At 72.8% G+C, this 114,176-nt stretch carries 95 protein-coding genes, 1 pseudogene and 1 riboswitch (2 of these 97 running past the window's edge); of the genes and pseudogenes, 40 read left to right on the top strand and 56 right to left on the bottom strand.

Annotation, left to right across the window (positions count from 1 at the left end; genetic code table 11):
* Positions 1-282 carry the 3' portion of a L,D-transpeptidase family protein gene (locus tag ACZ6C6_RS18235; protein WP_469203859.1) on the top strand. 435 nt of this gene lie to the left of the window's left edge, so only the last 282 of its 717 coding nucleotides appear in the window; its start codon lies beyond the left edge, outside the window; the stop codon is at positions 280-282.
* A 98-nt stretch (positions 283-380) separates the two neighbouring features.
* A complete protein-coding gene (locus ACZ6C6_RS18230; RefSeq protein WP_469203857.1) occupies positions 381-1,403 on the top strand; it encodes a sigma-70 family RNA polymerase sigma factor in 1,023 nt (340 codons plus the stop codon).
* On the opposite strand, the gene ACZ6C6_RS18225 is transcribed toward ACZ6C6_RS18230, so the two are convergent.
* The 13 genes from ACZ6C6_RS18225 to ACZ6C6_RS18165 all read right to left on the bottom strand — a co-directional run bounded on the left by ACZ6C6_RS18225 (position 1,318) and on the right by ACZ6C6_RS18165 (position 15,837).
* The gene (locus ACZ6C6_RS18225; protein WP_469203855.1) at positions 1,318-1,734 is read right to left on the bottom strand and encodes an STAS domain-containing protein; all 417 of its coding nucleotides are present in this window, start codon (positions 1,732-1,734) and stop codon (positions 1,318-1,320) included. The two genes, ACZ6C6_RS18230 and ACZ6C6_RS18225, sit on opposite strands and share 86 nt — an antisense overlap.
* Positions 1,735-1,778: 44 nt before the next feature.
* Entirely contained in the window at positions 1,779-3,056 is a 1,278-nt protein-coding gene (locus ACZ6C6_RS18220; RefSeq protein WP_469203853.1) for a thymidine phosphorylase, read from the bottom strand.
* Positions 3,057-3,173: 117 nt separating this feature from the next.
* Positions 3,174-3,578, bottom strand: coding sequence for a cytidine deaminase (locus ACZ6C6_RS18215; protein WP_073964308.1), 405 nt, complete (start codon positions 3,576-3,578; stop codon positions 3,174-3,176).
* Positions 3,575-4,864 (bottom strand): ABC transporter permease, encoded by a 1,290-nt coding sequence (locus tag ACZ6C6_RS18210; RefSeq protein ID WP_469203851.1) that lies wholly within the window; start codon positions 4,862-4,864, stop codon positions 3,575-3,577. Before ACZ6C6_RS18210 ends, ACZ6C6_RS18215 begins: the two co-directional genes overlap by 4 nt.
* Complete coding sequence (locus ACZ6C6_RS18205; protein WP_469203849.1) at positions 4,861-5,976, bottom strand: ABC transporter permease; 1,116 nt, start codon at positions 5,974-5,976, stop codon at positions 4,861-4,863. Before ACZ6C6_RS18205 ends, ACZ6C6_RS18210 begins: the two co-directional genes overlap by 4 nt.
* Positions 5,973-7,562 (bottom strand): ABC transporter ATP-binding protein, encoded by a 1,590-nt coding sequence (locus ACZ6C6_RS18200; RefSeq protein WP_469203847.1) that lies wholly within the window; start codon positions 7,560-7,562, stop codon positions 5,973-5,975. Before ACZ6C6_RS18200 ends, ACZ6C6_RS18205 begins: the two co-directional genes overlap by 4 nt.
* 252 nt (positions 7,563-7,814) lie before the next feature.
* Positions 7,815-8,855 (bottom strand): BMP family lipoprotein, encoded by a 1,041-nt coding sequence (locus ACZ6C6_RS18195; RefSeq protein ID WP_469203845.1) that lies wholly within the window; start codon positions 8,853-8,855, stop codon positions 7,815-7,817.
* Between the two features lie 149 nt (positions 8,856-9,004).
* Positions 9,005-10,234, bottom strand: a complete 1,230-nt coding sequence (locus ACZ6C6_RS18190; RefSeq protein ID WP_469204030.1) for an amidohydrolase — start codon at positions 10,232-10,234, stop codon at positions 9,005-9,007.
* 197 nt (positions 10,235-10,431) lie between these two features.
* Positions 10,432-11,043, bottom strand: a complete 612-nt coding sequence (locus ACZ6C6_RS18185; RefSeq protein WP_469203843.1) for a hypothetical protein — start codon at positions 11,041-11,043, stop codon at positions 10,432-10,434.
* 132 nt (positions 11,044-11,175) lie between these two features.
* Complete coding sequence (locus ACZ6C6_RS18180; protein ID WP_469203841.1) at positions 11,176-12,234, bottom strand: hypothetical protein; 1,059 nt, start codon at positions 12,232-12,234, stop codon at positions 11,176-11,178.
* A gap of 11 nt (positions 12,235-12,245) precedes the next feature.
* The gene (locus ACZ6C6_RS18175; protein WP_425816792.1) at positions 12,246-13,181 is read right to left on the bottom strand and encodes an N-acetylneuraminate synthase family protein; all 936 of its coding nucleotides are present in this window, start codon (positions 13,179-13,181) and stop codon (positions 12,246-12,248) included.
* Between the two features lie 11 nt (positions 13,182-13,192).
* A complete protein-coding gene (locus ACZ6C6_RS18170; protein ID WP_469203839.1) occupies positions 13,193-14,425 on the bottom strand; it encodes a cytidylyltransferase domain-containing protein in 1,233 nt (410 codons plus the stop codon).
* 62 nt (positions 14,426-14,487) lie between these two features.
* Entirely contained in the window at positions 14,488-15,837 is a 1,350-nt protein-coding gene (locus ACZ6C6_RS18165; protein WP_469203837.1) for a DUF6716 putative glycosyltransferase, read from the bottom strand.
* A 209-nt stretch (positions 15,838-16,046) separates the two neighbouring features.
* Here ACZ6C6_RS18165 and ACZ6C6_RS18160 point away from each other — a divergent pair, with 209 nt between their 5' ends.
* From ACZ6C6_RS18160 to ACZ6C6_RS18145, 4 genes are all read left to right on the top strand, one after another.
* Positions 16,047-17,024, top strand: coding sequence for a glycosyltransferase family 2 protein (locus ACZ6C6_RS18160; protein WP_469203835.1), 978 nt, complete (start codon positions 16,047-16,049; stop codon positions 17,022-17,024).
* Positions 17,024-18,382, top strand: a complete 1,359-nt coding sequence (locus tag ACZ6C6_RS18155) for a polysialyltransferase family glycosyltransferase (protein WP_469203833.1) — start codon at positions 17,024-17,026, stop codon at positions 18,380-18,382. The genes ACZ6C6_RS18160 and ACZ6C6_RS18155 overlap by 1 nt, the downstream gene beginning before the upstream one ends.
* 3 nt (positions 18,383-18,385) lie before the next feature.
* Positions 18,386-20,869, top strand: coding sequence for a YfhO family protein (locus ACZ6C6_RS18150; protein WP_469203831.1), 2,484 nt, complete (start codon positions 18,386-18,388; stop codon positions 20,867-20,869).
* 79 nt (positions 20,870-20,948) lie between these two features.
* A complete protein-coding gene (locus ACZ6C6_RS18145) occupies positions 20,949-21,875 on the top strand; it encodes a class I SAM-dependent methyltransferase (RefSeq protein ID WP_469203829.1) in 927 nt (308 codons plus the stop codon).
* 20 nt (positions 21,876-21,895) lie between these two features.
* On the opposite strand, the gene leuE is transcribed toward ACZ6C6_RS18145, so the two are convergent.
* Positions 21,896-22,564: a leucine efflux protein LeuE gene (gene leuE / locus ACZ6C6_RS18140; RefSeq protein WP_469203827.1), complete on the bottom strand. Its 669-nt coding sequence runs from the start codon at positions 22,562-22,564 to the stop codon at positions 21,896-21,898.
* A 203-nt stretch (positions 22,565-22,767) separates the two neighbouring features.
* Between leuE and ACZ6C6_RS18135 the strand changes: the two genes are divergently transcribed.
* The gene (locus ACZ6C6_RS18135; RefSeq protein ID WP_469203825.1) at positions 22,768-23,682 is read left to right on the top strand and encodes a L,D-transpeptidase family protein; all 915 of its coding nucleotides are present in this window, start codon (positions 22,768-22,770) and stop codon (positions 23,680-23,682) included.
* A 176-nt stretch (positions 23,683-23,858) separates the two neighbouring features.
* On the opposite strand, the gene ACZ6C6_RS18130 is transcribed toward ACZ6C6_RS18135, so the two are convergent.
* Together ACZ6C6_RS18130 and ACZ6C6_RS18125 are read right to left on the bottom strand one after the other, a co-directional pair.
* Positions 23,859-24,959 carry a hypothetical protein gene (locus ACZ6C6_RS18130; protein ID WP_469203823.1) on the bottom strand — a complete coding sequence of 367 codons (1,101 nt, stop codon included), beginning with the start codon at positions 24,957-24,959 and terminating at the stop codon, positions 23,859-23,861.
* Positions 24,959-25,765 (bottom strand): RNA polymerase sigma factor, encoded by an 807-nt coding sequence (locus ACZ6C6_RS18125; protein ID WP_469204028.1) that lies wholly within the window; start codon positions 25,763-25,765, stop codon positions 24,959-24,961. Before ACZ6C6_RS18125 ends, ACZ6C6_RS18130 begins: the two co-directional genes overlap by 1 nt.
* A gap of 295 nt (positions 25,766-26,060) precedes the next feature.
* Here ACZ6C6_RS18125 and ACZ6C6_RS18120 point away from each other — a divergent pair, with 295 nt between their 5' ends.
* Positions 26,061-26,570, top strand: a complete 510-nt coding sequence (locus ACZ6C6_RS18120; protein ID WP_469203821.1) for an NUDIX domain-containing protein — start codon at positions 26,061-26,063, stop codon at positions 26,568-26,570.
* A 251-nt stretch (positions 26,571-26,821) separates the two neighbouring features.
* On the opposite strand, the gene ACZ6C6_RS18115 is transcribed toward ACZ6C6_RS18120, so the two are convergent.
* The 3 genes from ACZ6C6_RS18115 to ACZ6C6_RS18105 form a co-directional block, all read right to left on the bottom strand.
* The gene (locus ACZ6C6_RS18115; protein WP_469203819.1) at positions 26,822-27,391 is read right to left on the bottom strand and encodes a hypothetical protein; all 570 of its coding nucleotides are present in this window, start codon (positions 27,389-27,391) and stop codon (positions 26,822-26,824) included.
* Between the two features lie 158 nt (positions 27,392-27,549).
* The gene (locus tag ACZ6C6_RS18110) at positions 27,550-28,320 is read right to left on the bottom strand and encodes a DUF4328 domain-containing protein (protein WP_469203817.1); all 771 of its coding nucleotides are present in this window, start codon (positions 28,318-28,320) and stop codon (positions 27,550-27,552) included.
* Positions 28,321-28,505: 185 nt separating this feature from the next.
* Positions 28,506-30,101 (bottom strand): beta-N-acetylhexosaminidase, encoded by a 1,596-nt coding sequence (locus ACZ6C6_RS18105; protein ID WP_469203815.1) that lies wholly within the window; start codon positions 30,099-30,101, stop codon positions 28,506-28,508.
* Between the two features lie 358 nt (positions 30,102-30,459).
* On the opposite strand from ACZ6C6_RS18105, the gene ACZ6C6_RS18100 reads away from it, so the two are divergent.
* The 7 genes from ACZ6C6_RS18100 (at position 30,460) to ACZ6C6_RS18070 (ending at position 36,138) form a co-directional block, all read left to right on the top strand.
* Positions 30,460-30,960, top strand: a complete 501-nt coding sequence (locus ACZ6C6_RS18100; protein ID WP_469203813.1) for a 2-oxo-4-hydroxy-4-carboxy-5-ureidoimidazoline decarboxylase — start codon at positions 30,460-30,462, stop codon at positions 30,958-30,960.
* Positions 30,961-31,203: 243 nt separating this feature from the next.
* Positions 31,204-31,584: a succinate dehydrogenase, cytochrome b556 subunit gene (gene sdhC / locus ACZ6C6_RS18095; protein ID WP_026242571.1), complete on the top strand. Its 381-nt coding sequence runs from the start codon at positions 31,204-31,206 to the stop codon at positions 31,582-31,584.
* A 5-nt stretch (positions 31,585-31,589) separates the two neighbouring features.
* The gene (locus ACZ6C6_RS18090) at positions 31,590-32,063 is read left to right on the top strand and encodes a succinate dehydrogenase hydrophobic membrane anchor subunit (protein ID WP_073964328.1); all 474 of its coding nucleotides are present in this window, start codon (positions 31,590-31,592) and stop codon (positions 32,061-32,063) included.
* A 30-nt stretch (positions 32,064-32,093) separates the two neighbouring features.
* Complete coding sequence (sdhA, locus tag ACZ6C6_RS18085) at positions 32,094-33,848, top strand: succinate dehydrogenase flavoprotein subunit (RefSeq protein ID WP_469203801.1); 1,755 nt, start codon at positions 32,094-32,096, stop codon at positions 33,846-33,848.
* Positions 33,848-34,624, top strand: a complete 777-nt coding sequence (locus ACZ6C6_RS18080; RefSeq protein ID WP_018101096.1) for a succinate dehydrogenase iron-sulfur subunit — start codon at positions 33,848-33,850, stop codon at positions 34,622-34,624. The genes sdhA and ACZ6C6_RS18080 overlap by 1 nt, the downstream gene beginning before the upstream one ends.
* Before the next feature lie 152 nt (positions 34,625-34,776).
* Positions 34,777-35,352 carry a hypothetical protein gene (locus ACZ6C6_RS18075; RefSeq protein ID WP_469203798.1) on the top strand — a complete coding sequence of 192 codons (576 nt, stop codon included), beginning with the start codon at positions 34,777-34,779 and terminating at the stop codon, positions 35,350-35,352.
* A 12-nt stretch (positions 35,353-35,364) separates the two neighbouring features.
* Positions 35,365-36,138 (top strand): hypothetical protein, encoded by a 774-nt coding sequence (locus tag ACZ6C6_RS18070; protein WP_469203796.1) that lies wholly within the window; start codon positions 35,365-35,367, stop codon positions 36,136-36,138.
* 1 nt (position 36,139) lies between these two features.
* Here the strand turns inward: ACZ6C6_RS18070 and ACZ6C6_RS18065 are convergent, their stop codons facing one another.
* Positions 36,140-36,649, bottom strand: a complete 510-nt coding sequence (locus tag ACZ6C6_RS18065; protein ID WP_469203794.1) for a MarR family winged helix-turn-helix transcriptional regulator — start codon at positions 36,647-36,649, stop codon at positions 36,140-36,142.
* A 96-nt stretch (positions 36,650-36,745) separates the two neighbouring features.
* On the opposite strand from ACZ6C6_RS18065, the gene ACZ6C6_RS18060 reads away from it, so the two are divergent.
* Both ACZ6C6_RS18060 and ACZ6C6_RS18055 read left to right on the top strand, forming a co-directional pair.
* Positions 36,746-38,017: an MFS transporter gene (locus ACZ6C6_RS18060; RefSeq protein ID WP_469203792.1), complete on the top strand. Its 1,272-nt coding sequence runs from the start codon at positions 36,746-36,748 to the stop codon at positions 38,015-38,017.
* Between the two features lie 28 nt (positions 38,018-38,045).
* Positions 38,046-38,789 (top strand): TetR/AcrR family transcriptional regulator, encoded by a 744-nt coding sequence (locus tag ACZ6C6_RS18055; RefSeq protein WP_469203790.1) that lies wholly within the window; start codon positions 38,046-38,048, stop codon positions 38,787-38,789.
* Positions 38,790-38,796: 7 nt separating this feature from the next.
* On the opposite strand, the gene ACZ6C6_RS18050 is transcribed toward ACZ6C6_RS18055, so the two are convergent.
* From ACZ6C6_RS18050 to ACZ6C6_RS18040, 3 genes are all read right to left on the bottom strand, one after another.
* On the bottom strand, positions 38,797-40,350 hold the full coding sequence (locus tag ACZ6C6_RS18050; protein ID WP_469203788.1) for an ABC transporter substrate-binding protein: 1,554 nt from the start codon (positions 40,348-40,350) through the stop codon (positions 38,797-38,799).
* Positions 40,351-40,569: 219 nt separating this feature from the next.
* The gene (locus ACZ6C6_RS18045) at positions 40,570-41,832 is read right to left on the bottom strand and encodes a metallophosphoesterase (RefSeq protein WP_469203786.1); all 1,263 of its coding nucleotides are present in this window, start codon (positions 41,830-41,832) and stop codon (positions 40,570-40,572) included.
* A gap of 65 nt (positions 41,833-41,897) precedes the next feature.
* Positions 41,898-42,143 carry an SCO4848 family membrane protein gene (locus ACZ6C6_RS18040; protein WP_073964337.1) on the bottom strand — a complete coding sequence of 82 codons (246 nt, stop codon included), beginning with the start codon at positions 42,141-42,143 and terminating at the stop codon, positions 41,898-41,900.
* A gap of 121 nt (positions 42,144-42,264) precedes the next feature.
* On the opposite strand from ACZ6C6_RS18040, the gene ACZ6C6_RS18035 reads away from it, so the two are divergent.
* Entirely contained in the window at positions 42,265-43,539 is a 1,275-nt protein-coding gene (locus ACZ6C6_RS18035; protein ID WP_469203784.1) for a D-alanyl-D-alanine carboxypeptidase family protein, read from the top strand.
* Here the strand turns inward: ACZ6C6_RS18035 and ACZ6C6_RS18030 are convergent.
* Complete coding sequence (locus tag ACZ6C6_RS18030) at positions 43,487-44,443, bottom strand: YihY/virulence factor BrkB family protein (RefSeq protein ID WP_469203782.1); 957 nt, start codon at positions 44,441-44,443, stop codon at positions 43,487-43,489. The genes ACZ6C6_RS18035 and ACZ6C6_RS18030 overlap by 53 nt on opposite strands.
* Before the next feature lie 140 nt (positions 44,444-44,583).
* Here ACZ6C6_RS18030 and ACZ6C6_RS18025 point away from each other — a divergent pair, with 140 nt between their 5' ends.
* Positions 44,584-45,924 (top strand): FAD-binding oxidoreductase, encoded by a 1,341-nt coding sequence (locus ACZ6C6_RS18025; RefSeq protein ID WP_469203780.1) that lies wholly within the window; start codon positions 44,584-44,586, stop codon positions 45,922-45,924.
* 30 nt (positions 45,925-45,954) lie between these two features.
* Positions 45,955-46,743, top strand: a complete 789-nt coding sequence (locus ACZ6C6_RS18020) for a decaprenylphospho-beta-D-erythro-pentofuranosid-2-ulose 2-reductase (protein WP_469203778.1) — start codon at positions 45,955-45,957, stop codon at positions 46,741-46,743.
* Positions 46,744-46,748: 5 nt separating this feature from the next.
* Here the strand turns inward: ACZ6C6_RS18020 and ACZ6C6_RS18015 are convergent, their stop codons facing one another.
* Both ACZ6C6_RS18015 and trpS read right to left on the bottom strand, forming a co-directional pair.
* Positions 46,749-47,342, bottom strand: a complete 594-nt coding sequence (locus tag ACZ6C6_RS18015) for a 2'-5' RNA ligase family protein (protein ID WP_469203776.1) — start codon at positions 47,340-47,342, stop codon at positions 46,749-46,751.
* A 106-nt stretch (positions 47,343-47,448) separates the two neighbouring features.
* Positions 47,449-48,462, bottom strand: coding sequence for a tryptophan--tRNA ligase (gene trpS / locus ACZ6C6_RS18010; protein ID WP_469203774.1), 1,014 nt, complete (start codon positions 48,460-48,462; stop codon positions 47,449-47,451).
* Positions 48,463-48,641: 179 nt separating this feature from the next.
* Between trpS and rocD the strand changes: the two genes are divergently transcribed.
* Positions 48,642-49,847 carry an ornithine--oxo-acid transaminase gene (rocD, locus tag ACZ6C6_RS18005; RefSeq protein ID WP_469203772.1) on the top strand — a complete coding sequence of 402 codons (1,206 nt, stop codon included), beginning with the start codon at positions 48,642-48,644 and terminating at the stop codon, positions 49,845-49,847.
* A 46-nt stretch (positions 49,848-49,893) separates the two neighbouring features.
* On the opposite strand, the gene pdxR is transcribed toward rocD, so the two are convergent.
* On the bottom strand, positions 49,894-51,300 hold the full coding sequence (pdxR, locus tag ACZ6C6_RS18000; RefSeq protein ID WP_469203770.1) for a MocR-like pyridoxine biosynthesis transcription factor PdxR: 1,407 nt from the start codon (positions 51,298-51,300) through the stop codon (positions 49,894-49,896).
* 47 nt (positions 51,301-51,347) lie between these two features.
* Here pdxR and ACZ6C6_RS17995 point away from each other — a divergent pair, with 47 nt between their 5' ends.
* Together ACZ6C6_RS17995 and ACZ6C6_RS17990 are read left to right on the top strand one after the other, a co-directional pair.
* Positions 51,348-51,857: a carboxymuconolactone decarboxylase family protein gene (locus ACZ6C6_RS17995; protein ID WP_469203768.1), complete on the top strand. Its 510-nt coding sequence runs from the start codon at positions 51,348-51,350 to the stop codon at positions 51,855-51,857.
* Positions 51,858-51,865: 8 nt separating this feature from the next.
* The gene (locus tag ACZ6C6_RS17990) at positions 51,866-52,588 is read left to right on the top strand and encodes an isocitrate lyase/PEP mutase family protein (RefSeq protein ID WP_469203766.1); all 723 of its coding nucleotides are present in this window, start codon (positions 51,866-51,868) and stop codon (positions 52,586-52,588) included.
* A 62-nt stretch (positions 52,589-52,650) separates the two neighbouring features.
* Here the strand turns inward: ACZ6C6_RS17990 and ACZ6C6_RS17985 are convergent, their stop codons facing one another.
* The 3 genes and pseudogenes from ACZ6C6_RS17985 to ACZ6C6_RS17975 all read right to left on the bottom strand — a co-directional run bounded on the left by ACZ6C6_RS17985 (position 52,651) and on the right by ACZ6C6_RS17975 (position 55,339).
* Positions 52,651-53,640, bottom strand: a complete 990-nt coding sequence (locus ACZ6C6_RS17985; protein WP_469203764.1) for a malate dehydrogenase — start codon at positions 53,638-53,640, stop codon at positions 52,651-52,653.
* Between the two features lie 360 nt (positions 53,641-54,000).
* A pseudogene (locus ACZ6C6_RS17980) lies at positions 54,001-54,468 on the bottom strand (DUF3017 domain-containing protein); the annotation flags it as partial.
* A 1-nt stretch (position 54,469) separates the two neighbouring features.
* The gene (locus tag ACZ6C6_RS17975; protein ID WP_164399210.1) at positions 54,470-55,339 is read right to left on the bottom strand and encodes a bifunctional methylenetetrahydrofolate dehydrogenase/methenyltetrahydrofolate cyclohydrolase; all 870 of its coding nucleotides are present in this window, start codon (positions 55,337-55,339) and stop codon (positions 54,470-54,472) included.
* 227 nt (positions 55,340-55,566) lie between these two features.
* Here ACZ6C6_RS17975 and ACZ6C6_RS17970 point away from each other — a divergent pair, with 227 nt between their 5' ends.
* Complete coding sequence (locus tag ACZ6C6_RS17970; protein WP_469203762.1) at positions 55,567-56,151, top strand: RDD family protein; 585 nt, start codon at positions 55,567-55,569, stop codon at positions 56,149-56,151.
* An 87-nt stretch (positions 56,152-56,238) separates the two neighbouring features.
* Here ACZ6C6_RS17970 and purH read toward each other — a convergent pair whose 3' ends face one another.
* Complete coding sequence (purH, locus tag ACZ6C6_RS17965; RefSeq protein ID WP_469203760.1) at positions 56,239-57,792, bottom strand: bifunctional phosphoribosylaminoimidazolecarboxamide formyltransferase/IMP cyclohydrolase; 1,554 nt, start codon at positions 57,790-57,792, stop codon at positions 56,239-56,241.
* On the bottom strand, positions 57,779-58,435 hold the full coding sequence (gene purN, locus ACZ6C6_RS17960; RefSeq protein WP_161211252.1) for a phosphoribosylglycinamide formyltransferase: 657 nt from the start codon (positions 58,433-58,435) through the stop codon (positions 57,779-57,781). Before purN ends, purH begins: the two co-directional genes overlap by 14 nt.
* A gap of 296 nt (positions 58,436-58,731) precedes the next feature.
* Between purN and ACZ6C6_RS17955 the strand changes: the two genes are divergently transcribed.
* On the top strand, positions 58,732-59,556 hold the full coding sequence (locus tag ACZ6C6_RS17955) for a hypothetical protein (protein ID WP_469203758.1): 825 nt from the start codon (positions 58,732-58,734) through the stop codon (positions 59,554-59,556).
* 53 nt (positions 59,557-59,609) lie between these two features.
* Here the strand turns inward: ACZ6C6_RS17955 and ACZ6C6_RS17950 are convergent, their stop codons facing one another.
* Both ACZ6C6_RS17950 and ACZ6C6_RS17945 read right to left on the bottom strand, forming a co-directional pair.
* Entirely contained in the window at positions 59,610-61,106 is a 1,497-nt protein-coding gene (locus tag ACZ6C6_RS17950) for an RICIN domain-containing protein (protein ID WP_469203756.1), read from the bottom strand.
* Between the two features lie 43 nt (positions 61,107-61,149).
* The gene (locus tag ACZ6C6_RS17945) at positions 61,150-62,607 is read right to left on the bottom strand and encodes a pectinesterase family protein (protein ID WP_469203754.1); all 1,458 of its coding nucleotides are present in this window, start codon (positions 62,605-62,607) and stop codon (positions 61,150-61,152) included.
* Between the two features lie 253 nt (positions 62,608-62,860).
* Between ACZ6C6_RS17945 and ACZ6C6_RS17940 the strand changes: the two genes are divergently transcribed.
* A complete protein-coding gene (locus tag ACZ6C6_RS17940; RefSeq protein WP_469203752.1) occupies positions 62,861-64,987 on the top strand; it encodes a sigma-70 family RNA polymerase sigma factor in 2,127 nt (708 codons plus the stop codon).
* Between the two features lie 41 nt (positions 64,988-65,028).
* On the opposite strand, the gene ACZ6C6_RS17935 is transcribed toward ACZ6C6_RS17940, so the two are convergent.
* The gene (locus ACZ6C6_RS17935) at positions 65,029-66,642 is read right to left on the bottom strand and encodes a cell division protein PerM (protein WP_469204026.1); all 1,614 of its coding nucleotides are present in this window, start codon (positions 66,640-66,642) and stop codon (positions 65,029-65,031) included.
* Between the two features lie 125 nt (positions 66,643-66,767).
* Here ACZ6C6_RS17935 and ACZ6C6_RS17930 point away from each other — a divergent pair, with 125 nt between their 5' ends.
* Positions 66,768-68,024: a helix-turn-helix domain-containing protein gene (locus tag ACZ6C6_RS17930; protein WP_469203750.1), complete on the top strand. Its 1,257-nt coding sequence runs from the start codon at positions 66,768-66,770 to the stop codon at positions 68,022-68,024.
* 104 nt (positions 68,025-68,128) lie between these two features.
* Here ACZ6C6_RS17930 and sucD read toward each other — a convergent pair whose 3' ends face one another.
* The 5 genes from sucD to ACZ6C6_RS17905 form a co-directional block, all read right to left on the bottom strand.
* Positions 68,129-69,013 (bottom strand): succinate--CoA ligase subunit alpha, encoded by an 885-nt coding sequence (gene sucD, locus ACZ6C6_RS17925; RefSeq protein WP_445066920.1) that lies wholly within the window; start codon positions 69,011-69,013, stop codon positions 68,129-68,131.
* Between the two features lie 21 nt (positions 69,014-69,034).
* Positions 69,035-70,216: an ADP-forming succinate--CoA ligase subunit beta gene (gene sucC / locus ACZ6C6_RS17920; protein WP_469203748.1), complete on the bottom strand. Its 1,182-nt coding sequence runs from the start codon at positions 70,214-70,216 to the stop codon at positions 69,035-69,037.
* 189 nt (positions 70,217-70,405) lie between these two features.
* Positions 70,406-71,614, bottom strand: coding sequence for a VWA domain-containing protein (locus tag ACZ6C6_RS17915; RefSeq protein WP_469203746.1), 1,209 nt, complete (start codon positions 71,612-71,614; stop codon positions 70,406-70,408).
* Positions 71,611-73,989 (bottom strand): DUF5682 family protein, encoded by a 2,379-nt coding sequence (locus ACZ6C6_RS17910; RefSeq protein ID WP_469203744.1) that lies wholly within the window; start codon positions 73,987-73,989, stop codon positions 71,611-71,613. Before ACZ6C6_RS17910 ends, ACZ6C6_RS17915 begins: the two co-directional genes overlap by 4 nt.
* Positions 73,986-75,098 carry an ATP-binding protein gene (locus ACZ6C6_RS17905; protein WP_365678416.1) on the bottom strand — a complete coding sequence of 371 codons (1,113 nt, stop codon included), beginning with the start codon at positions 75,096-75,098 and terminating at the stop codon, positions 73,986-73,988. Before ACZ6C6_RS17905 ends, ACZ6C6_RS17910 begins: the two co-directional genes overlap by 4 nt.
* A 127-nt stretch (positions 75,099-75,225) precedes the next feature.
* Between ACZ6C6_RS17905 and ACZ6C6_RS17900 the strand changes: the two genes are divergently transcribed.
* On the top strand, positions 75,226-76,755 hold the full coding sequence (locus ACZ6C6_RS17900) for an SWIM zinc finger family protein (protein ID WP_469203742.1): 1,530 nt from the start codon (positions 75,226-75,228) through the stop codon (positions 76,753-76,755).
* Positions 76,756-76,784: 29 nt separating this feature from the next.
* Positions 76,785-78,434: a DUF5691 domain-containing protein gene (locus ACZ6C6_RS17895; protein WP_469203740.1), complete on the top strand. Its 1,650-nt coding sequence runs from the start codon at positions 76,785-76,787 to the stop codon at positions 78,432-78,434.
* Positions 78,435-78,868: 434 nt separating this feature from the next.
* Here the strand turns inward: ACZ6C6_RS17895 and ACZ6C6_RS17890 are convergent, their stop codons facing one another.
* Positions 78,869-79,282: a cobalamin B12-binding domain-containing protein gene (locus ACZ6C6_RS17890; RefSeq protein WP_469203738.1), complete on the bottom strand. Its 414-nt coding sequence runs from the start codon at positions 79,280-79,282 to the stop codon at positions 78,869-78,871.
* A 300-nt stretch (positions 79,283-79,582) separates the two neighbouring features.
* Between ACZ6C6_RS17890 and ACZ6C6_RS17885 the strand changes: the two genes are divergently transcribed.
* On the top strand, positions 79,583-80,440 hold the full coding sequence (locus tag ACZ6C6_RS17885) for an esterase/lipase family protein (RefSeq protein WP_469203736.1): 858 nt from the start codon (positions 79,583-79,585) through the stop codon (positions 80,438-80,440).
* Positions 80,441-80,638: 198 nt separating this feature from the next.
* Positions 80,639-82,036: a M23 family metallopeptidase gene (locus ACZ6C6_RS17880; RefSeq protein ID WP_469203734.1), complete on the top strand. Its 1,398-nt coding sequence runs from the start codon at positions 80,639-80,641 to the stop codon at positions 82,034-82,036.
* A gap of 56 nt (positions 82,037-82,092) precedes the next feature.
* Here ACZ6C6_RS17880 and pcrA read toward each other — a convergent pair whose 3' ends face one another.
* On the bottom strand, positions 82,093-84,531 hold the full coding sequence (pcrA, locus tag ACZ6C6_RS17875) for a DNA helicase PcrA (RefSeq protein ID WP_469203732.1): 2,439 nt from the start codon (positions 84,529-84,531) through the stop codon (positions 82,093-82,095).
* A 161-nt stretch (positions 84,532-84,692) separates the two neighbouring features.
* A riboswitch (cyclic di-AMP (ydaO/yuaA leader) is annotated at positions 84,693-84,844 on the top strand.
* On the opposite strand from pcrA, the gene ACZ6C6_RS17870 reads away from it, so the two are divergent.
* Complete coding sequence (locus tag ACZ6C6_RS17870) at positions 84,843-86,009, top strand: C40 family peptidase (protein WP_469203730.1); 1,167 nt, start codon at positions 84,843-84,845, stop codon at positions 86,007-86,009. (Overlaps the previous riboswitch by 2 nt.)
* Positions 86,010-86,055: 46 nt before the next feature.
* Here the strand turns inward: ACZ6C6_RS17870 and ACZ6C6_RS17865 are convergent, their stop codons facing one another.
* Entirely contained in the window at positions 86,056-86,409 is a 354-nt protein-coding gene (locus ACZ6C6_RS17865) for a hypothetical protein (protein WP_469203728.1), read from the bottom strand.
* A gap of 308 nt (positions 86,410-86,717) precedes the next feature.
* On the opposite strand from ACZ6C6_RS17865, the gene ACZ6C6_RS17860 reads away from it, so the two are divergent.
* Together ACZ6C6_RS17860 and ACZ6C6_RS17855 are read left to right on the top strand one after the other, a co-directional pair.
* Positions 86,718-87,764: a C40 family peptidase gene (locus ACZ6C6_RS17860; RefSeq protein WP_469203726.1), complete on the top strand. Its 1,047-nt coding sequence runs from the start codon at positions 86,718-86,720 to the stop codon at positions 87,762-87,764.
* Positions 87,765-87,806: 42 nt separating this feature from the next.
* Positions 87,807-88,568: a GNAT family N-acetyltransferase gene (locus tag ACZ6C6_RS17855; RefSeq protein WP_469203724.1), complete on the top strand. Its 762-nt coding sequence runs from the start codon at positions 87,807-87,809 to the stop codon at positions 88,566-88,568.
* A gap of 34 nt (positions 88,569-88,602) precedes the next feature.
* Here ACZ6C6_RS17855 and ACZ6C6_RS17850 read toward each other — a convergent pair whose 3' ends face one another.
* Together ACZ6C6_RS17850 and ACZ6C6_RS17845 are read right to left on the bottom strand one after the other, a co-directional pair.
* Positions 88,603-89,307: a LuxR C-terminal-related transcriptional regulator gene (locus ACZ6C6_RS17850; RefSeq protein WP_164398286.1), complete on the bottom strand. Its 705-nt coding sequence runs from the start codon at positions 89,305-89,307 to the stop codon at positions 88,603-88,605.
* Positions 89,291-90,589 carry a PspC domain-containing protein gene (locus ACZ6C6_RS17845; RefSeq protein WP_469203721.1) on the bottom strand — a complete coding sequence of 433 codons (1,299 nt, stop codon included), beginning with the start codon at positions 90,587-90,589 and terminating at the stop codon, positions 89,291-89,293. The genes ACZ6C6_RS17850 and ACZ6C6_RS17845 overlap by 17 nt, the downstream gene beginning before the upstream one ends.
* Before the next feature lie 197 nt (positions 90,590-90,786).
* Between ACZ6C6_RS17845 and ACZ6C6_RS17840 the strand changes: the two genes are divergently transcribed.
* Both ACZ6C6_RS17840 and ACZ6C6_RS17835 read left to right on the top strand, forming a co-directional pair.
* Complete coding sequence (locus ACZ6C6_RS17840) at positions 90,787-92,097, top strand: PspC domain-containing protein (protein WP_469203719.1); 1,311 nt, start codon at positions 90,787-90,789, stop codon at positions 92,095-92,097.
* Positions 92,084-92,347, top strand: a complete 264-nt coding sequence (locus ACZ6C6_RS17835) for a hypothetical protein (RefSeq protein ID WP_469203717.1) — start codon at positions 92,084-92,086, stop codon at positions 92,345-92,347. The genes ACZ6C6_RS17840 and ACZ6C6_RS17835 overlap by 14 nt, the downstream gene beginning before the upstream one ends.
* Here the strand turns inward: ACZ6C6_RS17835 and ACZ6C6_RS17830 are convergent.
* The 4 genes from ACZ6C6_RS17830 to guaA form a co-directional block, all read right to left on the bottom strand.
* Positions 92,254-92,775, bottom strand: a complete 522-nt coding sequence (locus ACZ6C6_RS17830; RefSeq protein WP_469203715.1) for a DoxX family protein — start codon at positions 92,773-92,775, stop codon at positions 92,254-92,256. The two genes, ACZ6C6_RS17835 and ACZ6C6_RS17830, sit on opposite strands and share 94 nt — an antisense overlap.
* 140 nt (positions 92,776-92,915) lie before the next feature.
* Complete coding sequence (locus ACZ6C6_RS17825) at positions 92,916-94,181, bottom strand: hypothetical protein (protein WP_469203713.1); 1,266 nt, start codon at positions 94,179-94,181, stop codon at positions 92,916-92,918.
* A 146-nt stretch (positions 94,182-94,327) separates the two neighbouring features.
* Positions 94,328-95,083 (bottom strand): SAM-dependent methyltransferase, encoded by a 756-nt coding sequence (locus ACZ6C6_RS17820; protein WP_469203711.1) that lies wholly within the window; start codon positions 95,081-95,083, stop codon positions 94,328-94,330.
* Between the two features lie 118 nt (positions 95,084-95,201).
* Positions 95,202-96,788, bottom strand: coding sequence for a glutamine-hydrolyzing GMP synthase (gene guaA, locus ACZ6C6_RS17815; RefSeq protein WP_365678448.1), 1,587 nt, complete (start codon positions 96,786-96,788; stop codon positions 95,202-95,204).
* Positions 96,789-97,154: 366 nt separating this feature from the next.
* Here guaA and ACZ6C6_RS17810 point away from each other — a divergent pair, with 366 nt between their 5' ends.
* A complete protein-coding gene (locus ACZ6C6_RS17810; RefSeq protein WP_469203709.1) occupies positions 97,155-97,445 on the top strand; it encodes a chorismate mutase in 291 nt (96 codons plus the stop codon).
* A 303-nt stretch (positions 97,446-97,748) separates the two neighbouring features.
* Here ACZ6C6_RS17810 and ACZ6C6_RS17805 read toward each other — a convergent pair whose 3' ends face one another.
* The 6 genes from ACZ6C6_RS17805 to ACZ6C6_RS17780 all read right to left on the bottom strand — a co-directional run bounded on the left by ACZ6C6_RS17805 (position 97,749) and on the right by ACZ6C6_RS17780 (position 110,040).
* Complete coding sequence (locus tag ACZ6C6_RS17805; protein WP_469204024.1) at positions 97,749-99,443, bottom strand: COG1361 family protein; 1,695 nt, start codon at positions 99,441-99,443, stop codon at positions 97,749-97,751.
* Positions 99,444-99,752: 309 nt separating this feature from the next.
* Entirely contained in the window at positions 99,753-101,585 is a 1,833-nt protein-coding gene (locus tag ACZ6C6_RS17800; RefSeq protein ID WP_469203707.1) for a GMC oxidoreductase, read from the bottom strand.
* 50 nt (positions 101,586-101,635) lie between these two features.
* Positions 101,636-103,264, bottom strand: coding sequence for a succinic semialdehyde dehydrogenase (locus ACZ6C6_RS17795; protein WP_469203705.1), 1,629 nt, complete (start codon positions 103,262-103,264; stop codon positions 101,636-101,638).
* 148 nt (positions 103,265-103,412) lie between these two features.
* Positions 103,413-105,053: a serine/threonine-protein kinase gene (locus tag ACZ6C6_RS17790; protein ID WP_469203703.1), complete on the bottom strand. Its 1,641-nt coding sequence runs from the start codon at positions 105,051-105,053 to the stop codon at positions 103,413-103,415.
* A gap of 101 nt (positions 105,054-105,154) precedes the next feature.
* Complete coding sequence (locus tag ACZ6C6_RS17785) at positions 105,155-107,926, bottom strand: protein kinase (RefSeq protein WP_469203701.1); 2,772 nt, start codon at positions 107,924-107,926, stop codon at positions 105,155-105,157.
* A gap of 200 nt (positions 107,927-108,126) precedes the next feature.
* Positions 108,127-110,040 (bottom strand): serine/threonine-protein kinase, encoded by a 1,914-nt coding sequence (locus tag ACZ6C6_RS17780; RefSeq protein WP_469203699.1) that lies wholly within the window; start codon positions 110,038-110,040, stop codon positions 108,127-108,129.
* Positions 110,041-110,205: 165 nt separating this feature from the next.
* Between ACZ6C6_RS17780 and ACZ6C6_RS17775 the strand changes: the two genes are divergently transcribed.
* Together ACZ6C6_RS17775 and ACZ6C6_RS17770 are read left to right on the top strand one after the other, a co-directional pair.
* Positions 110,206-110,961 (top strand): serine hydrolase domain-containing protein, encoded by a 756-nt coding sequence (locus tag ACZ6C6_RS17775; protein WP_469203697.1) that lies wholly within the window; start codon positions 110,206-110,208, stop codon positions 110,959-110,961.
* The gene (locus ACZ6C6_RS17770; protein ID WP_469204022.1) at positions 110,925-111,281 is read left to right on the top strand and encodes a serine hydrolase; all 357 of its coding nucleotides are present in this window, start codon (positions 110,925-110,927) and stop codon (positions 111,279-111,281) included. The genes ACZ6C6_RS17775 and ACZ6C6_RS17770 overlap by 37 nt, the downstream gene beginning before the upstream one ends.
* 7 nt (positions 111,282-111,288) lie before the next feature.
* On the opposite strand, the gene ACZ6C6_RS17765 is transcribed toward ACZ6C6_RS17770, so the two are convergent.
* A complete protein-coding gene (locus ACZ6C6_RS17765) occupies positions 111,289-112,998 on the bottom strand; it encodes a glycerol-3-phosphate dehydrogenase/oxidase (RefSeq protein WP_469203695.1) in 1,710 nt (569 codons plus the stop codon).
* Positions 112,999-113,242: 244 nt separating this feature from the next.
* Here ACZ6C6_RS17765 and ACZ6C6_RS17760 point away from each other — a divergent pair, with 244 nt between their 5' ends.
* Positions 113,243-114,176, top strand: the 5' portion of a protein-coding gene (locus tag ACZ6C6_RS17760; RefSeq protein WP_469203693.1) for a nucleotide sugar dehydrogenase. Its footprint extends 329 nt past the window's final position; only the first 934 of its 1,263 coding nucleotides appear in the window; it begins with the start codon at positions 113,243-113,245; its stop codon lies beyond the right edge, outside the window.

Here is a 114,176-nt window from a genome sequence, read left to right as displayed (position 1 = left end):
GTGCCGGTGCGGACGGGACGGGACAAGTACGAGACGCGGACGGGCGCCAAGAAGATCTACTGGCGCCACAAGAACCACGTGTCCTCGATCTACCACGTGTCCATGCCGTACTCGCAGTTCTTCGACGGCGGGCAGGCGTTCCACGCGGTCGGCGTGAAGATGTGGAACCCGCCGGGGTCGCACGGCTGCGTCAACATGCGCACCTCGGACGCGAAGTCATACTGGAATTTGTTGAAGAACGGCGACGACGTCTACGTGTACGGCCGCAAGCCGGGGACCTGACGGCTGCCGCTCGCCCGCCCCGTTGTCAGTGCCCCGCTGTAGCTTCCGAAGTACTGGACGGAGCGAGCGGTCGCACGGCACGACAGGGTGGATCGGCGATGAGTGAACTGACAGCGGCGGCAGCGGGTCCCGGCGCCGGGACCGGCGCGCCGGGGGACATCGACAGCCGCCTGGAAGGGCACCGGGTCGAGCTGACCGGTTACTGCTACCGGATGCTCGGCTCGGCGTTCGAGGCGGAGGACGCGGTCCAGGACACGCTGGTGCGGGCCTGGCGGAGCTTCGACAAGTTCGAGGGCCGGTCCTCGCTGCGGTCCTGGCTGTACCGCATCGCGACCAACGTCTGCCTCGACATGCTGAACGCGGGCAAGCGGCGGGCCCGGCCGGTCGATCTGACCGGGCCGACGCCGCTCGCGCAGGCCGCGCTCAACCCGCTGCCGGAGAACACCTGGCTGGAGCCGATGCCGGACGGCCGGATCATCCCGACGACCGACGACCCGGCGGAGGCGGCGGTGGCGCGCGAGTCGGTGCGCCTCGCGTTCGTCGCGGCGCTCCAGCACCTGCCGCCGAAGCAGCGCGCGGTGCTCATCCTGCGCGAGGTGCTGGCGTGGAGGGCCGCGGAGGTCGCGGAGCTGCTCGGCACCTCCGTCGCCTCGGTCAACAGCGCCCTCCAGCGGGCCCGCGCGACCCTGACCGACCACGAGTCCGTGGCGGCCGACGCGGCGGACCCCCTGGACGCGGAGCAGACCGCCCTGCTGGAACGGTACGTGGCGGCGTTCGAGGGCTACGACATGAAGGCGCTGACCGCCCTCCTCCACGAGGACGCGGTGATGACGATGCCGCCGTTCGACCTGTGGCTCCGGGGCCACGAGGACATCACCGGCTTCATGACGTCCCTGGGCGCGGGCTGCGCCGGCTCCCGCCTCCTCGCGACCACCGCCAACGGCACCCCGGCCTTCGCCCACTACAAGCCCGATCCGGAGGGCCCGGGCTTCCTCCCCTGGGCGGTCCAGGTCATCGACATCAAGGACGGCACGATCACGGGCCTGCACTGCTTCCTGGACGCGCCCCGCTGGTTCCCGCTGTTCGGCTTCCCGGACCGGCTGGAGGCGGTTGCGGTCTGAGGCGTCGGGCATCGTCCGGGACCGGCCCGTCCTGCCCGGCCGCCCCCGCCGTCTCCCCCAGCCCGACCAGTTCCAACAGTGCCCGTAGTTCAGGCGGGGTGCCGCGCAGCCGCAGTCGGCGGCCGTTCGCCCTGCGTGCCGTCAGGGACAGGCGGGCGATCGCCTCGATCGTGGTCAGGTCCGGGTGGGCGACCTCGCTCGCGTCGCAGGCCGCCATGGTGGCCGGGGACGCCGTCAGCATCGCCGCCAGTTCCGCGCAGAGGCGGGGGACATCGGCCCGGGTGAGGGGGTCCGGGAGGACGACGACGGCCGCCGGCTGCTCGGGGTTCATGTCCAGGCAGACCGGCGGCGCGCCGGGAATTCATCGCACCGGGGTCAGGCGATACGTTCCCGCACCACCGGGGTCGCCGTGAACGCCGTGCCCGCGGGCTCGATGTCGTACGCGTCCGGGAGCGCCTTCAGGGCGTAGTCGAACTTCTCCGGGGTGTCCGTGTGCAGCGTCAGCAGCGGCTGGCCGTCGGTGACCACGTCGCCGGGCTTGGCGTGGAGCTCGATGCCCGCGCCGGCCTGGACCGGGTCCTCCTTGCGCGCCCGGCCCGCGCCGAGGCGCCAGGCGGCGACGCCGATGTCGTAGGCGTCCAGGCGGGTCAGGACGCCGGAGGAGGACGCCCTGATGACGTGCTGCTCGCGGGCGACCGGGAGTGCGGCGTCCGGGTCGCCGCCCTGCGCGGAGATCATGCGGCGCCAGACGTCCATCGCGGAGCCGTCCTGGAGGGCCTTCTCCGGATCGGCGTCCTTGAGTCCGGCCGCGTCCAGCATCTCGCGGGCCAGGGCCAGCGTGAGGTCGATGACGTCCTTGGGGCCGCCGCCGGCCAGGACCTCGACGGACTCGCGGACCTCCAGGGCGTTCCCGGCGGTGAGGCCGAGCGGGGTGGACATGTCGGTGAGCAGGGCGACCGTGCGGACGCCGCTGTCGGTGCCGAGGGCGACCATCGTGGAGGCCAGTTCGCGGGCGTCGTCCAGGGTCTTCATGAAGGCGCCGGACCCGACCTTGACGTCCAGGACCAGGGCGCCCGTGCCCTCCGCGATCTTCTTCGACATGATCGAGCTGGCGATGAGCGGGATCGCCTCGACGGTGCCGGTGACGTCGCGCAGCGCGTACAGCTTCTTGTCGGCGGGGGCCAGCCCGTCGCCCGCCGCGCAGATGACCGCACCGGTGGTGTCGAGGACGTCCAGCATCTCGGCGTTCGAGAGGTGGGCGCGCCAGCCGGGGATGGACTCCAGCTTGTCGAGGGTGCCGCCGGTGTGGCCGAGGCCCCGGCCGCTGAGCTGCGGGACGGCCGCGCCGCAGGCGGCGACCAGCGGGGCGAGCGGCAGGGTGATCTTGTCGCCGACACCGCCGGTGGAGTGCTTGTCCGTGGTGGGGCGGGAGAGGCTGTCGAAGTTCATCCGCTCGCCGGAGGCGATCATCGCGGCGGTCCAGCGGGCGATCTCCGTGCGGTTCATGCCGTTCAGCAGGATCGCCATGGCCAGCGCGGACATCTGCTCGTCGGCGACCTCGCCGCGGGTGTACGCGTCGATGACCCAGTCGATCTGCTCGGGGGTCAGCTCGCCTCGGTCCCGCTTGGTGCGGATGACGGAGATGGCGTCCATGGTCTGGCGTCCTTCCGGCCGGTACGTACGGTGCGCGTGGGCCCTGTTGACTCTACGCGCATAGAGGGCAAAAGAGGCGCCGGGTGGGCCCGTTGTGCGGGCCCACCCGGCGGGGGTTCAGCCGAGGTGCGACGGGCCGAAGGCCTGGGGCAGCATCTCGTCCAGGGTGCGGAAGCCGTCCGGGGTCTCCAGGATCAGCTCCGGGCCGCCGAACTCGTACAGCAGCTGCCGGCACCGGCCGCACGGGACGAGGCTCTCGCCCGCCCCGTCCACGCAGGTGAAGTGGGTCAGCCGGCCGCCGCCGGTGGCGTGCAGCTGGGAGACCAGGCCGCACTCGGCGCAGAGCCCGATCCCGTACGAGGCGTTCTCGACGTTGCAGCCGGTGATCGTACGGCCGTCGTCCACCCGGGCCGCGACGCCGACCGGGTAGCCGGAGTACGGGGCGTACGCACGGGACATGGCGTCCCGGGCCGCGGCCCGCAGGGCCTCCCAGTCGGCCTCGGTGAAGGGCGGGGGCGTCACTTGCCCTGGCCCTTGCGGTAGCGCATGCCGTCCGCCTTCGGCATCCGCAGCCGCTGCGCGGAGAGCGAGAGGACGAGCAGCGTGACGATGTACGGCGTGGCGCTGACGAACTCGGTGGGCACGCTGTCCGTACCGAGGTACCAGACCAGGACGACGGCGGCGATGACCGCGCTGACGACGCCCTGCACCCAGTTCTTGCGGTAGAGCTTCCACGCGGCGATGCCGACGAGCACCACGAACAGCAGCAGGAGCAGCGCGTGGACGGACTCGCCGCCGTTGCGCAGCTGGAGCGCGTCGGCGAAGCCGAACAGGCCCGCGCCCATGGCGAGGCCGCCGGGGCGCCAGTTGCCGAAGATCATCGCGGCGAGACCGATGTAACCGCGTCCGCCGGTCTGGCCCTCGTTGTAGATGTGCGAGGTGACCAGGGACAGGAAGGCGCCGCCGAGCCCGGCGAGGCCGCCGGAGACGATCACCGCGACGTACTTGTACGTGTAGACGTTGACGCCGAGCGATTCGGCGGCGACCGGGTTCTCGCCGCAGGAGCGCAGGCGCAGGCCGAACGCCGTCTTCCACAGGACGAAGAAGGTCCCGATGAACAGGACGACGGCCAGGATCGTCAGCAGCGAGAGGTTGGTGACGAGGCCGCCGAGGATGCCGGCCAGGTCGGAGACGAAGAACCAGTGGTGCTTCTCGATGGAGTGCAGTCCGTCGGAGAGGCCGGGGATCGTCACCGAGGTGATGTCGTCGGACGGCGGGGACTGCTTCGGGGAGCCGCCCTTGGCCGCCGCCTCGCCGCTGTTGAACCACAGCTTGGCGAAGTAGGTGGTGAAGCCGAGCGCCAGGATGTTGATGGCGATGCCGGAGATGATGTGGTCGACGCCGAAGGTGATGGTCGCGACCGCGTGCAGCAGGCCGCCGAGCATGCCGCCGACGACACCGGCGAGGACGCCGAGCCAGGGGCTGGTCTGCCAGCCGGCCCAGGCGCCGAAGAAGGTGCCGAGGATCATCATGCCTTCGAGGCCGATGTTGACCACACCGGCCCGTTCGGACCACAGACCGCCGAGACCGGCGAGGCCGATCGGCACGGCCATGGCGAGCGCGGCGCTGATCTGGCCCGCCGAGGTGACGTCCTGGGCGCCGGTGATGGCGCGCACGGCGGACAGCGCGAGCAGGACGCCCGCGACGATCAGCAGGATGACGGGGAAGGACAGGCGGGAACGCCCGCTCTTGCCGCCGGAGACCTTGGGGGCCGCCGGGGGCGGGGTGGAAGTCGCCGTGACGGTCACGCCGACACCTCCTGCTGGTCGGAGTTACGGGCGGCCTGTGCGGCGAGTTCCGCGCCGACCTTGCTCTGCTGGCGCTTGAGTCCGTAGCGGCGGACGACTTCGTACGCGATGACGACGCACAGGACGATGACGCCCTGGATCACGCCGACGATCTCCTTGTCGTAACCCTCGAACTCCAGCTTTCCGGTGCCGCGCTCCAGGAAGCCCCAGAGCAGCGCACCGAGCGCGATGCCGACGGGGTGGTTGCGGCCGAGGAGGGCGATGGCGATGCCGGTGAAGCCGATGCCGACCGGGAAGTCGCCGCTGAACTCGTGGCTGTCGTTGAGCAGCGTCGGCATGCCGATGAGACCGGCGACGGCGCCCGAGATGAGCATCGAGGTGATGATCATGCGGCGGACGTTGACCCCGCTCGCCTCGGCGGCCGAGCCGGACTGGCCGACGGTGCGCAGGTCGAAGCCGAAGCGGGTACGGGACAGCGTGAACCAGTACGCGATGCCGGCGGCGACGGCGACGACGATGAAGCCCCAGACGGGGGTCGGCGTCGTCGGGAACTCGAAGAAGTGCGAGGACTCCGGGAGCGGCTTGGTGGAGATCTTGGTGCCGGCCTCGTCCAGGTGGCCGAGGCGGTTCTGCTGGAGCAGGTAGCCGATGACCGCGGTCGCGATGGAGTTCAGCATGATCGTGGAGACGACCTCGCTGACGCCCCGGGTGACCTTGAGCAGACCGGCGATACCGGCCCACATGGCGCCGACGATCATCGCGGTGAGGATGATCAGCGGGATCTGGAGGGCGCCGGGCAGGGTCAGCGCGCCGCCGAGCGCGGCGGCGAAGAAGGCGGCGAGGCGGTACTGCCCGTCGACGCCGATGTTGAAGAGGTTCATCCGGAAGCCGACGGCCACCGCGAGACCCGCGAGGTAGTACGTCGTCGCCTTGTTGAGGATGTAGACCTGGCTGTCCGACTTCAGGCCGTAGTCGAACATGATGCCGAAGGCGTTGAACGGCTCCTTGCCGGTGGCGGCGAGCACGAGTGCCGTCACCAGGAAGGCGACCACGATCGCGAGTACGGGGGCCGCGATCCCCAGGAGCAGCCGCTCCTTGTCGATCTTCTTCATCGGTCCTCTCCCCCTTCGCGGGGGTCGGTGTCGTCGTCCGTGGCGGGCGCGGCGGGCGCCTCGCCCCCCTCCGGCGCTTCCAGGTGGCCGCTGGCCGCGCCGGTCATCGCCGAGCCGAGCTCCTCGGGGGTGATGGCCGCGGGGTCGGCGTCCGCGACCAGGCGGCCGCGGTACATGACGCGCAGGGTGTCGGAGAGCCCGATCAGCTCGTCCAGGTCGGCGGAGATCAGCAGGACGGCCAGGCCCTCGCTCCGGGCCTCGCGGATCTGGTCCCAGATCTGGGCCTGGGCGCCGACGTCCACGCCCCGGGTGGGGTGCGCGGCGATCAGGAGCTTGGGCGCGTGGCTCATCTCGCGGCCGACGATCAGCTTCTGCTGGTTGCCGCCGGAGAGGGAGGCCGCGGTGACGTCGATCCCGGGGGTGCGGACGTCGTACTCGCGCACGATGCGCTCGGTGTCGGTGCGGGCGGCCTTGATGTCGAGGAAGGCGCCCCGGCTGTTGGGCCGCTCGGTGACGTGGCCGAGGATGCGGTTCTCCCAGAGGGGGGCCTCCAGCAGGAGCCCGTGCCGGTGGCGGTCCTCGGGGATGACGGCCATGCCGCCCTCGCGGCGCTTGCGGGTCGGGGTGCGGGAGATGTCCGCGCCGTCCAGCGTGAGGGTGCCCGCGTCCGGGGTGCGCATGCCCATGATCGCGTCGACCAGTTCGGACTGGCCGTTGCCCTCCACGCCGGCGATGCCGAGGACCTCGCCCTTGTGGATGGTGAAGGTGATGCCGTCGAGCACGGCGCGCACGGCGCCGTCCGGGTCGGTCGCGGTGAGCCGCAGGCCGTCCACGGTGAGCATGGGCGTGTCGGTGACCGTGGACTCGCGGGTCTCCGGGGAGGGGAGCTCGCTGCCGACCATGAGCTCGGCGAGCTGCTTGGTCGTGGTGTTGCCGGGGTCGGCGGTGCCCACGGTGGTGCCGCGCCGGATGACCGTGATCTCGTCGGCGACCGACAGGACCTCGCCCAGCTTGTGCGAGATGAAGATGACGGTCAGGCCCTCCGCCTTGAGCTCCCGCAGGTTGTCGAAGAGCGCGTCGACCTCCTGGGGCACGAGGACGGCGGTCGGCTCGTCGAGGATCAGGGTGCGGGCGCCCCGGTAGAGGACCTTGAGGATCTCCACGCGCTGCCGGTCGGCGACACCGAGGTCCTCGACCATGGCGTCCGGGCGGACGCCGAGACCGTACGCGTCGGAGATCTCCCGGATCTTGGCGCGGGCCCGGTCCCCGATGCCGTACAGCTTCTCGGAGCCCAGGACGACGTTCTCCAGGACGGTGAGGTAGTCGGCGAGCATGAAGTGCTGGTGCACCATGCCGATGCCGCGGTCGATGGCATCGCCCGGGTTGGAGAACACGGCCTGTTCGCCGTCCACCGCGATGGTGCCCTCGTCCGGCTTCTGCATGCCGTAAAGGATCTTCATCAGAGTGGACTTGCCGGCGCCGTTCTCACCGACGAGGGCGTGGACGGTGCCGCGGCGCACGGTGATGTCGATGTCGTGGTTGGCCACGACCCCGGGGAACCGCTTGGTGATACCGCGGAGCTCCACGGCGTTGGGACTGCTGGACGCGTTGATGGCGCACTCTCCTTGGCAGGAGCGGAGGGCGGGGGCGGTGAGGACGGGAAGGCGGGGGTGGAAAACGTATCGCGCCCGGCTGGTTCCAGTCCCGACGCTACGCGCGTAGCGTCGCCGAATCGTTGGCCACCTGATCACAGGTGGCCGCCACCCCGCCGGGGGTACGTGAATCGGGGCCCGGAACGGGCGGCCGAAGCCGCTCGCCGGGCCCCGATCGACGGTGGATCAGGTCGTGGTCTTGACCGTGATGGTGCCGTCGACGATCTTCTTCTTCGCCTCGTCGAGCTGGGTCTGGATGTCCTTGAGGTGGTCACCCGTGGGGGTCAGGCTGACGCCGCCCTTGGCCAGCGAGTACGTCTGCGTACCGGTGATCGGCTTGCCGTCCTTGACGGACTTGACCAGGTCGAAGACGCCGGAGTCGACGTTCTTGACGACCGAGGTCAGGATCGTGTCCGCGTACTTCGCCAGGGCCGGGTCCTTGGCCTGGTCGGAGTCGACGCCGATGGACCAGGCGCCCTTCTTGCCGGCGACGGCCTCGATCGAGCCCGCACCCGAGCCGCCCGCGGCGGCGAAGATGACGTCGATGCCCTTGTCGAGCATGCCCTTGGCGGCGGCCTTGCCCTTGTCGGGGCTGCCGAAGCCGGAGAGGTCCGAGCCGGTGGACAGGTACTGGATCTGCACCGTGGCCTTCGGCTTGGTGTCCAGGACGCCCTGGCGGAAGCCGGCCGCGAACTTCTTGATCAGCGGGAGGTCCACACCGCCGATGAAGCCGACCTTGTCGTCCTTGGACTTCAGCGCCGCCGCGACACCGGCGAGGTAGGAGCCCTGCTCCTCGGTGAAGACGATGTTGTCGACGTTCTTCGCGTCGGAGACCGAGTCGACCAGGCCGAAGCTGATCTTCGGGTACTTGGGCGCGATCTTGTCGACCGCCTCCTTGTACGCGAAGCCGATCGCGATGACCGGGTTGTAGCCGCCCTCGGCGAGCGACTGGAGGCGCTGGTCGCGGTCGGCCGAGCTCTCACCGGTCTTGGCGGTGAGCTCCTTCGTCTCGGCGCCGAACTCGGCCTTGGCCTTGTCCAGGCCGCGCGCGGCGGAGTCGTTGAACGAGTTGTCGCCACGGCCGCCGACGTCGTAGGCCATGCCGATCTTCATCTTGCCGTCGTCCGAGCCGCTGCTCTCGTCGGACGACTCGCCGCACGCGGTGGCGGTGAGTGCGAGGGCCGCGGTGACGGCGATCGCGGCGCTGATCTTGGATACCCGGCGCAAGGGAAGGCTCCTTCAAACCTGACCGAAGCGCCTCTTCCGGCGCTGGTTTCGCCGCGATCGTAACGCGCGTAGATGTCAGATAAAGCCCTGTACGGAAGCCGTTATCGGATCGTCGCGAACGCGCGCCGAACCCGGGGCGACGTGTCCGGTTACGAATGGTTGACGTGGAGCAACGCGGAGGCGGTGAAGAGCTCGACGCCGACCGTGATCGCTTCCTCGTCGGCGTCGAAGTTGCCGCGGTGGAGGTCGAGCCCGCGGGTGTCGCCGGGGGTGCGGACCCCGAGGCGCGCCATGGCACCCGGGACGTGCTCCAGGTACCAGGAGAAGTCCTCGCCGCCGAGGCTCTGCTCGGTGTCCTCGATCGCATACGGTCCGCGGCGCGCGGCCATCGCTCCGGCCAGGAGATCGGTCGCGGCGGCCTCGTTGACGACGGGCGGGACGCCCCGGACGTAGTTGATCACCGTCTTGGCGCGGTGCATCCCGGCCACCTCGTCGATCGCGGCGTGCACCAGGTCCGGCGCCTCGCGCCATGCCTTGAGGTCCAGGCAGCGGACGGTGCCGGAGAGCTCCGCGTGCTGCGGGATGACATTGCAGGCGTGGCCCGTCTCCAGGCGCCCCCAGGTCAGGGCGAGCCCGGCCCGCGCGTCGGCCCGGCGGGCCAGCAGGGCGGGCACCTCGGTGGCGACCTTGGCGGCGGCGGTGACCAGGTCCGTGGTGAGGTGCGGGCGGGCGGTGTGGCCGCCGGGTCCGTCCAGGGCGACTTCGAGGCGGTCGCAGGCGGAGGTGATCGCGCCGACCCGGAGCCCGATCCGGCCGGCGTCCACCTTCGGGTCGCAGTGGACGCCGACGATCCGGCCGACGCCTTCGAGGACCCCGGACTCGATCGCGTCGGGCGCCCCGCCGGGCAGCACCTCCTCGGCCGGCTGGAAGATCAGCCGCACCGGGTTGGGCAGCAGCCCCTGCCGGTCCAGCTCGGCGAGCACGAGGCCGGCGCCGAGCACGGTGGTGGTGTGGACGTCGTGCCCGCAGGCGTGCGCCCGGTCGGGCACGGTGGAGCGGTAGGGCACGCCGCTCTTGGTGTCCGGGATGGGCAGCGCGTCGATGTCGGCCCGGAGCGCGAGCATCGGCCGGGTGTCCTCCCCGCGCGTCCCGACGTCGCACATGAGCCCGGTCCCGGAGGCGAGCACCTTCGGCGCGAGCCCGGCCCGTTCCAGCCGGGCCTTGATCGCCGCGGTGGTGCGGAACTCCTGATTGCCCAGCTCGGGGTGCATGTGGAGGTCCCTGCGGAAGGCGATCAGCTCGGCGCGCAGGGCGTCGGGCAGCGTGCCGGGCAGGTTCGCGCCCTGGGAGGGACCGGCTTCGGACTCGGGGCAGATCAACTGGCTCACCTTTTGAAGGGTAAGCCTGTTCCCTCCTCAACTGACCATGAAACAAGAAAACTTCAGCCACACAGGCGAATGTTTGGCCGCGTCTCGGCGTGTGGGACGGGCACGGGGTGGGTAAACTCCGGCGCTCGCCGCGCCTCCGCCGGCTGCCCGTCACCGGGTTCGCCACGTCGCGACCGGCGGGAACCTCCTCAGCCCCGCAGAGCCCGGCGTATCGGGTGCAGCGCCAGCCCGACGCAGAGGGCCCCCACCGTCAGCAGGTCCAGGCTCATGGCCATCATGACGGTCCCGGCGAGTACCAGCAGCGGGGACCGGGCCGGAACCCCGTCCCGGCGGAAAAGCGCGAGCAGCGTGAGGAGCGCCAGCAGCCCGAGCCAGAACAGCAGCGGCACCACCGTGTAGACGACCGGCATCACACCCGGCACGTCCTGCACCCTTTCGAACAGGTCGCTCATCGCCTGCTTGTCCGCGGCGAGGAACCCGACCACGAGGTCGATCACCGCCTGCACCGCCACCGCCGCCGACCCCAGCAGCCCGATCCCGGCGGCCACCCGGACCCCGGCCCGTCCGGCGCCGCGCACCCCGGACGGCAGCCGCAGGCTCAGGAACACCGGAACGAAAGCGAGCACTCCGGCCAGGAACAGCAGGTGCGCCGTCGACCACCACACCCCTGGCCCGTAGTCACCGACTGCCCGCCCGATGAGCCGCACCACCCCGTATCCGGCCATCAGGGCCGGCCCCGCGAGGAGAGCGGTCCTGGTGATGCCGCCCTGCTGAAGCCGCGTCAATTCCCTTGTCTGCATGGGTCGATGATCGATTCCCGGCATGGCGGTCGGCTATCGGGTGCACCCCTGAAGCGCCCCTGATCCGGGCCCCGCGGCACCCGGGGTCGACGGCGGACCCGCGTCAGGGTCCGCCCGCGCCGGGCCGGGCCCTCACGCCTCCCCCGTCACCGCCGTGACCCGCCACGGTGCCAGGCGGTGGACGTCCCGGGCCGTCTCCGTGACGCCGCTCAGGAAACCCTGGGCGCGCGGGGAGGCCGTTTCGTGGAGCCATTCCGGGGCGATGTCGCAGACCGCGACCTTCACCTCCGTGCCGGCCAGCGCGAGGGGCAGGGTGTGCACCACGGTGGACGGGAAGCTCAGCACCGTGCGGCCGATCGGGCCCCGGCGGGCGATGAGCTCCAGGGGGAGGTCGGGACGGACGATCTCCAGGCCGGTGACCGCCTCCAGGGCGTGCAGCTTCTCGGTGGACTCGCGGCGGTGCGCGAAGTAGCGGGTGGCGCCGTGCGTACGGGCGAGGGCGGCGACCGCCTCCAGATAGCGGGCCCGGTCCACCACGCCCGTCTCGACCAGCGAGGTGCCGACCAGGTCCGCGCCCTTGGTGAGCGACGGCGGGCCGAAGCGGGACCGGGTCCAGGAGAAGGTGTTCGGGATGAGGGTGACGCCCGGCGGCGGGATCACGGGCATGGCGGTGAACAGCTCGACCTCGCGCGCCGCCGACGGGGTGAACCTGCGCCGTGCGGTGGACGTCACCGGGGCGAGGGCCAGCTCGCGCGGGCCGAGGCCGCCGCGCCGGTGCCAGCGCACCAGGCGCTCGCCCCGGGTGAGCTGGGCGACGAACTCCATGGTGGCGGTGCCGTCGTCGACCACGGTGAGGCGGCGGGGGCGGACCAGCGTGAGCAGCAGCTGCACGTAACGCGAGAACGGGTCGCCGATGACGATGTGGTCGGCGTTGCGGACGAGCCGGGTCAGGGCGCGCAGCGACTTCAGGGGGGTGCCCGAGTCGCCGCGCGCCTCCTGCCAGCGCACGGTCATGCCCTCGTCGCGGGCCAGCTCCGCCATCCGGCGCAGCTGACCGCGCGACATCGGGTCGACCGGGGGGAGGACGACGACGGTGACGTCCGTGAGGACGCGCCCGCCGCCCCCCTCGGTGACGGCCCACTCCAGGACGTTCAGGAGCTGGACCGGGCTCTCGACGAAGGCGAGGTTCACCGGCCGGCCCGTCAGACCGCGACCGGCTCGGCGGCCGGGGCCGCCGCGTCGCTCTCCGCCACGACGCCCGGGACCCGGCGGAGCTTCTTCATCGGGCCGAGCTCGGACTCGTACACCTTCTTGACGCCGTCGCCGAGGCTCGCCTCGATGGTGCGGATGTCGCGGACGAGGCGGGACAGGCCCTGCGGCTCGACCGAGGCGGCCTGGTCGGAGCCCCACATGGCGCGGTCCAGGGTGATGTGGCGCTCCACGAACGCGGCGCCGAGGGCGACGGCGGCGAGGGTGGTCTGGAGGCCCGTCTCGTGGCCGCTGTAGCCGATCGGGACGTTGGGGTACTCCTGCTGGAGGGTGTGGATGACCCGCAGGTTCAGCTCCTCGGCCTTCGCCGGGTACGTGGAGGTGGCGTGGCAGAGCAGGATGTTGTCGGAGCCCAGCACCTCGACGGCGTGCCGGATCTGGCGCGGGGTCGACATGCCGGTGGAGAGGATCACCGTGCGGCCGGTGGCGCGCAGGGTGCGCAGCAGCTCGTCGTCGGTGAGCGAGGCGGAGGCCACCTTGTGGGCGGGGACGTCGAACTTCTCCAGGAAGGCGACGGCCTCGGTGTCCCACGGCGAGGCGAACCAGTCGATGCCGCGCTCGGCGCAGTGCTCGGAGATGGCCCGGTACTCGTCCTCGCCGAACTCGACGCGGTGGCGGTAGTCGATGTACGTCATGCGGCCCCAGGGGGTGTCGCGCTCGATGTCCCACTGGTCGCGCGGGGTGCAGATCTCCGGGGTGCGCTTCTGGAACTTGACGGCGTCGCAGCCGGCCTCGGCGGCCACGTCGATCAGCGCGAGGGCGTTGTCGAGGTCGCCGTTGTGGTTGATGCCGATCTCGCCGGTGATGTAGACGGGGTTGCCGGGTCCGGCGGTGCGGTTGCCGAGGGTGCGCAGGCGGGAGGTGCTCATGAGGGTGTTCCTTACTCGGTGGGGACTGAGGTGGGGGCTGTGGTGAGGGTGGGGCCCAGGAGCCAGGCCGCGATCTCGCGGATGGCGCCGGAGCCGCCCGGGGTGGTCGTCACGGCGCGCGCCGCTGCGCGCACCGAGTCGTGGGCGCTCGCGACGGCCACGGGCCAGCCGGCGAGCGCGAAGCAGGGGAGGTCGTTGACGTCGTTGCCGACGTACATGACGCGTTCGGGCGCGAGGGACTGCTCGTCGCACCACTGCTTGAGCGCGAGGTCCTTGCGGTCGACGCCGTGCAGGACGGGCACGCGCAGCTTGTGGGCGCGGGCGGCGACGACGGGGTTCTGTTCGGTGGACAGGATCAGCAGCGGTACGCCCGCCTTGCGGAGGGCGGCGATGCCGAGTCCGTCGCCCCGGTGCACGGCGACGGTCTCGCGGCCGTCGGAGTCCACCAGGACCCGGTCGTCGGTCTGGGTGCCGTCGAAGTCGAGGACCACGGCGTCGATGTCGTCCAGGGTGGGCAGCGGTGCCGGGTCCAGGAGCGGGGCGAGGGCGCGGGCGCGGGCCAGGTCGTGCGGGTCGTCGATCTCCAGGACGCGCGCGGGGTCGGTGCGGACCAGCGCGGTGTGGCCGAAGAAGCGGTGGCGGTGGGTGCGGAACCCGGCGGCGTCCATGGCGTAGGCGGCGCCCGTCTCCAGCAGGTCCTCGGGGCGGTCCTGGCGGCGCGGGCGGACCCGCTTGTCGTGGTTGACGCCGTAGTTGTGGTCCTCGACCGCGGTGCCGTCGCGCCACAGGAAGCCGTGGAAGGGGGCGACGGTGACGGCGGTGTCGGCGCCCTCGCGGGCGACGGCGGCGGCCACCCCGTCGATGTCCTCGCGGGTGACGAAGGGGCTGGTGCACTGGACGAGGAGGACGACGTCGGCGGTGCGGCCCCGCAGCGCCTCGTAGGCGTCGAGGGCGTGCAGCACGGCGGCCTCGCTGGTCGCGGTGTCGCCGGCGATCTCCTCGGGGCGCTGGACGCAGTGCAGCCGGGCGCTCTCGCCGAGGGCTTCGGCCGCCGCGCGGGCCGCTTCGGCGACGGCGGGCGCGTCGGTCGTCACGACGACGTCGGTGACCTCGCCGGAGGCCAGGCAGGCGTTGACGGCGCGGGCGACGAGCGGGACGCCGCCGACCCGGGCGAGGTTCTTGGCGGGTACGCCCTTGGAGCCGCCGCGTGCGGGGATGACGGCGAGCACGGTGGGTCGGTTCATCGGTGCTCCGGTGGGTGTGGTGTCGGTGGTGTGCGCGGCTCGCGTGGTCACGGCTCGCGTGGTCACAGGTCCCCCATCCGCCGGACGACCGGGGCGACGCGCTGGACGCCGTGCCGGTACGCGCCCCGGGCCGCGTCCCGGACCGCCTCGCGCACCACCGTCCGGACCCGGCCGGCCTCGCGGGGCGCGGCGGCACCGGGCAGCGGGCGGCCGTCGGGGGCCAGGTGGTGGCGGGCGAGGATGCCGGGGAGGTAGCCGGGGGCGGTGGCGGGCGTGTAGTAGGGCGCCGGGCCGGGCAGCCGGCCCCGGGCCAGCAGTGCGGTGACCCGGGCCCTTGCGGTGTCGTACGCGGCGGGGTAGCTGCCGTCGGCGGCGACGCCCTGGCCGGCCAGCCAGTCCGGGTCGGGTTCCGGGTGGCCGCCGCCGTCCAGGTGGTCGAACGAGGTGAGCAGTCCGGACCCGGTGAAGTGGTGGTTGCCGAGGGCTTCGCGCACCCCGAGGTCGGTGAGGACGGCGGTGGGGATGCGGCGGTGCAGGGACTCCAGGGCGGCCGTGGAGGAGACGGTGACGAGGAGGTCGGTGCGGTCCAGGACCTCGCCCATGTGCCCGTACACCAGGCGGAAGTTGGGCGGGAGGCCACCGGGCAGGCGCTCGGCGAGCCGCTGGTAGGGGTGCTCCTCGATGTGCGTGGTGTGCTCGCCGGGCTTGGAGCGCAGCTTCAGCAGCACCTCGCGGCCGGGGTGCAGCCGGGCGTGCTCGACGAGGCGCCTCAGCAGGTACGTCCGGTCGGCGCGGTTCTCCGGTACGGAGGGTTGGGCGGCGAACACCAGGGTGTCGCGGCCGGGTTCCGGGCGGTAGGGCTCGCCGCCGAGGAACGGGAGGGCGGCCTCGGTGACGGCCGAGGCGTCGGCGCCCACTCCCTCGTACACCGCGCGGAAACGCTCCGCGTCGTGACGGGAGTTGGCGAGGACGACGTCGGCGCCGTGGCGCAGCAGGAGCCCGTCGGTGAGCTTCTCGTAGACGACGCCGACGTAGCCGGTGACGAGGACGGGCCTGGTGGGCAGCCGGAGCGCCGCGATGCCGTGCAGCATGGCCTGGACGGCGCCGCCGACGAGGGCGAGGACGACGACGTCGTATCCCTCGTCCCGTACCGCGTGCAGGAATTCGACGGCGGTGACCTCGCGCACCCGGTCGGCGGGGATCCCCACGTCGCCGACCTCGGCGAGCTGGCGGGGGGTGGGGGTCGCCCGGCCGCGCAGCAGCAGTCCGCTGATCTCGACCCGCTGCGCGGGTGCCCCGGACACGGGGGCGGTGAGGCGGTGCGCGGTGAGCGCGCCCCATTTCCACCGGGTGTCGGAGTCGGCGATCACGGCTGCCCTGAGGGCGGTCGTCTTTTCGGTACGTCGTGGCACGTCTCCGAATTTAGGAAGGCATTCGGATTCGCGGCCCAACGTGACGGCAACAGCGGGTTAACAGCCCGCCGACACCCGGAGAATCAGCTGACGGAAAGGGCTTCCGGGAGCGGGGAATCGGGCTGGTTCATTGTCCCGACATTCTTCGTTCACCTGGTGTACCCGTCGGGTCCAAAGTAAATGCCGGACCGGCGCCTAGCGTGGTCCGCGTGGTCAAGCTCTCCGTCATCGTGCCGTTCTACAACGTTCGGGCCTACGCCCCCGACACCCTGAGAAGTCTGCGGGCCAATGCCCGCGAGGGGGTCGAATTCATCCTCGTCGACGACTGTTCGTCCGACGGGACCCTGGACATCCTCCGGCGCGCCGAGCGCGAACTCCCGGGTGCCGTCCTGGTCCCGCACGAGCGGAACGGGGGCCTGGCCACCGCGCGCAACACGGGGATCGACGCGGCGCGCGGCGAATACCTCACGTTCCTGGACGGCGACGACTGGGCGGTGCCCGGGCACTACGAGCGGCTGCTGGCCGCGATCACGGCCCTGGGCTGCGATTTCGTCCGTACGGACCATGTGCAGTTCACCGACCGGGTGCGCACGGTCCACCGCGTCCCGTTCGGGCTGCGGAACACCGTGGTCAGCCCGCGCGAGGTGATCCTGCCGGCCGACCGGTCGACGCCGGTGGACTACGCGTACGCCTGGGCCGGGGCCTACCACCGCCGGCTCGCGGATTCGGGGCTGCTGCGGTTCCGGGACGGGCTGCGCACGGCGGAGGACCGGCCGTGGATCTGGCGGCTGCACCGGGAGGCGGAGTCCTTCGCGGCGGTCGGGCTGCCCGGGATCTTCTACCGGCGCGGGGTCGCCTCCTCGCTGACCCAGATCGGCGATGTGCGCCAGCTGGACTTCATCCGCGCCTTCGACCAGGTGCTGGAGGAAACGGCCCTGGACCCGGATGCGGACCGGCTGATGCCGAAGGCCGTGCGTACGTACTGCGCGGTCATGGCGCACCATTTGGAATCCATCGAAAGGTTCGAACCAGCAGTGGCCAGGAAATTGCGCTCGATGAGCGCGGCTTCGCTGCGGCGCATGCCCCAGGACATTCTCGCGGAAACGCTGAATTCGCTGGGTGAGCGCCGTGCGGACCGGCTGCGCCGGGTGCGCCGCCGGTCCGTGTCGCGGGAGGTCGCGGCCTGATGCCCGGCAGCCGGTCCACCACTCAGATCTTCTCGGCGTGCACGCAGTACGCCGCGGCCACGCTCGTCGCGGCCCTGCGCTCCGGCATGTTCGGGCCGCGCTCCGAGCACCGGCGCGTCCTGGTCGTGAGCGACACCTCGCCCGCCCCGGAGCTCGGCACCCCGCTCCACCAACGGCCCGGATTCGAGGCGCTGGCCGCCGAGTTCGACGCGGTGCGGTCCTGGAACGACTTCATCAGCCCGTTCCACCCGGCCGGCTGGGCGCCCCGGGAGCAGGACGCCCCGCTGTGGGAGCGGGCCGTGCGCGCGGCCTGGGACCTCGGCGACGGGCCGGTCGAGCTGGCCTGCGAGTCCATCCAGGCCAACCCCGCGCAGGCGCTGGCGACGGTCTTCGGCGACAGCCCGCTGCACGTGTACGCGGACGGGCTGATGAGCTACGGACCGACCCGCAGCCGGCTCGACCAGCTGATCGGCACCCGCATCCGCCGGCTGCTCCACCTGGACCTGGTGCCGGGACTGAAGCCCCTGCTGCTCACGGAGTTCGGGGTGGAGCCGGAGGTCGTCCCGACGGACGCGTTCCTCAAGGTGCTGGGCGAGCTGGCCGATCCGGTCGCCGCCCCCGAGGCTCCGGGCCCCGTCCTCGTTCTCGGTCAGTACCTGTCCACCCTCGGGATCCTGACGCCCCGCCAGGAGGAGGACCTGCACGCGGAGATGGTGCGCGGCGCGGTCGCCCTCGGCCACACCCGCGTCGTCTTCAAACCGCACCCCAGCGCGCCCGCCCACTGGACGCGCGCGCTGGAGGAGGAGGCGGTGCGGCTCGGCGCCACGCTCACCGTGGCGGACAGCCCGGTCCTGGCCGAGACGCTGTTCGAGTCGATGCGCCCCGCCCTCGTCGTCGGCTGCTTCTCCACCGCGCTGCTGACCGCCGCCTCGTTCTACGGGCTGCCGGTCGCCCGCCTGGGCACGGGCCCGCTGCTGCAACAGCTCAGCCCGTACCAGAACAGCAACCGCATCCCCGTGACGATCGTGGACGCGCTGCTCCCCGACCTTGCCGACCCGGCAGCGGTGACCGGCTGGTCGATGCCCTCGCCCGAGGAGGTCGCGCGCGGGGCCGCCGGGCTGGTCGGCGCGGTCGGCTACGCGATGCAGCCGCAGCTCCAGGCGCCCCTGCGCCCCGCCGCCGAGCGCTATCTGAGCGGCCACCGGGACAGCGTGCGGCGGTACTTCAAGCGGCGGCGGCTGACCGCGCTCGGGCTGCCCGGGGCGATCCCCGCGCAGCTCACGTTCATCCCGCGCAACGCGACGGTCCGCCGCATCGCGCGCCGGGCCCGGACGCTGAAGCGGGCAGCGGCCGGCTGAGCCATGAGGAAACTCCCGATAATCCGGTCGCCGCGCGGCCGGGCCGCCGCGCTGGCCGCCGTGCTCGCAGCCCTGGCCGTCTGCGCCGGGGACGCGGTGGCCCGCAGCTACCCCTTCGGCCCGCACACCCGCAGCGTCAACGACCTGGGCAACCAGTTCGTCCCGTTCCACGCCCGGCTCTGGGACCTGCTGCACGGCCGTGCCGACGGCGGACTGCTGCTGAACTGGCAGTCCGGCTTCGGCACGGGCTTCCTGCCCGACTTCGGTACGTATCTGAGCAGCCCGTTCGCCCTGCTCGTCGGGGTCTTCCCCCGGGACCGCATCGACCTGGCGGTGTACGCGGTCACGCTGGTGAAGACCGGGGCGGCGGCGGCCGCGATGACCTGGCTGCTGACGGCGTTGCGGCGGGGGCGGGGCAAGGAGTGGGCGGCAGCCGCGCTCGGGGCCTCGTACGCGCTGTGCGGGTGGTCGGTGATCGAGGCCGTCTACAACCCGATGTGGCTGGACGGGCTGATCGCGTTCCCGCTGCTGTGCCTGGCCGCCGAGTGGGCGCGCACGGGCCGCCGGCCGGTCCTGGGCACGCTGCTCGTGACGCTGGCCTGGGTGTCGAACTTCTACACCGCGTACATGGCGACGCTCGGCGCGGCCCTGGTGCTGGTGGTGCGGCTGGTGCTGGAGGACGGGACGCGCCGGGAGCGGGTACGGGGGCTGGGCCGCGCGGTGCGGACCGTCGCGCTCGGCGTCGGGCTCGCCGCGCCCGTCCTGGTGCCGGTGTTCCTCGGGACGCGGCACGCCTATCCGGGCTGGACGCGCACGTTCGCCCCGGCGGCCTGGCCCGATGTCGCGGCCCGGTTGCTCCCGGCCACGTACGGCTTCTTCAGCCCGGCGCTCTTCCTGGGCACCGGCGCCCTGCTGCTGGCGGGCGCCCTGGCCTTCCACCGGGCCGTCCCGCGCACCGAACGCCTGGTGTGGGCGGGGCTCGTGGCGGGGGTCGCGCTGTCGTTGCAGTGGGGGCCGACGCATCTGCTGTGGCACGCCTTCGCGACGCCCAACGGCAGCCCGTACCGCCAGACGTTCGTGCTGTCCGGGCTCCTGGTGATCGCCGCCTGGCTGTCCGTCGCCTCCGCCTGGCCGGACCGGCGGGCGCTGCTCGGGGGCGCCGGAGTGCTCGCGCTGATCGCCGCCGGGGCCGCGTCCAGCGCCCTGGTCACCGCCTGGACGTACCCGCTGTTCGCGGCGGGACTGGTGGCCGTGGCGGGCGCCCTGGTGCTGGCCCGGCGCGGCCGGTACGCCGTGCTGGCGGCGCTCCTCCTGATCGGGGCGCAGGCCGGGCAGGCCGCCGCGACGACCGCGTACGCCGACCGGCAGCGGCTGGGGCGGCTGGACGACTACGCGCCCTGGGGCGAGCGGCAGCGCCTTCAGGCTGCGGCGGTGGCCGGGGCGGACGGCTGGCCGCGCTACCGGACCGACCCCGGTCTGGAGCAGAGCACGGCGAACGATCCGCTGCTGACCGGCGGCCAGGGCGGGGCGTACTACAGCAGCCACACCCCGGACGTGCTGACCCGCACCTTCCTCGCCCTGGGCGCCGGGTGGACGTCCAACGGCCGCGCGCTGCACGATCTAAACGGCCCGGTGACGGACGCGGTGTTCTCCGTGGGCGCCCGGGTGCACATGCCGCGCGACCCGCACCAGGGCTGGAACCGCCCGGACGCCCGCCCGGTCACGGTGACACGGGCGGAGGTGCCGCCGCTGGTGACGGTACGGGACGTGAACGGGCCGGTGCGGTACGGGCGTTCACCGTTCCGCAACCAGGAGAAGCTGCTCGGTGCGTCCGTCTACGCGGTGCCTTCGACCACCCTCCGCGCGACGGACGGAACCGACGCGCCGGACGCGGGGGCGTACGACTACGCGGTGCGGCCCGGCACGTACACCCTGCGGGCGGCCTGCCCGGCGGGCAGCGAGGTGTACCTGTGGGCGCCGGACCTGTTCGGCCGCGCGCGGCTGGGGGCGTCCGAGGAGGCCGACTTCCGGGGTGAGTTGCCGGGGCGGCGGGCAGAGCTGCGGAAGCTGGGCGACGGGGGCGGGGCGCTCGCCGTGTCGTTGCGGGTGGCCCGGCCGGGGACCGTCCCGCACGAGGCCGTGGGCTGCCTGGACCGGGCCCGGCTGGCGGACGCGGTGGCCGGGCTGAAGCGGACGGGGGCGACGCGGGTGACGGTCACCGGGAGCGGCGTACGCGCCGAACTTCCCACCGGGACGCGGGGATGGGCCGTTCTCGCCGCGCCCCGGACCGCCGGGTGGAGCTGCGGGGGCCGCCCGGCCGGCTCGTACCTCGGGCTGGTCGCGGCCCCGGTGGGCGGCGACCGGCCGGTGCTCGACTGCTCGTACCGGCCGCCGGGGCTGAAGGCGGGGGGCCTCGCGGGGGCGGGGGCGCTGCTGGGGCTGGTGGCGGTGGGGGTGACGGGGCGGCGGCGCCGGGCGGCGGCGTAGCCCCGGACACCCGCGACGACACCGAGACTTCATCTCCGCGTGGTGGGGCGGCCCGGCGCTCGCGCGTACGTTCCCAGCCATGGTCTCCCTTCTGAACAACCGCCTGACCCGGCGCGCCCTGCGCCCCGCCGCCGCCCTGGTCGACCGCCGCATCCAGCAGCGCGTGGAGCGCGCCGCCGGACCGCTGCGCGGCGAACTCGCCACCCTGCGCAGGGAGTACGAGGAGGAGCGGCGAAGCCGGTACGCCGTGGAGCTGCTGCTCGACGGGACCGGGCGCGGCGCCCACCGCATGCCCCCGGCCCACGAGGTGGACCGGCTGGTCCGCGAGGTGGGGGCGCTGACCGGGAACGGGAAGGCGGCACGGCGCGGCGTGGTGTCCGCCTACCGCACGGTGGTCGCCCTGGAGGCGCTGGGCGTCGGACGGCTGGCGGGCTCGACGTCCAATGTGTGCGGCAAGCTGTCGACCGTACCGCTGCTGGCCCCGCCGAACGGCCGCATCCTGGAGATCGGCACGCTGTACGGGCTGTTCGCCGCCGCGCTGACCCGGATGACGCACCGGGCGGGGGTGGAGCCGGAGCTGACGATCGTCGACCCGCTGGCCGGTTCGCAGCTCCAGCCGGGCACCTCGCAGGGCGCCGACCCCACGGGCACCCCCGTGCGCGAGGACGTGGTGCGGGCCAACCTGGCGCTGACCGGGGGCGGCACGACGCACCACCCCCGGATCGTCCAGGGCTTCTCCAGCGCCCCGGAGGTGCGGGCGGAGGCGGGCGACCGGGAGTACGGGGTGGTCGTGGTGGATGGCGACCACTCCATGGCGGGGGTGGCCGCCGACCTGGAATGGGTCGAGGAGATCGTGGCCCCCGGCGGCGTCGTGGTGCTGGACGACTACGGCGACGCGGCGTGGCCGGGCGTCCAGGAGGCCCTGGACAAGCATCTGGCGGACGGTGGATCGCGGCTGCGGCTGCTGGGCCGCGTGTCGACGTCGGCGTACCTGCGGGCGGAGTGAGGGCGCCTGCGGCCGCGCCGTCAGACGCTGCTGAGCGACAGCTTCGCGGCGAAGCCGAGGAACAGCACCCCGGCCGCCGAGGTGGCCCCGGCCGAGAGCCGACGGCGCCTGCGGAAGGCGGCGGACAGCCGGGTGCCGCCGAAGATCAGCGCCGACAGGTACAGGAAGCTGGCGAGCTGGAGCAGCGTGCCCAGGACCAGGAACGACAGGGCCGGGTACGCGTATCCGGGGTCCACGAACTGCACGAAGAACGAGATCAGGAAGAGGATCGCCTTCGGGTTGAACAGGCTGACCACCAGCGCCCGCCGGTAGGGCCGCTCCATGGCCCCCGGAGCCTGTGCCTCGGCCCGCTGCTCGTCCGTGATCTCGGCGACCCGCCGGTGCCGCTCGCGCCACATCGACAGGGCGGCCCGCAGCATTCCGATGGCCATCCAGGTCAGATAGCCGGCGCCCGCGTACTTGACGATCGCGAACAGTACGGGCGTCGTCTGCAGCAGCGACGAGGCACCCAGCGCGGACAGCGTCATCAGCACGGTGTCCCCGGTCCACACCCCGGCCGCCGCCACATACCCGGTCCGCACCCCGCGCCGGGCGGCGACGGACAGCACGTACAACGAATTCGGTCCCGGCAGCAGAACGATCAGCACGAGGCCGGCGAGATAGGTCGGTAGGTCGGTGACACCCAGCATGGGACGGAGTCTCGCACGCGGCCGCGACGGTGTGGAAGCGGGAATTCCGGGGGGAAGGGCGCGGAAGGGTGCGTTCTCCGTCACAGACCCACGACGGTAGGAGCCTTGCAGGATTCGGCAACCGGCCGGGGTGGGAACCCGTCCCATGAGATACGCGAGTGCGCGGGCCGGAGACGCCGGGGCCGAGGATGCAGGGGGCTGGGATGATACGCACGGGCAGAACCGGGCGCGGTTACGCGCTCCGAGGGGCCGCGGTAGTGGCCGTGGTGGCGATGGCCGGGGTGACCGCCGGGTGCAAGGAGCAGCCCGCGGCCGGTGCTTCGGCCGCGCCCTCCGCACCGGCGGACAGCGGCTCCCCCACCGACGACGCGAAGCCGGGCGGCTCGGCGAGCCCGTCGGCGAGCGCGAAGCCGAAGCCGCAGGAGCCGGTCAAGGCATCGCCGAAGCCGAGCGCGACCCGCACCACGCCGGCCGCCGACCCGCAGGGCACGGTGCTGATGGCGAGCGGGTCCGAAGGCAAGCGGGTACGCGAACTCCAGGCACGGCTGCGGCAGATCGGGCATTTCGGCCGCACCCCCACGGGTTACTACGGGACCGTCACCGTGGCCGCCGTGCGGTCCTTCCAGGGGAAGCGCGGTCTGGCGCCGACCGGGAAGACCGACACCCTCACCTGGCAGAAGCTGCTCGGCATGACGCACGAGCCGACGGCCGCCGAGCTGAACCCGCCGACCACCCGCCCGGTCGCCAAGCCGGACAAGCGGTGTCTGACGGGGCGGGTGCTCTGCATCAGCAAGAACAGCCGCACGCTGTCCTGGATGATCGACGGCAAGGTCGTCTCGTCCATGGACGTGCGGTTCGGCTCGCAGTACACCCCGACCCGCGAGGGCACGTTCTCCGTGTACTGGAAGTCGCGCCACCACGTGTCCTCGATCTACCACACGGCCATGCCCTACGCGATGTTCTTCAGCGGCGGCCAGGCGGTGCACTACTCGTCGGACTTCGCGGCCCGCGGCTACAACGGGGCCTCGCACGGGTGCGTGAACGTCCGGGACGAGGGGAAGATCGCGGCCCTGTTCGCCGCCGTCCGCACCGGCGACAAGGTCGTCGTCTACAAGTGAGGCGGAGAAGGGGTGAGGGGCGCGGGCGGGACCGGGGGAACGTGTCCCGCCCGCGCCATGTGCGCCGAGCCGCAGGTACGGGGGGAACCCCGGCTCCGGGCGCTGCCGATGACCAGTCGGCTCATTCCGTACAGCGTCCGCAGGCCGAAAAACGTCACACCGGCCGGTAGCAAAGGTCAGCGAGCCGCCGCTGAGGCGGTCGGCCGGGGGTCCTCCGTGGCCGAATCCGTCGGCTCCGGGCCCGGCGCGACGGCCGCCGTCGAGGGACCGGGCGACTCGGTGAACCGGATCGCGGGGAGCGGCGCGGAGGCGTCGCCGCCCTGCTCGGCGTCGCCCGCGCCGGCGCCGTGCTTGCCGTCCTCCGCGGCGAGCAGCCGGTCGCAGAAGCGGTCGAGGTTGCGGGCGCCCTTGGCCAGGGCTTCGAGACGGGTGCGGCGGTCCTCGTCGAGCGTGCCGTCGCGGTAGTCGCGGCACGCCTGGAGGGTCTTGGCGTACCAGGAGCCGTTGGGGGCGTCGCCCGAGCGGTCGTCCCCGTTGCCGGGGTCCCCGTCCTCGTCTCCGTCGGAGTCGTCGTCGCCGTTGTCCGTGCCGCCGGTGCGGCTGCCGCCCGTCCGGTCGGCGCCGGTCCCGTCCTGCCCGCCGCTCCGGGCGTCGTGGGACGCGCCGCCGCCGGGGCGCGCGGTGTCCTCCTCGTCGGCGTCGGGGCGGTCACCGGGGGACGGGGCGCCCGGGGTGGGGGTGCCGGACGGCGGGGGCGCGGAGGTCTCCTCGTCGGGGAGGACGTCGGTGCCCAGTTCCTCGGGGGACTCGGCGGCCGAGACCGAGGTCGCCGGTGAGGGGGCGTGCCGGCCGAAGGGGCCGGGCAGCATCCCGGACCCGGCGGCCACGGCCACCCCTCCTATGGCACAGCAGGCCAGCGAGGCGACGAGTCCGAAGCGCAGGGGCCGGCTCCAGCGGAACGGGCGGTCGGCGCGCGCACCGGCCGCCCGGCCTATGTGGACCGGGGGGAGCACCGCCGTACCGGCGTCGTCGCCGTGGGCGGTCGCGGCCCCGGCGGTACGGGGGCTGCGCGGGGCGGCCCGGAAGGCGGCGAGCGCGGCGGCCTCGCCGGGGAGTTCTGCGGTGGCGGGGCGGGCGGTGCGGGCGACGGCGTCGAGGGCGGCGGCCAGGCGTTCGGCGTCCTGGCGGGGACGGCCTTCGGCAGGGTCGACCGGTTCGCCGCGGAGCAACTTCTCCGCCGCTTCCTTGTCAAGCCATGCGTACTGCTCGTCGGCCATCACATGTCCTTCTGCGTCCACTGACGCGAATGCGTCACACCGGCGGGAGCCACCAGGCCGGTGCGTGGGGGGCGTTGTACGGGTACGGCACCGAGCTTCCCGGTCCGTCCCGGCGCGTCCCCCGCATTCTTCCGGAAGACCGCCGTGGACGCCTCGGGGCCCTCCGGCTCTCCCCCGTACCGCCGGTCGCCGTCCACCGCGGCGGGGCCGGTCCTGCCGTCCCCGCCGTCCGGGCGCTCGGCCGCGGCCCCCGCCGCGTCCGCCCCGAGCAGTTCGGCGAGCCGCTTCAGCCCGCGGTGAGCGGCGGTGCGGACCGCGCCGGGCCGCTTGCCCAGCGTCTGCGCGGCGCTCTTCGCGTCGAGGCCGACCACCACGCGGAGCACCACCGCCTCCGCCTGGTCCTGCGGCAGCTGGGCGATGAGCGACATGGTGCGCCCGGTCGCCAGGGACTCGATCGCCTCGTCGGCCGTGTCGGAGCCGGCCGGCTTGTCGGAGAGCTCCGTCTCGTCGCCGCCGATGGCGGGGCGCCTGCCGCGCATCCGGAGGTGGTCCAGCGCCCGGTTGCGGGCTATGCGCGCGGCCCAGCCCCGGAAGCGGTCGGCGTCCCCGCTGAAACGGTCGAGGTCACGGGCTATCTGAAGCCACGACTCGGACGCCACGTCCTCGGCGTCCGGCTCCCCCACCAGCGTCCTTATGTAGCCAAGCAGCCGCGGCTGCACAGCGCGGTACACAGCACGGAAGGCGTCCTCGTCCCCGCGCTGTGCCGCGAGCACCGCGGCAGTAAGCCCCGCGTCGTCCCCCAGCACTACCTCAACCCTGCCCTGCTGTCCGAATCGCAGCTGGTCATCACTGCCGCGCCACCCTGCGCGACTCAGCACGCTACGTCCTTGGCGTGCACCGCGTCCATGACTTGTACAACCCGCAACCTTCCATCGCCTGCCCCCGGTGTGACAGAAAACGCACCCATGGCGCAGAGATGAGTACGGGGTCGTCCTGCGGCCCCGCGGAAGACGACCGGGGCCTCTCCTGTGGGGGGTGGCGGCCCCGGTCGTCCTCGTTCTTCCCGCCACGCGGCGGCGGTTCACGTACGAGGATGACTCCGTGACGACCACCGAAGGCGTTCCCGCCGTCCCGGTCCGCGTGTGTGCGGTCCTCGTCGAAGGCGGCGAGCTCTGTCTCATCCGGCGGGAGCGAGCCGCCGGGCCGCAGTACTCGCTGCCCGGCGGGCTGCTCCACGCGGACGAGCAGGTGCCCGCGGGGCTGGCCCGGGAGTTGTGGGAGGAGCTGGGGCTCGATGTCGCGGCGCTGCCCGAGCCGCCCCGGCTGCTCGGGGTGCAGGACCAGGTGACGACCCGGCCCGGCCGCCCCGGCACATTCCGCCGGCTCCACCTCATCCATCTGGTGACCGTGCCCCACGAGGCGCGCGCCGCCTTCCCGGCAGCCGAGCTGGACGCCGAGGACGTGGCCCGGGTGGTCTGGGTGCCCCTCGCGGAGGCCGCCGGGCTGCACCTCTATCCGGCGGCCGGTCCGGTGCTCCTGAAGCCGGCCGGGCCCGCCGGGTCCGACATGCTGCTGCCCCCGCTCACCGACGCGACGTACGCCTGGCGCTAGGGCGTGTTTCGGGAGTAGCGCCGTCCGCCCGCAGGGCGGGTCCGGCGGCGTCCGGTGCGTGCGATCGCAAGGCGGAGGGTCGCCCCGATACTGGTTGCATCGGGGTGATCCCGACAACGCGGCGAGCGATGGGGCCTCCCCTGCTCGAACGGAGTTGAGAGCTTGGGGAAGTGCCAGGCGTCGCCGGACAGGCGGGACTTTCGAAACACGCCCCAGGGCCCGTCTGCCCATTCCCGTCGCCGGGCGGGGGCTCAGGACCGCACCCGCCCCCGCCGGGCCGCCGCCGCGCGGAGTATCCGTCCGCCCTCCGTGGAGACGTCGCGGATCTGCCGCAGGCCGGCTGTCGCCGGGGCGTCCTCGTCCAGGGCGGCCAGCATCTCCAGGATCGCGGTCTGGCGGGCCGCCTCGCCGGCCAGCAGCGGGCCCGCGCCCGAGGGGTCGCCCGCCCGGCAGCGGGCCACCGGGTCCGGGGTCGCGGGGGCGGTCATGTCCTGGCCGAGGTGGACCTCCAGGGCCAGCACCGAGCAGGCGTCCGCCCAGTCGCGCAGCTCCTCGCCGGCCCGGTCGCCGGGGGCGGCGGCGAGGAGGTCCCGGACACGCGCGGCCGGTTCGCCGGGGTGCGCGAGGGTGTCCAGGGCGGTGCGGGCCTCGGCGAGGCGGGCGGGCCAGAGGCGGGGCTCGGCGCAGGCGGCCCAGAGCGGGCGCAGCGGATCGGGGCCGGTGCCCGGGGCGGGCTGGGGCAGACAGCGTTCGAGGCAGGCGACCGCCGCGGCGGCGAGCCCGCGTTCGTCGGCGGCGGCGATCAGGTCGAGCAGGCTCATCGGCGTCTCCTGTCGGCCCTCCCTGGGCGCCCCGTGCCGGGACACAGGGGGGCGCAGCGCTTCCTGTTATCGCATTCAGCGCCGAATGGCCGAAAAGCGTCACTGTCGATGGCCGATTCCCGACCGCGCACCGCCCCCGGCGCGCCCCTCGCCCCGCCTCAGTGCGCCCGGGGCGGGCGCGGGGCCGCCGGGAACGCGCCGAGCTCCGCGCGCCGGGACTGCATCGTGGTCAGCCTGCGGACGACCAGGATGGCCAGGACCGCCGCGACGACGTCCAGCCCATCGGTGACCGCGCCGAGGTCGAGCCCGCGGATGATCTCGTCGCCGGTCTCCGCGTCGGCGTAGAGGCGCCCGGAAGCCCGGCTCACGAGCAGGTCGGCGACGAACACCGCCCACCAGGCGTTCAGCAGCACGCGCGGGGCGGCGAACCGGCCGCCGGGGGTCTCGACCGGGGCGCTCGCGGTCCAGATGCCGCTGGTCACCCGGTACGGCAGCCACAGGTTGCCGACGGGCACGAACCAGCCGCCGATCGCCCAGCCGGGCTTCATCGGATGGGCGGACGGGTCGAACACCTCGGCGTTGAGCCGGACCCGGCGCATCCACACCAGGAAGACCACCCCCGCCGCGAGGAAGGTGAGCACCTGAAGGGACCCGGCGAACCCGTACAACCTGTCGGCGCGCGTCCACGCCTCCTCGTCGACCGCCAGGAACCCCCCGTCCAGCCCGTCCGCGATCAGCCCGCGGGAGTGGACACCGGCGGCGATCGACAGCACGTCCGCGACGGCCGCCGCGCCGAGCAGTACGCACACCGCCCTGGCCAGGCCCACCGGTGAGCGCAGCTGGTCCAGCCGGGGCCGGGCGGCCGGTGTCGCGCCGGTGCTGCCGGACCGGGCGCGGCCCCGGCCGTCGCCGGCCGCAACGGCGCACACGGCACACGGCGCACCGGCCGCACCGGCCGGTCTCGTACCGCAGAGAGAACAGAGCATGGAAACGGAACCCCCCGGGATTCGGACGTCGACGCGAGAAGCACGCGCGTCCCTCCCCGGACGGCGCGGCCACCGGACCGTATGCCCCGGGAACCGCGTTGTCCATGATCAGAAGCGTTTCCGAGGGCTCAGCCCGCGTCGATCTCCTTCGCCAGCGCCTGGAACTTCGCGTAGCTGAGCTTCGGTTCGCCCGGGACCCACAGCTTCTGGGCCGTCGCCCGCAGCGGCATCCGGATGCCCGCGGCGACCTGCTCGGCGGTCTGGGCGTTCGGGAAGTCGCCCCAGACCGCGAACCGGCCGCCGAGGATCTGGTCCGAGTAGCGTGCCGGGACCGGGGTGGTGCCGCGCAGCACGAGCGGGGTCCACTGCTCGTAGATCCGCTTGCCGGTCGGGTAGACGAAGGCGTTGGGCTGGCCGAGCACGTAGTACATGAACTCGTCGTTCAGGTTGAGGACCTTGCGGCCCTCGCGCAGATACTCCTCCGGCGAGCGGGCCCCGTACTCCTTGCCCGTCCAGTACTCGACCTCGATGTCCTTGTCGGCACGCACCTTGCTGTCGCGGAACTGGCCGTCGTTCCACGCCTTCGGCCGCATGCCGCGCTTGCGGACCACCTCCGCCCGGTCGTTGAGCCAGCCGGTGGCGAGGTCGGAGATACCGGCCCCGGAGCCGTACTTCGCGACGGCCGCGCGCTGGAGCTGCGGGTAGGAGGCGGCCGGGTTGCTCGCCATCAGCGCCCGGTACTCGTCGCCGCCCAGGTGCCAGTACGCGCCGCCGAACAGCTCCGCGTACTCGCCCAGCAACTCGTCGATCAGCTTGGCCGCGCCCGGCTTCGAGATGTCCAGCGACCCGGTCGAGGCGACGCCCGAGACGTTGTGCAGCTGGAGGTCGGGGTGGGCGCGCAGCACCGCGCCGAGGTGGCCCGGCGAGTCGATCTCCGGGACGACCTGGATGTGCAGCCGCCCGGCCAGGGCGACGATGTGCCGGACCTGCTTCTTGGTCAGGTGGTCCGGCGAGACGACCTCCGGGTGCGTGTCGGACTCGATGCGGAACGCCTGGTCGTCCGAGAAGTGCAGGCCGAGCTGGTTGAGCTTGAGGTCCGCCATCTCGCGCATCCGGTCCTCGACCCAGGACGCGGTGTAGTGCTTGCGGGCGATGTCGAGGTTGAGGCCGCGCTGCGGTTTGTCCGGCCGGTCGCGCACCTCGCCCTCGGGCATCGAGCCGTCGGCGCGCACGGACTGCTTGAGGGTGCGGGTGCCGTAGAAGACGCCCGCCTCGCCGGGCCCGCTGATTCGCACCCGCCCGTCGGCGGTGCGCAGGGTGTACGACTCCGGCCCGCCGGACGCCTTCGGGGTGAGGGCCAGCTCGACGTCACCGGCGCGGGCGGCCGCCTCGCCCCGGTAGTCGATCTTCAGCTCACCGGCCAGCAGCTTGCCCTCGTCGGCGAGCTTGCCGCTGCCCTTCGCGATGACCACCCCGCTGTCCTTCCCGGGCCTCCAGCCGGGGCCGTGGGCGGCGGTGTGCTCGCGTACGGCGGGGATGGTGCGGGGCGCCTTGGAGAGCGGGTAGCTCCGGGTCGGTGACGGGGTGGGGGAAGGGGACGACGCCGCACGGGACGTCTCGGGGCCGTTGCCGTGTTCGGTTCCGGAGCCGCCGCAGCCGACGAGCACCGCGCTCGCCGCGGCCGCCGCCGTCACGGCCAGGAAGGCGCCGCGTGAGGATGCCATCAGTCAGAAACCTCCGGTTCGGGGAAAGGTGGGGGGAGAGTCAGAGGCAGGTCGGGCAGAGCCGGGGTCGGATCGGAGGAAAGGGAGCAGAACCGCGAGAAAAGGAGGCAGATGTAGGGAGGTAACCGGGCATTCTCCTCACACATCCGCTCGTCAGGCATCGCGAAACTCTCCCGTCCGGGTGAAATTCGCGCATCCTTCGCCCACCCTTATCCACCTCTCGCTAGCGTTGTGCCCCCTTCGTATCCGAGTCCCCCTTCGTCTCTCCATTCGGGAGCACACGCTGTCCAGGTCCAGCGAGTCCCACGCCGGCCTTCCCGAGCAGCCGCGCCGGCCCGCCCGGCACACCGCCGTCCCCGTGCAGAACCGCGGCGGCGCCCCCGGCCGGTCCGCGCACGCCTGGGACCTGCCCCGGTTCAACGGAGCGCCCGCCCCCGAGGCCGAGGCGGCCCTGCTCGAGTGCTTCGGCAGCGCGGCCTGGGCGCGCCGCCTCGCCGGGCACCGCCCCTACCCCGACGCCGAGGCGCTGCTCGCCGCGGCCGACGAGGCGGCCTACGACCTCTCCCCCGCCGATCACGCCGAGGCACTGGCGGCCGAGGAGTCCCCGGGGCTGCGGCCGGACGCGCCGCGCTCCGCCCACCTCGCGCTGGCCGCCGCCCACGCCGAGTACGAACGCAGGTTCGGCCACGCCTTCGTGATCTGCCTGGACGGCTACCCGCCCGCCGAGCACCCGGACCAGGTGCTGGCAGGCATCCGGGCCCGGCTGGGACACGAGGAGGACCGGGAGCGGGCGGTCGCGGCGGACGAGATGCGCCGACTCGCCCGGGGGCGCCTGGCCGCCTTGGTATCGAGTCGATAACGGGTTGGGTGCGGGCCGGGCGGCCCGGATTCCCCGGCACGGAGGGGCCGAGCAGCGTCGCGGAGGGCTGTCCATAGCCCGTCCGTGCCTGTTTCGTTGCCACTTTGATCACACCGGAGGGCCCCGCGCGAGCGAACCGACAATCCGTCGCTACGATGGCCGGGGCCGGTGGACCGTACCCGGCCGGGTCAGACCGACAGTCAAGCCGGCCGACCCCAATCCCCGCTCCCGGAGGGTTCTTCCGTGCCGGCTGGAACGCTGTACCGCGGCCGGGAAGGCATGTGGTCCTGGGTGGCTCATCGAGTCACCGGTGTCCTCATTTTCTTCTTCCTGTTCGTGCATGTCCTGGACACCGCCCTCGTCCGCGTCTCCCCCGAGGCCTACGACGACGTCGTGTCCACGTACAAGACGCCGATCGTCGCGCTGCTCGAATACGGCCTGGTGGCCGCGATTCTCTTCCACGCGCTGAACGGTCTGCGCATCGTCGCCGTGGACTTCTGGGCCAAGGGCCCGCGCGTTCAGAAGCAGATGCTCTGGGCCGTGCTGGGCATCTGGATCGTGCTGATGCTGGGTGCCCTGTACCCCGTGCTCGGCCACGCCGTACGCGAACTCTTCGGGAGCTGAGGCCCATGTCCACCGAGACTTCCGCGATCGGCGCCGTCGAAGGCGTGTCTCTTTACGACGTCGACAACCCGGCCCCAGTCATCGAGCCGCCGCGCAAGCGGACCGGCAAGACCCCCAAGGGCTCGCGCACCAACTTCGAGATGTACGCCTGGCTCTTCATGCGCCTGTCGGGCATCGTGCTGGTCGTCCTGGTCATCGGTCACCTGCTGATCCAGCTGGTGCTGGACGGCGGCGTGTCCAAGATCGGCTTCGCCTTCGTGGCGGGCCGCTGGGCCTCGCCGTTCTGGCAGGTCTGGGACCTGGCGATGCTGTGGCTCGCCATGCTGCACGGCGCCAACGGTCTGCGTACGGTCATCAACGACTACGCCGAACGGGACAACACCCGCTTCTGGCTGAAGATGCTGCTGTACACCGCCACGGTGTTCACCGTCCTGCTGGGCACGCTGGTGATCTTCACCTTCGACCCGAACATCCGCTAGGCGCCGGGCCCGAAGGACCAGAGGTAAACCATGCAGATCCACACGTACGACACCGTCATCGTCGGCGCCGGCGGCGCCGGCATGCGCGCGGCCATCGAGTCGACCAAGCGCAGCCGCACCGCCGTGCTGACCAAGCTCTACCCCACCCGCTCCCACACGGGCGCCGCGCAGGGCGGCATGGCCGCCGCGCTGGCCAACGTGGAGGAGGACAACTGGGAGTGGCACACCTTCGACACGATCAAGGGCGGTGACTACCTGGTCGACCAGGACGCCGCCGAGATCCTGGCGAAGGAGGCCATCGACGCCGTTCTCGACCTGGAGAAGATGGGCCTGCCGTTCGGCCGTACCCCCCAGGGCAAGATCGACCAGCGTCGCTTCGGCGGTCACTCCCGCAACCACGGCGAGGCCCCGGTCCGCCGTGCCTGCTACTCGGGCGACCGCACCGGCCACATGATCCTCCAGACGCTGTACCAGAACTGCGTCAAGGAGGGCGTGGAGTTCTTCAACGAGTTCTACGTCCTGGACCAGCTGGTGGTCGAGGAGGACGGCGTCAAGAAGTCCGCCGGCGTCGTCGCCTACGAGCTGGCCACCGGCGAGATCCACGTCTTCCGGGCGAAGTCGGTCATCTACGCCTCCGGCGGCACCGGCAAGTTCTTCAAGGTGACGTCGAACGCGCACACCCTGACCGGTGACGGCCAGGCCGCCTGCTACCGCCGGGGTCTGCCGCTGGAGGACATGGAGTTCTTCCAGTTCCACCCGACCGGCATCTGGCGGATGGGCATCCTGCTGACGGAGGGCGCCCGCGGTGAGGGCGGCATCCTCCGCAACAAGGACGGCGAGCGCTTCATGGAGAAGTACGCGCCCGTCATGAAGGACCTCGCCTCGCGCGACGTCGTCTCGCGCTCCATCTACACGGAGATCCGGGAGGGCCGCGGCTGCGGTCCCGAGGGCGACCACGTCTACCTCGACCTGACGCACCTCCCGCCGGAGCAGCTGGACGCCAAGCTCCCGGACATCACCGAGTTCGCGCGTACGTACCTCGGCATCGAGCCCTACACGGACCCGATCCCGATCCAGCCGACCGCGCACTACGCCATGGGCGGCATCCCGACCAACGTCGAGGGCGAGGTGCTGGCCGACAACACCACCGTCGTCCCGGGCCTGTACGCCGCCGGCGAGGTCGCCTGCGTGTCGGTGCACGGAGCCAACCGGCTCGGCACCAACTCGCTGCTCGACATCAACGTCTTCGGACGCCGCGCGGGCATCGCCGCCGCCGAGTACGCCGCGAAGAACGACTTCGTCGAGCTTCCGGAGAACCCGGCGCAGCTGGTGGTCGACCAGGTCGAGCGGCTGCGCAACTCCGCGGGCACCGAGCGGGTCGCGGCGATCCGCCAGGAGCTCCAGGAATGCATGGACGCCAACGTGATGGTGTTCCGCACCGAGCAGACGATCAAGACCGCGGTCGACAAGATCGCGGAGCTGCGCAAGCGCTACCTGGACGTGTCCGTCCAGGACAAGGGCAAGCGGTTCAACACGGACCTGCTGGAGGCCATCGAGCTGGGCAACCTGCTCGACCTGGCCGAGGTCATGGCGACGTCGGCGCTGGCGCGCAAGGAGTCCCGCGGCGGTCACTACCGCGAGGACTACCCCAACCGCGACGACGTCAACTTCATGCGCCACACCATGGCGTACCGCGAGGTCGCCGAGGACGGCACCGAGTCGATCCGGCTGGACTACAAGCCGGTCGTCACGACCCGCTACCAGCCGATGGAGCGTAAGTACTGATGGCTACACCCACCCTGGACAAGGCCGACAAGGCTCCCGAGCCGGAGGCCGGCTTCGCCGACTCGCCGTACATCACGGCCACGTTCCGCATCCGGCGGTTCAACCCGGAGGTCTCCGACGAGGCCCAGTGGCAGGACTTCCAGATCGAGATCGACCCGAAGGAGCGTGTGCTCGACGCCCTTCACAAGATCAAGTGGGACCAGGACGGGACGCTCACGTTCCGCCGGTCCTGCGCGCACGGCATCTGCGGTTCGGACGCCATGCGGATCAACGGCAAGAACAGGCTCGCCTGCAAGACGCTGATCAAGGACCTGAGCCCGGAGAAGCCGATCACGATCGAGGCCATCAAGGGCCTCACGGTCCTCAAGGACCTCGTGGTCGACATGGACCCGTTCTTCCAGGCCTACCGCGACGTCATGCCCTTCCTCATCACCAAGGGGAACGAGCCGACCCGCGAGCGTCTGCAGTCCCCCGAGGACCGCGAGCGCTTCGACGACACCACCAAGTGCATCCTGTGCGCCGCGTGCACGTCCTCGTGCCCGGTGTTCTGGAACGACGGCCAGTACTTCGGCCCGGCGGCCATCGTCAACGCGCACCGCTTCATCTTCGACTCGCGTGACGAGGGCGGCGAGCAGCGCCTGGAGATCCTCAACGACCGTGACGGTGTGTGGCGTTGCCGCACGACCTTCAACTGCACGGACGCCTGCCCGCGCGGCATCGAGGTCACCAAGGCGATCCAGGAGGTCAAGCGCGCGCTGATCACGCGTCGCTTCTGATCCCCCGAGCGTGTGAAGAGGCCCGGTCCCCCTCGGGGGTCCGGGCCTCTTGCTGCGTCACGGCGGCCCGAGCGGTACGGTCGTGCGGAACCGGTGGCCGGTTCACCCACCGCCGCCAGGGGGGTGCGCGGGGAGAGCGAGAGCGGGGAACGTTGAGCGATCCGAATCCGTACGCGGACGACTCATCCAAGTGGGGGCCGCAGCAGCCCGGGACTCCTCCCGGCGTCCCGAACGCCCAGGGCTACGGCTATCCGTCGGGCGGCAGTCCGGTCTACGGCTACCCGCAGCCGCTCTCCGGGCCGCCCCCGCAGCCGCCGGGCTACGGGTATCCGTCGCAGCCGGCCCCGGGGTACGGGTATCCGGGCGCGGCCCCGGCGGGCGGCGGGGCGCCGGTGCTGTCCATCGGGGACATCACGGTGATGAGCGATTCCATCGTCACGCCGTCCGGGACGATGCCCCTCAGGGGTGCGGTGTGGACGGCGACGGACATGTCGCGCACCGAGGAGAAGATCCCGCCGGTGGCGATCGTGCTGGCGATCATCTTCGCCCTGGCCTGCCTGATCGGCCTACTCTTCCTGCTGATGAAGCAGAAGCAGACGACCGGCTTCGTCCAGGTGACGGTGACCAGCGGGGGCCGCCACCACTCCACGATGATCCCGGCCATGCAGCCGGAGACCTTCCCGATGGTGATGTCCCAGGTCAACGCCGCCCGCTCGATGAGCGTCTGAGGGCAGCGCCCGATGGCCGTCCTGCGGCACTCCGTCACCGTCCTGGCCGTGGACCGCTCCCTCGTCGCCGAACTCGCCCCGGTCGTCTGGGACATGGCCGAATCGACCCGGGCCGAGGGCGCGACCGTCCGCGCGCCGGACGGCCAACCCGTGGAGGATCTACGGCTGCTGAAGGGGCGTCACCTGAGGCCCGGGGCGCTGTACGAGATCGGCCGGGCGGAAGACGGTGAGCGGATGGCGGTACGGATACGGGAGTGGCGGCGCACCTCCGCGGTCGAGCTGGAGCAGCAGCTGCGCGCCCCGGACCTCGACGCCAGGGTGACCCTGCGGCTGACCACGCCCGACCGGCCCCGCCTCATCGAGGGGCGGGGCCGGATGTGGGGGCCGGAGGGCTCGGGTGTGCTGCGGCGCGGGTCGGGCAGGGCGCGGGCCGATCTCGCCGCGTGGTGGGACGCGGCGGCACTGCCGCCCGGCGCGCCGCCCGCCGCGCGCGCCCCGGTGTCGGTGCGGCTGAAGCACCTGCTGGGTGAGGCGCGGCTGCAACTGCGGCCCCGGCGCGCGGAGGACGGGCGCTGGGTGGTCGAGGCCGTGGCCACGGTGCGCGGGCGGTGGCTGCTGCGCCCCGTCGCCGCCGTCGCGCTGCTGCTGGCCGGGGGCCCGTTGCGGCGGGGGTTCCGGGACGCGGTGGAGCGGGCGGCGGAGGGGTGGGACGAGGCGGTGGCCCGGCTGCTGGAGCTGGGGCCGGAGGGGATCCGGGAGGAGCTGGCAAGGCAGGCGAAGGACTGAGTCAGTCCCAGGCCGCGCCGCCCCGGTCCTCCGCGACCACCATGATGCGCCGCAGCATGTCGTTGAGCAGCGCCCGCTCGTCCGCGTCCAGGACGCCCAGCAGCCGTTCCTCCTCGTGCCCGAGGAAGGCCATCGCGCCGAGCCAGGTCGACCGGCCCTCGTCCGTCAGCATCACGTCGACGCGGCGCCGGTCCGTGGTCGACGGGGTGCGGCGCACGAAGCCGCGGCGCTCGACCGCGTCCAGCCGGCCGGTGACGGACGCGGGGGCGAGGTCGAGGTCGGCGGCCAGTTCGGACGGGGCCGCCGTGCCGCCGCGTCCGGCCAGCTTGTGCAGGGTGTCGAACTCCTGCCGGTCCAGGTCGAAGTCGATGAGGGACTGCTCGCGCACCCGGCGCAGGTGGACGGAGAGCTTCTTCATCCGGGTCACCGCACCCTCGATGTCCGGATCGAGCTCGGGAAGCACGGGTCTCCACCGCTCCACGTGCCCGTCGGTCCAGTCGCGTTGCTCCATGGCGCTCAGCCTACGCGGGCGCCTCCGGCGGGCAGGGTCCTTCGGAAGCGTAATTCTCGTTGACGGATACTTCGGTACCGAAATAGATTGCCGCCCATGGCCACTCCCGCGCCGCCCGCGGCGCATCCCTTAAGAACCCGTTCGTTCCGGCTGCTCTTCATCGGGCGCTCGCTCTCGATGCTGGGCGACTCCGCGATCCCCGCCGCACTCACCCTGGCCGTCTATCTGGCCACCGGCTCGACCGGCGACCTCGCCCTGGTGCTGGGGTGCGCGATGGTGCCCAAGCTGCTGCTGCTCCCGCTGGGCGGTGTCGTCGGCGACCGCTTCAACGCCCGTACGGTGGCCCTGACCACCGACCTCGTGCGGTGCGCGACCCAGCTCTTCGTCGGTGCCGAACTGCTCTCCGGCACCCCGGCCCTCTGGCAGATCGCCCTCGCCGAGGCGGTCGGCGGCGCGGCCGGGGCCTTCGCGATGCCGACCTCGTCCCCGCTGGTCCGGGGCACCGTGGACGAGTCGGGGCTGCTGCGCGCCAACTCCCTGATGGCAGTGGCCTCCGGGACCGCGCGGATCGGCGGGCCCGCCGTCGCCGGGGCCCTGATCCTCACCGCCGGACCGGGCTGGGCCTTCGTGCTGGACGGCGCCAGCTTCGCGGTGAGCGCCGCCCTGCTGTACGTGATCCGGGTCCGCCACGTCCCCATCCCCCGGAGCTCCCTGCTCGGCGACCTCAAGGGCGGCTGGACCGAGGTCCGCAGCCGTGACTGGTACTGGACGAGCCTGATCGCGCACGCCGTCTGGAACGGGGCGGCGGCCGTGCTGACCACGCTCGGCCCGGCCCTCTTCCTGCACGGCCCGGGCGGCAAGGGGGCGTGGGTCGTCCTCCTCCAGACCGGGGCGGTGGGCCTGCTGGCCGGCTCGCTGGTGGCCGCCCGCATCCGGCCCCGCCGGGCGGTCCTGGCCGCCAATCTCGCCGGAGCGCTGTACGTGCTGCCGCTGTGCCTGCTGGCCGCGCACGCCCCGTTGGCCGTCTCGCTCACCGCGTACGGGATCGCGATGGCGGGTCTCGGCTTCCTCAACCCGGTCTGGGAAACCGCCGTCCAGTCCGCGGTGCCGCCGCAGGCGCTGGCCCGGGTGACCTCGTACGACTGGCTGCTCTCGCTGGCCGCGATGCCCCTCGGCTACGCCCTCGCCCCGCTCGCCGCCTCCGCCTGGAACACGGAGGCCCCGCTCGCAGCGGCCGGGCTGCTGGCCGGTGCCGCCTGCGCGGGCACCGCCGCCGTGCCGGGCGTGCGGCGCTTCGGGGCGCCAGCCGCCGGGGGCGCGGCGCGGGAGACCGGGGCTCCGGCGGGGACGACGCCCGCGGCGGGATAGCGGGCGCGGCCCGGATACCCTCGGGGCCGTGGTGAAGGAAGAGAAGGACGTGAAGGCCGTCAAGGCCCCCCGGAGCGAGCAGACCCGTGCGCTGATCCTCGAAACCGCCCTCCGGCTCTTCCAGGAGCGAGGCTACGACCGGACGACCATGCGGGCCATCGCCCAGGAGGCGGGCGTCTCCGTGGGAAACGCCTACTACTACTTCTCGTCCAAGGAGCACCTGGTCCAGGGCTTCTACGACCGGCTGGCCGCCGAGCACGCGGAGGCGGTGCGGCCGGTCCTGGACAGCGAGAAGGACCTCGCGGCGCGCCTGCGCGGAGTGCTGCTTGCCTGGCTGGACGTGGCGGAGCCGTACCGTCCCTTCGCCACACAGTTCTTCAAGAACGCGGCCGACCCGGAGAGCCCGCTCAGCCCGTTCTCGCCGGAGTCGGTCACCGCGCGCGAGGCGGTCATCGCCATCCACGAGCGCTGCCTGACCGGGTCCGCGACCCGGACGGACCCGGAACTGACGCCGCTGCTCCCGCGGTTGACGTGGCTCGCGCACATGGGCCTGGTGCTGTTCTGGGTGTACGACCGGACGGACGGCGCCGCCCGCAGCCGCCGCCTGGTCACGCGTACGGTCCCGATCGCCGCCCGCGCCCTGGCCCTGTCCCGGTTCCGGGTGGTGCGGCCGCTGGTGCGGCAGGTGCACGAGGTGCTGGAGGAGTTCCTGCCGGAAACGACGGCGCGGGCGGCCGGACCGGTGAAGTCCTTGCCGCCCGCGCGGAACTGATGCGGAATCAGATTCGGCCGAGCTCCCACAGGCGCCACACGCCCGTGCCGTCGGAGAGGTACTGCGAGCCGGAGATCTCCGACTTGGCGATGACGTAGTCCTTCTTCTGCCACAGCGGCACCAGCGGCACGTCCTGACCGACCAGCTTCTGGAGCTCCTTGAAGTCCCCGGCGGCCCGGCTGCGGTCGCTGTACTGCAGCGTGGCGCTGATCAGGGCGTCCATCTTCTTGCTGGTGTAGCCGTTGTGGAGGCTGCTGTCGCGGCCGACGAGCGGCTGGCTGAAGGTGTCGGGGTCCGGGTAGTCGGGGAGCCAGCCGACGGTGTACATGTCGTACTCGCCGTTCGCGTAACCCTTCTGGAACCGGGTCCACTCGACGGCCTTGGTGGTGACCTTGAAGAGCCCGGTGGCGTTCAGCTGACGCTGGATCTCCTTGGTCTCGTCGGTGTACTGGTCGCCCTCGCGGTAGGCGAAGGTGACCGCGAGCGGCGTCTGGACGCCGGCCTCGTCCATGAGCGCCTTCGCGCGCTTGGTGTCCGGCGAGGGGTAGGCGTCGAAGAACGGGGTGCTGTGCCCGATGGTGCCCTGCGGGATCAGCGAGTAGAGCGGTTCGACGGTGCCCTTGTAGATCTTGCTCACCAGCGGGCCGCGGTCGATGACCGACGCGATGGCCTGGCGGACCTTGCGGTCGGCGAGGGGGGTGCCCGAGCGGACGTTGAAGACGAGGTTGCGGATCTCGGCGCTGTCCGCCTCGGTGACGCGCTGGGCGGTGTCGCCCGGGTTCAGCGCGGCGAGCGTGGACGGCGGCAGCTGCCGGTGCGTGACGTCGACCTGGCCGGACTTCCAGGCCGAGAGGAGGTCGTCGGACTCCTTGTAGTACCGCACGGTGACCGGTCCGCCGGACTTGGTGACCGCGCCCTTGTACCGCGTGTTCGGCACCAGTTCGGCCTTCACGCCGGCGTCGTAGGACTTCAGGACGTACGGCCCGGAGCCCGTCACCTGGCCGTCGTTGCGCAGCTTGTGCTCCGCGTAGGCGTCCTTCTCCACGATGGAGCCGGCGCCCGTGGCGATCTTCTGCGGGAAGGTCGCGTCACGCGAGGAGAGGTTGAAGGTGATGAGCCGGCCCTCGGTGACCACGTTCTTCAGGCTGGGGAAGAGGACCGAGGGACCGACGTCCGTCTTGATCTCCAGCATCCGGTCGAACGAGTACTTGACGTCCTCGGCGGTGAGCTTGTCGCCGTTGGAGAACGTCAGGTCGTCACGGAGCTTGCACTGGTACGTCTGCAGCTTGGCGCCGATGAACTGGCAGCTCTCGGCCGCGTCCGGCTCGGGGACGATGCCCCCGGACTTGAACGTCATCAGGGACTGGTAGACGTTGCTGTACATCGCCCAGGAACCGGCGTCGTAGGCGCCGGCCGGGTCGAGCGAGGTCACCGCGTCGGTCGTCCCGACGACGACCGGATCGGAGTTCCCCTCGTCCGAGGGGAGCAGTTGCCAGGCGACCACGCCTGCGATGACCAATACCGCGAAAATCGCGAGAATCCGTAGCCGGATCGACCGCATTGACGTGCTCTCCCTTAACTGCCCCACCTCGGTGTCGCGCTCAGATACGCAGATCACCGCACGTTCGCGCCAAGCAAATCACACGATTTTCACATCTGGAAGGGGAGATCAGAGGCTCTTAGCCAATTGTTTGTCAGTCGAAACCTTGGCGCTTAGATCGAATACAGAGGGTTCCCGAGCGGTCACCCGTTTCGCCATTTCGCGTGCGCACGAGGGCGATTACGCCTGCCGGGAGGCGAGCTCGACAACGGTGATGTCGGACGGCGCGCCGACCCGCACGGGCGGACCCCAGGCTCCGGCGCCCCGGGTGACGTAGAGCTGGGTGTCGCCATAGCGTTCGAGCCCGGCGACGGTCGGGTTGGACAGCTCCGCGATGTAGTTGCCCGGCCACAACTGGCCGCCGTGGGTGTGCCCGGACAACTGCAGGTCCACGCCGTGCTCGACGGCCTCGTCGATCACCACGGGCTGGTGCGCCATGAGCACGACCGCGCGGGCGGGGTCGCGGTCACCGAGCGCGCGGGCGAAATCCGGTCCCTGCCCTTCGCTCTCACCGGCGATGTCATTGACCCCGGCCAGATCGAAACCGCCGGTCTCCACCCGGGCGTTCTCCAGCGGGTGCAGCCCCAATTCCCTTACATGATCAACCCATTGGGCGGCGCCGGAGTAGTACTCGTGATTGCCGGTGACAAAGAACGCGCCGTGCCGGGCACGGAGGCCGGCGAGCGGTTCGGCGGCCGGGCCGAGATCGGCGACCGATCCGTCGACCAGATCGCCGACGACCGCGATGAGATCGGGCTGGGTCCGGTTGACCGCGTCCACGATCCGTTGCGTATGGGCGCGGCCCAGGATCGGCCCCAGGTGGATATCGCTGACGACCGCGACGCGGAAACCGTGGGCGGACCTCGGCAGCCGGGCGAGCGGCACGGTGACCCGCTTCACCCGGGGCCCGCGCAGCACGCCGTACGTCCCGTAGCCCACGGTCCCGAGCCCGGCGACGGCGGCGGCACCCCCGACCGCCCGCGCCACGAACAGCCGCCGCGACGGGGTGGGGAGCGCGGGCGCGGCGGCCTCCGGCGCGGGCTCGGCCTCCGGCGCGGGTGCCGGTACGGGGACGGGCGCCGGTTCCCGTACGGGCGCGGGTTCCGGTACGGCCGCCGTCCGACGCGCGAGCCACCGGCGCAGCAGGGGCCGTACGGCCTCGCCGACGAGCAGGGCGAGCGTCAGGTAGAGCAGCGCGGCGAGCCAGAGGTAGCCGGGCCAGGCCAGCATCCGCTGGACCGGGAAGGGCGCGCCCGCGGGCCCGGCGACGAGGGCGCCGACGCTGAGCAGCGGCAGCGCGTACGCGGCGATCGTGCCGGCCCTGCGCCACGGGCTGCCCTGGCTCGTCGTGTCACCGACGAGCCGGCGCCACACATAGCGGTGCACGCCCACGAGCAGGGCGAGTACGGCGAGCACCGCCAGCACGGCCCCCACGATCCGCATGCCCGCTCCCTCGCCCTGTTCGTCCCGGTAACGCCTGATTCAGGCCCCGGCCGGGACCAGTGGTTTCAAGCCTTCTCGGCGCGCAGGGCCCTGACGCCCCGGAACCCGATCCAGCCCACGGCCGTCCCCAGAAGAAAGGACGTGATGGCGAGCAGCAGATGCACCCAGAAGTACGCGGTCGGGTCACCGGCGTCGTCGAAGGCGAGGCCGCTGCCGTCCTTCCAGAGATTCTTCACGAAGGTGACCCAGATGACCCACGACCACGCCCCGAAGGCGAGCAGGAACCAGGAGACCGGGCGGCTGAGCTTCATGGATTCAGTATCACCGCCGCGCTCCGGGCGGTTCGGGCGGGGTGGTCCGTCCCGGCGGTCCACCCGGCGGGTCACCGCGCCAGTACATATATTCACATCAACTGCATGTACGTTTTCGACCGTGCCAGCTCTCAAGAAGGCCGCGTTGGCGGTCACCTCTGCCGCCCTGCTGTCCGCTTTTGTCGTCACGCCCGCCTCGGCGGCCGACGGGGACGACGACGCCCCCAAGCCTCCGGCGACCATGTCGCAGATCGGCGGCGCGCAGCTGGGGCGGTCCGGCACCCAGGTCAGCCTCGGGCCCGGCGCTCCGGTGCTGCCCAAGAAGCTGACGGGCCGGTCGTGGATGGTCTCGGACGCGGAGACCGGCGAGATCCTCGCCGCGCACAACGCGCACTGGCGGCTCCCCCCGGCGTCCACGCTGAAGATGCTCTTCGCGGACACGCTCCTCGCCGACCCGGCGCTCCTGCCGAAGACGCGGGAGTACACGGTGAAGGACGAGGACCTCGCGGGCATGGGCGAGGGCAGCAGCCTCGTCGGCATCAAGGAGGACCACAGCTACACGGTGCACGACCTGTGGCTCGGGGTCTTCCTCCGCTCGGGGAACGACGCGGTGCACGTGCTGTCCTCGATGTACGGCGGGGTGCCCAGGACCGTCCAGGCCATGCAGGACCGCGCGGAGGAGCTCCAGGCGCTCGACACGCACGTGGTGTCGCCCGACGGGTACGACGCGCCCAAGCAGGTCTCCAGCGCGTACGACCTCTCGCTCTTCGCCCGCGACGGGCTCCAGAACGCGGACTTCCGGGAGTACTGCTCGACCGCCGACGCGCAGTTCCCCGGTGAGAAGAAGAAGGGCAAGAAGCGCGAGACCTTCGGCATCCAGAACACCAACCGGCTGCTCACCGGGGCCGACGGCGTCGCCGCGTACAAGGGCATCGCGGGCGTCAAGAACGGCTACACCACGCACGCCGGCAACACCTTCACCGGTGTCGCCGAGCAGGGCGGCAAGGTCCTCCTGGTCACCGTCATGCACCCGGACGACGACGAGACGCACGCGGTGTACAAGGAGGCGGCCCGGCTCCTGGACTGGGGGTTCGCCGCGTCCGGCAAGGTCACCCCGGTCGGTGAGCTGGTGCCGCCGAAGTCCGCGGTCACCGGCGACGGCGCGGACACCGCCGGGGCGGGCAAGGGCGCCGAGGCGGACACGGCGGCCACGGACAAGGGCGGCCACGGAGCGGACAAGGCCGCGCGGGCGGCAGCGGCCACCGACGGCTCCAGCGGGGTCGGGATCGCGCTGGGCGTCGTCGGCGGGGTGCTGGTCCTGCTGGCCGGCGGGGTGTTCCTGGTCAACCGGCGCTGGCCGCTGCCGGACCTGATGCGTCGCCGCCCCCGCCCGTGACGCGCCGGGCGGCGAGCGTGGAGCCCCCTTCCACGTCCGCCGCCGGTTCGTCCTCCTTGCCCGGCGTCGCCGTCCAGGCGGCGCAGAACAGCAGCAGCTTCGCCGTGAAGTTGATCCACAGCAGCAGGGCGATCGGCACCCCGAAGGCGCCGTACATGCTCTTGGACGCGACGCCCCGCATATAGCTGCCGAGCAGCAGCTTGAGCAGTTCGAACCCGACCGCGCCGAGCAGCGCGGCCACCACCAGCCGGCGGCGCGGCGGTTCGACGCCGGGCAGCATCGTCAGCAGATAGAGCAGCAGCAGGAAGTCGGCGGCCACGCCCACCAGCAGGGCGGCGATCCGCAGCAGCACCCCGCCCGCCCCGTTCTCGGGAATGCCGAGCAGGTCGGCGACCCGGCCGACGGCCACCGAACCGACCGAGGAGATCGCGAAGGTCACCAGGGCGGCGCCGCCCAGTCCGAACAGCACTCCGGCGTCCTTGAGTTTGCGCAGGACCGGATTGCCCTCGTCCAGGTCGTCCCTCTCCCAGACCGCACGCAGACAGTCCCGCATCGAGCCGATCCAGCCGATACCGGTGAAGAGCAGCAGCGCACCCGCCACCAGACCGATCGTCCCCGCGTGGGCGACCAGGTTGTCGATGCCGAGCTGGTCGGAGATGCCGGGCACCTGCTCGGCGAGCTTGTCCTGGATCTTGTTCAGCTGCTTGTCGGTGAGCAGCGCGGCACCGATCGCCGCGCCGACCGCGATCAGCGGGAAGAGCGCGAGGAAGCTGATGAACGTGATGGCCGCGGCCAGCCGGGCCCAGTGGACCCGCACCAGCGTCTCGTAGCTGCGCCAGGCGTGCGTCTCCATCAGCCGGGAGACGAGTGGCCCGATGACGGGGAGTTTTTTCAGCCAGTCCATAGCCCACTGCTACCCCTCCGGCGCGCGAAAACCGAAGTCCGGTGCGAGGTGGAGGAAATGACGGGTTCTCAATCACCCATTTCGGTGAGTGTTGTAACAAATCCCTCAAAGGTGTTATCCCGGGCGATACGGTCACCCTCATGTCTGTCGACACCGTGTCCCTGACCGGCTGGGGCCGCACCGCCCCGACGACCGCGCTGCGTTTCCGCCCCCGTAGTTACGAGGAGGCCGCGGCGACCGTGCTGGGCTGCGGGCCGCGCGGCTCGATCGCCAGGGGCCTGGGCCGGACGCACGGCGACGCGGCGCAGAACGCGGGGGGCTCGGTCCTCGACATGACGGCGCTGGACCGCGTCCGGACGATCGACGCGGCGGCCGGCCTGGTGGTCTGCGACGCGGGCACGACGCTGCACCGGCTGCGCGAGGTGATGCTGCCGCTCGGCTGGTTCCCGCCGGTGGTCCCCGGCGGGCGCTATGTCACGGTGGGCGGCGCGATCGGCTCGGACGGACATGGCGACAACCACCGCGCGGCGGGCTCCTTCTCGCGCCACGTCACGGAGTTCACGCTGCTCACCGCCGACGGCGAGGTGCGTACGGTGCGCCCCGGCACCCCGCTCTTCGACGCGACCGCCGGCGGCCTCGGCCTGACCGGGGTCATCCTCTCGGCCACCCTCCGGTTCCGGCCCGTCACCACGGCGCTGATGTCGGTCGACACCGAGCGGGCGTCCGGCCTGGACGACCTGCTGGGCCGCATGGCGCGCGGCCACCGCCCGTACGAGTACGCCAGGATCGACCTCACCGCCCGGGGCCGGGCCACCGGCCGGGGCGTCCTGGTCCGCGCGGACCACGTCCCGGTGCGTGCGCTCCCGGCGTACGCCCGGCGCACCGCGCTCGCCCTCGGCCCGGCGCGCCGCCCCGCCGTGCTGCCGCTGCTGCCCCGCCTCTTCGGCCGGCTGTCCGCCACGGCGCTCAACGAGCTCGGCTACCGCTCCGCCCCCCGGTCCCGCACCGGCGAACTCCAGCCGCTCGGCGCCTTCTTCCGCGCCCTGGACGCCCGGCCGCACAGCAACCGCGTCTCGCCCACCGGCGGCCGCATCCACTACGCGTTCCTGGTCGGGCACGGTCAGGAGGAGACGCTGCGGCGGATCGTCGGGCGCATCGCCCGCAGCCGCTGCCCGTCCTTCCGGGCGGTGCTCAGGCGGTGCGGCGAGGGCGGTCCCGGCTGGCTGTCGTTCCCGGCGCCCGGCTGGCACCTCTCCCTCGACCTGCCGGCCGGTCTGCCGGGGCTCGCCCGCTTCCTCGACGCGCTGGACGAGGAGGTGGCGGCGGCGGGCGGGCGCGTCTCCCTGACCGAGGACGCCCGGCTGCGGCCCGGCGCGCTCGCCGCGATGTACCCGCGGCTGCCCGACTTCCGGGCGCTGCGGGCCGAACTGGACCCGAACGGGGCGTTCCGCTCGGACCTGTCCCGCCGGCTGTCGCTGTAGATCCCCTCTTCCCCTGCAAGGAGCGTTCCCGTGAAGGATGCCTTCGGTGCCCCGCAGTCCCTGCTCGTCCTCGGCGGCACGTCGGAGATCGGGCTCGCCACCGCACGCCGCCTGATCGCCCACCGCACCCGCACGGTCTGGCTGGCCGGCCGCCCCTCGCCCGCCCTGGAGGCCGCGGCGGAGGACCTGCGCCACCGGGGGGCGTACGTACAGACCGTGGCGTTCGACGCGCTGGACACCGAGTCCCACGAGACGGTCCTCGGGAAGGTCTTCGCCGAGGGCGACATCGACATGGTGCTCCTCGCCTTCGGCATCCCGGGCGACCAGGGGCGCGACGAGGAGGAACCGCTCGCGGCGGTCCGGGTGGCGCAGACGAACTACACCGGCGCGGTCTCCGCCGGTCTGGTGTGCGCGGGCGCGCTCCAGGCGCAGGGGCACGGCTCGCTGGTGGTGCTGTCCTCGGTGGCCGGTGAGCGGGCCCGCCGGGCGGACTTCATCTACGGGTCGAGCAAGGCCGGCCTGGACGTCTTCACGCAGGGCCTCGGCGACGCGCTGCACGGCACGGGGGTGCACGTGATGGTGGTGCGCCCGGGGCTGGTGGTGCCGGACGCGGCGGCGGTGCGGGAGGCCGGAGGGCCGCTGGCGACGGTCCCGTTCACCCGCACGCCGCTGGTGACGACGCCGGGTGCGGTGGCGGACGCGATCGTGACCGGGCTGCGGAGGCGCCAGGAGACGGTGTGGGTGCCGGGGGCGCTGCGCGCGGTGATGTCCGCGCTGCGCCACGTGCCCCGGCCGCTGTTCCGGCGGCTGCCGGTGTGACCCTTCTACGGGTGCAGCGAGGGGGTGTCCAGGGTGCTGCCGCTCTGCGCGGGGACTGCGGGGCCCGTGCCGCCCGCGCCGAACGGGAACTCGTTGATCTTGCGCCAGACGCGGTCCAGGCGGCCCTGTTCGTACAGCGCGAAGGAGCCGCAGATCCAGGACGCCTCGTAGTCGGCGAGCTCCTCGTACGCCCGGTCCATCGCCGCTTCGGAGATGTCGTGGGCGACGGTCACATGCGGGTGGTACGGGAACTGGAGCTCGCGCACCAGGGGCCCGGAGGCGTCCCGTACCCGCTTCTGGAGCCAGGCGCAGGCCGAGGCGCCCTCGACCACCTGGACGAAGACGACCGGCGACAGCGGGCGGAAGGTGCCCGTGCCGGACAGCCGCATCGGGAAGGGGCGGCCGCCGGTCGCGATCGAGGCGAGGTGCGCCTCGATCGCGGGCAGGTCGGCCGCCAGGGCCTCGGTCGGCGGCAGGAGGGTGACGTGGGTGGGAATGCCGTGTGCGGCAGGGTCCCCGAAGCTCGCGCGGCGCTCCTGGAGCAGGCTGCCGTAGGGCTCCGGGACCGCGATCGAAACGCCGAGCGTTACGGTCCCCACGTCGTTCTCCTCAATCCTCGGTGGTCTGTTTTCAGCCACTGACGGCCGCAAGCATCACGCCGCAAGTGTGCCGCCTGCGAGCCCTCCGCCGCCAGGGTCCTTGGACTCAGTGCTTGGCGGGCAGAAGGCCCATCCGGTCGTAGGTGAGCGCCAGGGTCTCGGCGGCCACGGCCCGCGCCTTCTCGGCGCCCTCGGCCAGGATGGAGTCCAGCGTCTCCGGGTCGTCCAGATATTCCTGCGTCTTCGTGCGGAACGGTGTGACGAAGTCGACCATGACGTCGGCGAGGTCCGTCTTCAGCGCGCCGTAGCCCTTGCCCTCGTACTTCTGCTCCAGCTCCGGCACCGAGGCACCGGTGAGCGTCGAGTAGATGGTGAGCAGGTTGCTGACGCCGGGCTTCTCGGCCCGGTCGAAGCGGATCACCGTGTCGGTGTCGGTGACGGCGCTCTTCACCTTCTTGGCGGTGGTCTTCGGCTCGTCCAGGAGGTTGATCAGACCCTTGGGGTTCGCCGTCGACTTGCTCATCTTCGAGGACGGGTCCTGGAGGTCGTAGATCTTCGCCGTCTCCTTGAGGATGTACGGGTCCGGGACGGTGAAGGTCTCGCCGTAGGCGCTGTTGAACCGCTCGGCGAGATTACGCGTCAGCTCCAGGTGCTGGCGCTGGTCCTCGCCCACCGGGACCTGGTCGGCCTGGTAGAGCAGGATGTCGGCGACCATCAGCATCGGGTAGGTGAAGAGGCCGACCGTGGTGCGGTCGGCACCGTGCCGGGCGGACTTGTCCTTGAACTGCGTCATGCGGGACGCCTCGCCGAACCCGGCCAGGCAGTTCATGACCCACCCCAGCTGGGCGTGCTCGGGCACATGGCTCTGGATGAACAGCGTGCAGCGCTCGGGGTCGAGCCCGGCGGCGAGCAGCTGGGCCACGGCGAACCGGGTGTTGGCCCGCAGCTGCGCGGGGTCCTGCGCGACGGTGATGGCGTGCAGGTCGACGACCATGTAGAAGGCGTCGTGGGACTCCTGCAGGGCCACCCACTGGCGGACGGCGCCGAGGTAGTTGCCGAGGTGGAACGAGCCGGAGGTGGGCTGGATTCCGGAGAGCACGCGGGGACGTTCAGAGGCCATGGGCTCATTGTCTCAGGTGTACGGCCCTTCCCGGGCAGCCGGTGAAGGAATCGCCCGACGGGGCCGCGCCGCGGAATTTCCGGGCGCGCCGGGAACCGAAGGTTTCCTCGCGGACGAACCGACCGACGATACAAAGTGGGCCCAACCCCGGCTCACGCCGCACGACGATCGGAGATCCCGTGTCGACCACGGAAAACGCCATCGCCTCCGCCGAGGCGCACAGCGCGCACAACTACCACCCGTTGCCCGTCGTCGTCGCCACGGCGGACGGGGCCTGGATGACCGATGTGGAGGGCCGCCGCTACCTCGACATGCTCGCCGGATACTCGGCGCTCAATTTCGGCCACGGCAACCGCCGGCTGATCGACGCGGCGCGGGCCCAGCTCGAACGGGTGACGCTCACCTCCCGGGCCTTCCACCACGACCGGTTCGCGGACTTCTGTACGCGCCTGGCGGAGCTGTGCGGCATGGAGATGGTGCTGCCGATGAACACGGGGGCGGAGGCCGTCGAGACGGCGGTGAAGACCGCCCGCAAGTGGGGCTACCGGGTCAAGGGCGTCCCGGACGGCATGGCGAAGATCATCGTCGCCGCCGACAACTTCCACGGCCGCACGACCACGGTCATCAGCTTCTCCACGGACCCGGAGGCCCGCGCCGACTTCGGCCCGTACACCCCGGGTTTCGAGATCGTGCCGTACGGGGACCTCACCGCGATGCGCGAGGCCATGACGGAGAACACCGTGGCCGTGCTGATCGAGCCGATCCAGGGCGAGGCGGGCGTGCTGGTGCCGCCGCCCGGCTATCTGGCCGGGGTGCGGGAGCTGACGCGTGAGCGGAACGTGCTGTTCATCGCCGACGAGATCCAGTCCGGCCTGGGCCGGACCGGGAAGACCTTCGCCTGCGAGCACGAGGGCGTCGTCCCCGACATGTACCTCCTGGGCAAGGCGCTCGGCGGCGGCGTGGTGCCGGTGTCGGCCGTGGTGTCGTCTTCGGCGGTGCTCGGGGTCTACCGCCCCGGGGAGCACGGCTCGACGTTCGGCGGCAACCCGCTGGCCTGCGCGGTGGCGCTGGAGGTCATCGACATGCTGAGCACCGGCGAGTACCAGCAGCGCGCCGCCGAGCTGGGCGACCACCTCCACCACGAGCTGGGTCTCCTGGTGGGCGGGGGCACCGTGCAGGCCGTCCGGGGACGCGGGCTGTGGGCGGGCGTGGACATCGAACCGGAGCTGGGCACGGGCCGGGAGATCTCCGAGCGGCTGATGGAGCGTCGGGTCCTGGTGAAGGACACCCACGGCTCCACGATCCGGATCGCACCGCCGCTGGTGATCGGCAAGGAGGACCTGGACTGGGGCCTTGAGCAGCTGCGGGAGGTCCTGCGGGGCTGAGCCCGGGGGCGGGCGCGGACCCTGGAGGCGGCCCGGTGCCCGCCCCTCAGCCCAGCACCCGCAGCAGCGCCTCCAGCGCGCCCGTCCACGCGCTGTCCGTCGGGGTGCCGTAACCGATGACCAGCGCCTCGCGCTTGAGGTCGGCGTCCGGGTGGCGGAAGTAGGCCAGGCCCTCGACGACGAGGCCCTGCCAGACCGCCGCCCGGATCGCCTCGGCCTCGCCGCCCTCCGGGAGTTCGAGGACGGCGTGCAGCCCGGCGGCGATCCCGCTGACCCGGATCTGCGGGGCGCGCTCGGCCAGGGCCGCGACGAGCTGGTCGCGGCGGTTGCGGTAGCGCAGCCGCATGGACCGCACGTGCCGGTCGTACGCCCCCGAGGCCATGAACTCCGCGAGCGTCAGCTGGTCCAGCGCGCCCGGCGCCCAGTCGCTCGCCCCCTTCGCCCCTGCGATCTCGGCGGCCAGGGCGCGCGGCACCACCATCCAGCCGAGCCGCAGGCCCGGGGCCAGGGACTTGCTGGCGGTGCCCAGGTAGACGACGCGTTCCGGGTCCAGGCCCTGGAGGGCGCCGACCGGCTGACGGTCGTACCGGAACTCGCCGTCGTAGTCGTCCTCCAGGATCAGCCCGCCGGTGGCCCGGGCCCAGTCGACGGCCGCCGCCCGGCGGTCCGGGTGGAGCGGGACCCCGGTGGGGAACTGGTGGGCCGGGGTCAGCAGGACCGCGCCCGCGTGGCGCAGGGTGTGCAGCTCGCCGGTCCGGGTGCCGTGCTCGTCGAGCGGCAGGCAGGGGATGCGCAGCCCGGCATCGGTGAGCAGCCGGGTGTGGATGCCGAGGCCGTAGGACTCCACGGCCACCTCCCGCACCCGGCGCCGCCGCAGCACCTTGCCGAGCAGCATCAGCCCGTGCACGAATCCGGAGCAGACGATGATCCGGTCCGGGTCGGCGTACACCCCGCGCGCCCGGGCCAGGTATTCGGCGAGGACGGTGCGCAGCTCGATCCGGCCGCGCGGGTCGCCGTAGCCGAAGGCGTCGTTCGGCGCGGTGGACAGGGCGCGCCGGGCGGCCTTCAGCCACTCGGCGCGCGGGAAGGTGGCCAGGTCGGGGGTGCCCGGTTTCAGGCTGTACGCGGGTGCGCCGCGCGGCGGCCTGGCGCGCGGGGCCTCGGGCGCCGGCGTGGGCCGGGGGTCGGCGCGGCGGGCCACCCGGGTGCCGGAGCCCTGGCGGGCGGTGAGCCAGCCCTCGGCGACGAGCTCCGCGTAGGCGTCGGCGACGGTGTTGCGGGCGATGCCGAGGTCGGCGGCGAGGGTGCGGGAGGACGGCAGGCGGGTGCCGGGGGCCAGCCGGCCGGTGCGGACGGCCTTGCGCAGGGCGTCCATCAGGCCGGCCCGCAGACCGCTTGATCCGGTCGGGTCAATGTGGAGGTCGGCACCGAAAGTGGCCCAGGCGTCTGTCATGCAAATGGACCATACCGGTGCGCCACTCTCCCCGTAACGTTGAGGGCATGACGACGAACGAGAACAGCAACGACACCTCCGGCTACTGCCCCGAGCACACCCCGCGTCTGGCCTGGGCGCAGCACGCTCCCGACGTCTACAAGGCGATGGCCCGCCTCGACGCCGCCTCCCGCAGGGGCATCGACCCGGTGACCGCCGAGCTGGTGAAGATCCGCGCCTCGCAGATCAACCACTGCGCGTTCTGCCTGGACATGCACACCAAGGACGCGCTCGCGGCGGGCGAGTCGCTGGAGCGGATCATCCAGCTCAGCGCGTGGGAGGAGTCGCAGCACTTCTACACGCCGAAGGAGATCGCCGCGATCGAGCTGACCGAGGCGGTGACCGTGCTGACCGACGGCTTCGTGCCGGACGAGGTGTACGCACGGGCCGCGAAGCACTTCGGCGAGGAGGAGCTGGCCCACCTCATCGCCGCGATCATCACGATCAACGCCTGGAACCGCTTCGCCGTGTCCACCCGCATGGTGCCGGGCCACTACACGCCCGGCGACCACGGCTGAGCGGCCCGGTGACCGCGTCGGGCCTGCGGGTCCTGCACCACGGCCGCGCCCCCGGCGACCCGCTGGTCCTCCCCGGCCCGTGGGACGCCGCGAGCGCCCGTGCCTTCGCGGAGGCCGGCTTCCCCGCGCTCGCCACGCCGAGCGCGGGGGTCGCCGCGTCCCTGGGTTACGAGGACGGCTCGACGCCCGCCGACGAGATGTTCGCGGCGGTGGCGCGGATCGCCCGGGCCGTCTCCGTACCGGTCTCCGCCGATGTCGAGGCCGGGTACGGGCTGGCGCCCGGCGAGCTGGTGGAGCGGCTGCTCGCGACCGGGGCGGTCGGCTGCAACCTGGAGGACACGGTGGACGGGATCCTGCTGGACGCCGGAGCGCAGGCGGAGCGGCTGGCCGCGGTGCGGGCGGCGGCCGGGGACGCGCTCTTCGTGAACGCCCGGATCGACACCTACGTCACGGGCGTCCCGGACGGGGTGGACCCGGCGGCGGAGACCCTGCGCCGGGCGCGGCTCTACGCGGCCGCGGGCGCGGACTGCGTCTATCCGATCCTGGCCCCGCCCGAGGTGTTCGGACCGCTGGCCGGTGCGCTGCCCGGGCTGCCGCTGAACGCGCTGGCCCGCCCGGACGGGCCGGGGCCGGGCCGCCTCGGTGAGCTGGGGGCGACCCGGATCACTTTCGGGCCGGGGCTCCAGCGCCGGGCCATGGCCGCGGTGCGGGAGATCGCGGCCGGACTCTGACCGCGTGACACGCACGACGCCCCCGGCAGCTTCGCGGCTGCCGGGGGCGTCGTGTGTGTGGATCAGATGAGGCCGAGCTCGCGGACCGCGTCGCGCTCCTCGGTGAGCTCCTTGACCGAGGCGTCGATGCGCGCACGGGAGAACTCGTTGATGTCCAGGCCCTGGACGATCTCGTACTTTCCGTCCTTCGTGGTGACCGGGAAGGACGAGATGATGCCCTCGGGCACGCCGTAGGAGCCGTCCGACGGGATGCCCATGGAGGTCCAGTCGCCCTCGGCGGTGCCGTTGACCCAGGTGTACACGTGGTCGATGGCGGCGTTGGCGGCGGAGGCGGCGGAGGACGCGCCACGGGCCTCGATGATCGCGGCGCCGCGCTTGGCGACGGTCGGGATGAAGGAGTCGGCCAGCCACGCCTCGTCGTCGACCAGCTCGGCGGCGTTCTTGCCGGCGACCTCGGCGTGGAAGATGTCCGGGTACTGGGTGGCCGAGTGGTTGCCCCAGATCGTCAGCTTCTTGATGTCGGAGACGGCGGCGCCGGTCTTGGCGGCCAGCTGCGAGATCGCGCGGTTGTGGTCCAGGCGGGTCATCGCGGTGAAGCGCTCGGCCGGGACGTCCGGGGCGGCGGCCTGCGCGATGAGCGCGTTGGTGTTGGCCGGGTTGCCGACGACGAGGACCTTGATGTCGTCCGCGGCGTTGTCGTTGATCGCCTTGCCCTGCGGCTTGAAGATGCCGCCGTTGGCGGAGAGCAGGTCGCCGCGCTCCATGCCCTTGGTGCGGGGCCGAGCGCCGACGAGGAGGGCGACGTTCGCACCGTCGAAGCCGACGTTCGCGTCGTCGGTGATCTCGATGCCGCGCAGCAGCGGGAAGGCGCAGTCGTCGAGCTCCATGGCGGTGCCCTCGGCGGCCTTCAGCCCCTGGGGGATCTCCAGGAGACGCAGGTTGACCGGCACGTCCGGGCCGAGCAGGTGGCCGGAGGCGATGCGGAAGAGCAGCGCGTAGCCGATCTGGCCGGCTGCGCCGGTCACGGTGACATTCACGGGAGTGCGGGTCATGGCGATCTCCGTTAGACAGCTGGCGGTCCGGGCTCCTGGCCCCTGGTGCGGGACATCTCCCTGAATCTTGATGTGAAGAGATATCCGTCGGCCAGGCTATCCGACCCGGAACCCCACGGCCGCCCGGCCCCCGTTGCCTGTCGATCACACCATGGCGGAATGGTCACTTCCGTGCCACAGGGGCAAGCCGTCCCTTGAACGGGTGGGGGCCGTCGACAAGGCTGGAAGCAGGACGGGGCAAGGCCGCTCAGCCGCCGCTTCGGGAGCTTCGCGCTCCGGGGTTGCCCCCGACTCCGGTGTCCGTCCCTTCTCGGGGGAGGGGACGGCCACCGGTTCTTCCGCTCCTTCTCGGAGCGCGGGTCAGCGGACCGTGAAGTGGACCGCGTCCTCCAGGAACGGGATGTCGAGCCACGGCTCCGGCTGCGCGACCAGCGCGAGCAGCACGATGAGGACGCCGAGCAGGCCGTACGTCACCAGATCGGTGAAGCGGGACCGCACCGCGAGCATGCCCACCGACCGGACGGTCACGCGCAGGACCGCTCCCAGCACCAGGGCGACACCGATCAGTATCGTCCCGACGCGGAAGGCTTCCTCGAACGGATCGGCCGCCACGATCAGCAGTCCGGCGCCGGCCGTGCAGAGCACCGCGAGCAGCGGCCACTGCCGGGCCGGGGCCGGCGCGTCCCCGCCGGCCGCCCGCCCGCCGCCCTCGGGCCGCGCGGTGTCCCGGGTCAGCGAGAACCGCCGGGACCGCCGCGTCGCGGCGGGGGCGGCGTCGGGGGCCGCCTCGGTGGAGCCGGTGTCCGGGCTCGTACCAGCACCCACGGGGTCAGCCGGCGGAGACGGCAGCCGCGTCGCGCTCGGCGGCCTCGACCACGTTGACGAGCAGCTGGGCGCGGGTCATCGGGCCGACACCGCCCGGGTTCGGCGAGATCCAGGCGGCGACCTCGGCCACGCCGGGGTGGACGTCGCCGACGATCTTGCCGTTCTCGTCGCGGCTGACGCCGACGTCCAGGACGGCCGCGCCGGGCTTCACGTGCTCGGGCTTGATGATGTGCGGCACGCCCGCGGCGGCGACGATGATGTCGGCCTGCTTCAGGTGGGCGGCCAGGTCCCGGGTGCCGGTGTGGCACTGGGTCACCGTGGCGTTCTCCGACTTACGGGTCAGCAGCAGCGGGATGGACCGCCCGATGGTGACACCGCGTCCGACGACCACGACGTGGGCGCCGTTGATCTCGACGCCGTGGTGGCGCAGGAGCTGGACGACGCCCTGCGGGGTGCACGGCAGCGGGCCGGTCTCGTTGAGCACGAGGCGGCCGAGGTTCATCGGGTGGAGGCCGTCGGCGTCCTTGGCCGGATCCATCAGTTCCAGGACGCGGTTGGTGTCGATCCCCTTGGGCAGGGGAAGCTGCACGATGTAGCCCGTGCAGGCGGGGTCGGCGTTGAGCTCGCGGACGACGGCCTCGATCTCCTCCTGCGTGGCGGTGTCCGGGAGTTCGCGCTGGATGGACCCGATGCCGACCTGGGCGCAGTCCTTGTGCTTGCCGTTCACGTACCACCTGCTGCCCGGGTCGTCCCCGACCAGCAGGGTTCCCAGGCCGGGCGTGACGCCCCGGGCCTTGAGGGCCGCCACGCGGGCGGTCAGATCGGACTTGATCGCGGCTGCGGTGGCCTTGCCATCGAGAATCTGGGCAGTCATGGTCCCCATACTCCCGGATGACCCCGCCCTCGGACCAATCAGGTACCAGGCGTGGACGCAAGGTTGCACTTGGACAACTTCTTGAACCGCGGCTGGACAAACGTACTAACCGCTTATAACGATGAAGGCCGCTGTGCCGCAGCAGTTACCGGGGGGTCTGGACCGCTGACGTTTTCTCTTCCTCCGCGCGGCCGCACCGTCCCCGTACATCTGTTGGAGGAACGCCCATGAGCTTCGGCGACCCGAACCCGAACAACCCCTACGGGCAGCAGCCCGGTCAGCCGCAGCAGCCGGGCTACGGCTACCCGCAGGCCCCCCAGGGCGTGCCGCAGCAGGGCTACGGCTACCCGGCGGCCCCGCCGGTGCCCGGCGGCGACTACGGCCAGCAGCCCGGCTACGGTGCCCGCCCGCCGCTGTCCGGCTGGTGGCGGCGCGTCGGCGCGGTCGTGATCGACGGCCTCGTCATCGGCATCCCGTACGGGCTGGTCATCGGCATCGGCGCGGGTGTGGGCGGCGGCGTGGGCAGCGGCCTCGCGGTGCTCGGCGTCCTCATCGGCATCGGCCTCGGCCTGTTCAAGCTGTACAAGGAGGGCACGACGGGCCAGTTCATCGGCAAGAAGGCCCTCGGCATCAGCCTGCTGCGCGAGGCCGACGGCCGGCCGCTCGGCTTCGGCATGGCCTTCGTCCGCAACATCGCGCACTTCCTGGACAGCATCGCCTGCTACCTCGGCTGGCTGTGGCCGCTGTGGGACGACAAGAACCAGACGTTCGCGGACAAGGTCTGCTCCAGCGTCGTGGTCCGCGTCGGCTGACCCCCGCCGGACAAGACCCGAGGGCCGTAACCGCACGCGCATCGCGTGGGGTTACGGCCCTCGGGCGTGTTACGGGGACGAACCGGCTCAGTGGAAGAAGTGCCGGGTGCCCGTGAGGTACATCGTCACGCCGGCCTTCTTCGCGGCCTCGACCACCAGCTCGTCGCGGACCGAACCGCCCGGCTGGACCACGGCCTTGACGCCGGCGGCGGTCAGGATCTCCAGCCCGTCCGGGAACGGGAAGAAGGCGTCGGACGCCGCGTAGGAACCGGTGGCCCGCTCCTCGCCCGCGCGCTCGACGGCCAGCTTCGCGGAGTCGACCCGGTTGACCTGGCCCATGCCGACGCCGACCGAGGCGCCGCCCTTGGCGAGCAGGATGGCGTTGGACTTGACCGCCCGGCACGCCTTCCACGCGAAGGCGAGCTCCTTCAGCTCGTCGGCCGAGAGCGCGTCGCCCGTGGCGAGCGTCCAGTTGGCCGGGTCGTCGCCCTCGGCCTGGAGCCGGTCGGTGACCTGGAGCAGCGCACCGCCGTCGATCGGCTTGACCTCGACCTCGGCGGACGGGGCCTCGGGGCAGCGCAGCACGCGGATGTTCTTCTTGCGCGCCAGGATCTCGACCGCACCGTCCTCGTACGCCGGGGCGACGATGACCTCGGTGAAGATCTCCGCGACCTGCTCGGCCATGGCGACGGTCACGGGACGGTTGACGGCGATGACGCCGCCGTACGCCGACAGCGGGTCGCAGGCGTGCGCGTTGCGGTGTGCCTCGGCGATGTCGTCGGCGATGGCGATGCCGCACGGGTTGGCGTGCTTGATGATCGCGACGCACGGCTCGGCGTGGTCGTACGCGGCGCGCCGGGCGGCGTCGGTGTCCGTGTAGTTGTTGTAGGACATCGCCTTGCCGTGCAGCTGCTCGGCGCCGGCCAGGCCGCCGGTGCCCGAGGTGTAGAGCGCGGCGGGCTGGTGCGGGTTCTCGCCGTAGCGCAGGACGTCCTGGCGCTCGTACGTCGCACCGAAGAAGTCCGGGAAGCCGGAGTCGTCGGCGGCGGCGTAGTCGGCGGCGAACCAGCCGGCGACGGCCACGTCGTAGGCGGCGGTGTGCTGGAACGCCTCGGCGGCGAGCCGCTTGCGGGCGGTCAGGTCGAAGCCGCCCGTCCGGACCGCGGCGAGCACGTCGGCGTAACGCTCCGGGCTGGTGACCACGGCCACGGAGGGGTGGTTCTTGGCGGCGGCGCGGACCATCGACGGGCCGCCGATGTCGATCTGCTCGACGCACTCGTCGGCGGTGGCGCCGGAGGCGACGGTCTCCTTGAACGGGTACAGGTTGACGACCACCAGGTCGAACGGCTCGACGCCCAGCTCGGCCAGCTGCTCGCGGTGCGCGTCGAGGCGCAGGTCGGCGAGGATGCCGGCGTGGACGCGGGGGTGCAGCGTCTTGACGCGGCCGTCGAGGCACTCGGGGAAGCCGGTCAGCTCCTCGACCTTGGTGACCGGGACGCCGGCGGCGGCGATCTTTCCGGCGGTGGACCCGGTGGAGACCAGTTCGACACCCGCCTCGTGCAGACCGCGGGCGAGTTCTTCGAGGCCGGTCTTGTCGTAGACGCTGACCAGGGCGCGGCGGATGGGCTTATTCTCCGACATGACCGAGATGAACCTTTCGTCCCTCAATGCGATAGCCGTCACGGGCGAGCCGCCCCACGGCCTCGACGAGCAGCTTGCGCTCGACTTCCTTGATGCGTTCATGGAGGGCCGCTTCGCCCTCCGGGGTGTCCTCTTCGGTCACCTCGACCACGCCCTGCGCGATGATCGGACCGGTGTCGACGCCGTCGTCGACGAAGTGGACGGTGCACCCGGTGACCTTCACGCCGTACGCGAGCGCGTCACGCACGCCGTGGGCACCGGGAAAGCTGGGGAGCAGGGCGGGGTGGGTGTTGATGAACCGGCCGCCGAACCGGGCCAGGAACTCCTTGCCCACGATCTTCATGAACCCGGCCGACACCACGAGGTCCGGCCGGTGCGCGGCGGTGGCCTCGGCGAGCGCGGCGTCCCATTCCTCGCGGGTGGCGTGGTCCTTGACCCGGCACGTGAAGGTGGGGAGCCCGGCGCGCTCGGCCCGTTCCAGGCCGGCGATGCCGTCGCGGTCGGCGCCGACCGCGACGATCCGGGCGCCGAAGCCCTCGGGATCGTCACCGATCACGTCGAGCAGGGCCTGGAGGTTCGTACCGGAACCGGAGACCAGGACGACCACACGGGCCGGGGCGGCGGAAGGAAGCGGGGAGGCCACGGCTGGGCCCTTTCTCGCGTGCGAGCGGTTCGAAGCGGCCGGCCCGCCACCACGGCACCGGGGCGGCGGCCTGCGATTTGTACGGTCGTACGAAAGGAGCACACTCCCCCATACGGGGAACTCTACGAACGGGCCGACCGTCAGCAACGATACCGGCACCTCGCCACGCCCCTGCCTGACGGGGGTGACGGGCCCCCGCGCTCCCCGCTTTCGGCCCCTCCTCGCCGGAAGGTAGCGTCAGGGGCAGCGAACCGTCCGCCGGGCGGAAACGACGAGATGGGGAAGACGTTCACCACATGCCGGACCGACGCCGCACCGCCTTCCGCCAGCCCCTGCCCGAGCGGGCCGCCGTGCTGATGCGCGAGCGCTCCTCCTCGTCCTCCTCCGGCTCCTCCGCTTCCTCCGGGAAGCCGGACGACGACAATCCCTTCGCGCCGCCGCCCGAGGGCCGGCCCGACCAGCCCTGGCAGCCGCGCCACCCGTCCGGCTCCCCGGACGGCCGGGCGAACGGCGGCGACGACCGGCCCGAGGGCGGGTCGTCGGACGACCGGCCCGCGTGGGGCAGTCAGTGGAGCAGTCAGCAGCCCGGCCGCCAGAACGGCTCCTTCGGCGGGCGTCCCACCGGTCCCGGCGGTACGGAGAGGCCCCCGGCCGGTCCGCGCTGGGACCCGACCGACCCCATCCAGCGCCGCGCCCGCTACGCGCTGCTCTCCGGCATGTGGGCCTTCTTCTTCGCGATCTTCGACTTCTCGGAGATCGCTCTGCTGCTCGGCGCGCTCGCCACGTACTGGGCGGTCAGCGCGCTGCGCGCCAAGCCGAAGCCGCCGGTGGCGGGTGGCACGGCGGAGGGCCCCGCCGCTCCCGGTACGGCGGACGGGACCGCTCCCGCGCCGGACACCCTCGCCGCGCAGCGCGGGGGCCGGCAGCAGACCACGGCCGCGGTGAGCGGTCTGGTGACGGGCGTGGTCGCGCTGGCGATCGTCGCGACGACGTTCACGGTGCAGATGGTCTACCGCGACTACTACACCTGCGTGAACGACGCCCTGACCAAGTCGGGCCAGCTGACCTGCAACGACCTGCTCCCGAAGCCGCTGGAGCCGTTCTTCGGCGTCAAGCGCTGAAGAACGGCTCCGGGCGCCGGACCCCGCGGTGACGCGGGGTCCGGCGCGTGAGCTCACTGGCCGATGTTGCCCTGCGGGCCGGTGTACTGCTTCAGCAGGCCCGGGACGTCCTTGGCGGCGTCCAGGGAGTAGCTGTAGTAGCTGTGCGGGTCGAAGGTCGTTCCGTTGGTCTGCTGCTTGCCGCTGGAGTCGACCACGATGGAACCGGACTGTGTCAGCGACGCGGCCGAGGTGTCGATGTTGTACGGGTTGGCCACGTGGTCGTAGTAGCTGTTCTCGATCACGGTCTTCGACTTGCCGCGCGAGAGGTTGCCGTACGACGTGATGTTCTGCATGTAGTTGTTGTAGAGGTGCGCCAGCGCCACGTTGTCGACGCTGGGGTTGCGCTGGTTGGTGTCGTGGATCCAGTTGTGGTGGATCGTCATGCGGGCGGTGACGTTCTCCGTCCAGCCGATGCCGAAGGCCTTGTTGACCTCGCCGAGCTCGTTCCAGGACACGGTGAGGTAGCTGGTGTCCTTGCGGCTGTCGATGAGCCCGTCGTTCATCCGCTGGATGCGGTTGTGGTCGATCCAGATGTGGTCCGCGGTGTCCATCTGGATGCCGTCGTAGTCGTAGTCCTTGTCGTCCGGGTCGTCCTCGGTCATCCGGGTGTCCCGGATGGTGAGGTTCCGGATGATGACGTTGTGGGTGCCCTCTCCCAGGAAGAACCCGCCGTTGACGATCTGGCCGGATGTGCCGACCCCGACCACGGTCTTGTTCGACTTGACCGGGATCTCCCGGCCGTACGGGGTGACGGTGATCGCACCGGCCACCTTGATGGTGTACGGCTCGGCCGCGCCCGCGTACTTCACCAGGTCCGCGTAGGTCTTGACGGTGACCGTCGCGCCCGCCGCGCCACCCGTGGTGCCGCCACCGGTGGAGGCGAAGCCGTCGGCCGTGTCCGACCAGGACCGTCCGCCACTGCCGACGACGGGGGTGAAGGTCCACTGCTTGTTGGTGTTCTGGGTGCAGGTCTCCTGGATGATCGCCGTCCCGTTGGTGGTCGACGCCAGCTCGTCGGACAGACAGAGACCCGACTTCACGTTGACGATCTGCCAGGTGTCATCACGGCTCGGCGTCAGCGTCCACTGCTGGTTCGTCTTGCCCGCGCCACACGCCCACTGCACGACCTGCACACCACTCGCCGTGGAACCGCCGGGCACATCCACACACCGCCCGCTGCTCTCACTCACCAGCGTGTACACACCGGTGCCCGCCGACCTCAGCCTGAACTCCTGCCAGGGCGAGTCCTCCGTGCAGTTCCACTGCTGCAGCTTCGCGCCATCGGCCTGCGAAGCACCCGGCACATCGACGCACTTGCCGGACTTCGCCACCACCAGCTGATACGCCGTCTCCACCGCCGGAAGCGCCGCCGCATGCGCGGTACCCGCCGACGTCACCGAAACGGCCGTCCCCCCGGCCACCACGGCCAGAGCGGAAACCACCCCGGCCACGATCCGGCCGGAACCACGCCTGCGGAACACACCGCGCGGGATGCTGCTGTGTCTCATGTCTGCCTTCCTTCGTACACGGGTGAAAGGTGGGGGGCCGGGCTCAGCGGACCGGGTTCCAGCCGTCGCTGCCCGCCAGGTACTTCTGGGGGGTGTAGTCGGCGGCGGCGCCGTCGCTCAGCTGCGGCCGGTTGCTGTTGACGCCCGCTCCGGAACCGGTGTTCCGGTACTCGCTGAACCGGGCGTTCTTCCAGCTCGCGGACGACATGTCGATCCAGGGCTGGGCCGTGGCGACGGTGGAGCCGAGCGTCGACTCGCGGTAGAGGACCTGGGCGTCCTGGCGCCACGGGCGCCCGAGCTGGGTCCGGTTGGCGGGCGCGCCGGTGATGTTCGACCTGTAGAAGAGGAAGCCGTACTTCTTGCCGGCATCCGTGCTGGCTGCGGTGATCGGGCCGCCGGTGGACCGCTTCTCGTAGATGTCGCAGCGGTCGAACACGATCGTGCCGCCGCCGAAGACGAAGTCCACGGTGCCCTCCACGTAGGAGTTCACCGCGTAGCTCCGCGCCGAGTTGTTGACCAGGAGAGTGTCCTGGTCACCGAGGAGCCGTACGTTGTCGAGCACGGAACGGTCCGAGTTCAGGCTCATGGCCAGGGCCTGGTGGCCCGAGGAGGCGGAGCTCTCGTCGAAGTCGTTCGACACGGTCAGGTTGACGGCCTTGAAGTCGTGACCGTCCACGAACATGGTGGCGCTGCCCGATGTGCCGTACTCACCGGCCGAGTGGTTGTTGACGACGACCGTCGAGGACGGCCCCGATCCCAGCCCGCGCAGCGTGATGTAGGGCTTGTTGCCGGGGATGCGCACGATCTCCCGGTAGGTGCCGGGTGCGATGGTGATGTCGACGGGCCGGGTGTTGTCCGCGGGGACGGCGTCGACCGCCGCCTGCACGGTGCGGTAGGTGCCCGAACCGTCGGCCGCGACGGTGGGCCGCTCCCCGACGGGCTTGAAGGTCCACTGCTTGTTGGTGTTCTGGGTGCAGGTCTCCTGGATGATCGCCGTGCCGTTGGTGGTCGACGCCAGCTCGTCGGACAGACACAGCCCAGACTTCACGTTGACGACCTGCCAGGTGTCGTCACGGCTCGGCGTCAGCGTCCACTGCTGGTTCGTCTTGCCGGCGCCACACCCCCACTGCACGACCCGCACCCCGCTGACCGTGGAACCACCGGGCACATCGACGCACTGCCCACTGCTCTCGCTCACCAGCGTGTACACACCACTGCTCGCCGACTTCAGCCGGAACTGCTGCCACGGCGAATCCGCCGTACAACCCCACTGCTGAAGCTCCGCGCCCGCGACCTGCGAAGCACCCGGCACATCCATACACTTGCCCGACTTCGCCACCACCAGCTGGTACGCCGAATCAACCGCCGGCACCGCCGCCGCGGCAGCACTGCCCGCCGTCGACACCGAAACGGCCAGCCCACCGGCCACCACGGCCAGTGCGGACACCACCCCGGCGAGGGCGCCGCCGGGAGCGGTCGTACGTGGAGGTTCGGATCTCATGGGTTGTCGTCCCTTCCTCGGAGCGGTACCTGAACGTGCCTGCGGCCGGGGAGTGCCGCGGCGAAGGGATAGGTGCTGCGAGGGGGTGACGGATAACAGAAATCTCAGAAAGCCCTTGCTTTACGCACGGCTGTGGCCATGTCAGAATCCACGACCGAAGGGCGCGCGTCCGATGTGAGTGGTCGTCAGCCGCGGGCCGGGGGGCCACTTCGTACACCGGTTCAGCAGGGACACGTGCGAGGGAGCGGAACCCATGGACCACCCTCCGCCAGGAGGCACGCACGACGGCGGTGAGCCCCGCCCCCGAGGCACCACGCCGTACGAGATGTCACTGGTCCGGGCCGCCCAGGACGGCGACCGGTCCGCCCTGGAGGCGCTGCTCACCGGCTGCCTGCCGCTGGTCCACCGGATCGTCGCACGCGCCCTCGACGGTCACGCCGACACGGACGACCAGGTGCAGGAGGTGATGCTGCACATCGTGCGGGGGCTGCCGGCACTCCGGGAACCCGACCGCTTCCACTCCTGGGCCGTGGCGATCGTCTACCGGCAGATCCAGCAGTACCGGCGCCGCCACCGCCTCGCCCGCGTACGGCCCGGTCTGGAGTACGAGGTCGAGCCCGCGGACCCGCGGGCCGACTTCGCGGACCGGAGCGCCACCGAGCTGGTCCTCGCCGACCAGCGCCGCGACGTCGTCCACGCCGCCCGCTGGCTGGACGCCGGTGACCGCCGTCTGCTCGCGCTGTGGTGGGAGGAGACCGCCGGGGTGCTGACCCGCGGTGAACTGGCCGCCACACTGCGGCTGCCGCGCGCCCATGCCGCGGTCCGGGTGCAGCGGATGAAGGAGCGGCTGCAGATCTCCCGGCTCATCGTGGGCGGGCTCTCCGCCGCGCCGCCCTGCCCCGGACTCGTCGCCGCCGCCCGGGGCTGGAACGGTCAGCCCAGCGGCCTGTGGCGCAAGCGGCTGGCACGGCATGTCCGCGACTGCCTGGCCTGCGGCTCCCGGCGCGAGGGGCTGATCCCGCCGGAGCGGCTGCTGCCCGGCATCGCCGCGCTGCCCGTGCCCGTGGCGCTGCTGGACTGGCTCGGACGCCTCCTGGGGCAGGCCGGTACGGCGCCCGGGTCCGCGGCGGAACTCGCCTCGCACACGGTCCGGAATTCCCGGCCTCGGCTGCTGGCCGGCGCGGGGGCGGCGGCCCTGGTGGTCCTCGGCGCGCTCCTGCTGCCCTGGGGACGGCAGGAGAGTCCGGCCGTCCCCGCCCAGGTGGCGCCGAGGGCGGCCCCGGCCCCCGAGGCGTCCGCCGGCAGCCCGTCGCCGTCCCCCTCCCCGGCCGGAGCGGCCGAACTGTACGTGGCACCCGACGGCTCGGACGCACGGGGCGACGGCAGCCTCGCGCACCCGTACGCCACGGTCGCCAAGGCGGCCGGACTGGTGCGTCCGGGGCAGAGCATCGTGCTGCGCGGCGGCACCTACCGGCCCGCCGAACCCCTCGCCCTCGACACCGACGGCACCGCCGCCGAGCCCATCACGCTGACCGCGCGCCACGGGGAACGGCCGGTGCTCGATCTCTCAGGGGTGACCGCCGGGGAGTGGGCCGTCGTCCAGCGCGCCGACCACTGGGCCGTACGGAATCTGGAGGTGCGGGGCGCCCGCAACCACGCATGGGTGTGCGACGGCTGTGCGCACGACGTCTTCGACGGCCTGAACGTGCATCACAACGGCGGGTCCGGACTCACCCTGCGGGGCGAAGACACCGTCGGCAACACGGTCGTCGACAGCGACTTCCACGACAACCGCAAGGCGAACGGGCACAGCACGGGCCTGGCGATCGTCTTCGGAACGGGTGACGGCAACACCGTCCGAGGGTGCCGCGCCTGGGGCAACGAGGGCGACGGCGTCGATCTGGGCGGATTCACCGGGGCGGTACTGCTGGAACGCAACTGGGCCTACGGGAACGGGAACGGCTTCGCGTTCGGCGGCGGCCACACCACGGTCACCGCCGCGCACACCGCCCGGTTCAACGCCGCCTGGGACAACGAGGGCTACGGCTTCACCGACCTGGGGAACACGGGGGCACTGACCCTGGAGCGCAACAGCACCTACCACAACGGCATCGCCGGCTTCCGGCTCTCCGACACCACGGGCACCGCGAGGAGGAACGCCGCCTGGGGCGACGGCCACGAGACGGCGCCCGGCCCGGCCGTCCGCTCGGTGGGCAACACCTGGGACGCGGCGGGTCCGGATGTGTCCCTGAGCGACCTCGGCTCGAAGGACCCGCACGGGGCGCAGGGCCTGCGGGGGGATGACGGCTCACTGCCCCGTACCGCCTTCCTCCGCCCCCGCGACCCGGACGTCGCCGTGGGCGCGCCGATGACGCCCTGACGACCGGGCGGCCGACGGCCGCCTGCCCCCGTGCCCGGGGGTCAGGCCGGACCCGGCTCTGCGGGGGCGTCGCCGTCCGTCGGGTGCGGGGCCGGGGGCCCGTCGGCCGGCGTCCGCGCGTGCCAGGGGTCGATCGGCAGGAAGTCGTACGCGTCGGGGTCCGCCTCGTCGGCGCCGCCGGACGGCGGTACGAGAACGGCGGCGGGTGCCGGCGTCTCCTCGGGCCGCGGCACGGTCTCCCCGGCGGCGCGGGACCACCAGCGGCGGCGGGGGGCGGCCGGCGATCCGGCGGCCACCGGCGCGTCGGCTCCGGGCGCGGGCGCGGGCGGAGCTACGGGCGCGGCGGCCTTCCGGCTGGTCCCCGTGGCCGGCTCGTCGTCCTCTTCCTTCGTGCGCCCGCGCAGCCGCCAGGCCCGGAGCAGCAGGGCCGCCGGGACGCCGATGACCGTCGCCCAGGCCAGGGCCGCCGCCCCGGTGAGCCACCACACCGGCCCGAAGTCCGCCAGGGCGTGCGTGCCGAGCGGTCCCCCGGCGGCCGCCGCCAGCAGCGCCGTGCCGAGCCCGCAGCCCACCGCCCCCAGTGCGGTGGTGAGCGCGGTCTCCCCCAGGCCCCACGCCTCTTCTCGTACGCCCTGGACCGGTGCCGCTCTCCGTACGGTGAACCAGGCCACCGTCAGCGCCGCCGCCACCGGAACCGCCCCGGCCGCCCAGTTCAGCGGGGCGCCCTGGCCCTGTGCGGGCATCGCGGCCAGCAGCGGGAAGTCGGGGACGGCCGGGTGCCCGGTGAAGGCCAGCGGGGTGACCGTCGCCCCGGTGCCGAGGGCGAACCCGGGGCCGAGCCCGTACGCCGCGCCCCACACCGCCGCGTTCGGCACGAGCCCCAGCGCCAGCAGGAGCACGGCGACGCGCCCGCCCCAGTCGCCGGAGAGCCGGAGGAACGATTCCTGGACCGGCGCGGCGTGCCAGACCAGGGCCGACGCGACGACCAGCGCGCCGCCGCCCAGCAGCACCGCGGTCCCGGCCAGCGCCGACCGGACCACCGCGTCGGCCCGCCGCAGGAAGCGGGTGCGCGCCATCGCCTCGTGCAGCCGCACCGGCGCCCACGAGGGCGGCGGCCCGAGCGGGCGCCCGCGGGCCGTCCAGACCCCGGCCGCCGCCGCGCCCGCCACGACGAGGGCGGCGGGGAGGATCAGGGTGAGCGGCCGCGCGGACAGCGACGCGCCCCGCGCGTAGAGGGCGACCGCGCCCCCGACCAGCAGGTATCCGCCCGTCACCGAGGCGAACGCGCCCCCGGGCGACGGGACCCCGCGCCCCTCCTCGGGCTCCAGCACGTCCCTGGCCGCCCGGTGCACCAGCCACACCGGCAGCACGGCGAGCAGCAGCGGGAGGACGCCCATCGGTACCGGGGCCCCGGTCAGCGTCTCGGTCCTGACCAGTTCGGCGCCGTGCGCGAGGAGCCAGAGAGCGGCCGCCGTGTGGAACGCCTCGCCGGGACCGCTGTCCGGGGCCGGTGAGCTGATCCAGAGCGCGGCGACGAGGACGGCGAGGGAGCCCACGCCGAGCCCGGCCGCCACGGCACCGCGCAGCACCGCGGAGACCAGCACGGCGGGGCCTCCCCGCTCGCCCTGCGACAACAAGGGGCTGCGTTCGGTCACTTGGGTCACGCGGTCATGCTGCCAACGACACGCGCTTATTTCGTGTAACGGGCGAACAGCCGGGGTGTCGATCAATATACGTTTATGTACTTTTTCACCCGGTGCAGGCCGTGTGGGCGGCCCTCATGACGCAGAGCACGTCCGAGAAGGCCGCCGCTCCTCCGCTGCCCTCGCCGAAGGAGCGGCGCAGGCTGCGGGAGGCGCTGTCGCTGACGGAGGACCAGGTCGCGTCCGCCGTCGGCGTGACCCGGGCGACGGTACGGGCCTGGGAGACGGGCCGCAGCAGCCCGCGCGGCCGCAAGCGCGAGGCGTACGCCCGGCTGATCGGGGCGGTCGCCGCCACCCCGCCGCCCCCGCCGCCGGTCCCGCCCGAGGCGCCTGTGGTGCCCGAGGCGTCCGAGGCGTCTGGGGCGCCCGAGGTGCCTGGTGCGCCCGAGGTGCCTGGTGGTCCCGAGGTGTCCGAGGCGCCTGTGGTGTCTGTGGTGTCCGAGGCGTCCGTGGCGTCCGAGGCGCCTGCTGTACCCGAGGTGCCTCCCGGCGAGCCGGACATCGGTCCCGCCGACGACGCGCCCGCCGCAGCTTTCGACGCGCTGTACCAGTACGCCGCCGCGGCCCTCTTCCAGCAGACCTATCTGCTGACCGGGCAGCGCGCCCTGTCCCGCGCGGCCGTGACCAAGGCGTTCGAGCTGGCCTGGGAGCGGTGGCCGGAGGTCGCGGTGGACCGGGACCCGGTCGGCTGGGTGCGCGCCGCCGCCTACGAGTACGCGATGTCCCCGTGGCGTCGGCTGAACCGGGAGCACCGGCGCCCCGACCCGCCGCCCGAGGCCCCGGACTCGCGGGCGCTGCTGGACGCACTCCTGGCCCTGCCCCCCTCGTACCGCCGCACGCTGGTGCTGCACGACGGGGTGGGCCTTGGGCTGCCGGAGACCGCGGCGGAGACCGAGGCGAGCACCCGGGCGGCGGCCGGGCGGCTGGTGACCGCGCGAGCGGCGGTCGCCGAGCGGCTGCCCGTGATCGCGGAGTCCGACGCACCGGACGGGCAGGCCGCGCTGATCCATGAACACCTGGGCACCCTCGCCCGCAGCCGGCCCGCCGCCTCGCTCCCGGTGCCGGAGCTGATCCGTACCGGCAGCGAACGCAAGGCACAGCTGTGGGCCCGGACGGCCATCGCGTTCACCGTGCTCATCGTCGGGCTGACGCTGATCACCCTGGCGACGGCCCCCCGGAAGTACGAGACGCCCCCGGCGCCCGCCCAGAAGGTCGGCGGGGTGCCTCCGGTCGGGGGCCCGCAGAAGCTGACGCCGCAGGACGTCAAGCTGCGGAAGAAGCTCGCCGACGAGGTCTTCCACGGCCCCGCCCGGCTGGTGCCCGAGGCCGGCTGAACCGGTCCGGCGCGCACGACGACGCGGGCCCGTCCCCCGGGTGAGGGGGACGGGCCCGCGTCGTGCGTACGGTGACACCCTGCCGCGCGAGCGCGGCGCCGGGGTCAGGCGCCGAGGATCTCGCGCGCCAGCTTGGCGGTCTCGGTCGGCGTCTTGCCGACCTTCACGCCGGCGGCCTCAAGGGCCTCCTTCTTGGCCTGCGCGGTGCCGGAGGAGCCGGAGACGATGGCGCCGGCGTGGCCCATGGTCTTGCCCTCGGGGGCGGTGAAGCCCGCGACGTAACCGACGACCGGCTTGGTGACGTTGGCCTTGATGAAGTCGGCCGCACGCTCCTCGGCGTCGCCGCCGATCTCGCCGATCATGACGATCAGGTCGGTCTCGGGGTCCGCCTCGAACGCCGCGAGGGCGTCGATGTGCGTCGTACCGATGACCGGGTCGCCACCGATGCCGACGGCGGACGAGAAGCCGATGTCGCGGAGCTCGTACATCATCTGGTAGGTCAGCGTGCCGGACTTGGACACGAGACCGATGCGGCCGGGCTTGGTGATGTCGCCCGGGATGATGCCGGCGTTGGACTGGCCGGGGGTGATCAGGCCGGGGCAGTTCGGACCGATGATCCGGGTCTTGTTGCCCTTCGAGCCGGCGTACGCCCAGAAGGCGGCCGAGTCGTGGACGGCGATGCCCTCGGTGATCACGACGGCGAGCGGGATCTCGGCGTCGATCGCCTCGACGACGGCGGCCTTCGAGAAGGCCGGCGGCACGAAGAGGACGGACACGTTCGCGCCGGTCTTCTCCATCGCCTCGGCGACGGAGCCGAAGACGGGGACCTCGGTGCCGTCGAAGTCGACGGTCGTGCCGGCCTTGCGCGGGTTGACGCCGCCGACGATGTTGGTGCCATCGGCGAGCATGAGCTTGGTGTGCTTCATGCCCGTGGCGCCGGTCATCCCCTGGACGATGACCTTGCTGTCCTTGGTGAGGAAGATAGCCATGGTGGTCTGAGTCCCTCTTCCTTACTTCGCAGCCGCGGCGAGCTCGGCGGCCTTGTCGGCCGCGCCGTCCATGGTGTCCACGCGCTGGACCAGCGGGTGGTTGGCGTCGGAGAGGATCTTGCGACCCAGCTCCGCGTTGTTGCCGTCGAGGCGGACGACGAGGGGCTTGGTGACGTCCTCGCCCTTCGACTTCAGCAGCTCCAGGGCCTGGACGATGCCGTTGGCGACCTCGTCACAGGCGGTGATGCCACCGAAGACGTTGACGAACACGGACTTGACGTCCGGGTCGCCGAGGATGATCTCCAGGCCGTTCGCCATGACCTCGGCGGAGGCGCCGCCACCGATGTCGAGGAAGTTGGCGGGCTTCACGTTGCCGTGGTTCTCACCGGCGTACGCGACGACGTCCAGGGTCGACATGACCAGACCGGCGCCGTTGCCGATGATGCCGACCTCGCCGTCGAGCTTGACGTAGTTGAGGTTCTTGGCCTTGGCGGCGGCCTCAAGCGGGTTGGCCGCGGCCTTGTCCTCAAGTGCCTCGTGCTCCGGCTGGCGGAAGTCGGCGTTCTCGTCCAGCGAGACCTTGCCGTCCAGGGCCAGGATGCGGCCGTCCTTGGTCTTCACCAGCGGGTTGACCTCGACCAGGAGCGCGTCCTCGGCGACGAAGGTGTCCCACAGGGTGACCAGGGCCTCGGCGACGCCCTCGGCCACGTCGGCCGGGAACTTCGCCTGGGCCACGATCTCGCGGGCCTTGGCGATGTCGACACCGTCGACGGCGTTGACGGGGACCTTCGCGAGGGCCTCGGGGGTCTTCTCCGCGACCTCCTCGATGTCCATGCCACCCTGCACCGAGGCCATGGCCAGGAAGGTGCGGTTGGTGCGGTCGAGCAGGTACGAGACGTAGTACTCCGCCTCGATCTCCGGCGACAGCTCGGCGATCATCACCTTGTGGACCGTGTGGCCCTTGATGTCCATGCCGAGGATGTCGGTCGCGCGGGCGACCGCCTCGTCGGCGTTCGCCGCCAGCTTGACGCCGCCGGCCTTGCCGCGGCCGCCGACCTTCACCTGCGCCTTGACGACCGACTTGCCGCCCAGCCGCTCGGTCGCCTCGCGGGCTGCCTCAGGCGTGTCGATGACTTCACCGGCCAGCACCGGTACACCGTGCTTGGCGAAGAGGTCCCTCGCCTGGTACTCGAACAGGTCCACGCGCGTCCGTCCCTTATCAATGGTCTCGCGGTTGGTTTTCTGCGTGGGCGTGCCGCGAGGGGCAACGTGACTGCGGTGTCACTAGGAAGGCGCACACGGTGACCGGATACGCGGCATGTCCATCTCGCAGGTTATCCCCGAGGCCGGTGTGACCCTAAATCGCAGATCACACCTGGGCGGTGATTACGGTCACAGAATCCCACTGGTGGGGGCGTTCTCCGTATCCGGAACCGGCAGCGGGCGCTTCTCGATCGCGGCGGCCATGACGTCCGGGAAGAGGTCCGGCGTACAGGCGAAGGCGGGGGCCCCGAGGGCGGCCAGCGCCGCCGCGTGGTCGCGGTCGTAGGCCGGGGCGCCCTCGTCGGAGAGGGCGAGCAGCGTCACGAACTGCACCCCCGACGCCTTCATCGCGGCGACCCGCTTCAGCATCTCGTTGCGGATGCCGCCCTCGTACAGGTCGCTGATGAGCACGACGACGGTGTCGGCCGGGCGGGTGATCCGGGACTGGCAGTAGGCGAGGGCGCGGTTGATGTCGGTGCCGCCGCCGAGCTGGGTGCCGAACAGGACGTCCACGGGATCGTCCAGCTGGTCGGTGAGGTCGACCACCGCCGTGTCGAAGACGACCAGCCGGGTCCGGAGGGAGCGCATCGAGGCGAGCACGGCACCGAACACCGACGCGTAGACCACGGACGCGGCCATCGAGCCCGACTGGTCGATGCAGAGGATGACGTCCTTCTTCACGGACTGGGCGGCCCGGCCGTAGCCGATGAGCCGTTCGGGGACGATCGTGCCGGCGCCGTCCCGGCCGGGCAGCTCCAGGTAGTTCTTGAGGTTGGCCCGGATGGTCCGGTCCCAGTCGATGTCGTGGTGGCGGGGGCGGGTGACCTTCGCCGACCGGTCGAGCGCGCCGGTGAGGGTGGCCCGGGTGCGGGTGGTGAGCCGCTTCTCCAGCTGCTCGACCACCTTGCGGACCACGGCCCGGGCGGTCTCCTTCGTCGTCTCGGGCATGGCCTTGTTGAGCGAGAGCAGCGTGCCGACGAGGTGGACGTCGGCCTCGACGGCTTCCAGCATCTCCGGTTCGAGCAGGAGCGCGGAGAGGCCGAGGCGGTCGATGGCGTCGCGCTGCATGACCTGGACGACGGAGCTGGGGAAGTACGTCCGGATGTCGCCGAGCCAGCGGGCCACGGAGGGCGCGGAGGCTCCGAGTCCGGCGGAGCGCCCGCCGCCGCTCCGGCCGCCGGGCCGTCCCCCGCTCTCGTAGAGCGCGGTGAGCGCCTGGTCCATCGCGGCGTCGCGGCCGGTGAGCCGGCGCCCGGTGCTCTCTTCGCTGTCGGCGCCCAGCACCAGGCGCCAGCGGCGCAGCCGCTCGTCGTGGGCGGTGTCCGTGGTGGTCGTCATGCCGTCTCCCCCAGTGGTGTGTGGTCGTGGTGGGCGGGAGCCGTGGGCGCCGGGGCCTCGTCCAGGCCGAGGAGCAGGCGCAGGACCGGGACCACCGCGTCCGCGCGGGCCGCGTCCAGGACCGGGCCGAAGCCCGGGGCCGTCGCGTCCACGCCCGACGGGGAGCCGCCCCCCGTCGCCCCGGCGGGGGCCGGGCCGCGCCGGACGAGGTCGCCGAGGGTGCGCCGGACACCCGGTTCGTACGCGGAGAAGGTGCGCCGCAGCAGGGGCAGCACATCGGTGAACGTGTCGGCGGGGACTCCGGTGAGCCAGGAGTCGACCAGGGCGAGCAGCCGTTCGTCGTGGACGAGGAGCATGCCGCCGCCCGCCGCCCCGCCGACGAAGCCCTCGATCCAGGCGGCGGCGTCGGCCGGCGGGGTGCCCGGGGAGAGGGCGAGGCCCATCAGCCGGGCGGCGGCGTCCTGGTCGAGGTGGCCGTCGTCCAGGAGCAGGCGGGCCGCCCGGCCCCGGATGACGCCCGCGACCGTGTCCCGGACGGTGAGCTTGTGCAGCACCGCGCGCCACCGCGTCCGCAGCCCGTCCGCGCTCGAAGGGACGGCTCCGGCGAGGAGCCCGATCGCGGTGTGGACGCCGTCCACCTGACGGCGCAGCGCCTCCGCCCCGTCGGCGTCGAGCCCGGTGCAGGCGGGGGGCAGGCCCACGCAGATCCGTTCCGCGAGGCCGGCCGCGACCTCGCCGAGCGCGGTGGTGTCCGTGGCCCGGACGTCTCCGTAGCGCAGGGTGCGGGCGAGGGCGGGCAGGGCGTCCGCGAGGTGGCCGACGTCGGCGTCCAGCGCGGCGCGGTCGGCGAGGGCCCGCATCACGACCGGCAGGGCGTCCGGCAGATCGGCGAGCAGGCAGCGCTCGGCCAGCGCGGTCACGTCCGCGAGCGCGGTCGCGGCCAGGGCGTCGGACTCGGCGCGGGCGGTGGCGGCGGAGAGCACGGTGGTGCCCCAGACACCCGCCTCGGCGACGCGCACATACAGCTCGGGCTCCCAGCACAGCCGCCAGCTCTCCCGGAAGGTGCCGGTGCTCCCCCGCCCCGCGGCCGGTTCGCCCCAGCCGATACCGAGGACACGGAGCCGGTGCAGCAGGCGGCTGCGGGAGGCGTCGGTGTCCTTGCGCAGGTCGAGCTCGATCTCCCGCTCGTCGGCCTCCGGCTTCAGGCGCAGGGTGCGCTGCTGCCGGGTGAGGTCGCGCTGGAGGGGGACGGCGGGGGCCGTGTCGGGGACCTCGCCGAGCGCGGTACCGACGACGAGGCGGTCGTGGACGAGCGCGAGGGGCACGTCGGAGCCCTCGCACATGACGGCCCGGATCGCGTCGGTCGTCTCGCTCAGCCCGGCGAGCGGGCGGCCGCGCATCGCGGCGAGCGTCCCGGCGAGCCGGACGGCCTCGATGACGTGGGCGGACGAGACGAACCGGTCCTCGTCGCGCAGGAGCCCGGCGACCTTCGTCATCCACCGTTCGATGGGGCGGTCCTGGGCGTCGAAGAGGTGCTCGTACCAGCCGGGCGACTCGATGCCCGCGCCGTAACCGCTGTGCCGGGCGAGCCTGCGGTGGGTCCAGGGCACCCAGGTCAGTTCGGCCTTGGCCTTGGGCAGGCCCTTGAGCAGGGCCCGGTCGGCGGTGAGCGTCGTCCGCGTACGCAGGGCGGGGACGTGCCAGGCGCCGCAGATCACGGCGAACTCCTCGCCGAACTCCTTGGCGGCCGTACGGATCTGGATGCGCATGTACGCCTCCCGCACCGCGTCCCTGGGGTGCCCGCCGTCGCCGTACGCCTCGCGGAGCGCGGTCATCGCCTCGCCGAGCGCGGCGAACGCGTCGAGCGGTCCGGCCGCCGCGGCGCTGCCGGGGACGCGGTGCTCGACCACGTCCTCCCACCAGCGCTCGGGGTCGTCGTACCCGGCGGTCTCGGCGAGCACCCGGATCGGATCGACGGGAACGGGCCGCTCGGCCGGCTCCTCCCCGGGGGCGTCCTCGTCGCGGTCCGCGTCGGCCTCCATGGCCAGCGAGTGCGCGGCGGGCAGGTCGATGAAGCGGACGGGCACGTCCCGGGCCAGGGCCCAGCGGATCGCGACCCACTCGGGCGAGAACGCGGCGAACGGCCAGAACGCCGCCCGGCCGGGGTCGTCCACCGCGTGGGCGAGCAGGGCGACCGGGGGCCGCATCTCCTCGTCGGCCGCGAGCGGCAGCAGCGCGTCGCCCTCGGGCGGGCCCTCGATGAGGACCGCCCGGGGGTTCGCCGTGTCGAGGGCGGCGCGGACGGCGCGGGCCGAGCCGGGGCCGTGGTGCCGCACCCCCAGCAGCAGCGGTCCCGCTCCGCGGGTGCCGGTCATGCGGACGCCTCCCGGCAGGCGCGGTAGAAGTCCTTCCAGCCGTCCCGCTCGCGCACCACGGTCTCCAGGTACTCCTGCCAGATGACCCGGTCCGCCGCCGGGTCGCGGACGACGGCGCCGAGGATGCCGGCCGCGACGTCCCCGGGCCGGAGCACGCCGTCCCCGAAGTGGGCGGCGAGCGCGAGGCCGTTGGTGACGACGGAGATGGCCTCGGCCGTGGAGAGCGTCCCGGAGGGGGACTTGAGCTTGGTGCGGCCGTCGGTGGTGACGCCGTCGCGCAGTTCGCGGAAGACCGTGACGACTCGTCGGATCTCGGCGAGGCCGTCGGGCGCGGGCGGCAGGTCGAGCGAGCGGCCGACCTGGTCGACGCGGCGGGAGACGATGTCGACCTCCGCCTCCGGGGTGGCGGGCAGCGGCAGGACCACGGTGTTGAACCGGCGGCGCAGCGCGCTGGACAGCTCGTTGACGCCACGGTCGCGGTCGTTGGCGGTCGCGATGACGTTGAACCCGCGCACCGCCTGGACCTCCTGTCCCAGCTCGGGCAGCGGGAGGGTCTTCTCGGAGAGGATCGTGATCAGCGAGTCCTGCACATCGGCGGGGATGCGGGTCAGTTCCTCGATGCGGGCGGTCATGCCCTGGGACATGGCGCGCATCAGCGGGCTGGGCACGAGCGCGTCCCGGCTGGGGCCGTTGGCGAGCAGCTGCGCGTAGTTCCACCCGTAGCGGACGGCCTCTTCCGGGGTGCCCGCGGTGCCCTGGACGAGCAGCGTCGAGTCACCGCTGACGGCGGCGGCCAGGTGCTCGGAGACCCAGGTCTTGGCGGTGCCGGGGACGCCGAGGAGCAGCAGCGCCCGGTCGGTGGCGAGCGTGGTGACGGCGACCTCGACGAGGCGGCGCGGACCCACGTATTTGGGCGTGATGACGGTGCCGTCGGGCAGCGTGCCGCCGAGCAGATACGTCGCGACGGCCCAGGGCGACAGGCGCCAGCGCTCGGGCCTGGGGCGGTCGTCGGCTGCCGCGAGCGCCTTCAGCTCGTCGGCGAAGGCGTCCTCGGCATGCGGGCGCAGAGCCTCGCCTGTGCTCGCCTGGGTGGTTTCGGACACGGTCATGGATCCCCCTCCGGATCGGTCGCCAAGTCGGTCGGCCGGATGTGGTTCCACCGTGCACCATGGCACTGACAATCGGCCTTCGCGCAGGTCAGAGCGATTGTCAGTGGGGCCACCTAACGTCGTTGGCATGCTGCTGACTGACGGGGGAGAACCCTTGGGCGCCGCTGCCTCGGCCGCGCGCTGGACGGTGGAGCAGGTGCTGGCCCTGGCTCCTGACGACGCCTCACGCAAGGCGGGGAACAAGCTCGGTGCGGCCGGCTCCTGGTCGGAGACCGGGTGCGGGGCGACGGGTGCGGTGTGGGGGCTGTGCAAGGGGAGCGGGAGCAAGCCGTACCGGACGGTGGTCGACACCAATGGCCCCGCGTACAAGTGCAGTTGCCCCAGCCGGAAGTTCCCGTGCAAGCACGCACTGGGGCTGTTGCTGCTCCGCGCGGCCGACGACGCGGCGGTGCCCGCCGGGTCGCCGCCGGACTGGGCTGAGGAATGGCTGGCCGGCCGCCGCGCCCGCGTGGAGGCGAAGGCGCGGCCCGCCGGGGGCGAGGGGGCGGCGGGACCCGCCGATCCGGAGGCCGCGCGCAAGCGGGCGGAGAAGCGCGCCGAGCGGATCGGGGGCGGTGCGCGGGAGCTGGAGCAGCGGCTGACCGACCTGTTGCGGGGCGGCCTCGCGGCGGCCGAGCAGTCGGGGTACGGGCTGTGGGAGGAGACGGCGGCCCGCATGGTCGACGCGCAGGCGCCCGGTCTCGCGGGCCGGGTGCGGGAGCTGGGTGCCGTTCCGGCGTCCGGCCCGGGCTGGCCGGTGCGGCTCCTGGAGGAGTGCGCGCTGCTCCATCTGCTGGACACGGCCTGGCTGGGCCGCGACCGGCTGCCGCCCGCGCTCGCGGCCACGGTGCGCACGCGGGTGGGGCTGCCGGCGTCCCCGGAGGGCCCGCCGGTCCGCGACCGCTGGCTGGTCCTCGCCCAGTACGACACCCCCGAGGGCAAGATCGTCGCCCGCCGCATCTGGCTGTACGGGGTGGAGTCGGGGCGCACGGCGCTGCTGCTGTCCTTCGGGGCGGCCGGCCGCTCCCCCGCCCAGGCCCTGCCCGTGGGCGTCACGATCGACGCTGTGCTGACGCCCCATCCGGGGTCCGGGCAGCTCCGGGCCGAGCTGGGCGAACGCTTCGCCGCGCCCGCGCCCGCCGTTACGCCTCCGCCGGGTGTCACGGTCTCCGAGGCGATCGCCGCGTACGGGCGGGCCCTGACCGACGACCCGTGGGCGGAGTCCTGGCCGGTGACCTTGCGCGACGTCGTACCGGCGCCGTCCCCGGACGGCTGGCAACTGGTGGACGCGGAGGGCCGGGAGGCCCTGCCTGTGACGCCCGCCGCGCTGAACCGCCCGTCGCTCTGGAAGCTCGTCGCGGTCTCGGGCGGCGCCCCGCTCACGGTCTTCGGTGAGTGCGGCCACCGGGGCTTCGACCCGCTGGCGGCGTGGGCGGCGGGGGCCGTGGCGGGCGGGGCGGTGGTGGCCGGGCCCGCGAGCCGGGGGCCCTCCGGGGCGTCCGCCGAGGGTGGGGCCGCCGCGCCCACGGCCGCCGCCGCCTCGCTCTCGCGGGCCGGGGCCGGCGTATCCGTGCCGGCCGCCCCGCCCGGCGGCTTCGAGACCGTCACGCTCATCTGACTCCGTAGTCCGGCTCCCGAGGAGGGGCGATGTCCCGTACGACCACACCAGCCGCCACCCCCGCAGTCGCCGCACAGGCGGCGCCCGTGCCCTGGGAGGAGCTGGTCACCTCGGCTCTGCTCGGCACGGACCGCCGGCCGCCCGAGGGCGTCCCCGGCGCCGGTCCGGACGGTGCGGCCGCCGCGCTGCTGGACGCCGCCGCGCTGCACACCGTGCGGCGGCGCGCGGGGCTGCTGCCCGCCGCCGCGTTCCCGCGCCCCGCCGCGGCGCCCGACGACCCCCGGCCGCCCCTGCCCGAAGCGGCCCGCGGCCGGCTGGCCCAGCTCCTGGCGGACCGGGCGGCGGGCTCCGGCGGCAGGCGGGGCGCGGCCCCGGACCTGACGGAGCTGATCCCGCAGTGGCTGGCCACCGCCAACCTGCACGGCTACCGGGCGCCGGACTCCGCACTGCCCGCCCTGCTGGACGCGGCCCGGGCCCGCACCGATCTGCGCCCGCAGACCCTGGAGTTCGCCGGGCCGCGCGGCCTGTGGCTGGCCGGGCTGAACCCGGAGTGGAAGTTCGCGCTGCGCGGGGCCTCCGGCAGCGCGCTGCTGCCCTCGCCGGACGACGCGGAGGCGGTGCGCCGACTGTGGGAGGAGGGGCTGTTCGCGGAGCGGATCGCGCTGCTCGGGGCCGTCCGGGCGCATGACCCGCAGGCCGCCCGCGTGCTGCTGGCCACCACGTGGAAGACGGAACGGGCCGAGGACCGGCTGATGTTCGTGGACTCGCTGCGCACCGGGCTGTCCGCCGACGACGAGGAGTTCCTGGAGCGGGCGCTCGCGGACCGCAGCCGCAATGTCCGGGCGACGGCGGCCGAGTTGCTGTCCGCGCTGCCCGGTTCGGCGCTGGCCCGGCGGATGGCGGACCGGGCACTGTCCTGTGTGAGCCCGGGGCTCACCGGCGACGAGCCGTTCGTCGCGGTGGAGGCGCCGCACGAGTGCGACGAGGCGATGCAGCGGGACGGAGTGGTGCCGATCCCGCCGTCCGGCCGGGGCGAACGGTCCTGGTGGCTGGGCCAGTTGGTGGAGGCGACCCCGCTCTCCGTCTGGCCCGCGCGGTTCGGCGGGCGCGACGGGGCGGAGATCGTGGGCCTGCCCGTGGCGGACGGCTGGGGCGAGGAGCTGCACGCGGCCTGGTGCCGGGCGGCCGTGCGGCAGCGCGATGCCGCGTGGGCGCGGGCGTTGCTGGGTCCGCCGTCGACGCCCCCGTCGAACGGCCCCGGTACGGCGTCGCTCGCCGAGCGGGCGAAGCTCCTGGCGGTGCTGCCTCCGGAGGAGCGGGCCGTGTGGGTGGCGGATTTCGTCGCCGCGCACGGTTTGTCGGAGGCGTTCCAGCTGCTGGGGGTCTGCCCGGTCCCGTGGGCGCCGCCGCTCGGCCGGGCCGTGGTCGACGCGCTCGACATCGCGAGGGACGCGGGCAGTTATCCGTGGAGCTTCAGCGGTGTCATGGGACTCGCCGAACGCTGCCTCGACCCGGCGGAGGCGGCCCGCCTGGAGGTCCTGACGACGACCCCGGCCGAGCCGGCGGACGCCTCCCCCGGCGCCAACGGCTACTGGACGGAGGCGTTCCAACGCCTGGTCTCCACGCTGCGCCTGCGCGCCACGATGGACAGCGAGCTGTCCGGGGCCCCGATGCGGTGACCCCGGGCCGCCCGGCCCGCTGGGCGCGGACCGAAGCCTCCCGGGCGCCCACGCCCGCACCGGCTCCGCCCGGGCGCGGAGCCGACGCGGGCCGCCCCGCGAGTGCGCGGGTCGCCCAAAGGGGGACGGCTGCGGAACGGCCGCCCAGCGGGCCCGGTCGCGGGAGGGCGGCGCCGAAACGGGCCGCCCGCCCGGCGCGGCAAGCGCGGAGGCCGCGGCCCGGGGTGCCCGGCGCCCGCCCGGCCCAGGTCCGGCGTCACACGTCGCGGGCGCTCTCCGGGCCTGCCCGCCGCAGCGGCAGACGGCCCGCCCGCCGGCGCACAGCCCGCCCGGCCGCCCCGGCCCGCAGCGCCCACGGACCGGGTCACCCCGGACCCCGACGCCTCCGGACCTCGGCGCCTCCGGACCCCGGCGCCTCCGGCGCCCCAGGCGCCCTACGCCTCCGCGGTCTGGCGGACGTTCGCGTTGACCCAGTCGACGATCGCCGTCGTCGTCGCGCCCGGGGTGAAGATCTCGGCGACGCCCTGGTCCTTCAGAGGGGCGATGTCGGCCTCCGGGATGATGCCGCCGCCGAAGACCTTGATGTCCGCCGCGTCGCGCTCCTTGAGGAGTGCGATCACCTTGGCGAAGAGCGTGTTGTGCGCGCCGGAGAGGATCGAGAGGCCGATCGCGTCGGCGTCCTCCTGGATCGCCGTGTCCACGATCTGCTCGGGCGTCTGGTGCAGGCCGGTGTAGATGACCTCCATACCCGCGTCGCGCAGCGCCCGCGCGATCACCTTCGCCCCGCGGTCATGGCCGTCGAGGCCCGGCTTGGCCACCACCACACGGATCGGACCGGTCACACCCATCACTGCCTCCACATGCGTCTCCCGTGCCTGAAGGGCCGGGGATGTGAACGAACGTTATCCACAGCATCCCGCAAGCCGCCGTTTCGCGGTGCGCCGGGAGGGGGAAATCACACATGGGACATTGTTCACGGGCACCGACCCGCCCCCCGGCGGCTTCGCCGGGCGGGGCCGGGCGCCCGGGGAGCCGCACCGGGTCGCCGTATCACCGCGCCGTCAGCCGCACGGCACGGTGGTACGGGCCTCCCTCCGCACGGGCCGCGGTCCGCCGGCGCGGCGCCCGCCCGGAGCAGGAGGCCGACCATGAAGACCCCCAGCCTGCCGTTCCCCGCCCCCCAGGCCGCACTGCTGAGGGCGACCGCCCTGGAGTTCGTCGTGCTCGCCGGGCATGCCTTGCTGTATCCGACCGGGATCGCCGGTGAGCGCCACCCCGCCCGGCCTCAGGCGGAGGAGGACGCCGAGCCCGCCCGCGCCACGGACATCGCGCCCGCCGACCGGCCGCCCGTCGTCTTTCTTCACGGTTTCATCGACAACCGCTCCGTCTTCGTCCTGCTGCGCCGCTCCCTGGCCCGGCACGGTTGGCTCCATCTGGAGTCGCTCAACTACTCCCCGCTGACCAGCGACATCCGTACGGCCGCCGAGCTGCTGGACCGGCACATCGAGGAGATCTGCGCCCGCACCGGCCACCACCGGGTCGACATCGTGGGCCACAGCCTCGGCGGCCTCATCGCGCGCTATTACGTGCAGCGGCTGGCCGGTGACCGCCGGGTGCGGACCCTCGTCACGCTGGGCACACCGCACTCCGGGACCGCCGTCGCCCCGCTGGCGGGGGCGCTGCCCATCGTGCGGCAGATGCGCGAGGGCTCGGCCCCCGTCGAGGAGCTGCGGCTGCCCGCGCCCGGCTGCCGCACCCGGTTCGTCAGCTTCTGGAGCGAACTCGACCGGGTGATCGTCCCCGCCGAGGCGGCCTGCGTCGACCACCCGGACCTGGACGCGGTCAACGTACGCGTCACCGGCATCGGCCACCTCGCCCTGCCGGTGCACCCGGCCGTCGCGGCGGCCGTGCGGCAGGCGCTGGACGAGGCGGAGCCCGCCCCGGAGGCCCCCGGCAGCGCGCCAGGATCCGAGCCCGGAACCACCCGCGCCACCCCCGCCGCCTAAACCGAACAAACTTCGAACATAGAGCCAAGGCTCTGTGGGGGCACCGCCGAAAGACGGCCGATTGCCCGTTTTCCCGCGCGCCCCGGCGCCGTCGAAGATTGTCGACTGCGGATACCGCCGGGTACAGTCGCCGCCAGTTCTCCCGGGGTCCCCACGCCCCCGGAACCTGGTCCTGCTGCCGAGGCGAGAGAGAAGTTGGTGAACGACCAGCACCCCCACGCCGGGTATGCCGGATACGACGGCTACTCCACAGGCAGCTTCGAGACGGGCAGCTTCGAGACGGACCCGCTCTTCGGCTCCCTGCCCGGCACCGGCGTCACCTACGACGGCGCCTACGACGCCTCGTACGACACCTCGCAGGGCTACGGCATCCCGTACACCGGCGGTGAGACCGGATACGGCGGCGCGTACGCCACCACCCAGTGGGACACCGGTGCCCACCACGGCTACCAGGCCCAGCAGCACCCGCAGTACGACACCGCCACGGCCTGGGTGCCGGCAGACGGCTACGACTCCGGTCAGTGGGACACCACCACCTGGACCGCCGCCGCGACCGCGTGGCCCTCGGACGACACGGGGACGTACGACACCGGCGTGTACGACGCCACCGCCTGGAACACCGACGCCACGCCCGGGCACGAAGAGCAAAATGTGCAAAGCCCGGCCGCCTCGAACGAAGCCGAACAGGCCGCCCCCTCGGAGACGTACGAGAGCTACGAGACCTACGACTCGTACGAGCACGGCGACTACGACCCGTACGAGCCCCACCGCCGCGCCGCCGACGACGTCGAGCCGGACGAGGCCGCCGAGCCCCACCCCGATCTCGCCCCCGCCGCGCCCCGCCGGGGCGGACGCAGCCGCAGGCGTTCCCCCGCGAAGCGCTCCGCACTCCTCACCGTCGCTGTTCCCTCCGCCTGCGTGATGAGCGTGGCCGGGATCGCCGCCGCCTCCGTGAGCGGCATGGGCGACGGTGAGACGAAGAAGGACGCGACGACCACCATGGCCGCCGCCGACCCCGGCACGGTCAAGCCGGTCGCGGCCAACAACAAGCTGGACAACCAGCTCGCCAGCCTCAGCGCCGACGCCGAGAACTTCGCGGACCGCGCCAGCCGCACCCAGGAACGCATCGACCTGAAGGAGCGGCAGGCCGCCGAGAAGAAGAAGCGCGAGGCGGAGGCCGCCCGCAAGGAGGCCCTGCGCCCCAAGTTCGTGCTGCCGGTCAAGCAGCACGGGCTGAGCGCCTACTTCGGGCAGGCGGGCGTCAACTGGATGTCCGTGCACACGGGCATCGACTTCCCCGTCCAGTACGGCACCCCGGTGATGGCGGCGACCGACGGCACGGTCCGTACGCAGTACAACAGCGCCTACGGCAACATGGCCATCGTGACCATGGCCGACGGCACGGAGACCTGGTACTGCCACCTCAGCAGCACCCGTATCCGCTCGGGCCCGGTCAAGGCCGGTGACGTCATCGCGTACTCCGGGAGCTCCGGGAACTCGACCGGCCCGCACATGCACTTCGAGGTGCGTCCGGGCGGCGGCGCGGCGATCGACCCGCTGCCGTGGCTGCGCGGTCACGGGGTCAACCCGACCTGAGCGGACGGAAACGAGCGGCGGCCGGGGCCTCGGGGGCTCCGGCCGCCGCTCGTTCCTCAGAGCTTCTGCACCGGCGCGTACCGCAGGAGCAGCTTCTTGGGGCGGTCGTCGCCGAAGTCGACCGTGGCCTTCGCCTGGTCGCCGACGCCCTCGACCGCCGTCACCGTGCCCAGGCCGAACTGGTCGTGCGTGACCCGGTCGCCCGCCACCAGCGTGATCGTCGGCTTGTCCGAGGTCCGCCGGGTCGCGAAGCCGGAGGGGCCGGAGCGGGCGCGGGAGGCGGAGAGCGACGAGGTGATCCCCGAGGTGGGGCCCGCCGGGGCGGCCATCGGGCCCTTCCGCTTCCAGTCGAGGTGCTGGTCCGGGATCTCCTCCAGGAACCGCGACGGCGGGTTGTACGAGGGCTGGCCCCAGGCGCTGCGCATGGCGGCCCGGGTCAGATACAGCCGCTCGCGGGCGCGGGTGATGCCGACGTACGCGAGGCGGCGCTCCTCCTCCAGCTCCTTGACCTGGCCGAGCGCCCGCATGTGCGGGAAGACGCCGTCCTCCATGCCGGTCAGGAAGACGACCGGGAATTCGAGGCCCTTCGCGGTGTGCAGGGTCATCAGCGTGATGACGCCGGAGCCGTCGGTGTCCTCGTCGGGGATCTGGTCGGAGTCGGCGACGAGCGCGACCTGCTCCAGGAACTCCGCGAGCGTGCCCGCGCCCTCCTCCTCGCCCCGGTCCTGCTCGAATTCGAGGGCGACGGCGGCGAGCTCCTGGAGGTTCTCGATGCGGGTCTCGTCCTGCGGGTCGGTGGAGGCCTGGAGCTCGGCGAGATAGCCCGTACGCTCCAGGACCGCTTCCAGCACCACGGCGGGGCCAGCACCGGACTCCACGACGGTGCGCAGCTCCTCCATCAGCGTGTTGAACCGCTTCACGGCGTTGGCGGAGCGGGCGGCCATGCCGTACGCCTCGTCCACGCGGCGCAGCGCCTGCGGGAAGGTGATCCTCTCGCGCAGCGAGAGCGCGTCGATCATGGCCTCGGCGCGCTCGCCGATGCCGCGCTTGGGCACGTTGAGGATGCGGCGGAGCGGGACGGTGTCCTCGGGGTTGGCGAGGACCCGCAGGTAGGCCAGGACGTCCCGGACCTCCTTGCGCTCGTAGAAGCGCACGCCGCCGACGACCTTGTAGGGCAGGCCGACGCGGATGAAGATCTCCTCGAAGACACGGGACTGCGCGTTCGTCCGGTAGAAGACGGCCACGTCGCCGGCCTTCGCGTCCCCCGCGTCGGTGAGGCGGTCGATCTCCTCGGCGACGAACTGCGCCTCGTCGTGCTCGGTGTCCGCGACGTAGCCCGTGATGCGGGCGCCGGTGCCGGCGTTGGTCCAGAGGTTCTTGGGACGGCGGCTCTCGTTGCGCTCGATGACCGCGTTGGCGGCGGACAGGATCGTCTGGGTGGAGCGGTAGTTCTGCTCCAGCAGGATCGTCGTCGCGTCCGGGTAGTCCTCCTCGAACTGGAGGATGTTGCGGATGGTCGCGCCCCGGAAGGCGTAGATCGACTGGTCCGCGTCACCCACGACGCACAGCTCGGCGGGGGCGTTCTCCGGACCGGCCGGGCCGACCAGCTCGCGTACCAGCGTGTACTGGGCGTGGTTGGTGTCCTGGTACTCGTCGACGAGGACGTGCCGGAAGCGGCGGCGGTAGTGCTCGGCGACGTCCGGGAACGCCTGGAGCAGGTGGACCGTCGTCATGATGATGTCGTCGAAGTCCAGCGCGTTGGCCTCGCGCAGCCGGGCCTGGTACATCGCGTACGCCTGGGCCAGGGTCTTCTCGAAGCCGTCGGCCGCCTGCCCGGCGAAGGTCTCCTCGTCGATGAGCTCGTTCTTGAGGTTGGAGACCTTGGCGGTGAAGGACTTCGGCGGGTAGCGCTTCGGGTCCAGCTCCAGGTCGCGGCAGACCAGGGCCATGAGCCGCTTGGAGTCGGCCGCGTCGTAGATCGAGAACGAGGACGTGAAGCCGAGCTTCTTGGACTCGCGGCGCAGGATGCGGACGCAGGCGCTGTGGAAGGTCATGACCCACATCGCGTGGGCCCGGGGCCCGACCAGCTGCTCGACGCGCTCCTTCATCTCGCCGGCGGCCTTGTTGGTGAAGGTGATCGCCAGGATCTGGCCCGGGTGGACGCCCCGCTCGGCCAGCAGGTGGGCGATGCGGTGGGTGAGCACCCGGGTCTTGCCGGAGCCGGCGCCCGCGACGATGAGCAGGGGTGACCCGGCGTGCACGACGGCGGCGCGCTGCTCGGTGTTCAGCCCGTCGAGCAGCGCCTCGGGGTCGATGACGGGGCGGTGCGCACCGTCGCGGTAGTACGCGTCCCGGGGCGGCGGGGGCCCGTCGAACACGCCCGCGAAAAGGTCCTCCGGCACCGCTTCGGGTGCGGAGTCCTCGGGGGGCGGCGGGGGCGCGTCCTCCTCCTGCTGGAGGCCGGCCAGGAAACTGTCGTCAAAGAGGCTGCTCATCGCTGTCCGAGTCTAAAGCTCTCCACTGACAGAGAGCCCCGCTCCCAAAAGGTCACGGAAATGTATCGGGCATATCGCACACCAACCTTCACAGCGGCCCCATGCGTTGGCTAGCGTGCACGTTCGGACGGCCCGTACCCCCAGAGGCGACCTACGCCGAGCGGGCCGCCGCGCCGAATCCGGGCCCGCCCGGAACCGGGGACCCACACGCAGCACCGGGGTGAATCGGTCCTTCCCCCACGGGACCGTAGGGCAGCCTTCCGTTCCGCCCGAACCCGACAGCTAACCCGGTAGGCGGTCCACGGAAGGAGATGCCGGCCTTGGCGTCGCATCGCAAACCGCGCACCCGGGTGCGCTCCACCGTCCCCGCTGTCGGGCTGACCTCGGCCGCGCTGGCCTCGGTGACCCTGCTGTCCTCGCAGAGCGCGATGGCCGCGCCCACGCCGAAGCCGAGCATCAAGGAAGTCCAGAAGAGGGTGGACGACCTCTACCGGCAGGCCGGCAGCGCGACCCAGAAGTACAACCAGGCCAAGGAGGCCACGGACAAGCAGAAGTCCAAGGTCGACACGCTCCTGGACAACGTGGCCAAGCGCACCGAGAAGCTGAACGACGCCCGCAGGACCCTGGGCAACTACGCCGCCGCCCAGTACCGCAACGGCGGCCTCGCGCCGACCGCGACCTTCTTCCTGGCCGACGACCCGCAGTCGTTCTTCGACCAGACGCACCTCATGGACCGGATGGCCGAGCGCCAGCAGCAGGCGGTCACGGAGTTCCGTACGCAGCAGGCGAAGGCGTCCGAGCAGCGGGCCGCGGCCGTCGAGAGCCTGGAGACGCTGACCGAGTCGCAGGCCGCGCTGCGCACCAGCAAGCAGAACGTCCAGACGAAGCTGACCGAGGCCCGGACGCTGCTGTCGAAGCTGACCGCCGAGGAGAAGGCGCGGCTGGCGGAGCTGGAGCGCAAGAAGGAGGCGGAGGCCGAGCGCAAGGCCGCGGAGCTGGCGAAGAAGCAGGCCGCCGCCCGTAAGGAGGCCGAGCGGAAGGCCGAGGAGTCGGGCGGCAGCGGTACGGAGACGGGTTCGGGTTCGGGTTCGGGCACGGGCACGGGTACGGACTCCGGGAGCAGCGCCTCCACGAAGGCGGAGAAGGTTCTCGCGTTCGCCCGCGCCCAGATCGGCAAGCCGTACGTCTGGGGGGCGACCGGCCCCGCCTCGTACGACTGCTCGGGGCTGACGCAGGCGGCCTGGAAGGCGGCGGGCGTGGACATCCCGCGCACCACCTGGGACCAGGTGAACGTCGGGACGCGGATCGCCACGGCCGATCTGCAACCCGGTGACCTGGTGTTCTTCTACGACGACATCAGCCACGTCGGGATCTACAAGGGCGACGGGATGATGATCCACGCGCCGAAGCCCGGGGCGAATGTGCGCGAGGAGTCGATCTACTACATGCCGATCTACGGGAGTGTGCGCCCGGCCTGACCGGGGAGCAGGGCCGGCCCGCGCGGGGCCGGCCCGGCATGGCCGCTCAGGTCCAGAGCGTCGCGATGAAGATGTTCGCCAGGGTCAGCGCGCCGACCGCCGCGAAGGCCCCCTTCTCGACCTTCTCCTCGTCCCGCTTGACGTAGACGAGCCCCAGGATCACGACCAGGAACAGCAGCTTGATGCCGATCTTGACGTTGTTCACGGGGTGGTCGTCGGCCTGGTCCAGGCCGACCAGGGCGATGCCGGTCACGAGCATGGTCAGCGCGCCGTGCAGCATGCCGGGGACGAACCGGGCGGTGCCGGCCTTCATCGCCTTCATCTGGCCGAGGAAGCCGCCGAGCAGGGCGGCGATGCCGATGATGTGCAGGGCGACGACGAAATCGATGAGTACGCGCATGGTTCCGCACCCTAGAGCCCTCTCCCCGGACCGCTCCGGGCAGGGTGGGGCCTACGGACCGCTTGAATGATGAATGCACTTTTTGCCTGATTCTGTGACCCTTTTCCCGGTCACCCATGCGCCACGAGCGGTCATCCGGTGACAATGCCACGCCAAGAGCAGGCAATAGCGGTCATAACGACACCTTCCCGTGACCTCGGATTAGCGTCCCTTCCCGGTGGCCGTGGACCAGAACCGTCCTCGCCGGCCACCGGAGAATCCCGCCGGTAGACCCCGCCGGGCCGTCGCACGGAAGGACGCCCGCCCCCGTGGCAGCGCATCGCAAACCCAGGCAGCGCCTCACCACCGCCTCCGCGGCCCGCACCGCGGCGACCCTCGCCGTCGCCGGAGCCGCGACGGCCGCCGTGCTGCCGGGAGCCGCGCACGCGGACCCCGCGCCCACCGCCCGGCAGGTCAAGGCCCAGGTGGACCGGCTGTACCGGGAGGCGGAGGTCGCCACCGAGAAGTACAACGGCGCGAAGTCCGAGGCGACCGCCGCCGCGAAATCGGTCGACGCCCTGCGCGACGAGGCCGCCCGCAGGACCGCCCGCCTCAACACCGCCCGCGACGTGCTCGGCGCGTACGCCGCCGCGCAGTACCGCTCCGCCGGGATCGACCCCTCAGTGCAGCTGGCGCTCTCCTCCGACCCGGACCAGTACCTGCGTCGGGCCACCTACGCGGAGCGGGCCGGGGAGCGCCGGGCCGCCGAGGTGCGCTCGGTGCGCCGCCAGGTCGCGGAGATCGCCCAGGTGCGCGCCGAGGCGGCCGGGAAGCTCACCGAGCTGGCCTCCCGGCAGGCCGCCCTGAAGGAGCACCGGGCGACCGTCCGCGCCAAGCTGGCCGAGGCCCGTCGCCTCCTCGCCCGCCTCACCCCGGCCGAGCGCGCCTCCTACAACGCCTCCGAGGACGGGCGCGGGGCCGGTCACGCCGACCGCGGCGCCCCGCGCGCCGCCGTCGCCGCGCCCGACTCGCGCGCCGCCCAGGCGGTCGCCTTCGCATACGGCGCCCTGGGCAAGCCGTACGTGTGGGGCGCGACCGGGCCCAACTCCTTCGACTGTTCCGGGCTCACCCAGGCCGCCTGGCGCGCCGCCGGGGTGTCACTGCCCCGGACCACGTACACCCAGATCAACGCCGGGCAGCGGGTGCCGCGGTCCCAACTGGCCCCCGGGGACCTGGTGTTCTTCTACTCGGGCGTCAGCCACGTCGGCCTGTACATCGGGAACGGCCGGATGATCCACGCGCCGCGCCCCGGCGCCCCGGTCCGGATCGCGCCCATCGACGAAATGCCCTTCGCGGGGGCGACCCGGGTGGCATAGGCTCCGGGCCCTCGAACTCAACGGCCCGAAGGACACCCGAACATGCCCATGGACGCCGACGTCCAGACCCACGCCCGCACGCTCACCCTGCGCTCCCCGGACCACGTCCGCGTCGGGCCGTTCGTGATCCGCTACAACCCGGGCTGGTCGCTGAAGTACGCCAACTACGCGATCCCGGACCAGGGGGCCGAGCCGACGCCCGGCGAACTCGACGCGCTCATAGCGGCGTTCCGCGAGCGGGACCGGATGCCCCGGCTGGAGTTCCTGCCCGGCTGGGCGCCCGCCGTCGAACCGGCGCTGCTCGCAGCCGGGTTCACCGTCGAGAACCGGGCCCCGATCATGGCCTGCGCCCCCGGTGACCTGGTGGACCCGAAGCCGGTCGCGGACCTTGCCGTGGCGGAGCCCGCCACCGACGCGGAGTTCGCCGCCGCCGCGCTCGTCCAGCACCTGGGCTACGGCGGGGAGGGCGAGCCCGAGGAGGGCACGGCGGAGTGGCTGCGCAACGCGGCGGCGGGCGGCGGAGTCGCCGCACTCGCGACGGTGGACGGCACCCCGGCGGGCGCGGGCGGCTGCTCGGTCCCGGTGGACGGGCTCAGCGAGTTGGCGGGCCTGGCGGTCGGCGCGGACTTCCGCCGCCGGGGCATCGGCGCCGCGCTCTCCGCCCACCTGACCCGCACCGCGTTCGAGCGGGGCTGCCGGGTGGTGTGGCTGGAGCCGGGCGACGCCGATGTGGAGCGGATCTACGCGTCCATCGGCTACCGCAGGATCGGCGAGAAGCTGAACATCTCGCTCGACCCGGCCTGATCCGAAGGAAAGGCCCTGATCCGCCGGACACGCCCTAGACCAGCCGTCGCGCCGTCGCCCAGCGGGTGAGTTCGTGGCGGTTGGAGAGCTGGAGCTTGCGCAGCACCGCCGAGACGTGGGACTCGACCGTCTTCACCGAGATGAACAGCTGCTTGGCGATCTCCTTGTACGCGTAGCCCCGGGCGATCAGGCGCAGCACCTCGCGCTCGCGCTGAGTCAGCCGGTCCAGGTCCTCGTCGACCGGGGGCGCGTCCGTCGAGGCGAAGGCGTCGAGCACGAAGCCGGCCAGGCGGGGCGAGAAGACCGCGTCGCCGTCCTGGACCCGGAAGACCGAGTCGACCAGGTCGGTGCCGGTGATCGTCTTGGTGACGTAGCCCCGGGCGCCGCCCCGGATGACGCCGATGACGTCCTCGGCGGCGTCGGACACGGAGAGCGCGAGGAAACGCACCGGGTTCTCGGCGGCGCCCATCAGGGGCGCGCAGCGGCGGAGCACCTCGACGCCGCCGCCGCCGGGGAGGTGGACGTCGAGGAGGACGACCTCGGGGCGGGTGGCGGTGATGACGGTGACCGCCTGGTCGACGTCGGCCGCCTCGCCGACGACCTCGACGCCGGTCTCCTCGGTGCGGCCGATCTCGGCCTGTACGCCGGTGCGGAACATCCGGTGGTCGTCGACGAGCACGACTCGTACCCGGCGCTCCGGGTTCTCCCGGCCCCCGGTCGCCTCACTGGTCCCGTTCATCGCTCGTCCTCTCCATCTCAAGCTCGACCTCGGTGCCCCCGCCGGGCACCGAACGCAGCCGGGCCGTGCCGCCGTTGCGCTGCATCCGGCCGATGATCGATTCTCGTACGCCCATTCTGTCCCCCGGTACGGAGTCCAGGTCGAATCCCGGGCCCCGGTCGCGCACGGAGACGAAGACCGTGCGGCCCTCGACCTCCGCGTAGACCTGGACGGCCCCGCCCTCGCCACCGTACTTGGCGGCGTTGACCATCGCCTCGCGTGCGGCCTGCATCTGCGCGGCCAGCTTCTCGTCCAGCGGGCAGTCGCCGACGACGACGACCTCCAGCGGGACGCCGTGCTTGTCCTCGACCTCGGCGGCGGCCCGCTTGACGGCCTCGGCCAGCGTCTCGGGCTCGTCGTCCTCGTCCTTGCCGGTGCCCTCGGGGTTGTACAGCCAGTTGCGCAGCTCGCGTTCCTGGGAGCGGGCGAGCCGGCGGACCTCTCCGGCGTCGTCGGCGTTCCGCTGGATCAGGGTGAGGGTGTGCAGGACGGAGTCGTGGACGTGGGCGGCGACCTCGGCGCGCTCCTGGGCCCGGATGCGCATGAGGCGTTCCTCGGAGAGGTCCTGCGTCATGCGGACGAGGTAGGGGCCGGCGAGGAGGGCGATGCCGGTGAGCACGGCGATGGCGGCGGTGATGACGTTGCCGAGCTGGGCGGCGGAGCCGCGTACGACCATGAAGACGGCGAGGCCGAGGCCGACGAGGGCGACTCCGGCCAGGGCGCGGGCCAGTTGCAGCACGCGGCGGCGGCGGCCGACCTCCATCCAGCGGGCGCGGCGGGCGTTGTCGGCCTGCCGCCAGACCAGGACGGACCCGGCGCCGATGAGGAGGCTGGGCCAGATGTAGCGGTCGGCCTTGCTGCCCATGTCGACGTTGCCGACGAAGACGACGGCGCCGACGAGCAGCGCGATGAGGGCGAAGACCTGGCCTTTGTCGGGTTTGCGGAGGCGCCGGGTGCCGTCGGGGGCGGTCTCGAAGACGGATCTGGGGCCGTCCACACCGCCGACACCGAGCGGGACCACGATCCAGAACACCGCGTACAGCAGGGCGCCGAGGCCGTCCGCGAAGAACAGGCCGAGGAAGACGAACCGGAGCCAGACGACCGGGAGTCCGAGGTGTCCGGCGAGTCCGCGCGCGACTCCGCCGAGGAGCCGGCCGTCCGCGCTGCGGTACAGCTTGCGCAGCGGAGGCTCCTCCGGGTCGGGGGCGTGGGAGCTTGCGGCTCGGGTCGTGGCGGCTGGCATGGTCCGATCGTCACATGCGCGTACGGGTGAGGGCATCAGGGTCGGCCCCCACTTCGACCCTGAGACGACCGGGACGCGGGGCGGGGTGGGGCCGGGGCGGGGGCCGGGCACCCCTGAGGGACGGCCGGGCCAATATCAGGGACCGGCCAGGGTCGGGCCGGGTGCCGGTGGGGCGCGAGGGCCGTCACCATGGAGCCATGACCGTTCCCCAGGACGCGCCGCCCGGCGCCGCCCCTCCCCAGGACCCCGCCCCGCGCCTGCACCGCAGCCCGCGGCACAAGGTGGTGGCGGGGGTGTGCGGCGGGCTGGGCCGGTACTGCGACGTCGATCCGGTGATCTTCCGGATCGTGCTCGGAGTGCTGTCGGTGACCGGTGGCTTCGGGCTGATCTTCTACGGCTTCGCCTGGCTGCTGATCCCGGTGGAGGGCGAGGACGAGAACGAGGCGCGGCGGCTGCTTTCGGGGCGGGTCGAGCTGGCGTCGCTGAGTGCGGTGCTGTGCGCGCTGATCGGCTGCGGTCTCTTCCTGTCGATGCTGGGGAACGGCGGCACGCTGGCGTTCTCCGCGATGCTGTCGCTCGCGGTCCTCGGCTTCTCCATGTGGACGCAGGCGAGCAAGAAGGCCGGTCCGGAGGACCCGCTGCACCAGGCGGCGACCCAGGCGGCGTCGGAGGCACCGCCCGAGGTGAAGGCCCCGCCGGTGCTGTCGTGGCCGTCGTGGTGGCGGGACCCCATAGTCAAGGACGGGTCGACCGGGAAGGTGGCGATCGGCTACCTCTGGGGGCCGCACGACGCCGCGGGCCTCGACGAGCCGCGCGAGGCGACCCCCGACGCGCCGTTCCGTCCGCCGCCGCCCCGGTCGCGGGAGGTGCGGGGACCGCGGTCCATCGCCGGCCCGGCGTTCCTCGCCGCGCTGCTCGCGGGCGGCCTCGGTACGGGGCTGACCTGGGGGTCCCAGCCGATGGGCACGAGCCTGGAGGTCGGGTTCGCCGCCGCGCTCGGGGTGTTCGGGCTGGCGATCCTGGTGAGCGCGTTCATCGGGCGGACCGGCTTCGGCACGCTGCTGCTGGCGGTGATCACGTCCGGGCTGCTGGTGGGCGCCGCCTCGCTGCCCAAGGACATCGGCACGCACTGGGTGCGCGAGGAGTGGCGCCCGGCGTCCGTCGCCGCGGTCCAGCCGTTGTACGCGATCGGCTCGGGCCAGGCCGAGCTGGACCTGACCCGGATCACGGTGCCGAAGGGCGAGACCGTGCGGACCCGGGTGGAGGCGCGGGCGGGCCGGGTGCTCGTGCACGTCCCGCCGGAGGTCACCGTCCGGGTGCATGCCCGGACCCGGTTCGGCGCGCTCGTCGTGGTGGACGGGCGGCACAAGGGCGATCTGGACATCCGCGCCACGCAGGACCAGCGCAAGACGCTGCCCCCTGCCGAGGGCAGCACCCCGGGCGGCACCCTCGACCTGGATCTCGAAGTGGACTACGGACAGGTGGAGGTCAACCGTGCCGCGTCATGAGTTCCGGCCGGGGCGGGCCGTCACGGGCCTGGTGATGCTGGCCCTGGCCGCCGGATACGCGGCGGACGCGGCGGGCGCCTGGGACGCCCCGCCGCAGTTCTTCGTCGCGCTGCTCTGCGGCGGGCTGTGGACGGCCGCGTGGGCGACCTGGATCGGCTACCGGATCCGCCGCCGGCGCGTGGCGAGGAGCGCGTCCAGCGAGAGCGACGGGGCCCCGCCCAGCAGCAGCGGCAGCCACGCCATGAGGTAGACGAGGTCGTTGCCGAGGTAGTACGGGGAGACCTGCCAGCTGACGGTGAGCCACAGGCTCAGCGAGATGAGGGCGCCGCCGAGCGCGGCGATCCTCGTCCACAGGCCGAGGAGGGTCCCGATGCCGACGGCCAGCTCGCCGATGGCGATCGCGTAACCGAAGCCGGACGGGCTGTTCAGCGCCAGGTCGACCAGGCCGGGGATGGCGGCGGAGTCGCGGACGGCGTGCATCTGCTCGCCGATCGACCCGGAGCCGGACGCGTGGAAGAACGCGCTGTCGGTGAGCTTGTCGAGCCCGGCGTACACGAAGGTGACGCCGAGGAAGATCCGCAGCGGCAGCAGGGCGTGCTGTCGCGCGAGGTCCCGCAGGCTGCTGCCCTCGCCCTGGACCCGCCCCAGGCCCCGCCCGTTACCGCCGTACCCGTACATGCTGCTCCCGCCTTCCGCGGCCGTGCCGTCGCTGCGACCGCCCGGTCGCGGCCACCGGACCGTGCGGCCCGTCACCCGACCTTACGTACGAACGCGGCGAAAGCGTTCAGCGCGGTCCGGGTTCGCGGGGCGGGGACGGCTCAGTCCGTGACGTCGATGGCGACCGGGGCCGTCTCCGTGCCCGCGGCCGTCACCACCTGCACCTCGACCACTCCCGGTTCCACCTCGACCGGCACCGGCACGGTCAGCAGCGTGTCCGAGGGGTTCGCGAAGCCCCCGGGGACCGGCACCAGCGGGACGTGGACGTGCACGGAACCGATCCGCACCACGACCCGGGCCAGCCGGTCCGGGGCCCCCGCGCCGGGCGGCACGAACCCGGCGCCCCGGATCTCGATGTCGTCCCCGGTCCGGATCGGCGCGTCCAGGTCGCCCGCCTCCCGGGCCCGGACGACCGAGAGGACGACGGGCCGGCCGCCCTCGCCGAACTTCCCCGTGAAGTAGACGGCCGCCGAAACGGCCACCAGGAGGGCGAGGCCCCACGGCAGGTCGGGCAGCTGCTCGGGCCTGCGGGCGAGGCGGACGGCGGCGAACACCACGGCGACCGTGGACACCAGCACGTACTGCACGTCCGTGAAGCCGCCGCGCCCCGAGTCGTCGGTGAGCAGGTCCGCCGCGCGCGGGCGGTCGGCGCGCAGCTTCTGGAGCCGGCCGGACAGCACCCGTACGCTCACCACCCGGCGCACGGCCACCGCCACGGCGCACACCAGCGCGAGCACCGCGACGATCCCGGCGCCGCGTGCCAGGTCCAGGCCCTCGATCAGCTCGTCGCGCCGGGCGTGCCCGGAGGCGGCGGCCAGTTCGAGGGCGAGGACGAGCACGGAGAACACGGCGAGCAGCACCCAGGACGCGGCGACCGCGCGCGAGGTGGAGAGCCGGTTGTCCTCGCCGATCAGCGGGGCGAGGAGGCCGCCGCGGGCCCGGTGGACATGGGCGGCGGCGGTCAGCAGTGCGGCGGTGACCAGCCCGGCGACGAGTCCGGCGGTACGGGCATGGGTCCAGCCCGCCCCGATCGCGGTGGCGGCCTCGGCGAGGGCGAGGACGGCGAGGCCGCCCCAGACGACGACCAGGGTGCGCTGCCACACCCGGTACAGCCAGGCGTCGCCCGCCTCGCGGCCCCGGTCGGCCACCTCGCGCGCGGACTCGGTCAGCTCGTCGGAGACCCACTGCCGGGTCGCGGACGCCGACTGGGCGACCCCGGCGGGCAGCCCCTGTCCGGCGGCGAACCCGTCACGTTTGGCCAGGAATGCGGCCACCGCGCGCCGGTGTCCCTGGCGCGCCCCGTGCGGGCAGTCCCCGCAGGTGCAGCCGCCGCCGTGCGCGCCCTGTCGTGCCTCGTCCAACGCCACGGAGAACGCCGCCCTTTCCCGCCCCTGTTGCCGCCGTCGGCGGGCCAACTCGTCTGTGAACGCTGCGAATTGTGCCGTACGGGGCGGAGGGCTGCCGCATCGGGGCGCACCGGAGGGGCATCTTCGTCAGCGTGTTCGATACCGGCTCAGGCGCTGAGCACGAGGTAGGCCAGGCCGAGTGTGCCGCGGTAGCCGCCGTAGTAACCGGTACGCCGCTCGTCCACGGCGGCGACGACCCCGTCGCGCAGGGGGTGTTCAGGGTGGGCCAGCGCCCAGCGCTCGCCCCGTCCGATGTTGGCGTGCGACTCGAAGAGGTCCCATTCGCGCTGGTCGGCGACGGTCACCTGGAGGGCCCGGAGCCCCGCCGCCTCGGCCTGCCGGATCAGGTCGAGCAGCGAGCCGAAGTCCCCCGGCCCGGCGCCGAGTCCGGCCAGCGCCGCCGCGTCCGGCTCCCGCTCCCAGAAGCCCTCCCCGAACAGGACCCGGCCGCCGGGCCGTACGGACGCCCGCAGCGCGGCCAGCGCCTCCGCGGTCCCGCCGGGCCAGGCGTGCGAGGCGCCGATGGACACGGCGAGGTCGTAGTTCCCGTCCGGCCACTCGGCGGCGGGGACCTCGTGGAACCGTACGCGCTCGGCGAGCCCCCGCTCCTCCGCGAGCGCCCGGCCGCGTGCGACGGCCTCCGGGTCGGTCTCGACGCCGTCCCCGGTGCTTCCGGGCGCGGACTCCACGAGGCGCATCAGCAGCTCGCCCCAGCCGCTGCCGAGGTCCGCGATGCGGGCGCCGGGGGTGGGGGCGCAGGCGGCGACCAGCTGGGTGGCGTGCTCGTCGGAGAGGGGGGTGTTCCAGGTCAGCTGATCGTTGCGGGCGGCGGACATCAGGGTGCGGATCTTTTCGGCGGACATGGGGGCGGAGCGTGTCATGGGTGCCCCGGCGCGCGCCACGCGTTTTCGGGGGCCGGATGCGACGATGCCGCCGCCCGGTTCGCCGGGCGGCGGCATCGTCAAGGGGCCTCGGGGAGGGTTACTCCCACTCGATGGTCCCCGGCGGCTTGCTCGTCACGTCGAGCACCACGCGGTTGACGTCGGCGACCTCGTTGGTGATGCGGGTGGAGATCTTCGCCAGGGTCTCGTACGGCAGCCGGGACCAGTCGGCGGTCATGGCGTCCTCGGAGGAGACCGGGCGCAGCACGATCGGGTGGCCGTAGGTGCGGCCGTCGCCCTGGACGCCGACGCTGCGGACGTCCGCGAGCAGGACCACCGGGCACTGCCAGATGTCGCGGTCCAGGCCGGCGGCGGTCAGCTCCTCGCGGGCGATGGCGTCGGCCTCGCGCAGCAGGTCGAGCCGGTCCTTGGTGACCTCGCCGACGATGCGGATGCCGAGGCCGGGGCCGGGGAAGGGCTGGCGCTGGACGATCTCCTCGGGCAGGCCGAGCTCCTGGCCGACCATCCGGACCTCGTCCTTGAACAGCTGGCGCAGCGGCTCGACGAGCTCGAACTCGATGTCCTCGGGGAGCCCGCCCACGTTGTGGTGGGACTTGATGTTGGCGGTGCCGGTGCCGCCGCCGGACTCCACCACGTCCGGGTAGAGCGTGCCCTGGACGAGGAAGGCGACCTCGGGTCCCTCCTCCTGGAGGATCTCCAGCTGGGCCTGCTCGAAGACGCGGATGAACTCGCGGCCGATGATCTTCCGCTTCTGCTCCGGGTCGGAGACGCCGGCCAGGGCGTCGAGGAAGCGCTTCTCGGCGTCGACCACCTTGAGCTTGGCGCCGGTCGCGGCGACGAAGTCCTTCTCGACCTGCTCGGTCTCGCCCTTGCGCATCAGACCGTGGTCGACGTACACGCAGGTGAGCTGGGAGCCGATGGCCTTCTGGACGAGGGCGGCGGCGACGGCGGAGTCCACCCCGCCGGACAGGCCGCAGATGGCGCGCTTGTCGCCGACCTGGGCGCGGATCGCGGCGACCTGCTCCTCGATCACGTTGCCCGTGGTCCAGGTGGGCTCGATGCCCGCGCCCCGGTACAGGAAGTGCTCCAGGACCTGCTGGCCGTGCGTGGAGTGCATGACCTCGGGGTGGTACTGGACGCCGTAGAGCTTCTTCTCGTCGTTCTCGAAGGCGGCGACCGGGACGACGTCGGTGGACGCGGTGACGGTGAAGCCCTCGGGGGCGGCGGAGCAGGCGTCGCCGTGCGACATCCACACCGACTGCTCGTCCGGGGTGCCCTCGAAGAGGGTGGAGCCGGACTTGGAGACGGTGAGCGGGGTGCGGCCGTACTCGCGGGCGCCGTTGTCGTCCACGGTGCCGCCGAGCGTGGTCGCCATCAGCTGGAAGCCGTAGCACATGCCGAAGACGGGGACCCCGGCCTCGAAGAGCGAACGGTCGAGCGAGGGCGCGCCCTCGGCGTAGACGGAGGAGGGTCCGCCGGAGAGGATGATCGCGCGGGGGTTCTTGGCCAGCATCTCGGCCACCGGCATCGTGGACGGCACGATCTCGCTGTAGACCCGGGCCTCACGGACGCGGCGGGCGATGAGCTGGGCGTACTGCGCGCCGAAGTCGACTACCAGGACCACGTCGGTGGTGGTGTCGGGGGCGGCGGGGGGTGCTGCTGGCACGGGCGGCCTTCCGGCGGTGGAGAGGGGTCGGTCCTCCAATTCTACCGGCGGCCGGAAGTGGGCTGCCCCGGTCCGGGGCAGCCGCCCCGGGTATGCGCCGTCTCACGGAGCAGCGGCCCCGGGTGTGCGCCGTCTCACGATCCGGGCCGGGTGCGGGCCCGCCGGGGCGAAGGGCCATACTGTCCCCATGCGTCAGCACACGACCTTCGTCTTTACCTATGGCATCCGGCCCGCCGGCTGCCATGGTCGTGCTGCTTGAGCAACTGACAAGCAACGTTCCAGGCGCCCCGGGCCGACAGGCCCGGGGCGTTCTGCGTTCCCGGCCCGTCCGGACCGGGGGTGCCGCATCTCACCGGGAGACCCGACATGAGCAGCACCACCAGCACCGAGACGACCGGCGCCCGCACCGCGGAGGCCGCGTCCCTGATCGGCGACGCCCGTACCCGCATCGACTCCCTCGACGACCGGATCATCGGGCTCGTCCAGGAGCGGATGGCGGTCTCGTCGGTGATCCAGGAGGCGCGGATGACGTCGGGCGGCCGCCGGGTCAACCTGTCCCGCGAGACGGAGATCCTGGTCCGCTACCGCGAGGCGCTGGGCAAGCCGGGCACCTCGCTGGCGATGACGCTCCTGGAGCTGTGCCGGGGCCGGGTCTGAACTGCGCTCCCCCGCCGTATCCCAGTTCGGGCGGAGTCTCACCCGTACGGCGCGTGACCGGGTCCGGCGCGGCTTCGTTGGTCCCGGTGTCCATGCCAGCCAGGGGCGGATCTCCAGGGGAACCACACGTGGCTCCGCCGGGGTGCGTGGCGTACCGCGTGTACGCCGTGGGACCGCGCACCGGCGTGCGTGACCGGTCGGCAGGGGACAGCAGCCCGGTCACTCGGAGGGACCGCCAGGTCTCTCCGGGGAGACGGCCGGCTCCGGGGACGCCCGGGGCCGGCCGTTTCCGCGTGTACGGGGTCAGCGCGTCGCGCGCCGCCTGGACACCGTGAACAGGACGCCTCCCGCGAGCAGCGCGACGAGGGCCGCGCCGGACGCGGCGAGCGCGACGGTGCCGGTGGAGGCGAGCGAGCCGTCACCGGAACCGGAGCCCGTGGTGCCGGAGCCGGTCGTGCCGCTGGTGCCGTTGGTGCCGCTCGCGCCGTTGGTGCCGGACGAGCCGGAGCCGTTCGTGCCGCTCGTGCCCGACGAGGACGAGCCCCCGGTGGCCGTCGAGCCGCCGTTGCCGGAGCCGCCCGTCGTGGCGTCCGATTCCTCGCCGTTGAGCTCCACCCACGCCTTGTTGTTGGCGGGCTCCGGGTCGAAGGCCAGCGGGGGCGCCTGGAGGTGGGTGTTGCGGACGACGACCGCGCCCTTGCTGCCGGGGTCGGCCGAGTCGAGCTTCAGCCGGAAGGGCAGGGCGAAGTCGGCGTCCTCCAGGACGGACATGGGCGTGGAGCAGAAGTAGCGCGGCGCCTTCTCCTGGTTCTCGCGGTACTCGCCGCTCGCGGTCACGCCCCGGCAGATGTCCGGCTTGGAGACGACGTGGCTGCCGCGGGGCACGGTGAAGTCGACGGTGGCGACGGGCTCGCCGGAGCGGATGTACCCGATCCAGGCCGGGCCCTTGTTGCGGAAGCCCAGGGTCACGTCGACGGTGTCGCCCGGCTTGCCCGCGGCCTTGGCGCCGTACGCCGCGAAGTCGGCGGTGTTGGTGGTCCGGAAGTCGGCGTCCTGCTGGTTGTCCGCCGGGTCCAGGTCGGCCGAGCGGACGGCCGGGGTCTTGCGCAGGGCCAGCTTCGCGCCCTTGCCGGGGCTGAAGCGGGCGCCGGAGCGCAGCGCCGCGCGGGCGTCGGTGCCGTCCTCGTTGATCCGGTAGAGGAAGGAGTCGTAGAAGGCGCGCTCGGTGGCCCGCAGGGTGGGCGGCACTTCCAGCGTGTACGTGGCGCCGGGCTCGTAGCTGCCGGGGAAGCTGCACAGCGCGGTGGACCAGGCGCCGGGGCTGCCCATGCCCAGGTCCTCCTCGCTGTACTCGCAGTTCTGGTAGCGCTCGGTGAATTCCAGACCGCGCGTGTTGCGCAGGGTGAGCAGGACGCCCTGGGCGGCGCGGGTGCCGTTGTTGGTGAAGGTGACGGGCACCGGCTGGCTGTCGCCGGGCTTGAGCTCAGTCTTCAGCGGCAGCCGCTTCATGGAGAGGTCGGGCCCGCCGACCGACACGCGCGTGGTGAACGGCCGGAAGGTGGCGCCGTCCGCCTCGGCGGTGACCTCGATGGTGCCGGAGTCACCGTCCTTGCTGCCCTCGGCGGCGCTGACCTGGAGTTCGGCGAGGGTGCTCAGGCCGGGCCAGATGCCGTAGTCGTGGCAGACGGCCGTGGTCCCGGTCCGCTCGCAGTCCAGGCTGCTGTCCTTGTCGAAGGAGACGTCCGCGACGCCCGCCAGCTTCCCGAAGTCGAAGCGGACGGTGTATTCGTCCGCGAAGACCCCGTTCTCCTCGTCCTCGGACGGGTTGGTCACCGTGATGTCGAGGCTCGCCTTCTGCGGGGAGCCCGTGGACGGGTACGGGTGCAGGGCGGTCTCGGCGGGGCCGCCGATCGTGAACTCGGGGTCGGCTGCCTGGGCCGGACCGGCCGTCGTGAGCGTTCCGGCGGCCAGCAGACCGGCCGAGGCCAGGGCGCCCATCGCACGGCGGAACGGAATCGTGCTTCTCATCTCGGGGCCTTCGGGGTCGTCGGGAGCTGTGTGACCGCTGGGGCGGCGACAGGGGGTACGACCGGGGGCGCTCGGGAAAAGTTGCCCGAAAACAGATCACGGATCGGGCACGAGAAGCGGAGTGATCCACCTCACATAAGGATTCCATCAACACGAGGACAACCATTGGGGGGCCCGGCGGGTCATGCATGCGGGACACCGGTCGCCGGTTGTGAACGACGGACCGGTTACAGCGTGAGGGGCTGCACTGGGAGGGGGGTGCAGCCCCTTCTGCTGTCCTCAGGCCGTCTCCGTCTTCTTCGGCGGCACGGCGGGCATCCCCAGGAACGGCAGCCTGAGCGCGCCGAACGCCTCCTTCGGAACCGCCGGTGCCTGCGGCTCGACCGCCGCCAGCCGCTCGTACGCCCCGCCCTGCGCCGGGCGGGGGTCGGGCTCCCCCTTGTTCGGCCAGAACGACATCGCGCGCTCCGCCTGGGCGGTGATCGTCAGCGACGGGTTGACGCCGAGGTTCGCGGAGACCGCGGAGCCGTCGACCACCGAGATGCCCGGGTGCCCGAAGAGCCGGTGGTACGGGTCGATGACGCCCTCGTCTGCGGTGGCGCCGATCGGGCAGCCGCCGAGGAAGTGGGCGGTGAGCGGGGTGCCCATCAGCTCGCCGATGTTGGAACCGGGGAAGCCATTGATCTCCTCGGCGAGCAGGGTCGCGCTCTGCGTCGCCTCGGCGATCTGCGTGGGGTTGGGCGCGCCGTGGCCCTGGCGGGCGGTGAGCAGGCCCTTGCCGATGCCGCTCGGCTTGCGGTAGGCGGTCAGGGAGTTGTCCAGCGACTGCATGACGAGCCCGATGATCACGCGCTCCGACCAGTGCCGGTTGGAGAGCGAGCGGGCGGCGATCGTGGGGTGCTTGACCAGGTTGCCGAGCCAGGCGCGGACCCGGTGGGCGCTGTAGGGGACCTGGACGATGGTCATGCCGCCCATGGCGTTGGAGCCCTTGCCGTAGCGGACGGGCTCGATGTGCGTGTTGGCGTCGGGGTGGATGGACGAGGTGATGGCGACGCCCTTGGTGAAGTCGGGCTTCGTACCGTGCTTCCTGCGGTAGCGCCGGTCGGAGGTCTGGGCGCCGACCAGGCCCTCGGAGTTGGTACGGGTCAGCTCGCCGAGCCTCGCGGAGAGCCGGGGCAGCAGTCCCTTGTCCTTCATCGTGTGCAGCAGGGTCTGGGTGCCGTACGTGCCCGCCGCGACGACCACCTTGCGGGCGCGCAGGGCCGTGGGCTTCGCCTTCCGGCGGCGGTCGGTGGGCACCGTGGCGACGCGGTAGCCGCCCTCCGGGTGCTCGGTGACGGCGACGACGGAGGTCATGGGGTGGATGACCGCACCGGCCTTCTCGGCGAGGTGGAGGTAGTTCTCGTTGAGGGTGTTCTTGGCGCCGTGCCGGCACCCGGTCATGCACTCGCCGCACTCGGTGCACGCCTTGCGCGCCGGGCCGGCCCCGCCGAAGTACGGGTCCGGGACCGTGCCGCCGGGCTTCGCGCGCGCGGTGCCGTCCGCGTCTTGGCCGTCGCCGAAGAAGACGCCGACCGGGGCGAGGTGGAAGGTGTCGCCGACGCCCATCGCCTCGGCGGTCGCCTTGAGGTGGACGTCGGAGGGGGTCACCGTGGGGTTGAGCCGGACCCCGAGCATCCGCTTGGCCTGGTCGTAGTACGGCTTCAGCTCGTCCTGCCAGTCCGTGATGTGCGCCCACTGCCGGTCCTCGAAGAACGGCGCGGGCGGCACGTACAGCGTGTTGGCGTAGTTCAGCGAGCCGCCGCCCACCCCCGCACCGGCCAGCACCATCACCTTGCCCAGCAGGTGGACGCGCTGGATGCCGAAGAGCCCGAGGGCGGGCGCCCAGAGGTAGTTCTTCAGGTCCCAGGAGTTCTTCGGCAGGGTGCCCGGGGTGAAACGGCGCCCCGCCTCCAGGACGCCGACCCGGTACCCCTTCTCGGTCAGCCGCAGCGCCGAGACCGCGCCGCCGAAGCCGGACCCGACGACGATCACGTCGTAGTCGTACGCGGCGTCGTCGTCGGCCGCACCGGCCGGCCGGTCCTGATTCTGGGCAGGGCTGTCCTGGGACATGGCACTCCTCGGTACGAAAAGGACAGAAGTCGTGCGGGGCGCGGGGGGCGTCAGCGCAGGCGGAACGCCTTCATCGCCTTCAGGCTGCGGGTCATGAAGGCGGCGTACTTCTCGTCGTCCATCCCGAAGGACGGGGCGAGCGGGATCAGCCGCTGCTGGGCGACGGTCTGGGCCTCGGTGTACTTGAGGATGCCCTCGGAGCCGTGGCGCCGGCCGAGACCGGAGTCCTTCATGCCGCCCATCGGGGACTGCACGCTGCCGTAGGCGGGGGCGTACCCCTCGTTGATGTTGACGGTGCCGGTGCGCAGGCGGGCGGCGACGCGGTGGCCGCGCCGGGAGTCCTTGGTCCAGACACTGGAGTTCAGGCCGTACGGGGTGGCGTTGGCCAGCTCCACGACCTCGTCCTCGTCGCGGAAGCGGTAGATCGAGACGACCGGGCCGAAGGTCTCCTCGGTGCACACGGCCATGGGCGCCTCGACGCCGTCCAGGATCGTCGGCTCGTAGAAGAGGGGGCCGATGTCCGGGCGGGCGACCCCGCCGGCAACCAGCCTGGCGCCCTTCTCGACGGCCTCGGCGACGTGCCTGCTGACGGTCTCCAGCTGCCGTTCGCCCACCAGCGAGCCCATGTCGGCGCCGTAGGCGAGGGAGCTGCCGAGCCGCATCGCCTTCGTCCGGGCGGCGAACCGCTCCACGAAGTCGTCGGCGACCGACTCGTGGACGTACAGCCGCTCGATGGAGATGCAGAGCTGGCCGGCCGAGGAGAAGCAGGCGCGGACGGCGCCGGCGGCTGCCTTCTCCACGTCGGCGTCGGCCAGGACCAGCATCGCGTTCTTGCCGCCGAGCTCCAGCGAGACGCCGACGAGGCGGGCCGCCGCGCCCTGGGCGACCTCGCGGCCGGTGCGGGTGGAGCCGGTGAACGAGACGTAGTCGGCGTGCTTGACGACCTCCGGGCCGACGACGGGCCCGTCACCGAGGACGACCTGGAAGACCTCGGCCGGGAGCCCCGCCTCGACCAGCAGGTCGCGGGCCCACAGGGCGGTGAGCGCGGTCTCGGTGTCGGGCTTCATCACGACGGCGTTGCCGGAGACGAAGGCGGGCAACGCGTCGCCGACGGACAGTTCCAGCGGGTAGTTCCACGGAGCGATCTGGCCGACGACACCGCGCGGCTGACGGAGCTCGGTGACCTTGGTGAGCGTGGGCACGACCCCGGTGTGCCGCTTCGGCTTCAGATACGCGGCCGCCCTGCGGCCGTAGTGCCGGGCGGCGACGGCGACCGCCTGGACCTCCTCGTGGGCGTGGAGCCGGGCCTTCCCGGTCTCCAGCTGGATGAGGTCGAGGACCTCGGACTGGCGGTCCATGAGCAGGTCGTGGAAGCGCAGGAGCACGGCCGCCCTGGTCCGGACCGGCAGGGCGGCCCAGGCGGGCTGGGCGGCGCGGGCGTGCGCGAAGGCGGTGGCCACGTCCTCGGGGGTGGACTCCGGCAGGTCGGCCAGCTTCTCGCCGGTGAACGGGGTGTGGTTGGCGGTGCGGCCGGAGCCGGTCACGCCGCGCGTCAGCCGGGCGATCACCTCGGGCGTCACGACATCGGCGGCCGTGCGCACGCCCGCGGGGGCGGCGGCCACGGGGTTGGTGCCGGCCGTGGCGGCGGCGGGGGACGTGGGGGCCTGCGAGTCCGTCATGAGGGCGAGAGTACGTCGGCGGGAAGCCTTTGGGTACCCGTGGGTAACACCTTTTCACCGTCTCTCCCGGAGACCCGCCACACCCCCGCCGACTCAGCCAGTGATCACTGGCGGCATAAGCCCTGATCAGGGGCTATCGCCCGACGGGCTACTGCTCGGCCGGGGGGTGCCAGCTGCGGAGGATCGCGTTGAAGCGGTCGCGGGTGTTGTCCCAGTCGTCGGCCGGGCCCGTCATGTAGAGCGCGTACTCCGGGCCGCCGTCCTCCGCGAGGTACATCTGGTCGATCGCGTGCCGCGCCTCGCCGTTCTTCTCGGTCCAGGTGAACTCCCAGACGGACCCGACGAAGTCGCGGTAGACGTTGCTGTTCAGCTCGATCCGCTTGTAGTTGGGCAGCCGGGTGCTCAGCTGCTTCTCCAGCCCGATCATGTGGTCGTAGGGGTGGTCGTAGTCGGGCGCCGGGTCGGCGCTGACCCGCAGGTAGTGCACGCCGCCGTCGGGGGTGTAGTCGATGTTGTTCTCGTTGACCACGCGCTTCCAGCCCTCCGGCAGCAGCACGCTGAAACCGGACGGGTCCACGACGCGCCGCCAGCCGTCCGGCACGTCCTGCGTCACGGTGCCCGAAGCGCTCGGCGAGGGCGTGGGCTTCGGCGTGACCGGCCCCGGGGTGCGGGAGCCGTGCGCGGTCGTACCGCCGCCCGTGCTCCCGGCCGCCTCCGTGCGGTGCGCGTACAGCATCGCGGCGATCCCCGCGCCGCCGCCGAGCACCGCGGCCAGGGCGATGACCAGCACCCTCGTGCGCCAACGGCTGCGGCGGGCGGCCGGGGCGCGGGGGGCCGGGGCCGGACCGGGCTGGGCGACGGGCCCGGGGTGGGGCAGCACCGCGGTGCCCCCGCGCAGCATCTCCTCGGAGACCTGCTGCGTCGGGACGAACGCCTGGGCGGCCCGGGGCGCGCGGCCCTCCATGGCTTCCAGGAGCATCCGCTCGGTCTCGGCGGCCGACGGGCGGTCCTCCGGCTCCTTGCGCAGCAGCGCGGTGATCACGGGGGCGAGCGCACCGGCCCGGGCGGGCGGCGGCGGCTCCTCGGTGACGACGGCCTGCATGGTGGATATGGGGGACGTCCGCCGGAACGGCGAGCGGCCCTCGACCGCTGTGTACAGGGTGGCGCCCAGGGACCAGAGGTCGGAGGCGGGGCCCGGGTCGCCGCCGCGCACCCGTTCGGGCGCCAGATAGTCGATGGATCCGACGAGTTCACCGGTCCTGGTGATGGTGGAGTCGCCCTCGATCGCGGCGATCCCGAAGTCGGTGAGCAGGACCCGGCCGTCCCGGGCGAGCAGCACGTTGCCCGGCTTCACGTCCCGGTGCAGCACCCCGGCCCCGTGCGCGGCGCGCAGCGCGCCCAGCACGTGCAGCCCTATGCGGGCGGCCTCGCGGGCCTCGATCTCGCCGCCGGTCTCCTTCGCCCGGTCGGCGAGCGACGGCCCGTCCACGTACTGCATGACGATCCACGGACGGTTGTCGTACTCGACCACGTCATGGACGGTGACGACGCCGGGGTGGGTGATCCGGGCGGCCGCGCGGGCCTCCTTCTGCGTGCGCTGGTGCAGCACGATCCGGTCCGACTCGGCGACGTACAGTCCGGCGGTCAGCTCCTTGACGGCGACCGTGCGGTGCAGCACCTCGTCGTGGGCGCGCCACACCTTGCCCATGCCGCCGCGTCCGAGGACGTCGCCCAGCCGGTACCTCCCGGCCAGCAACAGCCCCGCTTCCGTGCCCTGTGATCGATCCACTTGTGTCCCCCGTTGCTTCGGAGGACAGGTTACGGAGGGGACGCGCGGCCACGGAACCTCGCATCGCCCACGAGACCGCACTGTGATGCGAATCCCGTGCTTCAGCCCGTCACGCGGTAGGAGACGCTGGCCTGTTGGTAGATCTCGGTGATCCGGTCGCGCTCGTCCTCGGGGCCGATGACCTGGAGGATGTGGTACCGCCCGCCGACGAGCATGACGAGGTTGCGGACGTACACCTCGCGGCCGTTGGCGTCCTGCCAGGTGAACTGCCCCTCGGCCATGGCCTGTCGGCCGATGTCCGTACGCCGCAGGCCGCTCGCCGACGACCAGCTGGAGTCCCGGAACGGCTTCAGCTCCGGCTCCTTGTCCCGCTGGTAGTCGAGCGGATCGCTGCCGTTGGCCCTGGCGGTGTCGCGGCCGGGGACGATGAGCACGCTGAACCCGTCGCTGCCGTAGCGGATCTGACGCTCCGCGTTGGCGGGGCTGCGCTGCCAGCCCTTGGGCAGCCCGACCTCGAAGCCCTCGGCGTCCTTGCGCAGGGCGTACCCGGGCGCGAGCGCGGCGGCGGACCGGCTGGTCTGCGGCTTCTGCGCCCCGGAGGAAGCGGGCGCGGACGGCTTCCCGGACGCGCCGGACGGGGGCTCGGGCGTCGTGGAAGCGGGCGGCGCGGACGCGGTACGGGAGGGGGCGGCGCCGGTCCCCTTGCCGTCCTCCTCGCCGGACTTGGGCATGAACAGCACCGCGTACGCGATGGCCGCGACCAGCGCCAGCATGACGAGGACGAGCAGGGTCCGGCCGAGGCTGCGCGGCTGGTCGCCCTGGCGCAGCGCGCGGGGTTCCCGGGGCGCGCGTGGCTCACGGGGCTCGCGGGGCGGCTTCAGGCGTGGCTCGCGGTGCGTGACGGCGGTGCGGTCCACGGCCTCGTGGGGGTGGCGCCCGCGGGCGTGCGTCCCTCCGCCGCGCCGGGAACGCCGCTTGCGGACGAGCTCGCCGCGCCTGCGGACGACGGGGAGCCGTGTCGCGTCCTCGGCGGGCAGCGGCACGACGTCGAACCCGGCCTCCGGCTCCGGCGCCGACCGTACGAGGGAGCGCAGCCAGCCGCTCAGCTCCTCGACGTCGGGCCGTTCGGTGGGGTCCTGCCGCAGCAGCGACTCCACCACCGGGCGCAGCGGTCCGCACTCCTCGGCGAACGCGGGCGGTTCGCCGCACACCATCTGGACCAGCTCGGCCGCGCTGTCCTCGGGGTAGGGGGCGTGCCCCTGGACGGCGCGGAAGAGCAGCGCGCCGAGGGCCCACAGGTCGGTGGCGGGCCCGATGGGCGGCGCCAGCTGCCAGTTGCCGTGGACGGGACCGGCCTGCTCGGGCGCCCACCGCTCGGTGACCGCGCCGACCACGGCGATCCGCGCCTGCCGGGCCCGCTCGGCGGCGAGCGCGGTGGCGGGCCCGCGGTATCCGGCCGCTCCGGGGGCGTCGGCGTCCTCGTCGTCCCAGCGGCCGGAGGGCGCGTCGGGGCCGGGCGTCTCACGGCCGTACGCCTCCCGGTCCGGCGGGAGCGTGCCGCGGCGGGCGGCGTCGGCGCGGAGCGCGTCCTCGCGGGAGCCGCCCGCGGACACGGGGCGCCCGGCGGCGGGGCCGTCGTCCCAGGTGCCGGTGAGGTGGAGGCGGCGGGGCGGCGGGCCCTCGTCCTCGTCGTCCTCGTCGTCGTCCTCGTCGTAGGGGAGGGCGGCGTACGGCCCCGGCGCGTCCGGGCCCCGCACCCAGCCTCCGGGCAACTGCGGCAGCTCGGGGCCGGGGCGCGGCTCGCCCCCGTCGTCGTACGCGTCGTCGTCGTACGCGTCGTCCCGTGCCGGGGGCAGCGCGCTCCAGGGCCCGGATTCCTCGTCGTACGCGTCGTAGGCGTCGTCCCCGGGACCGCCCGGCGCGCCGGGGCCCGACGGTGCGGTGTCCCGCGCCCACTCGTCCCGGTCCGGGGGCGCCTCCCGGCGGGCGGCGGCCCGGGTGCCCGCGCGGTACGCGGCGATGGCACCGGCCCGGGCGCGCGCCGCGCTGTCCGCCCCGGCGGCGGGCAGGGGCAGTCCGGCGGGCGGCACCGGCCGGGGTGTGCCGCCGTCAGCGGGGTCTGCGGCGTAGCGCCCGGCCGGGCCCTCCTCGGAGCCGTACGGACGGCCGGGTCCGATGGCCGCCGGTCCCCGGGAGGCGGGCACCAGACCGGCGGGCGGCACGTACGGGCCGGTGGGGCCGGTCTCGACGGCGGGCCCGCCGAAGCCCTCCTCGTCCGGCTCCTCGTCGTCGGGTCGCGGCACCGGGCTGTAGCCGCACAGCGCCTCCTCGGCCGCCCCGGCGGCGAGGCCGGTGAGGACGACGCGTCCGTCGTCGCAGACGAGCACCGTGCGTACGGTGATGTTGCGGTGCGTCCAGCCGTGCGCGTGCAGCACGCGCAGCGCGGTCAGCACGTCGGAGCCGATCTCGGCCGCGCGGTACGGATTCAGCGGGCGCTCCGCCAGCAACGCGGCGAGCGGGCGGGACGCGACGAGTTCGCTCACTATCCAGAGCGAGCCCTCCTCCGCGAACACGTCGAAGACCTGGTCCAGGCGCGGATGGTCGGGCACCTGGGCCGCCGCCTGGGCTGCCTCGATGGCGCGCCGCACAGCCGGGTCGGCGGGCTGCCGGGCGGTGCGTGGCGCGGCGGACGCGCGCCCGTCGCCCTCCACGAACTCCGCGTCCACGACCTCGGGCAACGGCACCTGACGGACCAGCACCTCCTGGCCGCTGTACGTGTCGAAGGCCCGCGTCTCCACGAGCTCGTACACGTCGGACGGAGGCAGCGGAAGGCGGTAGCGGTCGGCGAGCACCCGACCCGCGTAGTCGTCCACGACGCCTCCCCAGAGCGCGCTGTCCCCCGGCCACGGAGACCGCGCCGAATCGGTCGATCACAGTCGCTTGCGGTGCAATTGACTGCGCGTTCCGGCTGCGTACGGTCTCCGGGCTCTCACCATACGTGGCAAGCGGCGAGCGCGCGGCAGGGTCGGCCCAACCGGCGGCCCGGCCGCACCGAATCCCGCCGCCGCCCGCCTCAGTCGACCGGCTTGAACGAGTCGAACGCCGCCTTCCGCAGCGCCCGGCACTCCTTGCCGTCCCACTCGTCGGCCTTGCAGCTGATCATGATCGCGTAGCCGTGGTCGCTGTCCGCCTTGAAGCCCCGGTTGAGCACCCGGACCCGCTGTCCCTGCTGCGTACGCTCGAACTGCCAGTCGGCGACGGTCGGATAGCCGTTGTACTCCACCTTCTTGATGCCCAGGTGGTGGTAGCCCGTGCTGGTGGCGGCGACCCCGCCCCGGGCGGAGTTCCACGAGGCGGCGGCGTCGTTGCCGGGCGAGGAGGTGTAGTCGACCTGGAGGCGGGGAAAACCGCCGCCCGCGTTGTAGATCGCCCCGGCGCCCTGGCCGGAGGTGGTGTCGAAGCGGAAGCCCTTGGGCATCGCGATCGAGAAGTGGAACCGCTTGTTGGTCACCGTGCGGTAACCGGCGGGCACGGCGTCCTCGCCCTTGCCGCCCCTCTTCCCGTCCTCGCCCTTCTCACCGGCCGCGTCGTCGTCCTGGCCCTTGCCCTTGTCCTCGCCGGAGTCCTGCTCCTTGCCGCTGTCGCCCTGGGCTGCGTCGGACGAGCCGGACGGGGCACCGTCGCTCGGCGTCCCGGCGGGGGCGGAGGCGCCGGTGGTGTTCTTGCCGGAGCCGTCGGGCTTGTCGTCGCCGCCGTTGAGCGTGATCGCCAGCACGGTGCCGAGGACCGCGAGCACGATGACGGCCGCGATGATCGCGAGGGTGCGGCGCGGGACCACGTCCGTGAGGGACGCCCGGGGAGCGGTCACCGGCGAGGAGGCCGGGCGCTGCGGCGGCACGGCCCCGGAGGGGGAAGCGGCGCCGGGCGCGGAGGTCGGCCGGGCCGGGACGGGCGGTGCCGTGACGGGCGCGGCGGCCGCACCCGCGGCGGGCGTCCTGGCGTTGCGCACGGAGCGCAGGGCGCCGCGCAGCCGGTCCCGGGCGCCCTCGCCCGCCTCGGCGTCGGCGACGCCCTTGGGCAGCGCCATGACCTGCGTGGCGTCGGCGGGGGCCGGGGCGGGGCGCTCCGGCTGCTCGAAGGAGCTGATGACGTCGTTGAGCAGGGCGCGCGCCCCGGCGTCGTCCAGCCGCTGTTCGGGGTCCCGGGTGAGCAGCCCGTAGATGACCTCCTCCAGCGGGCCCGCGTTCTTCGGCGGGTCCAGCGGCTCGGTCATGACAGCGGTCAGGGTCGCGATGGCGGAGCCCTTGTCGTACGGCGGGGAGCCCTCGACGCTCGCGTAGAGCAGGCCGCCGAGCGACCACAGGTCGGCGGGCGGTCCCGGCTTGTGGCCGCGCGCCCGCTCCGGCGAGATGTAGGAGGGGGCGCCGACGAGCATGCCGGTGGAGGTGACCGACGGGTCGCCCTCGACCTGGGCGATCCCGAAGTCGGTCAGCACGACCCGGCCGTCCTCGGCGATCAGCACGTTGGACGGCTTCACGTCGCGGTGCAGGATGCCCTCGCGGTGCGCGGAGCGCAGCACGTCGAGGAGGGCGAGGCCGATCTCGGCGGCCCGTTTCGGCGTCAGGACACCGTCCTCGCGGACCGCCTCGGCCAGCGACTTGCCCTCGATGAGCTCCATGACGATCCACGGCCGGTCGTCCTCGTCCACCACGTCGTAGACCGTGACCGCGCCGTTGTTCCGGATGCGCGCGATCGCCTTGGCCTCGCGCAGCGTACGTGTGATGAGACGGCGCTTCTCGTCCTCGTCGATGGCCGACGGGAACCGCAGTTCCTTGACCGCGACCGTGCGGCCCAGGGTCTCGTCAACGGCACGCCAGACCGTGCCCATACCGCCCCGGCCGAGCACCTCCCCCAGCCGGTACCGCCCCGCCAGGAGACGTCCGTCCGTGTCCCCTTGGGGCTCCCGTGCCTGCTCCGCCTCCGACATGCGTCCCCTCTGCGATCAACCCGCCCTGGCAGAGCGTTCATTGTCCCTCACCCCGGGACCGGTCCCGGTGCCGGGTCCTCGGCTCGGCCATGATGGGGGCCGGGGCCCTGTCCGTACAGTCCCGCCGTACGCCCCAAGGGCCGCCTCCGGAAGGGACATGCCGTCATGCCGGTGGCCAGGGCCGTGCTCGTCACCCTGGTGGTGCTTGCGCTGTGCGGCCTCGGAACGGCGCGCGTGTCCAGCGAACCACACCTCACTCCCGCCACCGCCTACCTCCCCCGGTTCACCGGCCCGGGCGGGGCCCCCGACGCGGCGCTCCTGGCCCACGATCCGGCCCGCTCGCGCCGGGACACCTACCGTTCGACGGGGCCCGGCATCCATTACGCGGACCGCTTCCGGGCAGGCAGCGTCACGAAGTCGTTCGTCGCGGTCGTCGTCCTCCAACTCGCAAGGGAGGAGCGGCTGCGCCTGACGGACCCCGTCGAGCGCTTCCTGCCCGGCCTGATCCGGGGTCACGGCAACGACGGCCGTCGCATCACCCTGCGCGCCCTGCTCGGCCACACCAGCGGCCTGTACGACTACACCGACGACGCCACCGCACACCCCCTCTCCGCCGCGGCGGCCGTCCGCACCGCGACCGCCCACCGCCCCGCCGCCGCCCCGGGCACCTACACGTACTCCAACACCGACTACGCCGTCCTCGGCCTCGTCGTCCGCCGCGTCACCGGCCACTCCTACGCGACGGAGATCCGCCGCCGGATCATCGCCCCCCCCTCCGTCTCACCGGCACCTCGCTCCCCGGCAGCCGCACCACCCTCCCCGCCCCGCACGGCCGCGCCTACTCCCGCTCGACACCGGGCGGGAGCCTCAGCGACGTCACCGAGCTGGACCCGCGGACGGCCGGTGCCGCGGGCGGGCTGATCTCGACGCTGCCCGACCTCAACCGCTTCTACACGGCCCTGCTGGACGGGCGGCTGCTGAGACCGGCTCAGCTCTCCGCGCTCCTCGACACCTCCGCCACGGACGGGATCTACGGCCTCGGCGTCTATCCGGAGCGGCTGTCCTGCGGGGTCACCGTCTGGGGCCACAACGGCCGCATCGCGGGCAGTTACGTCCGCACCGCCACCACCCGCGACGGCCGCCACACGCTGACCTACCGCATCGACACGGACACCCTGGCCGAGGCGGACACGCTGGAACCGGGCCTCCTGGAAGCGGAGTTCTGCCCGCGCCCGGGCTGAGGCGTGCTCACAGCAGCGGCACGATGTCCGGTGCCCCCAGCCTCGCCGCGTCCGCCGTCAGGTCGTCCGGCTGGCGCTGCGACTCGCGTTCGGCCTCCACCCGCTTCTCGTAGTGCTCGGTCTCCCGGTCGATCCGCCCGGCGTCCCAGCCGAGGACCGGCGCCATCAACTCGGCGCAGAGCCGGGCGGAGCGGGTGCCCCGGTCGAAGGTCTCGATGGAGATCCGGGTGCGCCGGGTCAGCACGTCGTCCAGATGGCGCGCGCCCTCGTGCGAGGCGGCGTACACGATCTCGGCCTTCAGGTAGTCGTCGGCGGCCGGCAGCGGATCGCCCAGCGCCGGGTCGGCGACGATCAGCTCAAGGATCTCCTCGGTCATCGAGCCGTACCGGTTGAGCAGGTGCTCCACCCGGGCGACATGGAGGCCGGTGCGGGCGGCGATCCTGGCGCGCGCGTTCCACAGGGCGCGGTAGCCCTCGGCGCCGAGCAGCGGGATGTCCTCGGTGACGCAGTCGGCGACCCGCTGGTCGAGGGCGTGCACCGCCTCGTCCACGGCGTCCTTCGCCATCACCCGGTACGTCGTGTACTTGCCGCCCGCGACGACGACGAGGCCCGGCACCGGGTGGGCGACGGTGTGCTCGCGCGACAGCTTGCTGGTGGCGTCCGACTCACCGGCCAGCAGGGGCCGCAGGCCCGCGTACACACCCTCGACGTCGTCCCTGGTCAGGGGCGTCGACAGGACCGCGTTCACATGCTCAAGGAGGTAATCGATGTCGGCGCTGGAGGCGGCCGGATGCGCCTTGTCCAGGTCCCAGTCGGTGTCCGTGGTGCCGACGATCCAGTGCCGGCCCCAGGGGATGACGAAGAGCACGGACTTCTCGGTGCGCAGGATCAGGCCGGTCGAGGAGTGGATGCGGTCCTTGGGGACGACCAGGTGGATGCCCTTGGAGGCCCGTACGTGGAACTGGCCGCGCTCGCCGATCAGCGACTGGGTGTCGTCCGTCCACACCCCGGTCGCGTTGACCACCTGTTTGGCCCTGACCTCGTACTCCCCGCCCGCCTCGACGTCCTCCACGCGGGCGCCGACGACGCGCTCGCCCTCCCGGAGGAAGCCGGTCACCCGGGCCCGGTTCGCCACGTGCGCGCCGTACGCGGAGGCGGTGCGCACCAGCGTGGCGACATAGCGGGCGTCGTCCATCTGGGCGTCGTAGTACTGCAGGGCCCCCACCAGGGCGTCCCGCTTCAGGGCCGGGGCGACGCGCAGGGCCCGGCGGCGGGAGAGGTGACGGTGCGCGGGCAGGCCCCGGCCGTGCCCGGAGGAGACCGACATCGCGTCGTACAGCGCGACGCCGGAGCCGGCGTACAGCCGCTCCCAGCCCTTGTGCTGCAAGGGGTAGAGGAAGGGCACCGGCTTCACGAGATGGGGGGCGAGCCGTTCGAGGAGCAGTCCGCGCTCCTTCAGCGCCTCCCTGACCAGGGCGAAGTCGAGCATCTCCAGATAGCGCAGGCCGCCGTGGATCAGCTTGCTCGACCTGCTCGACGTGCCGGACGCCCAGTCGCGCGCCTCGACCAGACCGGTCGAGAGCCCTCTGGTGACCGCGTCCAGCGCCGTCCCGGCGCCGACCACGCCCGCTCCCACGACCAGCACGTCCAGTTCGCGCTCGGCCATGGCGGCGAGCGCCTCGGTGCGCTCCGCGGGTCCCAGTGTCGCTGTCCTCACCGCTGCCTCCCGGTTGCTCGGGGTCCGGCACGGATCGCGGCCCCGACCATGCGTTCGGCGCCCGTGCCCACAGATCGATTCTGTCCGCGCTGCGCGACTTCAGCCACCGCCTGTGGACAACACCCGGACGACAACGGCCCCACAATGCGGCATATCGGTCATATTTACGCCTAACCTGACATAGCGCTGTCCACAGCGGTTGCGCTTTCTGCCTCCTGGTCTTAAGGGAAGGACGGCCCACCCAGTGCCTGCAGACCTCGCCGTCATCGGACTCGGTCATCTCGGCCTGCCCCTGGCCCAGACCGCCGTCCACGCCGGTATCCAGACCATCGGCTACGACACCGACCCCCGGGCCTTCGCGGAGGTCGCGGCGGGCCGTGCGCCGGTCGAGGGATCGCTGCCGGCGTCCGACATCCGCCGCATGCTCTCGCTGGGCTTCCGGCCCACCACCGACCAGGCCGAGCTGGGCCGGGTCCGCACCGCCGTGATCTGCGCGCCCACCCCGCTCGGCCCCGACCGCACCCTCGACCTGAGCGCCGTCGCGGACGCGGCCCGCGCCCTGGCCGCCCGGCTGCGCCCGCACACCACCGTGCTCCTGGAATCGGCCGTACCCCCCGGCACCACGGAGGGCTTCCTGCTCCCGATCCTGGAGGAGGGCTCGGGCCTGCGCGGCGGGCGCGACTTCCACCTCGCGCACTCCCCCAGCCGCCTCGACCCGGGCAACCGCAGCCACGTCTACGCCAACACGCCCAAGGTCATCGGCGGCCTCACCCCCGCCTGCACCGAGTCCGCCGCCGCCTTCTACGGCCGCCTCACCGACAAGGTGGTCCGCGCCCGGGGCACCCGCGAGGCCGAGATGACGAAGGTCCTGGAGACCAACTTCCGGTACGTCAACATCGCCCTGGTCAACGAGATGGCGGTCCTCTGCCACGATCTGGGCGTCGACCTCTGGGACGTCATCCGGTGCGCCGAGACCAAGCCCTTCGGCTTCCAGCCCTTCCGCCCGGGCCCCGGCGTCGGCGGCCACGGCGCCCCGGTCGACCCGGGCCATCTCCCGTACCACCACCGCACCCCCGGCCCCCCGCTGCGGATGGTCTCGCTGGCGCAGGAGATCAACGAGCGGATGCCGCAGTACGTGATCCAGCGCTGCGCCACCCTCCTCAACGAGCACGGAAAAG

Source organism: Streptomyces sp. NPDC041814 (assembly GCF_055590565.1).
The sequence above is the reverse complement of the archived record's forward strand: the minus strand, read 5'-3'. Positions and strand labels throughout refer to the sequence as shown.

Coding starts and splice junctions, on each gene's coding strand:
- ACZ6C6_RS18230 (WP_469203857.1), top strand. CDS start 381: ATGAGTGAACTGACAGCGGCGGCAGCGGGTCCCGGCGCCGGGACCGGC.
- ACZ6C6_RS18225 (WP_469203855.1), bottom strand. CDS start 1,734: ATGAACCCCGAGCAGCCGGCGGCCGTCGTCGTCCTCCCGGACCCCCTC.
- ACZ6C6_RS18220 (WP_469203853.1), bottom strand. CDS start 3,056: ATGGACGCCATCTCCGTCATCCGCACCAAGCGGGACCGAGGCGAGCTG.
- ACZ6C6_RS18205 (WP_469203849.1), bottom strand. CDS start 5,976: ATGAAGAAGATCGACAAGGAGCGGCTGCTCCTGGGGATCGCGGCCCCC.
- ACZ6C6_RS18185 (WP_469203843.1), bottom strand. CDS start 11,043: ATGCAGACAAGGGAATTGACGCGGCTTCAGCAGGGCGGCATCACCAGG.
- ACZ6C6_RS18175 (WP_425816792.1), bottom strand. CDS start 13,181: ATGAGCACCTCCCGCCTGCGCACCCTCGGCAACCGCACCGCCGGACCC.
- ACZ6C6_RS18170 (WP_469203839.1), bottom strand. CDS start 14,425: ATGAACCGACCCACCGTGCTCGCCGTCATCCCCGCACGCGGCGGCTCC.
- ACZ6C6_RS18155 (WP_469203833.1), top strand. CDS start 17,024: ATGCCCGGCAGCCGGTCCACCACTCAGATCTTCTCGGCGTGCACGCAG.
- ACZ6C6_RS18150 (WP_469203831.1), top strand. CDS start 18,386: ATGAGGAAACTCCCGATAATCCGGTCGCCGCGCGGCCGGGCCGCCGCG.
- ACZ6C6_RS18145 (WP_469203829.1), top strand. CDS start 20,949: ATGGTCTCCCTTCTGAACAACCGCCTGACCCGGCGCGCCCTGCGCCCC.
- leuE (WP_469203827.1), bottom strand. CDS start 22,564: ATGCTGGGTGTCACCGACCTACCGACCTATCTCGCCGGCCTCGTGCTG.
- ACZ6C6_RS18135 (WP_469203825.1), top strand. CDS start 22,768: ATGATACGCACGGGCAGAACCGGGCGCGGTTACGCGCTCCGAGGGGCC.
- ACZ6C6_RS18130 (WP_469203823.1), bottom strand. CDS start 24,959: ATGGCCGACGAGCAGTACGCATGGCTTGACAAGGAAGCGGCGGAGAAG.
- ACZ6C6_RS18115 (WP_469203819.1), bottom strand. CDS start 27,391: ATGAGCCTGCTCGACCTGATCGCCGCCGCCGACGAACGCGGGCTCGCC.
- ACZ6C6_RS18105 (WP_469203815.1), bottom strand. CDS start 30,101: ATGGCATCCTCACGCGGCGCCTTCCTGGCCGTGACGGCGGCGGCCGCG.
- ACZ6C6_RS18090 (WP_073964328.1), top strand. CDS start 31,590: ATGTCCACCGAGACTTCCGCGATCGGCGCCGTCGAAGGCGTGTCTCTT.
- sdhA (WP_469203801.1), top strand. CDS start 32,094: ATGCAGATCCACACGTACGACACCGTCATCGTCGGCGCCGGCGGCGCC.
- ACZ6C6_RS18080 (WP_018101096.1), top strand. CDS start 33,848: ATGGCTACACCCACCCTGGACAAGGCCGACAAGGCTCCCGAGCCGGAG.
- ACZ6C6_RS18070 (WP_469203796.1), top strand. CDS start 35,365: ATGGCCGTCCTGCGGCACTCCGTCACCGTCCTGGCCGTGGACCGCTCC.
- ACZ6C6_RS18065 (WP_469203794.1), bottom strand. CDS start 36,649: ATGGAGCAACGCGACTGGACCGACGGGCACGTGGAGCGGTGGAGACCC.
- ACZ6C6_RS18060 (WP_469203792.1), top strand. CDS start 36,746: ATGGCCACTCCCGCGCCGCCCGCGGCGCATCCCTTAAGAACCCGTTCG.
- ACZ6C6_RS18050 (WP_469203788.1), bottom strand. CDS start 40,350: ATGCGGTCGATCCGGCTACGGATTCTCGCGATTTTCGCGGTATTGGTC.
- ACZ6C6_RS18045 (WP_469203786.1), bottom strand. CDS start 41,832: ATGCGGATCGTGGGGGCCGTGCTGGCGGTGCTCGCCGTACTCGCCCTG.
- ACZ6C6_RS18040 (WP_073964337.1), bottom strand. CDS start 42,143: ATGAAGCTCAGCCGCCCGGTCTCCTGGTTCCTGCTCGCCTTCGGGGCG.
- ACZ6C6_RS18030 (WP_469203782.1), bottom strand. CDS start 44,443: ATGGACTGGCTGAAAAAACTCCCCGTCATCGGGCCACTCGTCTCCCGG.
- ACZ6C6_RS18025 (WP_469203780.1), top strand. CDS start 44,584: ATGTCTGTCGACACCGTGTCCCTGACCGGCTGGGGCCGCACCGCCCCG.
- trpS (WP_469203774.1), bottom strand. CDS start 48,462: ATGGCCTCTGAACGTCCCCGCGTGCTCTCCGGAATCCAGCCCACCTCC.
- pdxR (WP_469203770.1), bottom strand. CDS start 51,300: ATGACAGACGCCTGGGCCACTTTCGGTGCCGACCTCCACATTGACCCG.
- ACZ6C6_RS17995 (WP_469203768.1), top strand. CDS start 51,348: ATGACGACGAACGAGAACAGCAACGACACCTCCGGCTACTGCCCCGAG.
- ACZ6C6_RS17985 (WP_469203764.1), bottom strand. CDS start 53,640: ATGACCCGCACTCCCGTGAATGTCACCGTGACCGGCGCAGCCGGCCAG.
- ACZ6C6_RS17975 (WP_164399210.1), bottom strand. CDS start 55,339: ATGACTGCCCAGATTCTCGATGGCAAGGCCACCGCAGCCGCGATCAAG.
- ACZ6C6_RS17970 (WP_469203762.1), top strand. CDS start 55,567: ATGAGCTTCGGCGACCCGAACCCGAACAACCCCTACGGGCAGCAGCCC.
- purH (WP_469203760.1), bottom strand. CDS start 57,792: ATGTCGGAGAATAAGCCCATCCGCCGCGCCCTGGTCAGCGTCTACGAC.
- ACZ6C6_RS17955 (WP_469203758.1), top strand. CDS start 58,732: ATGCCGGACCGACGCCGCACCGCCTTCCGCCAGCCCCTGCCCGAGCGG.
- ACZ6C6_RS17950 (WP_469203756.1), bottom strand. CDS start 61,106: ATGAGACACAGCAGCATCCCGCGCGGTGTGTTCCGCAGGCGTGGTTCC.
- ACZ6C6_RS17945 (WP_469203754.1), bottom strand. CDS start 62,607: ATGAGATCCGAACCTCCACGTACGACCGCTCCCGGCGGCGCCCTCGCC.
- ACZ6C6_RS17940 (WP_469203752.1), top strand. CDS start 62,861: ATGGACCACCCTCCGCCAGGAGGCACGCACGACGGCGGTGAGCCCCGC.
- ACZ6C6_RS17930 (WP_469203750.1), top strand. CDS start 66,768: ATGACGCAGAGCACGTCCGAGAAGGCCGCCGCTCCTCCGCTGCCCTCG.
- sucD (WP_445066920.1), bottom strand. CDS start 69,013: ATGGCTATCTTCCTCACCAAGGACAGCAAGGTCATCGTCCAGGGGATG.
- ACZ6C6_RS17915 (WP_469203746.1), bottom strand. CDS start 71,614: ATGACGACCACCACGGACACCGCCCACGACGAGCGGCTGCGCCGCTGG.
- ACZ6C6_RS17910 (WP_469203744.1), bottom strand. CDS start 73,989: ATGACCGGCACCCGCGGAGCGGGACCGCTGCTGCTGGGGGTGCGGCAC.
- ACZ6C6_RS17905 (WP_365678416.1), bottom strand. CDS start 75,098: ATGACCGTGTCCGAAACCACCCAGGCGAGCACAGGCGAGGCTCTGCGC.
- ACZ6C6_RS17900 (WP_469203742.1), top strand. CDS start 75,226: ATGCTGCTGACTGACGGGGGAGAACCCTTGGGCGCCGCTGCCTCGGCC.
- ACZ6C6_RS17895 (WP_469203740.1), top strand. CDS start 76,785: ATGTCCCGTACGACCACACCAGCCGCCACCCCCGCAGTCGCCGCACAG.
- ACZ6C6_RS17890 (WP_469203738.1), bottom strand. CDS start 79,282: ATGGGTGTGACCGGTCCGATCCGTGTGGTGGTGGCCAAGCCGGGCCTC.
- ACZ6C6_RS17885 (WP_469203736.1), top strand. CDS start 79,583: ATGAAGACCCCCAGCCTGCCGTTCCCCGCCCCCCAGGCCGCACTGCTG.
- pcrA (WP_469203732.1), bottom strand. CDS start 84,531: ATGAGCAGCCTCTTTGACGACAGTTTCCTGGCCGGCCTCCAGCAGGAG.
- ACZ6C6_RS17870 (WP_469203730.1), top strand. CDS start 84,843: ATGCCGGCCTTGGCGTCGCATCGCAAACCGCGCACCCGGGTGCGCTCC.
- ACZ6C6_RS17865 (WP_469203728.1), bottom strand. CDS start 86,409: ATGCGCGTACTCATCGATTTCGTCGTCGCCCTGCACATCATCGGCATC.
- ACZ6C6_RS17855 (WP_469203724.1), top strand. CDS start 87,807: ATGCCCATGGACGCCGACGTCCAGACCCACGCCCGCACGCTCACCCTG.
- ACZ6C6_RS17850 (WP_164398286.1), bottom strand. CDS start 89,307: ATGAACGGGACCAGTGAGGCGACCGGGGGCCGGGAGAACCCGGAGCGC.
- ACZ6C6_RS17845 (WP_469203721.1), bottom strand. CDS start 90,589: ATGCCAGCCGCCACGACCCGAGCCGCAAGCTCCCACGCCCCCGACCCG.
- ACZ6C6_RS17840 (WP_469203719.1), top strand. CDS start 90,787: ATGACCGTTCCCCAGGACGCGCCGCCCGGCGCCGCCCCTCCCCAGGAC.
- ACZ6C6_RS17830 (WP_469203715.1), bottom strand. CDS start 92,775: ATGTACGGGTACGGCGGTAACGGGCGGGGCCTGGGGCGGGTCCAGGGC.
- ACZ6C6_RS17820 (WP_469203711.1), bottom strand. CDS start 95,083: ATGTCCGCCGAAAAGATCCGCACCCTGATGTCCGCCGCCCGCAACGAT.
- ACZ6C6_RS17810 (WP_469203709.1), top strand. CDS start 97,155: ATGAGCAGCACCACCAGCACCGAGACGACCGGCGCCCGCACCGCGGAG.
- ACZ6C6_RS17805 (WP_469204024.1), bottom strand. CDS start 99,443: ATGGGCGCCCTGGCCTCGGCCGGTCTGCTGGCCGCCGGAACGCTCACG.
- ACZ6C6_RS17800 (WP_469203707.1), bottom strand. CDS start 101,585: ATGTCCCAGGACAGCCCTGCCCAGAATCAGGACCGGCCGGCCGGTGCG.
- ACZ6C6_RS17795 (WP_469203705.1), bottom strand. CDS start 103,264: ATGACGGACTCGCAGGCCCCCACGTCCCCCGCCGCCGCCACGGCCGGC.
- ACZ6C6_RS17780 (WP_469203699.1), bottom strand. CDS start 110,040: ATGTCGGAGGCGGAGCAGGCACGGGAGCCCCAAGGGGACACGGACGGA.
- ACZ6C6_RS17775 (WP_469203697.1), top strand. CDS start 110,206: ATGCCGGTGGCCAGGGCCGTGCTCGTCACCCTGGTGGTGCTTGCGCTG.